Below are 93,571 nucleotides of genomic sequence, written 5' to 3'. Positions count from 1 at the left end.
GGGCGGGGCGGGGCCGTGGGCGGATGATTTGCGCCCAAAGCGGCGATCCGGGCTTTGCCAGCGGACAAGAGCCGGGGCCGGAAGAATAGGCTTGAAAATATAAAAGGACGGGCAGATAGCCGAAGAAACCCGGAAATTGGCAGGACTTGGCCCGCTATGGATGAGATCGACAGAAAGATTTGCACTTTGCTCAGCGACGACGCGCGCCGCTCTATGGCGCAGATCGGCGCGCTGGTGGGGCTGTCGAGTTCGGCGGTCAATGACCGGCTGCGGCGGCTGGGCGAGCGGGGCGTGGTGCGGCGCTATCTGGCCGATCTGGCGCCCGAGATGCTGGGCCTGCCGGTAAGCGGCTTTGTCTGGGTGGCGCTGGCCGAAACGGCCGATGAGGCGGAGTTTCGCCGCTTCATCGCCGCGCGCCCCGAGGTCACCGCCTGCCATCATGTGACGGGGCCGTGGTCCTATCTGGTGCAGGTGCGCGTGGCGTCGCTTGCGGCGGTAGAGGACTTTCTGGCGCTGCTGAAAGACGGCGGCTGGATCGCGCGGTCTGAAACGCAATTGGCGCTATCGACCGTGGTCGCGCCGCCGTTTCGCTTGCGGGGCTAAGATGCTGGTCTTTATGCTGTTTTTGAAAGGCTTGGCGATTGGGCTGGCGATTGCCGCGCCGGTGGGGCCGATGGCGGCGCTGTGCATCCAGCGCACCTTGGCGCGCGGCTTTTGGGCGGGGCTGGCGGGCGGTTTGGGCACGGCCTTGGCGGACCTGAGCTTTGCCACGCTGGCGGCGACGGGCTTTGCCGTGTTCGAGGGGGTGGTGGCGCGGATCGCGCTGCCGCTAGGGCTGATCGGGGGCGGCTTTTTGCTGTATCTGGCCTGGAGCGGCTGGCCGCGCGGCGACAGCCACACGCCCAAAGCGGCAAAGGTCCCCGAAACGCGCGGGCTTTTGCGCACCACCGTGGTCACCTATGGGCTGACGATCACCAACCCGCCGACGATCTTGCTGTTTGCCGGGATCTTTGCCGCGCTGGGGCTGGCGCAGGGCACCGCGCCCGTTGCTTTGGCCGCGCTGGTGATCGGGGTCTTTCTGGGCTCGATGCTGTGGTGGGCGTTTCTGGCCGGGCTGGTTGCGGGGCTGCATCACCGCTTGCCGCCGGCCTTCGGGCTATGGACAGCGCGGGTGTCGAGCGTGACCATGGCGGGTTTTGGGATTTGGGCGCTGGCGACGGCCTTTCGCTAGGCGCCCCCTCAATCCGGGGCGATCAACCCCAAACCGCGCAGATAGACGCCGATCCCGCTTTCCAGCAGTTCTTCGGGCGAATAGGGTGATTGCCCGCCCGGCGCGCCGCGCGCATATAGCTCCACGACACCATGGCTTAGCGCGCGGATATGCGCGGCGACCATAGTTGCGGGGGGGCGGCGGTGTTCGGGGATATGGGCCGAAAGTGCTTGTGTCGCGCGCAGCGCGACCGCCTCGGCCCGCGCCGCGCCCGCAGCCAAATCGGGCGAGCGGTTGGGCGACAGCCCGCTTTCGAACATCGCCATGTAATGGCCGGGAAATTTGCGCGCAAAGGCAAGATAGGCGCGCCCGGTCGCGCCAAAAGCGGCGAGCGCCGAGGGCTGGCCGTTGTTCCAGGCATGTTCCATCAGATCGGCAAAGATCGCATAGCCCTGACGCGCGCATTCCGCGATCAGGTCTTCGCGGCCCGCGAAATGGCGATAGACGGCGGCAGGTGTCACGCCTGCGGCCTTGGCCGCCTCGGACAGCGTAAACCCCTGCGGGCCGCGCGCGGCAATCAATTCAAGCGCCGCCGTTACCAGCGCTTGGCGCAGATTGCCGTGATGATAGCCCTGTTTTGCCATGCCTGCCTGCGCCATTTTAGGGTTTAGCCATCGACATGGTCGATGCCTCCGCAGATCAACGGATCGGGGGTGCCGATGGCCTCCATATCCTTGCCGGGGTAATTAAGCGCCATCAGCACCGTTTGAATGGCGGCGATCCGGGCGCGGTTCTTGTCATCGGAGCGGATCACCGTCCAAGGCGCATAAGCCGTGTCTGACCGGCGCAGGGTCTCGGCAATCGCGCCAGTATAGGCATCCCATTTGCGCAGCCCCTCGACATCGATCCAACTGAGCTTCCATTGTTTGAGCGGGTCGCGTTCACGGTCCAAAAAGCGCTTCAATTGCTCGGCCCGGTCGACAGAGAGCCACAGCTTCACCAGCGTGATCCCCTCATCCACGATCATCTTTTCGAATTCGGGCAATTGCGCAAAGAAATGCGTGCGTTGCTCGGGCGTGCAAAAGCCAAACACATGTTCGACCACGCCCCGGTTATACCAAGACCGGTCAAAAAGCGCGATTTCCCCCGCCGCAGGCAGCCGTTCGACATACCGCTGGAAATACCATTGCGTCGCCTCGCGCTCGGTGGGTTTGGGCAGGGCGACGATATTGGCTTGCCGCGGGTTGAGGTTTTCGCGTAGCCGCTCGATCGTGCCGCCTTTGCCCGCCGCGTCGCGCCCCTCAAACAACACCACAAGCCGCCGCCCGGATTGGCGCAGCCCCCAGCTCATTTTCACAAGCTCAACCTGCAAAGGCGCCATCGCAGCCTTGTAATCCTTTTTCGAAAGCTCTTCCCGATAGGGATAGGTTTTCGACAGGATCTCATCCTTTTTGGCGTCTTCGATGGCTTTGCGGACCGCTTCGGGCGCTTCCTCGCGCAGGAATTGCGTGATCTCGCCCACATGCGGGATCTCGATTTCCTCTGCCGCGCCCTTGTGCTTGCCCATGCGATCCTCCGGGGATGTGAAGTGCCTTCACTATAGTGGCGCATGCCTTGGGGGCAAGCGGGGCAGGGGGGAGCCGCCCAGCCTAGCGCCCGATCTGAGAGATGTCGTAGGGCGTCTCTTGATAGATCGCATTGACCCAGTTGCCGTAAAGCAGATGCGCATGGCTGCGCCAGCGGTTCTTGGGCTTTCGGGTCGGATCGTCGTCGGGGTAATAATTGTTGGGCACGTTGATCGCTTTGCCCGCAGCCACATCGCGGTCGTATTCGTCTTTCAGCGTCGTGCTGTCATATTCGAAATGGTTGAACACATAGAGCGCGCGGTGGCAGGTGTCTTCCACCAGACAGGGCCCGGTGCGGCGCGAAGCAATCAGCGTGGTCAGCCCGGCGGCGTCCAACTCGTCTTGTTTCATCTCGGTCCAGCGGCTTACTGGCACCAGAACCTCGTCCGAGAACCCGCGCAAAAACGGCGAGGTCGGGGCCAGATTGCGTTGCCGGAAGCAGCCAAAGGACTTGGCGGGCAACATGTGTTTTTGCACGCCATGGAAATGATAGGCCATCGCCATGCCGCCCCAGCACACGCCGAAGGTGGAAAAGACATGCGTCTGGGTCCAGTCAAAGACGCGTTGCAATTCGTCCCAATAGGTGACCTCTTCAAAGGGCAGATGTTCGATCGGCGCCCCCGTCACGATCAGCCCGTCGAATTTTTCGCCCGCCGCCTCGACCTCGGCAAAGGGGCGGTAAAAGGTTTCCATATGCTCGGCGGCGGTGTTCTTGGTCTGATGCTCGGTCATCCGGATCAGTTGGAAATCGATCTGGATCGGGGTCGCACCGATCAGCCGGGCAAACTGGTTTTCGGTCTGGATCTTCTTCGGCATCAGGTTCAAGAGCGCGATCCGCAGCGGGCGGATTTCTTGCCAAGCGGCGCGTTCCGGGCTCATCACCATGACGCCTTCCTTCGACAGAATATCGAAAGCGGGAAGATTCTCCGGAAGGGTAATGGGCATTTGAATTCCGTTACTTATGCGGCGGTCTTAAGGCGCCGCTTCAGGCAGGCAAAGCCGAGGCTATCAACGATGTAAGGTCTTTCTCGTCGCGCACAAGTGCGACATCTGCGGCGGCAACCTTCACGCCCCAATTGCGCGCCATGGCGGCATAGCGGGGTTGGCGGTGTTCCAACGCTTGGCGATAGGTCCAGCGGATAAAGTCATCGGGGTTGACCTCCTCTTCCTTCAAGCCCCGTTCGACGCGGTATTTCAGCCAAGCTTTTTCCAGAAATTGCGGCTGATAATACATCGGCTTTGGCGCGCGGTCGAAGCGGCGCACCAATTCATCGGTGTGATCGTCATTGCCCTCGATCCAAACCATCAGCAGGTTCGACGATAGTTCCTTCAAGATCGGGTCTTCGCGGTCTTCGGGATCGACCACCTCGCAGATCGAGCCGCCGCTGTCGCAGACGAAATGCGGCAGGCCATAAATCTCGCGCGAGCGGTGGATGAAATAGGTCGTGTCCATCAGCGCCGATTGCTCGGCCTGACGGTGCTGGTTTTGCCGGCGCATATATTCTTCGAACGGCAGGCCGCCTTTCGAATGGCTGCCGGGTTTGCCCAGATAGGTCGACAGCGGTTTGAGATTGTCGAAAGTGATGTTGGAGGCGATATAGACCGAATCCGTCAGCAGCAATTCCGCCAAGAACGGGTTCTTCATCGCCTCGCGCTTGAAGTTATCGGCGATATATTCGCCCATGTAGCAGGTGCCGATGCGGTAATCGACCGAGTAGTGAAACCACCCCGAGGGGGCAGATCGCAGCATCGAAGACACATGGGTTTTGCCCAGCCCCGACATGCCAAAGAACAGCAGCCGCTTGCGGCTTGCCGCCAACCAATCTGCGCGCGTTTCATAGATCATGCCGGGCCTCGTTTCGCCGTCTCGTGTCGCTGCCTTGGGGCAGGTGTAACGCGCCGCGCCGGGCGCGTCACGCGGTTTTGGGGCGCGCGCGGTTGAGCAGCCACAGCCCGGTGGCCAGCACGGCAAAGCCTGCAAGCTCCCGCAGCCCAAGCCGCTCGCCATAAACCGCCCAGCCCGCGACAATTGCCACCGGCGGGATCAGCAAGGTGACCAGCGACAGGTTGCCCGCGCCCGCCAGCGCCAAAATACGGTAATAAATCAGGTAGGCCACCGCCGAACAGCCAAAGGCCAGCCAGCCGATCCCGGCCCAGACCGGCGCGGCATAGGCGAAACTGGGCACCCCCTCGATCAGCAGCATCGCCGGGATCAGCCAGACCATCGCACCGCTAAGCATACCCGCCGCTGCGACCTCGGGCACCAGCCCCTTGATTGCATAACGCGCATAGGCCCCCGCAAAGCCGTATGACAGCGCCGCGCCCACCACCGCCCATTGCCCGGCGGCGGTCAGGGTCAGCCCGCCAAGCGCTTCTGGCCCGATGGCAAGCACGACGCCGGCAAAGCCAATGCCGACGCCCACGCCGCGCGCGAGCGTCAGCCGTTCATCGGCAAAGACCGCCGCGGCGACCAAAACGCCAAACAGCGCGGTCGAGGCATTCAAGATCGCGGCCAAGGCACTGTCGATATGCTGCTGGCCCCAGACAATCAGCGAAAACGGGATCGCGTTGTTCAAAAGCCCCATCACCAGAAACCGCCCCCAATAGCCGCGATGCGGTGGCAGCGGCAGGCGGCGCGCGGCCACATAAAGCCAAAGCGCCAGCGCGCCGCCGGTGACGCGAAAGCTGACCACGGTCAGAAAGCCCGCGCCTTCAAGCGCGGCGCGGTTGGACAAGAATGAGGTGCCCCAGATCAGCGCGAGCGCGCCCAAGAGCAACCAGACAAAGGGGGTAAGGCGCGTCGTGGTCATGGTGGCGCGACGCTAGACGAGCGGCCCACGCCCCGCCACCCGGAACTTGTGCCAAGGACAATGCCGCAGCCAAAGGCAAAAGGCCCCGCCGGGGCGGGGCCTTGCGCTCATGTCAGATCGGATCAGAAGCTGATGCCGACACGCAGCCCTGCACCCCAGCCCGAGTTGCCGGTGAAATTACCGCTTACCGGCGGGTTGGTGGTCGCATTGCCGATATCGACATAGCGCACCGCGCCGGTGATTTTCACCGCCTCGGTTGCCTGATAGGAGGCCGCCAGCGCGATCGAGCGGAACCCGTCGGTCGGGCCAAGGTTACCCGTCGGCGTGCCAGTGTTCTTTTCATAGCCAAGGATCGCCGCGCCGGACCATTTTTCGTTGAACTTACGGCCCAGACCCAGCGTATAGGTGGTGGTGTTTTCGGTGTAATTCACCAACGACCCCTGACCCAGCGTGACGGCGTAATGGCTTGGCGTGATGTCGAATTGCGACCAGTGCACCCAGCGCACCGAGCCAAACAGCAGCGTGTCTTTGGCAATGCCGGTCTGGAATTCAAGATTGACCGATTCCGGGATCGTCACCGTTTCAAAGGTGTTGAGCACCGCGCCGCCGGTCAGCGCACTCGATTCACTATAGGTGAAATTGTGGTCGATCTTGGAATTGTAGGTCAGCGATACCCGCGCCGCGATTTCGGGTTTTTCCCACGCCACGCCGACCAGATAGCCGTAATCGGTTTCCGTGGTGGAATTCATCGCATAGCCCGCAACCGTGGGCAGGGCCACTCTGCCCGAGGTGCGCAGCGCCCGCAAACCGCCAATGACCGAGACATTTTGCGGCATCTTATAGCGCAGCATCGCCGTCAGCGAGGTGTTGGAGATCGTCGCCGTCGAGCCGGAGATCGGATAAAGGGTGCCTGTCGGGTAATTGACATTGGCGCCCAAGGCATTGTCCAGCACGAAGGCGAAATCCAGCTTTTCGGTGATCGCGTGTTTATAGCCCAGGCTATAAGTGCCGAAATCGCCCGCCATATCGCCCGAGGCCACCAGCCCGCCGGCGACCGACCCGCTTACATCGGGTTGAAAGCCGCCCAGGCTGAACTCGGCATAATTGCCTTCTTCGAACAAGATCCCGACCGATTGGTTGGAGCGTTCGATCCCGCCGGCAGTGGCGGTCGTCGCGCCAAGCGCCAGCGCGCTCGCCGTCATCAGAACTTTTTTCATCTTTGTTTATCCCCAGAGTTTATGGAACTCTCTCCTGCGCCCGAGCCTAGCATGTGGCCGGGGCGAATCAATTCTGCGTCGCTTTAACGTCACGTCGGCGTGAGGCTGCGCCCCGGTTCTGTGGCGCAATGGACACGAAAATCACGTAAACTCAACGGTTTGGTTTAGATTTTATGTTTATCCAGTTGGCGTATAGGATCAGCGCGCCACCCGCGACCAGTGTCAGGGCGACCGCCTCGCCATAGATCAGCGTGCCCACCAGCGCCGAAACCGGCAGCCGCGCGAAGTCGAAGGGCGCCACAACCGAGGCGGGTGCCAGGCTTAGCGCACGGGTCAGGCACAGATGCGCGCCCAAGCCCGCCACGCCGATCAGCGCCAAGGGGGCAAGGCTGTGCAGGGTGGGCAGACGGGTTTGGCCATCCCAAAAGACGCACAGAAGCGCAAAGACCAGCTGCATCAGCGTCAGCCAGAACAGAATTTCGACCAAGGGCGCGCGTTTGGTCAGCCCTTTGGTGGCCAAGGCGGAGCCCGCAAAGCCAAAGGCCGCCGCCAGCGCCAGCAAGGTGCCGATGTTGAACGTGGCCCCGGTCCACGGCTGCGCGACAATCACCACGCCCACAAAACCCAAGCTGGCCGCCCCGATACGCCGCGCCGTTAAAACCTCGCCCAACACGAAAGGCGCGGCCAGCGCTACGATCAGCGGAGAGGAAAATTCCAGCGCAAAGACCTGCGCCAGCGGAATAAGCGGCAGCGCCGCCAACCATAGGTTCTGGCCGATGAAATGGCTCAGGTTGCGCGCGCCATGCAGCGCCAGATTGCGGGCCCGGATTTGGCCCAGCCGCCCGGTGACCGTGGCGCCAAGGATCACCAGAGCAACCCCAATCACAGAGCGCCACAGCATGATTTCGAAAGTGTCGTGATAGGGCGCGGCCGCCCGCCCTGCGACGGCCATGGTGGTAAAGCCCGCAATCGCGCCGCACATCCACAGCGCCACGCGCAAGATCGGCACATGCGCCCCCGGAAGCGGTGGCAGCGGCGGCGCAAGATTGGGGCTGTCGGTCACGGCGGGGCGTCACATCAAAGGGCAGGCGCTTTGTCTGTGCGCCATGGCGGCGGGGCTGTCCAGCGGCTTTTGCGCCCCTGTCTCAGCCCAGACCCAGCGCATGGATCAATTGCCACATGGCCAGCGCGGCCAGCCAAAAGCCGGACAAAAGCACCGCCACCAAAAGCGCGGCCCAAAGCGTGTAGCGCGGCGCGGGCACATCCACCGTCGCGGAGCGGCGCGCGCCTTGGCCTGTCGTGGCGCGGAAGGGGGGGGCTGCACGATTCTTTTTATTTTGCATCGACGTCTCCTTGGCGGCATTAACCCTTGTGATGGTAAAAAGTGTTTTAACATGCCTATGGAGCCGCTCACCCTTTCCCCCTTTACCGGAACCGCTGCCGATTGGGCGGCGGGGTTGGCCGCCTTGTCGCCCGAGGCGGCGCTGCAAAACAGCTTCGCCTATGGCGAGATTGGCGCGGCAGCGGGGCGCGGGCTGCGCCGGTATGAGATTTTTCACGGCCGCGCCTGCATTGGCCGGGCGCAGCTTTTGGGCCGGGCCGGGTTGTGGCTGGCAGCGCGCGGGCCGGTCTTCGCGTCCGATCTGCCGATGGAGGTGCAACGGTTTGCGTTGCGGCGGTTGGCGCGGGGGCTGCGCGGGCTGTTCATCGCCACGCCAGAGGGGCCGGTTTCGGGCTTTGGGCTGGTGCCGCTGATCACTGCGCGCCATCAGGCGCATTGGGCGCTGACCGCGCCCGAGGCGGAATTGCGCGCGCGGATGCATGGCAAATGGCGCAATCGGCTGGTGGCGGCGGAAAAAGCCGGGTTGCGGCTGCGCAGCGAGGCCGAGCATGCGTGGCTGGTGGCCGCCGAGGCCAAGCAGCGCGCCGAACGCGGCTACCGCGCCTTGCCGCCCCGGTTTGTCGCGGCTTGGGAAAGGGCTGAACCGGGGGGCGTTCTGTGCCTGTCGGCCAGCGATGCGCAAGGCGTGCGCGTGGCGGGGGTGATGGCGCTGATCGCGGGGCCGGTCGCCAGCTATCATCTGGGGTGGAGCGATCCGCGCGGGCGCGACAGCGGCGCGCATAACCTGCTTTTGTGGCAAATGGCCTTGCGGCTGAAAAAGCGCGGCGTGCACCTGTTCGATCTGGGGGATGTCAATTCCGAGGCCGGGGCGGGGCTGATGCGGTTCAAGATGGGCACCGGCGCTGTGCTGCACAAGCTGGGCGCGACCTGCCTTGTCTTGCCGGGCTAAGGGGTTTAGCTGCCCTCGGCAGGGGTGCCCAGACCGGCGATGGCAAGCCCCAGCAGGCACAACCCCCAATATCCGGCGCGGCGCGCGCCCGTGCTGTGCCGCGCGGCCAGCGCCGATTGCGCGGCATAATAGGCGGCAAAGGCGCGCGAGGCATAGGCGATGATCGCGTAAAGATCCGCGCTCCATGTCAGGGCGATGCCGGCCACCACCAGCACCAGATAGGCTTGGCGCGGCGCGAGCCATCCTTGGCTTAGCTCACCCGTCAGCCCGCCCGCGCCCGAAGTGTCGGCCACCGCCGCCGACAATTGCGCCGCCAGTGCGGCGGCCACCAGCATTGCGGGCAGGATCGGGGAGACCACGCGCATCATGTCGATGATCGCGGTTTCGCCCAAAGCATCGGGGTTGGGCGCGAACAGATAGGACAGCAGCCCGATATAGGCGAGATAGATCAGCGTCGACAGAATCTGTGCCCAGCGCATCGCCGCGATCCGGGTTGGCGCCTCATAGCTTTTGGACAAATAGCGCGCGGTTTCAAACCCCTGCACCGTGACAATCAGGCCAAAGCCCAGCCGCAGCCCGTCCCAAAGTCCGGTGCTTGCCGGGGCAAGGATCAGCGCGCCCGCTTCGGCCTGCCGGGTGAAATAGGCGGCCAGCCCCAAAAGCAACCCGCCGATGATCGCCAGTTTAAGCGCGACAGAGGCATATTCCATCCGCTCCAGCGCCTTGAAGCCCCCCGCAAAGCCCGCGACCCCGATCAGCGCCAGCATCGCCGTGGTGACGAGATTGCCCGCCAAAGGCCCATGCCATGGCGTCAGCGCCACGGCAAAGGCCCCAAACAGGTTCAGGTAATAGGCCACCGAAATCACATAGGCAAAGGCCAGCGTCGCCTGCGCCACGGCTTGCAAGCGCACCACCGCAGGCGTGCGGGGCCGGGATTCAGCGGCAATATTGGTGCGCACCGCCGCGCCAAAGGTCCACGCCAGCCCACATAGCGCCGCCATCACCAAAGGCGCCAGCATCCCGAACCGGGTCTGCAAAATCGGCCCCAAGACCAAAAAGCCTGACCCGATGATCGAGGCCAGCGGCGTGATCATCGCGCGCCAACGCGCCCGGTTGCGCAGGCCCGGCAGGAACATCGCCCCAAGGATCAGGGCCGCAAGGCAGGCAATGGAAATGTCAAGAAACATGCAAGGCGTCCGGGCCGGGGGCTCCGATCACGCTAGCATGGGGCGGGGGCGGTCAAAAGGGGCGCGAAGGACGCGGCCCCCATGGTTTGGGCAGCTTATTCGGCCACCTTCATTTCAAAGCCCTTGCCGATCTGGTCAGAGGGCGCGACCGGATATTCGCCCGAGAAACAGGCATCGCAATATTGCGGGCAGCTATCATTGCGGCCCGCCGTTTCGCCTGCGGCGCGGTAAAGCCCATTGAGCGAGATGAACTTGAGCGAGGTGACCCCGATCCAATCGCGCATCTCTTCTTCGGTCATCTTCGCGGCCAGAAGCTTTTCGCGGTCGGGCGTATCGACACCATAGAAGCACGGCCAAGCGGTCGGCGGGGAGGCGATACGGAAATGCACCTCGGCCGCGCCCGCATCCAAGATCATTTCCTTGATCTTGCGCGAGGTGGTGCCGCGCACGACCGAGTCATCGACCAAGATCACGCGTTTGCCCTTCACGAGCGACTTGTTCACATTGAGCTTGAGCCGCACACCCATGTTGCGGATGTGCTCGGTCGGTTCAATGAAGGTGCGGCCCATATATTGGTTGCGGGTGATGCCCAGTGCGAAAGGAATGCCCGATTCCTGACTATAGCCGATTGCCGCCGGGGTGCCGCTGTCGGGTACCGGGCACACAAGATCGGCATCCACTGGCGCTTCGCGCGCAAGTTCCACGCCGATCTGATGGCGCGTCTCATAGACCGAGCGGCCCCCGATCTGGCTGTCGGGGCGCGAGAAATAGACATGTTCAAAGATGCAAAAGCGCGGCTTGGCATCATGGAAGGGGCGGGTGCTTTCGATCACGCCATCTTGGATGATCACCATTTCACCGGGCGCAACCTCGCGCACGAATTCGGCGCCAATGATGTCCAGCGCACAGGTTTCCGACGACAGCACATAGCCATTGTCGCCGATCCGGCCCAGAACCAGCGGGCGCACGCCCAAGGGATCGCGCACGCCAATCAGCTTGGTGCGGGTCATGGCGATGACGGAAAACGCGCCTTCGACCCGGCGCAACGCATCGGCGATGCGGTCGGCATGGGTTTTTTGGAACGAGCGCGCCATCAGGTGAATGATGCATTCGCTGTCCGAGCCGGATTGGAAGATCGCACCATGTTCGATCAATTCGCGGCGCAGGGATTCGGCATTCGTCAGGTTGCCGTTATGCGCAATCGCGCAGCCGCCCATCGAAAATTCACCGAAGAAGGGCTGAATATCGCGGATCACCGCCGCTTTGGAGCCCGCCGTGGAATAGCGCACATGGCCGATGGCCAGCGGGCCGGGCAATTGCTCCATCAGGCTGGCTTTGGTGAAATTATCGCGCACATAGCCAAAGCGGTGCGCCGAGTTGAAGCCTTTGGCCGGGTCATGGGCAACGATGCCGCCCGCTTCTTGACCTCGGTGTTGCAGCGCGTGCAGGCCAAGCGCGACGAAGTTGGCGGCATCGGACATGCCAATCGCGCCAAAGACGCCGCATTCCTCCTTCAACTTGTCGTCGTCGAACGGATGCGACAGGAAGGTTTTTTCGGCAGCTGTCATGGGAGGGGCTCCAGATCCGGCGGGCTTGGCGGCGCTATAATGCGAAACGGGAGGGCTGTTAAGCCCTCCCGCTCGGAAATCGTCATCTCTGCGTCACGTTTTCGCGCTTGGCGCTCAATTCGCGGTCGCAGCGGGGGCGGCACATTTCGACACAAGGTCTTCATACCGCGCCACGATCCAGCCCGGCGCATCCTCGGGCATGCTTTCATCCATTTGGCCCGAAAGCTTCATGAACACCTTGGCCGAGCGCGAATTATCGACCAGCGGGATCGCCTCGGCGCTGACCAGCCGATCATAGACGACAAATGCCACGCCCACGAGGATCACGCCCCGCAAGACACCAAACAGGAACCCCAGCCCCTGATCGATGCCACCAAGCGCCGAACGCTGCACCGCCGAGGCAAACAGCGGCGTCAGGATTGAAAAGACCACCAGCGCAAAGGCAAAGACCGCCGCAAAGCCGCCGATCGTTGCCAGTTCACAGCTATCGGCCAGGAATTTGTTCAGCACCGGAAGCTGGGCAATCAGCGGGCGCGCGGCATCGGCAAACGTATAGGCCACCACGGCCGCCGCGATCCAGCCGACAATCGCCAGCCCCTCGCGCACGAAGCCACGGCTGTAGGCAAGGATCGCCGACAAGATGATGGTGACCGCCACGATGGCGTCAATGATGGTGAACCCTTCCATGGTCGTGCTGCCCCTGCTTTGTGCCTTTTGGCGCTAGCCTGCGCCGAACATGTCCCCAACGAATGTCACGAGATCGGGCAATTTGCGTGCCGCCATTCCCGCGCCGCCCTCGACCTTGGTGCCGACGGGCAGGATCGCTTGTGAGAAACCAAGTTTCTGGGCTTCTTTCAACCTGTTTTCGGCCTGACCGACCGGGCGCAGCGCCGCAGATAGAGAGATTTCTCCGAAAATGACCATATCTGCGGGCAAGGCCGTGTCTTCGCGTGCACTCAATAAAGCGGCGGCCAAGGCCAGATCGGCGGCGGGTTCAAGCACCTTGAGCCCGCCTGCCACGTTCAAAAACACATCCAACCCGGCAAAGGGAATGCCGCAGCGGCTTTCCAGCACCGCCAAGATGGTGGACACCCGCCCCGAGTCGAGCCCCACCACCGTGCGCCGCGGCGAGGCCAGCGACGAAGGTGCGACCAGCGCCTGAATCTCGGTCAGCACAGGGCGCGTGCCCTCGATCCCCGCAAAAACGGCAGAGCCGGGGGCGGGTTGGCCGCGTTCGCTCAGAAACAGTGCCGAGGGGTTGGCCACTTCGGCCAAGCCGCCGCCGGTCATTTCAAAAACGCCAATTTCGCTGGCCGGTCCGAAGCGGTTTTTGACCGCGCGCAGGATGCGGAACTGGTGCCCCCGCTCGCCTTCGAAATAAAGCACGGTGTCGACCATATGTTCGACCACGCGGGGGCCGGCGATCTGGCCCTCTTTCGTGACATGACCGACAATCACCACCGAGACGCCGCGCGATTTGGCAAAGGTCACCAATTCATGCGCGGCGGCGCGCACTTGGCTGACCGAACCGGGCGCGGCCTCGACCATATCGGCCCACATCGTCTGGATGGAATCGATCACCACCAGATCGGGGCGCTCGGCCTCCAAAGTGGTCAGAATATCGCGCAGGTTCGTTTCGGCCCCCAGATGCACCGGCGCATCGGCCAGCCCCAGACGGGCGGCGCGCATCCGCACTTGGGCCGCGGCTTCCTCGCCCGAAATATACAGGCATTTTAGCCCCTTGCGGGCAAAAGCGGCGACGGCTTGCAACAGAAGCGTCGATTTGCCGATGCCGGGATCGCCGCCCACCAAAATCGCCGAGGCGGGCACAAGACCCCCGCCCAGCACCCGGTCGAATTCGTCCATCCCCGACAGCGTGCGTGGCGGCGGCGCCTCTTCGGTGGCAAGCGTCGTCAGATCGATGCGCTTGCCCTTGGCGCCGCCCAAGCTTTTGCTGGCGGGGCCGGAGCTTGACAGCGGCGTTTCCTCGACAATCGAATTCCACGCGCCGCAAGCGTCGCAGCGCCCCGACCATTTGCGATGCACGGCACCGCATTCGGTGCAGGTGAAGGAAGCGGATGTCTTGGCCATGCGCCCTTGTGGCAGAGCCGCACGCGCGCGGCAAGGCCGCCGCTAGCGCCGCCGCCCCAGATGCGACAGCGCCAGCGAAGCCAGCACGCAGAAGGTGAAGAGATAAAGCCCCCAGCCGGTTTCCAGCCGCCCGATGCCGGTGCCCTTGGCCAGCACGATGTAAAGCGCGACCAGAAAGATATCGGCCATCGCCAGCCGCCCCAAAAACCGCAGCGCGGGCAAAAGGCGCGGCGAGGCCAAGCGAAACTGCACCAGGGCCAGCCCCACCACCTTGGCCATCGGCGCGACCAGCGCAAAGAAGGTCACGACAAGCGCCAAAAACACATCCTTGCCCCAAAGCACCGACAGCCCGGAAAGCACCGAGATTTCTTCAAGCTCGAAAAACGGCAAAAGCCCCGCGCGCAAAAGCGGCGCGACCCAAGCCACGGGGAACAAAACCAAAAGGGCAAGATTGGCGTATTTCAGCATTATTTCTGCGATTTCGGCAGCGACACGACATTGTCCGGCGCCGATGCATCTTCCAACTCATAGCCAAGGCCGGGCAGAACCGCTTTGAGATCGCGCTCCAAAAGTTTGAATTCTTCGGATAATTTGCGCTCTTCGGCTTCCACATCGGTCAGCCATCCGCGCAATTCATCACAGGTGGCCCGGGCGATTTTCAACCGTTCGCTGGCGGTGTCCACCTCGTGCTGGCGCGCGCGCAGAAAATCGCGTGCCCGCGCCACCTTGGCATCGGAATAGATTTGCGCCAAGTCGCGGCTTTGCAGGCTCATTTGCGCGGCCAGTTGCAAAAGCTCGGGCTCCAGATGGCCCAGATCGGGGTGCTGGCGCAGCCAGTCCATCCGTTCGCGCATCGCGTCAAATTCGCCCGACAGCGCAAAGGCGCCCTTGCGGTCGGCGTCATGGACCGCGCGATAGGCGGCGGTCACATCTTCGGTGCCGATGCGGAAATTGCGGTGGCTGCGTTCCAGCGCCAAAACGCGGCGTTGACCGGGCAGATAAAGCACAAGTGCGATGCCCAGCAGCGCCAGCCCCGCCTCCAGCCAGATGCCGGCATGGGGCAGGGGGGTATCGCCAAAGCGCAGATCCACCACAAGCCACGGCGCGATCCCCAAGGCCGAGGCCAAGAACAACAGCAGCGCCGCACAGGAGAAGACGAAGACCGTGCCCGACAGCAGGTTTTGCACCATTTCATGCAGCCGCGCTTGCGCCGCGCGGCCTGCGGTCAGATCAGACATGGCCCAGCCCCCCAGTCAGGCAAAAGAAACAGGCGAAGAAAATTTGCCCCCAACCAGAGTAGTCTCGGGCAGAATCGTGGTGAAAACAATGTCTTTAGCCGCGCCATTGTTGGCGTTTTGGAAACGCGTCGTTCACCGTATCGCGGCAATCGGCCCTTCGGCGCGGCCATGGATGAACTGGCTTACATAGGGGTCGTCGGTCCTGTCCATATCCGCAATTGGGCCGTGCCAGCGGATTTTGCCGTCATGCAGCATCGCCACATGATCAGCGATGGCCCGCACCGAGGACATGTCATGGGTGATGGTGATCGCGGTTGCGCCCATCTCGCGCACCACGGAATTGATCAGATCGTTGATCACGCCCGCCATGATCGGGTCCAGCCCGGTGGTGGGTTCGTCAAAAAAGATCACCGTCGGATCGGTGGCAATGGCGCGGGCAAGACCGACGCGCTTTTGCATGCCGCCCGAAAGCTCGGCCGGGAACAGATCCGCCACCTCGGGGCCAAGCCCGACACGAGCCAGCTTTTCGATTGCCACCTTGCGCGCCGCGTCTTTGGGGCGGCGGTCGGGACCGCGCAACAGCCGAAAGGCCACATTTTGCCAAACGGTGAGGCTGTCAAACAAAGCGGCGCCTTGAAACAGCATGCCAAAGCGCGACAGGAACGCTTCGCGCGTTTGATCGACCGGCGCGCCATTCACCGCAATCGTGCCCGCATCGGGGCGCACCAGCCCCAGGATACATTTGAGCAAAACCGATTTGCCCGTGCCAGATCCGCCGATCACCACCAAGCTTTCGCCGCGCTGCAAATGCAGATCAACGCCGCGCAGCACATGCTTGCTGCCAAAGGATTTTTTCAGCCCCTCAATCTCGATCATGCGGAGAAGAACACCTCTGTCAGCAGATAGTTGGCGGCCAAGATCAAGACCGAGGCGGCGACCACGGCGGATTTGGTGGCGCGCCCCACGCCCTGCGCGCCGCGCCCTGAATTCATGCCGTAATAACAGCCCATCAGCGCCACGATGAAGCCAAAGGCCGCGCCTTTCACAAGGCCCGAGCCCACGTCCCAAATTTCCAGATATTCCCAAGTGTTGCGCAGATAGGTGGCCGAGTTGAAGCCCAGCCGCCCGGTGCCAACCAGCCAGCCGCCCATCACCCCGATCACATCGCCCACGGCCACCAAGATCGGCACCGAAAGCGTGGCGGCCAGCACGCGCGGCACGGCCAGATATTTCAGCGGATTGGTCGAGAGCGTAACCAAAGCGTCGATCTGTTCGGTCACTTTCATCGTGCCGATTTCAGCGGCGATAGAGCTGGCCACCCGCGCCGCGACCATCAACCCGCCCAGCACCGGGCCCAATTCGCGCACCATGCCGATCGCTACAATCGAGGGCACCACGGATTCCGCCGAAAACCGCGCCCCGCCCGCATAGATTTGCAAAGCCAACGCCGCGCCGGTGAAGAGCGCGGTCAGCCCCACCACCGGCAGCGACAGCCAGCCGATCTGCATCAGCGCCACAAAGAATTCGCGCCGGTAAAACGGCGGGCGGAGCAAATGCCCCAGCACCGCGCCGGTGTAAAGCGCGACACGCCCGGTGCCCGCAAGCCCGCCCAAAGTGCCACGCCCCAGCGCGGCAAGGGCGGCAGCGATCACGCCGGCCCCCCGGTGTAGTGGCGGCTGTAGCGCGGGCCGAGCGAGGTGAGAATTTCATAGCCGATCGTGCCGGCGATGTCGGCCAGCACATCGATGCCCTGATGCGGGCAAATCAGATCAAGGCTTTTGGGCACCTCGGTCAGATGGGTGACATCGGCGGTGATCAGATCCATCGAGACGCGGCCCCGCATCGGGCAGTGGGTCGCGCCATGATACAGCATCGCGGCATTCGACAGATGCCGGGTCACGCCATCGGCATAGCCCGCCGCCACAGTGGCGATGCGGCACTCCTGTTCTGCGGTCCAGGTGTTGCCATAGCCCACGGTTTCACCCGCCGCGACATCGCGGATCTGGATCACCGGCAGCGACAGGGTGACGACCGGCGCCGCCTTGGTGAAGGGCGCGCCGCCATACATGCCGATACCGGGGCGGGTGACGTCGAAATGATAATCGGGGCCCAGCAAGATGCCGCCCGTGGCCGAAAGCGAGCGCGGCACCGCGATCCCGTCTGTCATCGCGCGGAAGGCGGCCAGTTGTTGCGCATTCATCGGGTGATCGGGCTCATCCGAGCAGGCCAAATGGCTCATGATCAGTTTCGGGTTTGCGCCCAAAAGCATCGGCGCGACGGCCTGCCATTCGGCGGCCTCCATGCCGAGCCGGTTCATGCCGGTGTCAAGCTGCACACCAAAGGGCGCACCGGGCAGCGCCTCCAGATGGCGGGTGACCTGTTCGACCGAATTGAGCATCGGGATCAGGCCCAGATCGCCGATCATCTCGGTGTCGCCCGCCATATGGCCGGAAAAGACAAAGATTTCGGGGCCTTCGCCCAAGGCTTGGCGGATCGCCGCGCCTTCCTCGGCGACGGCGACGAAGAACTTGCGGCAGCCTGCGCGGGCCAAAAGTCGCGCGACCTGCGCGCCGCCAAGGCCATAGCTGTCAGCCTTTACCACCGCGCCGGATTCGGTCGCGGAAGTGGTCATTGCGTCAAGCGCGCGCCAATTGGCGCGCACGGCGTCGAGGTCGATACGGAGCGATGCAGTAGCCATGCGGTTTTCTGTGGCGCGCGGGCCGCAACGTCAAGCGCAAACATCCGTGATCGGGGCCTTTGGGTGGATCGGGCAGGTGGCGCTGCCCGGTCCGCAGGCGGTGGCCCTCAACGGCCCGCCGGGGGGCGCGCTTAAAACCCGTCCGAGCCGTCGCCCTGCCACGCTTTGGCCAAATCCGAAAAGCGGGTGAAGCGGGATTCGAAGGCCACTTCGACGGTGCCAATCGGGCCGTGGCGCTGCTTGCCCAAGATCACCTCGGCCTTGCCATGCACGCGTTCGGCCTTTTGCATCCATTCGGCGAATTTCGGGTCGTCTTCCGGCGGCTTCATGCGCTCGTGGTAATATTCATCGCGGTAGACGAACATCACGACATCCGCATCTTGCTCAATCGAGCCGGATTCGCGCAGGTCCGACAGTTGCGGGCGCTTGTCTTCGCGGCTTTCCACCGTCCGGCTAAGCTGCGACAGCGCCACCACGGGGATGTTGAGTTCTTTGGCAAGCGCTTTCAGACCCATCGAAATCTCGGCGATTTCTTGCACCCGGTTGTCGGTCCGGCCCGAGCCGCGCAAAAGCTGCAAATAGTCGACAAAGACGACATCGAGTCCATGCGTGCGCTTGAGCCGGCGACAGCGCGCGGCGACCTGCGCGATGGGCAGGGCAGGGGTGTCATCGATGTAAAGCGGGCAGGTTTCCAGCGCTTTCGCGGCTTCGACAAAGCGGCGGAACTCGGCCTCGGTCATATCGCCGCGCCGGATCTGTTCCGAGGGCACCTCGGAGGCTTCCGACAGCACGCGGGCGGCCAATTGCTCGGCGCTCATCTCAAGCGAGAAAAAGCCCACCGCGCCGCCCTCGACCGCGCCTTCGGAGCCATCGGGCCGCAGGCCGCGTTTGTAGGCCTTGGCGATGTTGAAGGCGATATTGGTGGCAAGCGAGGTTTTCCCCATCGAGGGACGACCGGCCAAGATCAAAAGGTCCGACGGGTGCAGACCGCCCAGCTTTTTATCAAGATCGCGCAACCCGGTGGAAATGCCCGCCAGCCCGCCTTCGCGCTGATAGGCGGCATTGGCCGATTGCACGGCCTCTGTCACCGCTTTGAGAAAGCTTACAAACCCCTTTTCGGCGGTGCCGGTTTCGGCCAGCTTGTAAAGAGCGCCCTCGGTTTCGATGATCAGCTCTTCGGGTTCGCGCCCGATCTCCACCTTTTGCGCCGAGGCGGACAGGTCTTTGCCCAGCCGGATCAGTTCGCGCCGCAGCGCAAGGTCATGGATCATCTGCGCATAGTCGCGCGCCGCATAGGCCGAGATGGCCGCGCCCGCAAGCCGCGCCAGATAGGCCGCGCCGCCCAGTGCCTTCAGACCCTCGTCCTCTTCCAGATAGGCCTTAAGCGTGACGGGCGAGGCGAGCGCGTTTTTCTGAATCCGCGCCACCGCGACCTCGTAGATCGTGCGGTGCACCGGCTCGTAGAAATGTTCCGCCCGCACCACCGAGGCGATGCGGTCGAAAATATCGTTGTTCGTCAGAATCGCGCCCAGCAATTGCTGCTCGGCTTCGATGTTATGCGGCAAAGCCTCTTCTTCGGTGCCCTGGGCACCGTCGGGACGAATAGCGGTTGTTTCGTTCATCTGTGCCTCTTCTCGATCCCGCCTGATAGCCGTTGGCGCGGGGGCGCGGTATCGGGATAAGTTTGGGGATAAACGCCGGGTCGGACTGCAGTTTACAGCATTTCTTGTGGTTGGCGATCGTCAGCCTACTACAAATTGGGGGAATTTGCGAGGCAAACAACCCAAGGCTGAGTCGCCCCAGGTTGCCCCCAAATTGTCCACAGCCCTATTCAGCGCTTATCCCCAGAAATCGGGTCAGCCTTTTTGACGGGCTTCCTGCCACGGGCGCGGCGCTTTCAAAAACGCTTCGACCTCGTCAAGCGTTTCGGCGCTGAACGCGCCTTGCGCGCGCGCTTCGGCCAGAACATCCCACCAGGTGCACAGGTAATGCAGCTTCACACCGTGTTTTTCGAGGTTCGGCTCGGTCTCGGGGAAGATGCCGTAGTAAAAGATGACAGCCGTATGCGCGCAGCTGGCCCCGGTGTCGCGGATCGCATCGACAAAGCTCAGTTTTGAGCCGCCATCGGTGGTCAGATCTTCCACCAAAAGCACCCGCTCGCCCTCTGACATCGCGCCCTCAATCCGGGCATTGCGGCCATAGCCTTTGGGCTTTTTGCGCACATAGGTCATCGGCAGGGCCAGACGTTCGGCCACCATGGCGGCAAAGGGAATGCCCGCCGTTTCGCCGCCAGCGATATTGTCAAAGGCTTCGAACCCCGCGTCGCGCAGCACCGTCACGGCCATGAAATCCATCAAGGTCGAGCGGATGCGCGGGTAAGAGATCAGCTTGCGGCAATCGATATAGGTGGGCGAGGGCAGGCCCGAGGCAAGCGTGAACGGCTCGTCGGCATTGAAATGCACCGCCTTGATTTCCAAAAGCATCCGCGCGGTCAGCCGCGCAATCTCGTCTTTCGCGGGATAGGAAGAGGGGATCATCTGTGTCGTCCTGTTGTCTAGCGTCGCGGGCTGCGGATCAGTGTTTCACATGCCAATAGACCGGGAAGCCCGGATTGAACACCGTCACGGGGCCTGCGCCGGTCAGGATTTTTTCGGGCCATGTGGCAGGGGTGTCGGTCTTGACCAAAGTCAGCGTCTTTTCATTGACCGGCATGCGGTAGAAGGCAGGGCCATTGCGCGAAGCAAAGGCTTCTAGGTTTTCCAGCTTGCCTTCTTCTTCAAACACATGGGCCAGAAGCTGCATCGTGTTCGTGGCGGTAAAACAGCCCGCACAGCCGCAGGCGTTTTCTTTCGCCGCGTCGATATGCGGTGCGGAATCGGTGCCGATGAAGAAACGCGGATCGCCCGAGGTCGCCGCGTCGCGCAGCGCCAAGCGGTGCACTTCGCGCTTGGCCACCGGCAGGCAATAGTAATGCGGCTTGATGCCCCCAACCAAGATATGGTTGCGGTTGATGATCAGGTGATGCGTGGTGATCGTCGCGCCCAAAGTGTCATCTTGGCTGCGTGCGTACTCCACGCCGTCTTTCGTGGTGATATGTTCCATCACCACGCGCAGCCCCGGTGTGGCGCGGCGGATCGGGTCAAGAACCGTTTCAATAAAGACCGCCTCGCGGTCGAAAATATCGACCTCGGGCGTGACCACCTCGCCATGCACACACAGCGGCAGGCCGATCTCGGCCATCATTTCCAGCACACCGCGGACCTTATCAAAGTCACGCACGCCCGCGTTGGAATTGGTGGTGGCGCCTGCCGGGTAAAGCTTCACCGCTTTCACAAGCCCGCTTTGTGCCGCCGCGCGCACATCGGCCGGGTCGGTCGCCTCGGTCAGATAAAGCGTCATCAGCGGGGTGAACTCCGCCCCCTCGGGCAACGCCGCTAGAATGCGGTCACGATAGGCCGTGGCCTCGGCGGCGGTGACCACCGGCGGCACAAGGTTCGGCATCACGATCGCGCGGGCGAAGTGATGCGTGCTTTCGGGCAAAATACCTTGCAGCATCGCGCCGTCGCGCAGGTGCAGGTGCCAATCGTCGGGGCGGGGGAGCGTGATCTCGGTCATGGGGTTCGGTTACACCTTCGCGCGGGTCATTTCCAGTGGCTGCGTCGCGCCAAACCGGCGCGCCTGTGCCACGGGCGCTGGACAGCGGGGGCTGGCTTGCGCCAGTGTGTCCGAAAACGGAAAAAAGGAGCACAGGATGAAGACAGCGTTCATGCCCTTGCTGGCCGGTTTCGCGCTTTTGGGCTGTAACGATCCGGGGTTTCGGGGCGTGCCAGAGGTGCGCGTGGCCACTGCGGAAGAGGTGGCGCAGTGCCGCGCGGTGTCGATCATCACCAATGAGCCGGGGCTTTACGGCCCGGTGATCGGCAAGGAAGCCGAGCTTTACGCGCGCAATAAGATGTTGGAACGCGCGCGCACCGATGGCGCAGATACGGTGGTGTTCGACCCGGTCGACCCGAACCTGCCGGTCGGAGAATTGCGCGCGCGAGCCTATGATTGCTAAACCCCAAGGCGCCCGGCGACGCGGCCCGCCGATGCCGCGTTGCAGAAAATGCAAGGCGGGCTTGTCGGATCGGCAGTTTATGGGGCAACGAATCTGACGTATCTTGAGGCCATGGGGGGAAACGCTCTGCCCAAATGAGGTTTCCATGGCTTACACAGCAACGTTCATCGAAAAAGAAATCAGCCTGTTCAAAGGCTTCGCATCCTATCTTGGCCGCGCGCTCGCGGCAATCGGCACGCGCCTTGTTGAGGTGATGGAGGCCAGCGAACGGATGCGCGAAGTGGTCCGGCTGTCAGAGATGTCCGATGCGGAACTGGCGGTGCATGGCCTGACGCGCGATGACATCGTCAGCCACGTGTTCCGCGACAAATTCTGCTACTAACTGCGACACAGGCGCCCGCGCGGGGGCTTGCGCTGGCGCGCGCGGGGTTCAATACTGCTTGCGGTTAAAAATTCGGCAAGCGGAGTGGCAATGACGCAGGTAACCCTGACCGAGGTGCGCGGTGATCTGGTTCTGGCTGCTTTATGCGTGGGGCAGTTCCGCGCGCCTTGCCAGATCGACAGCGACCGGCTTTTGGTTCGTGCCGACGAGGCGCTGGTGCAGGCGCTGCATGCGCTGGGGCTTGAAACGGCGGCGGTGGTCGAGGATTTCACCCCCGCGCCGATCTTTGCCCCCGATGAGGTGATCTTGGATCAGGCCGCGCGCGGTCTGGCGCGGCGTCAGGTCCAGACACATGTGTTTCGCCCCCATGAAGAAGACGGCAACGACGAAGAGCCCGAGCCCCCGCGGGGCTAAGGGCCTTTGGGCACCGTAAGGGGAGGGCGTGGCCGCTTAGGCCGCATGCCCTTTCCAGATCCAGCCGCCGCCAAAGATTCGGCTGCCTTGCGGATCGTAAAAGACGCAAGCCTGCCCGGGCGAGACACCCTCTTCGGGCTCCATCAACTCCACCTCGGCTTCGGTCGCGCTCAGCGGGCGCACCACAGCGGCGCGCGGCGCGCGGGTTGAACGGATGCGCACCGCCACATGCCATTCGGGCTGGCTGTCAAAGGGCGCATCGCCCAGCCAGTTGATCTCGCGCACCGGCACGATGGCGGTCGACAGCGCCTCTTTCGGGCCCACGATCACCTGCCGGGTGTCCGGGTCCAGCTTCACGACATAAAGCGGGCTGTCGCCCAGACCGCCGATGCCCAGACCCCGGCGCTGCCCGATCGTGTAGTGAATCACCCCGCGATGGGTGCCCAGCACCTTGCCCGACAGATCGACGATCTCGCCCGGCTCTGCCGCGCCGGGGCGCAGCTTTTCGATCACCGAGGCGTAATTGCCCGAAGGCACGAAACAGATGTCTTGGCTGTCGGGCTTGTCGGCCACGACCAACCCATATTTCGCTGCAAGTTTACGGGTTTCGTCTTTGGAGGGCAGGTGGCCAAGCGGGAATCGTAAAAATTCAAGCTGTTCGGCGGTGGTCGAGAACAGGAAATAGCTCTGGTCGCGCCCGGCATCGGCGGCCGAATGCAGCTCTGGCCCGCGCGCGCCGATTTTGCGTTGAATATAGTGTCCCGTCGCCATGCAATCGGCATCCAGATCGCGCGCGGTCTCCAGCAAGTCTTTGAATTTAACCCGTTCATTGCAGCGGATACAGGGCACCGGCGTCGCCCCCGCCAAATAGGCATCGGCGAATTCTTCGATCACGGCTTCGCGGAAAGTGTTTTCATAATCAAGGACATAGTGGGGGAACCCCATGGCTTCGGCGACGCGCCGCGCATCATGGATATCTTGGCCCGCACAGCAGGCCCCCTTTTTCGCCAGCGCCGCGCCATGGTCGTAAAGCTGCAAGGTGACGCCGACCACGTCATAGCCTTCTTCCTTCAGCATCGCCGCCACGACCGAGCTATCCACCCCCCCTGACATGGCGACCACCACACGGGTGTCAGCCGGGGCCTTGGGCAGGCCCAGCGAGTTTAACTCCAGATCTTGCGGCATGAGTGCAGTCCTTTAACCAGAATGACGAAATATAGGAAAATGCGACGCTTTCTCAACCCCGCGCTAAACGCAGCGTTAAGTCCCTGTGGGCAAACTCCCTCCATCGAAGAAGCCGGGGGTGAACCCATGTATCTGAAAAAAGTCGACGGTCCGCGCGCAGTGACCTTGCCCGATGGCACGATCTTGACGCGCGCCGATCTGCCGCCGAAAGAAACGCGTCGTTGGGTGGCGTCGCGCAAAGCAACCATCGTGCAAGCGGTCACCTTCGGGCTGATCACGCGCTCTGAGGTGCTGGAACGCTATGGTTTGTCGGATGAAGAGTTCGACATTTGGACCGATGCGGTCAAAAAGCACGGAATCGCCGGTCTAAAGGTGACTGCGATTCAAAAATATAGACAACTTTAGGTTGCAAATAGGATAAAACGTGTGAGAGTAACTGGGCGTTAACCATTTGCTGCCAAGGTCAAACGTGATCGAGGGATTAATGCGGAGAACCCAGGATGCGGATTTTGTTGGTTGAAGACGATCCAACCACCTCGCGCAGCATCGAGCTGATGCTGACGCATGCCAACCTCAATGTCTATTGCACAGATTTGGGGGAGGAAGGGATCGATCTTGCAAAGCTCTACGATTACGATCTGATCCTGCTCGATCTGAACTTGCCCGATATGAACGGGCTGGACGTGCTGCGCCAGTTGCGCCTTGCGCGGATCGATACGCCGATCCTGATCCTGACCGGTGCGGACGACACCGAGAACAAGATCAAAGGCTTTGGCTTTGGGGCCGATGACTACATGACCAAGCCCTTCCATCGTGAAGAGCTGGTGGCCCGCATCCATGCGATCATCCGCCGGTCCAAAGGCCATTCCCAGTCGATCATCCGCACCGGGAAAATCTCGGTCAATCTGGACGCGAAAACCGTGGAAGTTGCCGGCAAGCCTGTGCATCTGACCGGTAAAGAATACCAGATGTTGGAGCTGTTGAGCCTGCGCAAGGGCACGACGCTGACCAAGGAAATGTTCCTCAACCACCTTTATGGCGGGATGGATGAGCCGGAACTGAAAATCATCGACGTGTTCATTTGTAAGTTGCGCAAGAAGTTGGCTGAAGTCACCGGCGGCGAAAACTACATCGAAACCGTCTGGGGCCGTGGCTATGTGCTGCGTGACCCTGATCAGGGCGATATGGATCGTCGCATCGCGGCCAGCGCCTGATCGCCTGCCCTCGATCCGTGCTCTGCCTCCGCCTTTCGCTGGACGCGTCTCGCGGCTGCCCCTAAATCAGGGGCAGTTTCACCGGGGGACGCTATGAGCGACGCGCACAAAGACGTTGAGCGGCTAAGCCGCGCTGAGGCCGAGGCTGAACTGCCCGGCCTCGTCGCACATTTGGAAACAGCCAATACAGCCTATCACACCGATGACGCGCCCGAGATAGCGGATGCGGAATATGACGCGCTCAAACGCCGTTTGGCGGCGATCGAGGCGCGTTTTCCTGATCTGGCCCGCGCTGACAGCCCCACCCAGCAAGTGGGGGCCGCCCCCGCCGAAGGTTTCGGCAAAGTGCCCCATGCGGTGCGGATGCTCAGCCTTGGCAATGGCTTTTCCGACGAAGATATTGCCGATTTTGTCGAGCGGATGCGCAGTTATTTGGGCTTGGCAACCGAGGCGCCCTTACTCTGCACCGCCGAACCCAAGATCGACGGGTTGTCGCTTTCGCTCCGCTATGAAAACGGGGTTTTGGTGCAGGCGGCCACGCGTGGCGATGGCGCTGTGGGCGAAAATGTTACCGAAAACGCCCGCACCATTGCCGATATCCCGCAAAAACTGACCGGCGCGCCCAAGGTGCTGGAAGTGCGGGGCGAGGTCTATATGAGCCACGAAGATTTCGCGGCTTTGAATGCGCGCCAAGCTGAAAAGGGCGACAAGACCTTTGCCAATCCGCGCAATGCCGCCGCCGGATCATTGCGCCAGCTTGATGCGCGCATCACCGCCGCGCGGCCGCTTCGGTTCTTTGCCTATGCGTGGGGGGTGCTTTCACAGCCGCTGGCCGCCACGCAATTCACCTCAATTGAGCGCCTTAAGGCTTTGGGGTTTCAAGTAAATCCTCTGACAAAGCTTTGCGCCGACCTGACCGAGATGTTGGCCCATTACCGCGCGATCGAGGCGCAGCGGGCCACCTTGGGCTATGATATCGATGGCGTCGTCTACAAAGCCAATGACCTTGCCCTGCAAGCGCGGCTTGGGTTCCGCTCTACCACGCCGCGTTGGGCCTTGGCGCATAAATTCCCTGCCGAACTGGCGTGGACCCGGCTGGAAAAGATCGAGATTCAGGTGGGTCGCACCGGGGCTTTGTCGCCCGTGGCACGGCTGACGCCTGTCACCGTGGGCGGCGTTGTTGTCTCTAACGCGACGCTGCACAATGAAGATTACATCGCCGGGCGCGATTCCAAAGGCGGTGACATTCGCGGTGGCAAAGATATTCGGGAAGGCGATTGGGTGCAGGTCTACCGCGCGGGCGATGTGATCCCGAAAGTGGCGGATGTGGATCTGTCGCGCCGCGATCCGGGCGCCGCCCCCTATGTCTTCCCGCATCTGTGCCCCGAATGCGGCTCGGAAGCGATTCGCGAAGAGGGCGATGCTGTGCGCCGCTGCACCGGGGGGCTGATCTGCCCCGCGCAGGCGGTCGAAAAGCTGAAGCATTTTGTGTCTCGCGCGGCGTTCGACATTGAGGGGCTGGGGGCCAAGCAGGTCGAGGCGTTTTATAAAGACGGCTGGGTGCAAGAACCCGCCGATATTTTTACGCTCGAAAATAACTTTGGTCCCGGCTGCCCTCGGCAGCTCAAAAATCGCGAGGGCTGGGGCGAGAAATCGGCGCAAAACCTGTTTGATGCAATCGCGGAAAAGCGCGCCATTCCGCTGGCCAAACTGATCTTTGCGCTTGGCATCCGCCATGTGGGCGAAAGCTCGGCCCAGCTTTTGGCGACGCATTACCTCGGCTGGGATCGCTTTGTCGATGCGATGACAGCGGCTGGTAACTTCGTTGGCCCCGAATGGGAGGACCTTCTCAGCATCGACGGGGTGGGCGAAACCTTGGGCCGCTCGGTCGTGTCCGCCTTTCACGACGGGCCGGAGCGCGAGGCGATCTTGCGGCTGGCCGCGCATCTTAATGTGCAAGATGCCACGCCGCCTGCGTCCGAAAGCCCGGTTTCTGGCCTGACCGTTGTCTTCACCGGCACGTTGGAACGCATGACACGGGCCGAGGCGAAAGCGCGGGCCGAGGCTTTGGGGGCCAAGGTGGCGGGGTCGGTCTCGGCCAAGACCGATCTTTTGGTTGCCGGGCCGGGCGCGGGCTCAAAAGCCAAGAAAGCTGCCGATCTGGGGGTAAAGGTGATCGATGAAGACGCCTGGCTTGCGATGATTGGCGCAACATGACGGGCCGGCCTGCCGCGCTTTTCCCGCTTTTTGCCGAGGTGGAAACGCTGCCCGGCATCGGCGCGAAAACCGCGAAAAACCTTGAGAACCTGGGCATCACCCGCCCGCGCGATGTGCTGTTCACCCTGCCGCAAGCGCTGGTCGATCGCCGCCCCGTCGCCAGCCTGCGCGAGGTGGTGCCGCCGCTTATCTGCACGCTCAAGGTAGAGGTGATTTCGCATCACGCCTCGCGCAATCGCTCTGGCCCCACGCGGGTGCTGGTGCGCGATGGCGAGGGGGTGGATTTCGCGCTCGTCTTCTTTCATGCGCGCGGCGATTATTTGCAAAAAATCCTGCCCGTTGGGGAGTGTCGTCTTGTTTCGGGAAAACTCGAACTCTTTGACAACACAGCGCAAATGGTCCACCCGGATCACATTTTGCCGCTCGACGAGGCAGGTCAGTTGCCCCGGTTCGAGCCGGTCTATCCGCTCACCGCAGGGGTGACGCAAAAGCTGATGGCCAAAGCGTCAGAGGGGGCTTTGGCACGCCTGCCGGATTTGCCCGAATGGATCGAGCCCACGTTGAAGGCGCGTGAGGGCTGGCCCGATTGGGGCGCGGCGCTGCAGGCCGCGCATCGCCCCGAAACGCAGGCCGAGACCGCCCCCATGGCCCCGGCACGCCAGCGGCTGGCCTATGATGAACTTTTTGCGCATCAGATGACGCTGGCCTTGGCGCGGCGGGAAGCCCGCCATCCGAAAGGGCGCGTGACCAAGGGCACTGGCGATCTGGCGCGCAAGGTGCTGGCGTCGTTGCCGTTCAAACCCACCGGCGCGCAGGTCAGAGCCAGCCAAGAGATTGCCGCCGATATGGCCGAACCGCGCCGGATGAACCGGTTGTTGCAAGGCGATGTGGGCGCGGGCAAGACGCTGGTGGCCTTTCTTGCGCTGCTCAATGCGGTCGAGGCGGGCGGGCAGGGCGTGTTGATGGCGCCCACCGAAATTCTGGCGCGCCAGCATCACGAGGGCTTGGCCGATCTGGCCGCCGCCGCGGGCGTGCGCATCGCCGTTTTGACCGGCCGCGACAAAGGCACAGAGCGCGCCAAGAAGCTGGCCGATCTGGCCGCGGGGCGGATCCACATCTTGCTGGGCACCCATGCGGTCTTTCAAAAGGATGTTTTCTTTCAAGATCTTCGCCTGGTCATCATCGATGAGCAGCACCGCTTTGGCGTGAACCAGCGCCAAGAGTTGGGGGCCAAGGGCGATATGGCCGATGTGTTGGTGATGACGGCCACGCCGATCCCGCGTTCGCTCGCGCTGGCGCAATATGGCGATATGGATGTGAGCGTTCTGGATGAAAAGCCCCCGGGGCGCCAGCCGGTGCAAACCGCGCTGGTCTCGACCTCACGGATTTCAGAGGTGGTGGAGCATCTGAAAAAGGCGGTGGCGGAGGGACGCCAAGCCTATTGGGTCTGCCCCTTGGTGGAAGAAAGCGAGCGGGTGGACCTTGCCTCGGCGCAAGAACGGTTCATCGCGTTGCGCGCCGCCTTGGGCGAGGGTGTGGTGGGGCTTGTGCATGGCCAGCTTCCGCCCGCCGAGAAAGACGCGGCGATGGCCGATTTCGTGGCGGGCCGCACGCGGGTTTTGGTGGCGACCACGGTGATCGAGGTGGGGGTAAATGTGCCCAATGCCTCGATCATGGTGATCGAACGGGCCGAGACCTTTGGCCTTGCGCAACTGCACCAATTGCGCGGGCGTGTGGGGCGCGGCGCGGCAAAATCCACTTGCCTGATGCTGTATCAAGCGCCGCTTTCCGAGGGGGGCGAGCGACGGCTTGCGATCTTGCGCGACAGCGAAGACGGGTTCCGCATTGCCGAGGAAGATTTGGCCTTGCGTGGTGCGGGCGATGTGATCGGCACCGCGCAATCGGGTTTGCCGCGCTTTCGCATTGCCGATCTGGAACATCAGTCCGGGCTGATGGCTTTGGCGCAGCAAGATGCGCGGCTTTTGCTGGAAAAAGATCCCGGTCTGGAAAGTGCGCGCGGGCAGGCGGCGCGGGCGCTTTTGTGGCTGACCGAACAGGACCGGGCGATCCGTCTGATCGAAGTTGGCTAGGATGTTCTCAAAATGTTCTTGACGGCGCGGCGATAAAGTGAGAACAAAAGGGCAACACGAAAGGAGAGACAGATGCGCCACGCCTTGAACACGATTGCCGACCGGAACACCGCCGAATTGGTGCAAGATGCGCTGGGGGCGCTGTCGCTGTGCGTCACCTTTATGGCCGTGCTCTATCTGCCCGGTCTTTTCTGATCCTTTTGCCTTTGTGACGAGTTGCCTGTTCGGGCCGATGTTCTGGCCCACCTGTTCACTGCCTCGCGCTTTGCCGCCGACTGTCCCAACGCTCGCGGCGCCTGTCCCTAGGTTTACCCGAAAGCGCATGCCTGCGCCGCCATCCCCGCGATGGCGGCGTTTTTTTGTTTTGATAAAAGACGTGCGCCGCTGTGGGGCAGGGCGCCACGCGCAGTTTGGGCGCGGCGCTACATTCGATAGGCCAGCCGCAACCCGCCCCAATGCCGCCCGGCAACGAAGATCGGGGCCGACAGGTCTTTCATCAGCGCAAATTCGCCGCCACCCATGTCGCGCCGGTAAATCTGCAACAAGAAGGGCGCGGTCGATTGCCCGGCGCGCAGGCCGACGCGGTCGTTGAAGATCCGCCGGTTGCGGCAGTTGGCGGCGTTCCAGACCGGATCGGCGCTTTGCGGCTGCGAAAATTTCAGGTTGTGCGTCGGCAGATAGCCGTTGCGATCCACCGCCGCGCAGAACACGATATCGGGCGAGAGCGTCAGCATCCGTTCTTGCACCTCGGGCAAAACCGCATCCGTGAACTCGGTGAAGGGGGCCATCACTTGCTCGGGGTCGGTTCCGGCAATCGGCGCATAGCGGCTGTCAAACAGCTTGCCCGTGGTGATTTTGCCGCTGGAAATCGCCTGTTCGAAAATTTGCGCGATTTCGGTCGCGGCCTCCTGTGCGGCGCGGATAAACGTGTCATCGGTGGTGGCGCCACCCAGCTCAACCGCCTCTTGCACGATGGTCTCGCCCGCCAGAATCAGCGCTTGGGTTTTTTCGGCGGCCTGATGCACCTCGGTGGAGGTGCTGCTCATGCTATCGGCCATGCGCTGGAAGGCGGGGGCAAAGGTCGCATTGGCGGTGTTCACCTCGCCTGCGCGCGCGGTGATATCGCTCACCGCTCCGCGCGTCATTTTCAGCCCCTCGACCATGCGCCCCAGCGCGGTATCGGTGCCCGCAGCCCCGGTCAGCACGGCTTCGGCATCGTTGGAAATGGCCCCGGCCTCGTCATGCAGCGCCCCGACCGAGGCACTTAGCCCGCCCACCGCAGTGCCGATCCCATCGGCGGCGGCGGCGGTCTTGTGAGACAACTCATTGATCGCCTCGGCCACAACGGCAAAGCCCTTGCCGGAATCGCCGGCCCGGGCGGCCTCGATTTTTGCGTTGATCGCCAGAATGTTGACCTGTTTCGAGACAGATTTGATCTCGGCGTTTTCGGCCTGCACCTTGATCAGCGTGGCGTTGATTTCCTCCATCCTTGCGATGGCGGCGCGCACCCAGGCGGCAATGGTCTGGGCATGGGTGCTGGTTTCGCGCAATTGCGCCACCGTGCCCTCGACCAGATCCAGCGTCACATCCGCCGAGCGGCTGACCCGTTCGGCGCCATCCATCACCCGGGCATTGGCATCTTGCACCGTTTCGGCAGAGGATTGCGCATCGCGCAACAGGCGCATTTGCGCATCGATGTGTTTTTCAAGCGCATCAAGCGCGCCCGCCACCTCGGCCACATCGCGGCCAAGCAGCAGCGCATCTTGGGCGATGCGGTCGACACGGCCCGCGGTCTGGGCAGAATCGGAAGCGTAAGAGTCGGTCTGGGTCATGAAGGGCTCGCGCAAAGTTGCGTCACCATGGCATGACCACCTTGCGCAAGCGTTAAGCCGTTTCAGGTTGTGCCGCGCAGGGCTTTCAACGTCGCGTCCGGGGCCAGCAGAATCGAGGCATGGCGGTTGGGATAATCGCGCGCGGCCTGTAACACTTCATAGTCGCCAAAGGGCGCGCCGGGCACGGGCCCGCCTTTTAACATGTCGGCCAAAGCTTCGCGTAAAGCCTGCACCTCCTCCGCCGTGCGGCCAATCACCTGACCCGCAAAGATCGCCGCCGAGGCCTGCCCCAAGGCGCAGGCATGCACGCTTTGGCTAAAGGCCGCGATCTTATCGCCCTTCAGCCGCAGCGCCACGGAGATATTCGAGCCGCATAGCGGTGCGCGCGCCGTGGCGTGATGGCTGGGCGCGTCAATCGGATCGGTCAGCGGAATATCGGCTGCCAAGGCCAGCACCCGATCGGCGTAAAGTTTGAACAGGTCGCTCATCGCATCCCCCGGGGTTTTCCTTGGCCGTTTAGGGGGGTAGATAGACCGCAGCCGCCGTGGAGGAAAGCATGGGTTTCGAGACTGCCAGCCTGAAATATGATGCAAACGGGCTGATCCCCGCGATTGCGCAAGATCACGCCACTGGCGCGGTGCTGATGATGGCATGGATGAATGCCGAAAGCCTGGCGCGGACACTGGAAACCGGGCAGGTGACCTATTGGAGCCGCTCGCGCCAAAGCTTCTGGGCCAAGGGCGAAAGCTCGGGCCATGTGCAAAAGCTGGTCGAATTGCGCATCGATTGCGACCGCGATTGCCTGCTGTTGCTGGTCGATCAAATCGGGCCCGCCTGCCACACCAACCGTCGGTCGTGTTTTTATACTGCGGTGCGCGAGGGCCAAGAGGTCGAAATCATGGAGCCGATGGAGGCGTGACCAAGCTGGGGCGGGGCCGCTGCCCCCGGTCTCCTTCGGAGACTCTCTGGGGATATTTCCGCAAAGTCGAAGCATAAGCGCTGCGACGGTTTAAAGACCCACAAGGCGGCGGATGTCTGCGGGGCTGGCCCCTTCGGCGCGGTATTTGGCCAAAGCGCGCGCGTCATCGCGTTTGGCCAGCCGCTTGCCCGCCGCATCGCGGATCAGCCCGTGGTGGTGGAACACCGGCACCGGCAGGCCCAGCAGGTTTTGCAGCGTGACATGGATCGCCGTGGCGTCGAACAGATCTTCGCCGCGCGTGACATGGGTGATGCCTTGGGCGGCATCATCGAGCACCACGGCGAGGTGGTAAGAGGTGCCCATTTCCCGCCGCGCCAGCACCACATCGCCCACGCTGTTTGTCATTTGCGCGGGGGTGATGGGATGCGTGCCGTGGAAAGCGGGGCCGGTTTCCACGAAAGAACAATCGCTTGCCGCCAGATCCATGCGCAGGCGCAGCGCGGCTTTCGGCAGCGGCTGGCCGGGTTTGGGCGCGCCTTTGGCGCGGCAAGTGCCGGGATAAATGATCCCATCGGGGCCAAGTGGCGCGCCTTCTTGGGGTGCGGCGACGGCCGCTTCGATATCGCGGCGCGTGCAGTCGCAGGCGTAAAGCAGGCCCCGGTCCCAAAGCTTTTGCAGCGTCGCGCGATAGGCGGGCAGACGGTCGGATTGGCGCATCACCGCGCCATCCCAGCTGAGCCCGAGCCAGCGCAGATCATCATAAATCTGCGCTTCCCATTCGGGTTTGGACCGCGCCCGGTCGATATCCTCTATCCGCAGCAGAAAGTGCCCGCCCGCCGCCCGCGCCATGTCATGCGCCACAAGCGCAGCATAGGCATGGCCCAGATGCAGCGGGCCGGTGGGCGAAGGGGCAAAGCGGGTGATCATGCCTGCGCGGCAAGCCAAGCGGTGAACACCTCTTTGGCGCGGTCGGTATAGCCTTTGTAACGGTCTTTGCGGCCTTTGCGCCCGCCGCGCGCGGCCTCCAGCGGGGGGAACAGGCCAAAGTTCACATTCATCGGCTGGAAGGTCTTGGCCTCGGCCCCGCCGGTGATGTGATTGACCAGCGCGCCCATCGCTGTTTCAAAGCCCGGCGGGGGCAGGCTTTGCCCCTTGATCTCGGCGGCGGCCATGCGCCCCGCCAGCAAACCCATCGCCGCGCTTTCGACATAGCCTTCCACGCCCGTCACTTGGCCCGCAAAGCGCAGGTTCGGGCGTTGGCGCAGCCGCATCTGACCATCCAGCAGCGTTGGCGAATTCAGGAATGTGTTGCGGTGAATGCCGCCAAGTCGCGCGAAAGACGCATTCTGTAGCCCGGGGATCATTTTAAAAACAGCGGTTTGTGCGCCATACTTCATCTTGGTTTGAAAGCCGACGATGTTGTAAAGCGTGCCCAAGGCATTGTCGCGGCGCAGCTGCACCACCGCATAGGATTTGGTGGCCGGATCATGCGGATTGGTCAGACCCACCGGCTTCATCGGCCCGTGGCGCAGCGTTTCGCGCCCGCGTTCCGCCATCACCTCAATCGGCAGGCAGCCATCGAAATAGCCTGCCGTCTCGCCCTCGTGAAACTCGGTCTTTTCGGCGGCCAAAAGCGCGTCGATGAAGGCCTCGTATTCGTCTCGGGTCATCGGGCAGTTGATATAGGCCTTGCGCTCTTCTTCGGTCTCGCCCTTGTCGTAGCGGCTTTGCCGCCACGCAATATCCATATCGATTGTGTCGGCATGCACGATCGGCGCGATCGCATCGAAAAAGGCGAGACTTTCCGCGCCCGTCACGCTGCGGATGCTGTCGGCCAAGCGCCCCGAGGTCAACGGCCCGGTGGCGACGATCCAAGGCCCGTCTTGGGGCAATTCGGTCACTTCTTCTTCGGAAAAAGACACCAGCGGATGGGCGCGCAGCGCTGCGGTGACCGCGCCCGAAAACGCCTCGCGGTCCACCGCCAGCGCGCCGCCTGCGGGCAGGGCATGGCGGTCCGCCATTTCCATGATCAGCCCACCCGCCGCGCGCATTTCCCAATGCAACAGCCCCACGGCATTGCGCTCGTCATCATCTGAGCGGAAAGAGTTGGAGCAGACCATCTCGGCGCAGTCACCGCTGCTATGCGCGAAGGTTCCCACTTTCGGGCGCATCTCATGCACCACCACGGGCACGCCCGCCTGTGCCGCCTGCCACGCCGCTTCCGAGCCCGCAAGGCCCGCACCAATGATATGAAGTGTCTGTGTCATGGCGCCGATTTAGGGTGCCACGTCACAAAAGGAAAGCCCGCTTAGATCAGCGCGACGCGCTCGCGGCGTTCGGGGTCGGGGAAGGGGCGATAGACCCCAACATGATATGATGCGATCATCCCATGCATCAGTTCGTAATGGCGCATTTCGGTCTCATTGAGCCCGGCCACCGCCTGAAAGGCATCTTCCAGCGCGCCAAGGTCATTCACCTCAATCTCCAGCAGAAACGCTTCGTGCATGGTGCTGGCCAGCCCGAGCTTGCGCCGCATCAACCGCCAGCCGCCAATCAGATTGAGCGCCTTAAGCTCCCCCATCCATTGTTCGACCGAGGCGGCAAAGGCCAGCGCCTTGGCGTCGCTCTTGAGTTCGATCATGCAGTGGTAAAGGTTCATGCTGTCCTCCCGCAGGTAACAGCAAGAAAGCACAAAGGGCTTGAGAAAGCCTTAATTGCAAAGAAACGGGGCAGGGGCCGTGGCCCCCGCCCCAAATCTTATGCCTCGGTGTCGGGCGTTTGCGGCGCGTCGGGCGCGTCCGGCACGGTGGCCTCGGCGGTCTCTGCTGCCTCGGCCCCCTCGTCTTCGCCCGTGTCCGCGACCCGGGCGACCGAAACCACCTCTTCATCCTTGCCGGTGGTAAAGACCTTCACACCACCTGCCGCGCGCGAGCGGAAGGAAATCCCCGCCACCGGGCAGCGGATCGATTGCCCGGTCGAGGTGGCCAGCATGATCTGATCGCTGGGTTCCACCGGGAACGAGGCCACAAGCGGGCCGCCGCGCATCGATTTTTCAAAGGCCGTGACGCCCTGACCACCGCGGCCGCGCACCGGATAGTTGTGCGAAGACGAGATTTTGCCCAAGCCCTTGGCGGTGATCGTCAAAATCAGGTTCTGCGCTTGCAGCATTTCGGCATAGCGCGCTTCGGACAAGGTGCCCTCGGCCTCGACCGCCTCGTCATCGGTGTCGACCTCTGTCTCTTCCTCGCCGCCCAATTCGGCCCGGAACCGTTTGACGAACGCCTCGCGCTCCCACGGCTCGGCCTCGAAATGGCGAATGACGGACATGGACACGACCTTGTCGCCCGGCGCCAGCCGCACGCCGCGCACCCCGGTCGAAGACCGGCCCTTGAACACACGCACTTCGGTGACCGGAAAGCGGATCGCGCGCCCGCCTGCCATCACCAGCATGATGTCATCCTCTTCGGTGCACATGCGGGTATCGACCAAGGTTACGCCCTCGGGCAATTCCATCGCGCGTTTGCCATTGCGCATCACCTTGGCAAAGTCCGACAGCGCATTACGGCGCACGTCGCCCTCGGAGGTGGCGAAGAAGACTTGGTAGTTTTCCCATTCTTCTTCGGGCGCATCGACGGGCATCAGCGAGGCGATGGACACGCCTTGCGGGATCGGCAGGATATTGACGATTGCCTTGCCCTTCGAGGTTCGGCCCGCCAGCGGCAGCCGCCAGCATTTCAGGCTGTAGACCATGCCATCGGTGGTGAAGAACAAAAGCTGGGTGTGGGTGTTCGCCACAAACAGCGTGGTCACCACATCATCTTCTTTGGTGGCCATCGACGACAGCCCCTTGCCGCCGCGGCGTTGCGCGCGGAATTCGGCCAAAGGCGTGCGTTTGATGTAGCCGCCAGAGGTGATCGTCACCACCATATCTTCGCGTTCGATCAGGTCTTCATCGTCCAGATCGCCCGCCCAATCGATAATCTCGGTGCGGCGCGGCACCGCGAATTGCTCTTTCACCTCGCGCAATTCATCCGAGATGATCGCCATGATCCGCTCGCGCGAGGCCAGAATGGCCAGATATTCGCGGATCTTGCCCGCCAGTTCGCCCAGTTCGTCGGTGACCTCTTGCACGCCCATCGCGGTGAGCCGTTGCAGACGCAAATCCAAGATCGCGCGCGCCTGAATTTCCGACAGGTTATAGGTCCCGTCGTCATTCACCGGATGCAGCGGATCATCGATCAGCTTGAGGTATTCCAAAATGTCATGCGCGGGCCAGCGCCGCGTCATCAGTTTTTCGCGCGCCTCGGCCGGGTCTTTCGAGGCGCGGATCGTGGCGACGACTTCATCGACGTTGGAAACGGCGACGGCCAGACCACACAGAATATGGCTGCGTTCGCGCGCCTTGCGCAGTTCATAGGCCGTGCGGCGCGCCACAACTTCTTCGCGGAAGCTGATGAAATGCGTGAGGAAATCGCGCAACGTCAGCTGCTCGGGACGGCCCCCGTTCAGCGCCAGCATGTTGCAGCCAAACGAGGTTTGCAACTGCGTAAAGCGGTAAAGCTGGTTCAATACGACATCGGCGGTGGCATCGCGCTTAAGCTCAATCACCACCCGGACGCCAACGCGGTCGGATTCATCGGCAATGCCCGAAATCCCTTCAAGGCGCTTTTCGCGCACAAGATCGGCGATCTTTTCGATCATCGCGGACTTGTTCACCTGATAGGGGATTTCATCCACGACAATGGCGTAGCGATCCTTGCGGATTTCCTCGACCCGGGTTTTGGCTCGGATGATCACCGAGCCGCGCCCTTCCAAATAGGCTTTGCGGGCCCCGCCGCGCCCCATGATTTGGGCACCGGTCGGGAAGTCGGGGCCGGGGACAATGTCCATCAGCGCCTCGGTCGACATATCGGGGTTGTCGATCAGCGCCAGCGTGGCATCGACCACCTCGCCCAAGTTATGCGGCGGGATGTTGGTCGCCATGCCAACGGCAATCCCGCCCGCGCCATTGACCAGCATGTTCGGGAACCGCGCGGGCAGAACCGTGGGTTCGCGGTCTTTGCCGTCATAGTTGTCTTGGAAATCGACCGTGTCCTTGTCGATATCGGCCAGCAGGAAGGCAGAGGGTTTGTCCATCCGCACCTCGGTGTAGCGCATGGCCGCCGCGCTATCGCCATCCATCGAGCCGAAGTTGCCCTGCCCATCCAGAAGCGGCAGCGACATCGAGAAATCCTGCGCCATCCGCACCAACGCGTCATAGATCGCGGCGTCGCCATGCGGGTGGTATTTCCCCATCACATCGCCCACCGGACGGGCCGATTTGCGATAAGGCTTGTCATGCGTGTTACCGGTTTCGCTCATCGCATAAAGGATGCGCCGGTGCACAGGCTTGAGCCCATCGCGCAGATCGGGGATCGCGCGGCTCACGATCACGCTCATGGCGTAATCGAGATAGGCGGTCTTCATCTCCTCGGCGATGGAAACCACGGGGCCGGAATGGCTGGGCCGTTCCGGGGTTTCGCCAAGGGTATCCGAGCTGTCGGGAGTATCGGTCACGCGCGTCGTCTTCTTCTAGATTTTGTTGTGCCGCTTTATAGCGCATCCCAAGGCTGGGGTGCAATCGGCAAGCTTGCGGCGGGCTGGTCTGACCGCCGTTTTCTGTCAAAAGCCGCCCAAAACGGCCCCAAGCGGCGCTTAGCGGGCCTTGCGGGCCGCCACAAACGCCATCAGCCACAGCCCCGCAAAGGCGAGCGAGAAAAGCGCGTTGAAATTCGGCATCGTCACGCCGAACAAATCCCACACGATCTCATCGCAGCGCACCATCGGGGTTTGCTGGATCTGCGCCAAAAGATCACTGGCCGAGAGCGTCCCGATCGGGTTGGAGGTGCAACTGTCGGGGCCGGCAAAGATCGCCCGCTCAACGCCCGAATGATAAAGACCCAATCCGGCGGAAACGAGCATGATCGCCGCCCCCAAAAGCGACAGGAGGGCGGGCAGGCGCAAAGCCAGCACGACCGCGCCCAAAACCGCAGCCGCCAAATGCGGCCAGCGCTGCAACAGGCACAAATCGCATGGCGCATAGCCCAGCGCCTGAAAGACAAACGCCCCGGCCAAAATCGCGGCAGATCCCAGCGCGGCCAGCGCGATCAGCAGGCGAGGGGGCATAGCAAGGGGCATCACAGGAACCTCAGCGCATAGAAGCCGCCAATCAGCAGCACGACGAAAGCGGTGAACAACAGGCCCAGCCAGCGTTCGATGAAAGCGCGGATCGGCGCGCCGAATTTCCACAACAGCGCCGCCAGCACGAAAAAGCGCAAAGCGCGCGCCAGAACCGATACGCCCATGAACAGCCAAAGGTCCAGATGCGTGGCCCCTGAAAAGATCGTGATCACCTTATAGGGGAAGGGCGTGACCCCGGCGATCAGCACCGCCCAGCCGCCCATTTCATTGAACCGCACGGCCAGATCGTCGAATTTGTCGGCCTTGCCGTAAAACTCCAGAATCGGCTGGCCGATCGCATCCATGAAGCCGTAGCCAATCAAATAGCCCAGCATCCCCCCCGCAACCGAGGCAAGCGTGGCGATGGCCGCAATGCGGAACGCATGCTGGCGCGCCGCCAGCACCATCGGGATGATCAACACATCGGGTGGGATCGGAAAGATCGAGCTTTCGACAAAGGCCACCGCCGCCAATACCCAATAGGCATGCGGCCCCGCCGCCTGCCGCATCGTCCAGTCATAAAGCTTGCGGATCATCTGGCCCCCCGGCTGTGGTCTGCGGCCGCGCATTTTTGCGCCCGATAGCGGTTGTCTCGCCCGTTGCGCGAGGCAGGTCAAGGCGCGTGACGCCCTGTGCCGCGGGAGCCTAGCGGGGGCAGCGCGTTGCGTGAAACGGGCCCGCACGTGCGAAAGGGCATTTTCCGCACGCTTTGGGCCGGATTGCCTCTTGTCAGCGCCGCGCGAGCCCGCTAAACGCACTTTTGCTGGCCCGAGTGGCGGAATGGTAGACGCAGAGGATTCAAAATCCTCCGCCGCAAGGCGTGCGAGTTCGAGTCTCGCCTCGGGCACCAGCTTTCCCTTTTTCGAAATCTTAGTGTGCGGGTCTTTTGGGGCCCGTTTCGGGCGCTTTGTCTCCGGCGGCGCGGGGGCGCTGTTTTCGCCATCCTCCGGACAAAGTTAACAAAAAGGTGATTCGGACCGCTTGCCGTGCATTGGCGAACAAAAGGGCGCAAAAGGTCATTTTGGCTGCAATCTCGGAACAATCGCGCCGCGCCGATTGTTCGCGCCCGGGCGCTAGAGTGATGCGGCATCGGAAACCAGCAGGGCGCAAGATTGTTGCGATCAAGGAAACGATGCACGCCCCGCGCGCGACTGTTTCACCGCGTTTTGCGCGCGGATAATTCGTTAACATACCGTAAATGCTAAAATTTGCACGATCTTGGCGCGGGGCGCTGGTATGGCGCGGGAAACAATCATGCCAGATCCGGGGCGAGATTATGGCCTTCGCGCCACGGTTGCGCAGCGCGCGCGGCAAAATCTTGGCGAGATTGAGGCAAATTCCCGTTCCAACAAAGTGCGTCACTTGGTATCTATAGGATAGCCCGACTGGGGGGCTTTCGACCGTGGGGGCGGTCGCGTGTGTGTGTGCGCCATCCGAAAGGATGTGTGGGAAGGTTGTAGTGGTGCTGCCGTCGGCGAAAGAATTTGCGCTTTCGTCACGTTTACGAACCGTTTTGGGGAAAACCGCCTTTGGGCGGGTTGGTTCGTGCATCCTCAGTCTGGCCTATGCATCCGATAGCCACCGGCACGATCATTGTTCGGCGGGTCTACGACCTGTCGCCGTGTATCGCTGGCGCTGCTAAGGCGCGCCGCTCGTAAGAAAGGCGCGTGGGCCAACGGTCCGCAGGCGGTTGAAGGAGAGGCTGCTATGACTTGGAACTTTTTTAATTCCGATCCGGTCGCAAAAAATGACGGTGCGACAACCGCTTATAACACCGCCGTGACGATTAATGTCTTGGCAAACGATTATGATCCCAATTGCGATAGTTTGAGCATTTACGGCACGCCGACCGCGAGCAATGGCACCGTGACGGTCAATGCCGATGGCACGCTGACCTTCACCCCCTCCGCCGATTACACCGGCATCGCGACGATCACCTATAAGGTGACCGATGGCCATGGCGGCTATGACACCGCCACCGTCACCATCACCGTCGAAGAACCGCCGCTGGATTACATCGTCGAAGGCACCACCGGCGATGACCTGATCGATGTGGCTTATACGGGCGATCCCGAAGGCGACATGATCGATGCGGGCGATTACAAAGGCACCGATGCGGATAAGGTCACCGCAGGCGCGGGCGATGACACTATCCTTTCGGGTAGTGGCAATGACACGGTCTATGGCGAAGACGGCAATGATCTGATCGATGGCGGCGCGGGCGATGACCGGCTTTACGGCAATGCGGGCGACGACACCTTTATCGGTGGCGCGGGCAATGACACATTCACCGGCGGCACCGGGCTCGACATCATCGATTATTCGGCCTCGGACTCCGCGCTGAACATCAACCTTGGCACCGGGCTTTTGCAAGGCGGCGATGCGACGGGCGATTCCATTGCCAGCGGTATCGACGGGATCATCGGCTCGGATTATGGCGACAGCCTCGTGGGCTTTGACCATCAAGGCACCGACCCCGCCGACACCTATACCAATGTCTTCCATGGTATGGGCGGCGATGACACGATTTTGGGCCAAGGGTCGGATGACAGCCTCTATGGCGGGGCCGACAACGATTATATCGAAGGCGGCGCGGGCGCGGATTACATCGAGGGCGATGGCGATCTGACGGCAGCGACCCCCGCGAAAGCGCTGACCGTTGATTGGCAAGCGTTCAATGAAAACTGCGGCGCCATCGTCGATGGGGCGTCCTATGATATGGGCGGTGTGTCGGTCACCTTTGACTTTACCGCGCAAGATTACGGTGCAACGGCAACCTCTTACACCGGGGCGCAATATGTCGAGGCGGGCGACGGGCTTGAGGGCACGGGCGGGCTGCGCCTTTACGGCTGCGGCGGTGAAGGCGGGGTCGATAACACCTCGACCACCACGCTGACCTTTGGCGCCACCGATGCGGCCTATGCCGGAACGGTGAGCGATGTGACCTTCCGCATCAACGATCTCGATATCGGCACCGCCGCCGATTACCACCAAGATATCGTAACCGTTCGCGCCTATGATGCCGATGGCAACCTGCTGGATGTGACCTATACGTTCGAAGGCGGGCAGACCGTTTCGGGCAATACCGTCACCGGGCACGATACCGACAGCGGCACGATCGCGCCCACCACGGCGACCGGTTCGGTTTTGGTCGAGATTTCGGGCGAGGTGGCCCGGATCGAGATCGATTATGACAATGGCGGTGACACCGATCAGGCGATCACGCTGACCGATCTGACCTGTGCCACCGTCTCGGCCGAGGACGCGAGCATCGCAGGCGATGACACGATCCTGGGCGGCGAGGGCGACGACACGATCTTGGCGCAAGGCGGCGATGACAGTGTGACCGGCGATGCGGGCGATGACAGCATCGAGGGTGGCGCGGGCGATGACAGCCTTGCGGGCGGCACCGGCAATGACACGCTTTCGGGCGGCGATGATCGCGACGTGATCTATGGCGCGGCGGGCGACGATGTCGATGGCGGCGCGGGCGGCGACGATTGGGACGTGCTCGACATCACCGGCCAAGGCGATTGGCGCGTGGTCAATGAAACGCCCGACAGCAATGGCAACGGCACCGACGGCACGATCGAGTTCCTTGATACTGATGGCAATGTGACCGGCACGCTCGATTTCACCGAGATCGAGGAAATTCGCGGCGATGATGTGAACCATGCGCCCGATGCCATCGATGACAGCGCCGCCACCGATTTTGAAACTGCGGTGGCGATCCCGGTGCTGGACAATGATAGCGATGTGGATGGCGACACGCTGCGCATCATCTCGGCCAGCAGCCCCGATGGCACGGTCAGCGTCGATCCGACCACGGGCGCGCTGATCTTCACCCCGGCGGATGATTTCTCGGGCGATGCGACGATCACCTACACCGTGACCGATGACAACGGCGGTTTCGACACCGCGACCGTCACCGTGACGGTTGGCCCCGATCTGCGCGATGGGATCGTCGAGGGCACCGATACCGCCGATCTGATCGATTATGATTACACGGGCGACCCCGAAGGTGACATGATCGACCACAGCGATGCGATCTTGCCGGGCGATGCGCCGCAAGATGACCGCGTCGAAGCGGGCGCGGGCAATGATACCGTTCTGTCGGGCGAGGGCGATGATACCGTCTGGGCGGGCGAGGGCGATGACTCGGTCGAGGGCGGCACCGGCGATGACAGCCTGCTGGGCGAGGCGGGCAATGACACGCTGCGCGGCGGCGCGGGCAATGACACGGTTGACGGTGGAATTGGCGACGACAGCCTGATTGGCGGTCTTGGCGATGACAGCCTTTTGGGCGGCGATGGGGCCGACACAATCAGCGGCGTTGGCGGCGATGACACCGTTTATGGCGGCGCGGGCAATGACTCGATCCTCACCGGCGCGGGCAGCGATGCGGTCGATGGCGGCGATGGCGATGATTACATCAACACCCGCAATTCTTCGGCCGCGCCTGATATCGGCTATCCGGGGCTTTACCCCGCGGACACCGATCCGACCGATGATATGGACACGGTCGCGGGCGGTGCGGGCAATGACACGATCCTTACCGGCGATGATGCCGATTACATCATGGGCGGCGACGGCGATGATGTGATTGATGCGGGCGTCGATACCGACTTCGTTCTGGGGGGCGAGGGCAATGATCTGATCACCGCTGGCGAAGGCGATGACTGGATCGAAGGCGGCGCGGGCAATGACACCATCTATGGTGGCCTTGGGCCGAGCTACCCCGATGCGATCAACATCCCCGACGCTACCGACCTTGTGCAAAACAATGGCCGCGACACGATCCTCGCGGGCGACGGCGATGACGTTGTCTATGGCGAAGATGATGACGACCAGATCGCCGGCGGTGCGGGCAACGACTATCTTGATGGCGGCATCGACGAAGACACGATTGCCGGGGACGCGGGCAATGACACGATCATTGGCGGCGCGGGGGCTGACTATGTGATGGGCGGCGACGACCGCGATACTTTCGTGGTGGGCGCCGCGGAAGAAGGTATCGGGGATGTGGTCGACGGCAACGAGGGGGGCGATGATTACGACACGCTCGACCTTACGGGCGCCGGCCCCGTTTCCATTGCCTATGATCCGACGAATCCGGAAAACGGCACCGTCAGCTTTTTGGATACCGATGGCACCGTGCTGGGCACGCTCGATTTCACCAATATCGAGAATGTCATCTTCGACGAAGGCGATGGCTGGGTCGAAGGCACCGAGGACGCCGACCTGATCGATTACGCTTATACGGGCGATCCCGAAGGCGACATGATCGACCACACCGATGCGATCTTGCCGGGCGACGCGCCCAATGACGACCGGGTGCTGGCTGGCGCGGGGGATGACACCGTTTTTGCCGGCGAGGGCGATGACACGGTCTGGTCTGGCGCGGGCGATGATTCCGTGCAGGGCGGTAATGGCGATGACAGCCTGCTGGGCGAGGCCGGGGCCGACACGCTGGAAGGCGGGGATGGCAACGACACGCTGGACGGTGGCGCCGACAATGACCTGCTGGATGGCGGCCAATCCTCTGACACGCTTTCGGGCGGTGAGGGCGATGACACGCTTTTGGGCAGCGAGGGCGAAGACCTTCTGGAGGGCGGCGCGGGCGATGACAGCCTTGAGGGCGGCAATGGCCAAGACACGCTTTACGGCGGCGCGGGGCAAGACACGCTGAATGGCGGCGATGGCGATGACCGGGTCTATGGCGAAGAGGGCGATGACCTGCTGACCGGCGGGCAAGGCCAAGATCTTCTGTCGGGTGGCGCGGGCAGCGATACGCTGATCGGCGGCGCCGGGGTGGATACGCTTTTGGGCGGCGATGATCGCGACTGGTTCGAAGTGCCGCTCGCGGCCGATGGCAACCACGATCTGATCGATGGTAACGAAGGTGGCGACGACTGGGATACGCTGGATCTGCGCGGGGCCGGTGCCTTTGACGTGATCTATGATCCGACCAACAGCGAAAACGGTTCGGTCAATTTCTTGGATGCCAGCGGCAATATCACCGGCTCGCTTGAATTCCGCAACATCGAGGAAATCATCCCCTGCTTTACGCCGGGGACGGTGGTGGCCACCCCGCGCGGCGAGCGTTTGGTCGAAGACCTGCGCGAAGGCGACAAGATCCTGACCCGCGACAACGGCATTCAGGAAATTCGTTGGGTCGGTCGGCGTGACATGACCCGCGACGAGCTGATCGCCGCGCCGCATCTGCGCCCGGTCTTGATCCGCGCGGGCAGCCTTGGCAATGGCCTGCCCGAGCGGGATATGTTGGTGTCGCCCAACCACCGGATGCTGGTCGCCAATGAACGCACCGCGCTTTATTTCGAAGAGCACGAGGTTCTGGTGGCGGCCAAACATCTGGTCGACAACAAGGGTGTGCAATCGGTTCAAACGCTGGGCACCAGCTACATCCACTTCATGTTCGACCGGCACGAGGTTGTTTTGGCCAATGGAGCTTGGACCGAAAGCTTCCAGCCGGGCGATCAGACGCTGGGCGGCATGGGCAATGCCCAACGCGCCGAGATCTTTGCGCTGTTCCCCGAACTGCAAAGCCGCGCCGGGATCGAAAATTACACGGCGGCGCGCAAGACGCTGAAGAAACACGAGGCCGCGTTGCTGCGCGGCTAAGTCAGGGGCTGACGCAAGTCAGTGGGGGCTGTGGGGCGCTCGGGGGAACTCGGGCGCCTTACACATCGCGCCGAACCCGTTGCTCTGCGTGCCGATGGCCTTGATCGTGGCAGCAATCGGGCAAAACCGCGCCAGTTTCACGGCAAGAAACGAACAGTTGTCCCGAACTGTGACAATTCGATGGCCGTTTACCTTTCTTAAAGTGCTGTTTTGCATTATCCTTTTACCTGGGGGCGTTCTGATGACCCGGGCAACCGGGCAGGACGTGGAAAATGGCCGCAGAACAGAACATCGTCACCGCCTCGGGCGGTCTGAACGGCGCGCAGACGGCGGCGGGTGGGGTCTCTTCCCTCGTTGAAACGCGCTTGGTCTATGACCGGTTCGACAGTCATCAGGGGCGTTTCGAAGGGCGCGACGCGGCCGGATCGGCGCTTTTTTGTGCCGATATCGACCAGATGCTTGCCGCCATTCCGTGCTTTACCGCCGAAACGCTTGTCGCCACCGGCGCCGGTCTTGTGCCTGTCGGGTCTCTGACCCCCGGCATGCGCGTGATCACCCGCGACAATGGCATGCAGGAATTGCGCTGGGTCGGCATCCGCCGGTTCGGCTGGCAAGAGTTGGGGCTGAACCCGCTGTTGCGTCCGGTGCGCATTGCCGCGGGCGCGCTGGGCGACGGGTTGCCCGAGCGCGATATGATCGTCTCGCCCAACCACCATTTCCTGACCCGCAAGCAAGGCGCGGGCGAGGGAAGCGAACGGCTGACGATGGCACGCGACCTTTTGGGCCGCGACGGCGTCACGCAAGAGCACGCAACCGGCGTGGATTATTGGCAGATTTTGTTCGACAAGCACCAGCTTGTGCTGTCGGATGGATGTTGGTCTGAAAGCTTCCTGCCCACACCGGACCGGCTTGCCGCGCTTGATGGCGATGGTCGCGACGGGCTGACGCGCGTCATGCCCGAGCTTGCCGCGCAGGCGCTGCCGGGCTTTGACCCTGTGCGCCCCTTTGCCGGGGTTGGCTCCGCCGCCTAAGGTGCGGCCCGGCGCAGCCGCGTCTTTGACACAATGTCGCACGGATATTGCCGTTAACAGGACCTTAATCTGCCATGCCGCGCGGCCATTGTTTCTGCAAGGCGCCCCGCAAAGGGCACGGGCAGGACGACAATGGCAAATATCTACGGCACCAGCGGCAACGATTCCCTTCTTGGCACCCGCTATGACGATCGCATCACCGGTGCGGCGGGCGATGACACGCTTGCGGGCGAGGGCGGCCATGACCGGATCGAAGGCGGCACCGGCAATGATGTGCTGTCGGGGGGCACCGGCAATGACACGCTGATCGGCAATGAAGACAATGATGTGATCGATGGCGGCGCGGGTGACGACCAGATTTATGGCGGCACCGGCGATGATACATTATCTGCCGGGGCGGGCGCGAACACGGTCTATGGCGGGGCGGGCAATGATGTCTGGCTGGGGGGCGACAGCCTCGCCTTTGGCACCGATGCGGTCTATCTCGAAGAAGGGGACGATCTGGCCTATGTCGGCTGGTTCGTCTCGGGCGCGCCCGATACGATTGATGCGGGCACCGGCAATGACACGCTGTCGCTTGAAAATATCCCCGGCGCCTATGACCTTGGCATCACGCTCAATGATACCGGCGCGGCAACCACCAGCGGCTTTGGCTCTGTGGTCAGCGGGTTTGAAAATGTCATCGGCAATGATGGTAACAATGCGCTGACGGGCAATTCCGCGGCCAATATGCTTGATGGCGGTCTGGGCAATGACACGCTGTCGGGCAATGCGGGTGATGACAGCCTTTATGGCGGCGCGGGCGATGATTCCGTGATCGGCGGCACCGGGGCGGATCTGCTGACCGGCGATGCGGGCAGCGATACGCTGGCCGGGGGCGATGGCAATGACACCCTGTCTGGCGGGGCCGAGAACGACCTGCTTTACGGCGATGCCGATGCGGACAGCCTCGATGGCGGCACCGGCGATGACACGCTTGATGGTGGCGCGGGCGATGACACGCTGCATGGCGGGGCGGGGGCGGACCAACTGAACGGCGGCACCGGTATGGATTACGCCGATTATGCCGACAGTGACGCCGGGGTGAATGTCAATCTGGCCAGCGGCACCGGCACCGGCGGCGATGCCGAGGGCGACCGGCTGGGCGGGATCGACGGGATTTATGGCTCGGCCTATGCCGATACGCTGATCGGCTTTGACCTCGCCGATTATTCCGACAGTGAAACTGCGTTCACCAACGTCTTTTACGGCAATGGCGGCGATGACTATATCGACGGGGCCGGGGCCGATGATAGCCTTTATGGCTGCGCCGACGATGACACCGTTCTGGGGGGGGCGGGCAATGATCTGGTCGATGGCGGCACCGGCAATGACAGCCTTGATGGCGGCGATGGCAATGACACGGTGCTGGGGGGCGCCGGCGATGACACGCTATGGGGCGGCGCGGGGGATGATTATCTCGATGCGGGCTCTGGCGCCGCGACGATTGATGGCGGCACGGGCTCGGATACGATCTATGTCCATGCCAATGAAGACAGCACGATCATCGGGTCGGAAGATCCCGGCGACACCGATACCGATGTTTTGATCCTAGAGCGCAACACCGGCGCGACCATCACCTATCGTGAAGATGACCCGGAATCGGGCACGATCTTGTGGGCCAATGGCACCACCACCAACTTTTCCAATATCGAGAATGTGCAATATGTGCCTTGTTTTACGCCGGGCACGCGGGTGGAAACGAAACGCGGCCTTGTCGCGGTGGAACGTCTGAAACGTGGCGACAAGGTGCTGACGCGCGACAATGGCTACCAGCGTATCCGCTGGATCGGGCGGCGCAGCCTTGGCGCGGCGGAATTGGCCGCGGGGCCGCAATTGCAGCCGGTGCGGATCGCGCGGGGCGCGCTGGGGGCGGGGCTGCCTGAAACAGATATGGTCGTCAGCCCGCAGCACCGGATGCTGATTTCCGGGCCGCGCGCCGAATTGCTGTTTGGCGAAGGCGAAGTGCTGGCCGCGGCGCTGCATATGGTGGGCCAGCCCGGCATCACCCGCGAGGCAGTGAATGCGGTCACCTATCTGCATTTGATGTTTGACGCGCATGAGATTATCCGCGCCGATGGCGCTTGGACCGAAAGCTTCCAACCCGGCGACCATACCCTTTCTGCGCTGGAGGCAGCGCAACGCGACGAGCTTTTTGCGCTTTTTCCCGATTTGCGTCAGGCGCGGCGGGGCGGGCGTTGGGCGGCAGCGCGGCTGTCGCTGAAACCACATGAAGTGCGGGTGCTATTGGCTGCCTGACCTTAAGGCCTGATTTTGGGCCCGTGATCTTTGGCGAAGGCGCGTGCGCAAAAGTGCGTTCACACGCGCGTGTCTTGACCGGGCGCGGCTTTCGGCGCATGCGGAAAGCACCGAAACCAAACAAAAATCTCGGGCAGTATCATGGCATATTCCGGTTTGTCCCGCCTTGACGGCGGGTTTGATAGTCTTGCGTTGCGCCGACGCGCGGGCGCAACAGAGATCGTCTATGACGATGGCGTGGCGCGGCGTATGGTCTGGCGGGTGCAGGGCGGGGCAAGCGATCACAGCCTCAGCGCGGCGCTGGCCTCGGCACGGCGTGAATTGCGGGTTTTGCCCGCGCTTTATGCCGAATTGCGCAAGCGCTCGATCGCGATCGAGGCGATCGCGGGCTAATCTTTACAGACGGCCCAAACCCCAAATGTGAAAAAAGGCCGGATGCATGCATCCGGCCCAAGGAAGAGGCCGCGACAGGGGGAAGCGGCGCTCGGGAAAAGGGATCAAAAGCCCGCGAACGTATGCGGCAGGGCCGGCGGATCAAGCCGTTCGTCCAGCCCGATGTCACGGCGCATGCGCGCATCCAGACGGTCCATCGCGCGGGCCGTGGTGCGCAGGGTCATCCAGTCCATAACCAGACGCACAACAGCAGCACCGGGGCGCAGCGCGGCAGGGCGGTGCGACAGCGTGAGGCTCGGATACGACAGGGCGGCGGTAGTGGACAGACCCGACATGGGACACCTTTCAGGACGAAGTTCTGTATTGATACAATCCAGCCTTTGCTGGTATTGACACCCTACAAAAAGCACACAATCGGCGCGAGAGAAACATTGTGACTGATACAAGTTGGCAACCGGACCTGCCTGTCCAATCGGGTCCGAAATATCTTGCGCTGGTGCGCGCCCTGCGCGACGGGGTCCGTCGTGGCGATCTGGCGCCCGGGTCACGCCTGCCAACAGTGCGAGATTTGGCTTGGAAACTGGGGGTTACGCCCGGAACCGTGGCGCGCGCCTATCAATTGGCCACGCAAGAGGGGCTTTTGGAAGCCGCCGTCGGACGTGGAACATTTGTATCAAAACAATCGCGTCGATTCGGCCCGACCGAGTCGCTGTATCAACAGCCGCTGTCGGATCCGGCGGGCGATGGGGTGATTGATCTGCGCTCGCCGCAATTGCCCGATGTGGGACAATCGCAGGCTTTGTCTCAGGCGATGGTCGATGCGGCGGGGGCTTTGGGGGAGCATTACCTTGAATACCCCGGCCTGCGGCGCGACCGCTATTGCCGGGTTGCGGCGCTGGATTGGTTTTCGGGCTGTTCTTTGGAACATATGATCGATGCCGATGATCTGGTGCTGACCCATGGCGGGCAGAACGGGATCAATGTGGTGTTGCAATGCTGCCTGCGCGGCGACCGTCCGGTGGTGTTGTGTGAAGAACTGGCCTATCCGGGCTTTCGCCATGCGGCGCGGCTTGCGCGGGCCGAGGTGGTGCCGGTCAAGCTGGATGAGGAAGGCATGATCCCCGAGGCGCTGGATGCGGCCTGTCGGCGCCATGGCGGGCAGGTGGTCTGTGTCACCCCCGATGCGCAAAACCCGACCACGGGGCGAATGTCGAACGAGCGGCGCCGCGCGCTGGCCGAGGTGGCGCGCCGCCACGATCTGCAAATCATCGAGGACGATTGTTATACCGCGCCGGTCTCGGGGCTGGAGGCCTTGCGCGCCATCGCCCCCGAACGCACATGGCATGTTACCTCGCTGTCCAAGACCATTTCGGCGGGGATGCGCTTTGGCATTGTCATCGCGCCCGAGGGGATGGGCGAGGCCGGGCGGCTGACCGCGCAGCACAGCTATTTCGGCCTGCCGCGCCCGGTGACCGATATCATCACCCGGCTATTCACCAGTGGCGAGGCGATGCGGCTGCGCCATGACGCGCAAGAGGTGATGGCGCGCCGGTTGCAAATGGTGGTGCAGGCCATGGGCGATCACGATATCGCGTGGCAACCGGGGCTAAGTTTCGTCTGGCTGCGCCTGCCGGTGGGGTGGCGCGGTTCGACCTTTGCGCGGGTGGCCGAGGCCGAAGGCGTTCTGGTGCGCTCGGCCGATGAATATGTGCTGGCCGATGGCCATGCGCCCAATGCGGTGCGTTTGGCGCTGTCGGGCGGTGTGCCCGAAGATCGGCTGATGCGCGCCATTGCCAAGCTGCGCGCCCTGCTGGACGACCCGCCGCAGGATTTGCCTGTCTGACCGCGTGATGCACGCCTAGGTTGTGCGTCTCGGGCGGGGCGCTCAAAATTTCGGCATTTGCCGCTTGCTCTGGCGTTTGCGCGCCGGTGCAGGCGGTGCGCCCCCTTTTCTCTGCCGAAGCCTTGTGCGAATTTGACCCAAGCCGCGCGGTGGGTGGCGCGGCGGGCGCCTTCGGGCAGAGGGAGAATATCATGTCGGCATCCCCCTTGCGGCGGTTGGCGCGTTCGGAAACGGCGAATGGCTATCTGATGGTCAGCCCGACGCTGCTTTACGCGATGCTGCTTCTGGCCGCGCCACTGATCACCATCTTTGCCTATTCCTTTTTCAAGGACGGCTATCTGGAGGTGATCCACGAATTCACCTTGTCGAACTATGTCGAGGCATGGAGCGACCCGATCTTTCGTGCGATCTTGCTGCGCTCGGTCATCGTGTCGGGGCTGGTGACCTTTGTCACCGTCGTGCTGGCCTTTCCGATTGCCTATTTCATCTCGTTCAATCTGGCGCCCGCGCACAAGGCGCGCTGGCTTTTTTTGATCACCATCCCGTTTTGGACCTCTTACCTGATCCGGGTGTTTCAGTGGAAGGTGATCCTAAGCTACAACGGGGTGATCAATTCGCTTTTGATGGGCGCGGGGATCATTGATGAGCCGCTGCAAATGCTCAATTCCATCGGCGCGATTGCGGTGACATTGGCCCATGCCTATGCACCCTTTGCGATCTTGCCGATTTTCGTAAGTTTGGAAAAGATCGATCGCTCGCTTCTGGAGGCGGGGCAGGACCTGGGCGAAAGCCGGTTGATGACCTTTTGGCGGGTGACGCTGCCTTTGGCGATGCCCGGCGTGATCGGCGCGGTGATGATCGTTTTCATCCCGACGATCGGCGATTACGTCACCCCGGTCATCATCGGCGGCGGCAAGCTGCCGATGGTGGCGAATATGATCCAGATGGATATGCTGAAGATCGACAACAAGCCCTTGGGCTCGGCTATTGCGGTCTCGTCGATGCTGGTGGTGGCGGCGATTGCGCTGACCTTCCTGTTTCTGAACCGTCGCTTCCTGAGGGGGCCGAAATGAAGCTGTCGGGCCTGCGGCTTTACGCGCTGCTGTATCTGCTGTTCCTCTACGCGCCGATCTTGCTGTTGCCGGTCTTTGCTTTCAATGACGGCACGGTGATCGCATTTCCGCTGCGCGGCCTCACGCTCGAATGGTTCGGGCAGATGCTGTCGAATGACACTTTGGGCGCGGCCTTGGTCAATTCGCTGATCATCGCGCTGTCGACCGCGATTTTGTCCACCACTTTGGGGGTTTTTGCCGCGCGATCTGGCACGCGCTATGCCTACCGTGGCAAGGCGGGGGTATTGGGGCTGATCATGCTGCCCTTGGTCCTGCCCGAGATCATCGTGGCGGTTTCGCTTTTGGTGGTGCTGTTGGGCATGGGGGTGCAGCTTTCGATCTTTACCGTGATCTTGGGCCATGTGCTGATTGCCACACCCTATGCGATTGCGGTGCTGAACGCGGCCTTTTCCACGCTGGATCAATCGCTTGAAGAAGCCGCCTATGATCTGGGCGAAACCAAATGGTCGACCTTTCGGCTGATCATCTTGCCGCTGGTGACGCCGGGGCTGATTTCTTCGGCGCTGATGGCCTTCACCATCTCTTTGGATGAATTCATCATAGCCTTTTTCTTGGCGGGCGAACAGGTGACGCTGCCCACCTATATCTATTCGCAGCTGCGCTTTCCGAAACAGATCCCGATGATCATGGCGCTTGGCACGGTCTTGGTGCTGGCCTCCATCATCTTGCTGACCTTGGCCGAATATTTCCGCCGCCGTGGCCTTGCCAAAACCGGCGCCAAAGATACCGGAGGTTTCCTGTGAACCAACCCGCCCCGAAAGCCGCGCCCACCAAGCCCGCCGCGCCGCCGCTTGAAAACCGCCGCAAGATGATCGAATTCGATCAGGTGCACAAATATTACGGCGATTACCATGCCTTGCGCGGTATTTCTGCGGTGATCCGCGAGGGCGAGTTCTTTTCGCTTCTTGGCCCCTCTGGCTGTGGGAAAACCACGCTTTTGCGCACGATTGCAGGGTTTGAAGATATTTCCTCGGGCGCGGTGCTGATTGACGGCAAGCATATGGAAGATGTGCCGCCGAACAAACGCCCCACCAATATGGTGTTTCAATCCTATGCGATCTTTCCGCATTTGACGGTGGGGGAAAACGTCGGCTTTGGCCTGCGGCGTGACCCGCGCCCGGCGGCACAAAAGGCGCAAGCGGTGGAACAGGCGCTAGAGATGGTGGGGCTGAAGGGCTATGGCGCGCGCGCGGCCCATGCGCTTTCGGGCGGGCAACGCCAACGCGTGGCCTTGGCGCGCGCGCTTATTTTGAAGCCCAAGGTGCTGCTGCTGGATGAGCCGCTGTCCGCGCTCGACAAGAAAATCCGCGAACAGATGCAGGTTGAGCTGATCAAGCTGCAACGCGAGGTGGGCATCACCTTTGTTTTGGTGACCCATGACCAAGAAGAAGCGCTTGTGATGTCGGACCGGATTGCCGTGATGTTCGAGGGTGAAATCGCGCAACTGGCCGACCCTGAAACGCTGTATCGTCGCCCCGCCTCGCGCCGGGTGGCGGATTTCATCGGCGTGATGAACTTCTTGCCCGCGACGGTGCTGGGCGAGGCCAATGGGCAGGTGCAGTTGGATGTGGCGGGGCTGGGTCCGGTCGATGTGACCGCCGATCAGGCACAGGCCGCCCCCACGGGCGAGCCGGCGGCAGTGGGCTTTCGCCCCGAAACGCTGACGATCCTTTATGAAGGCCAGACCGCCCAAGATCGGGAGGCCCCGGGCGTGATCGACGAGGTCGTTTATTACGGCGACATGACCTATTACGACGTCAAGCTGGATGGGGTCGAAAAGCCGGTGCGGATTTCCATGCGCAACGTCTTTGGCCGTCCGGTGCTGGATGTGGGCACGCGCACGCGGGTGGCATGGTCACCCGGTGCGCTGGTGCTGTTTCGGTAAGGGGCCGGTTCGGTAAAGGGCCTGTTCGGTAAAAAGGAGGGGGCTCAGGCGCTCAGCCAGCCCTCGATCTTTGCGGCCTCGGGCAGCCCGCCCGCATGGACCATGGTGCCATCAATTGCAATGCCGGGGGTGGACAGCACACCCGCCATGGCGATTTCGCGCGGGTCGGTGACCTTTTCCACGCTTACCTCAAGCCCCAGTTTCTGGGCGGCCTCTGTCACCATCGCGGCGGTGGTTTCGCAGCGTTTGCAACCAGGGCCGAAGACTTTGATATGTTTCATCGCTTTGCCTTTCAAAAGATCAGGTTGAACAAAAAGCCCACCGCCAGAATGCCGCTGGCCACCACGGCAACGAAAACGGCGATCAGCTTCAGCGTCAGCACTTGGCGCAAGATCACCATCTCGGGCAGGGACAGCGCGATCACGCTCATCATAAAGGCCAGCACGGTGCCAAGCGCAGCACCCTTGCCCAAAAGCGCCTCCACAATCGGGATCACGCCTGCGGCATTGGTATACATTGGAATGCCCATCACCACGGCGGCGGGCACGCTCCACCATGCGCCTGCGCCCATGATCTGCACCATCAAATCTTGCGGCACATAGCCATGGATCAGCGCGCCCATCGCAATGCCCAACAGCACCCAAAGCCAGACTTTCGCGAAAATCTCGCGCAGTGCGGTCCAGCCTTGGCGGTAGCGGTCGATCAGCGTGAGGCGGTTTTGGCCAAGCTCTGGGGCACTGGCGCCGGTGTGGATGTCGCGCACCCAATCTTGCAGCCAGCCCTCTAGCTGCAATTTGCCGATCACCCAGCCCGCACAAATGGCGATGGCGAGCCCAAAGCCAAGGTAGGCCGCTGCCACTTGCCAGCCCACAAGGCCGAACAAAAGCACCAGCGCGACCTCATTCACCATCGGCGCGGCGATCAGAAAGGAAAAGGTCACCCCAAGCGGCACGCCCGCCGAGACAAAGCCAATGAACAAAGGCACCGCCGAGCAGGAACAAAACGGCGTCACGATCCCCAAAAGCGCGGCCAGCAGATTGCCGATGCCGCTGCGTTTGCCCGACAGCAGCGCGCGGGTCTTTTCGGCAGAAAAGAAGCTGCGCACCACGCCCATGGCAAAAACGATCAGCGCCAGCAGCATCAGCACCTTTGGCACATCATAGAGGAAAAAGGCCACCGCCTCGCCCGTGGCGCTGTGGCGATCCACCGGCAAAAGCGCGGTCAGCGCCTCGGACAGCGGCACCAATTGGCGGTAAAGGGCGACCCAAATCCCCAAGGCGAGCACAAGGCCCAGATGCCAAAGCGGTCCGGGCAGGGGGCGGCGGGGCGCGGTCGGGGCAAGGCTCATGCGACTTCCCTTTCGGGTTGCGCGGCGGCGGCCAAAACGGCCTCCACCACGGCGGCGATTTCGGGGGCCATGTCCGGGTTGCGCCGGTAGCGGACCCATTGCGCATCGCGCCGATCCAACACCAGCCCGGCTTGACGCAAGACCTGCATATGGCGCGACATCCGGCTTTGCGTCGCGCCCGCCTTTTGCATCAATTCACAGACGCAATGCTCTGATCCGTCAGCCAAAAGCCGCATCGCGCCAAGCCGCGTGGGCTCGGCAAGGGCGGCAAGAACGCTCAACACCATGGCGCACCTCCTTCATGCGCTTTAGCGCATATGCGGAAGGCCGTGCATTGACGCGGGTCAATTTCGCAAAACAAAGGGCGCCGCAAACGGGCGCCCTTTGTGTCTGTTTCGCAATCTGGGGCCGCGCCCCTTTCCGCTTAGCCTTCGGAACGCGCGGCGCGCTTGCGCTCATGCGGGTCAAGGAAGCGCTTGCGCAGGCGCACGATTTTCGGCGTCACTTCGACCAGTTCATCGTCATCGATGTACGCGATCGCCTCTTCAAGGCTCATTCGCACCGGGGGCGTCAGCCGCACCGCTTCATCGGTGCCAGACGCACGCACGTTGGTCAGCTTCTTGCCCTTGAGCGGGTTCACCTCCAGATCGTTGTCGCGCGAATGCTCGCCAATGATCATGCCGGTGTAAACCTGTTCCTGCGCGCCGATGAAAAGCTTGCCGCGTTCTTCAAGGTTCCACAGCGCATAGGCGACCGAGACGCCGTTCTCCATCGAGATCAGCACGCCTTGGCGACGGCCCGCAATCGGGCCCTTGTAGGGGGCCCAGCCGTGGAAGATGCGGTTGAGCACGCCGTTGCCGCGCGTGTCGGTCATGAACTCGCCTTGGTAGCCGATCAGCCCGCGCGAGGGCACATGGGCGACGATCCGGGTTTTGCCATGGCCCGCCGGGCGCATTTCAACCAAATCGCCCTTGCGCGGCCCGGTCAGCTTTTCGATCACCGCGCCAGAGAATTCATCATCCACATCGACGATGACCTCTTCGATCGGCTCCAGCCGCTCGCCTTCTTCTTCGCGGAAGATCACGCGCGGGCGCGAGATCGACAGTTCGAACCCTTCGCGGCGCATGTTTTCGATCAGCACGCCCATCTGAAGCTCGCCCCGGCCCGAGACCACGAAAGCCTCGCCGCCCGGCGTGTCTTCGACGCGGATTGCGACGTTGGTCTCGGCCTCTTTCATCAGGCGTTCGCGGATCACACGCGATTGCACCTTATTGCCGTCTTTGCCGGCCAAGGGGCTGTCATTGATGCCAAAGGTGACCGAGATCGTCGGCGGGTCAATCGGCTGGGCCGGGATCGGCGCATCGATTTCCAGCGCGCACAGCGTATCGGCCACGGTCGCCTTGGTCATGCCCGCCACGGTCACAATATCGCCCGCTTCGGCCACATCGATGGGCTGCTGCGTCAGGCCGCGGAAGGCCAGAATTTTGGTGCAGCGGAATTGTTCCACCCGCTCGCCGGTGCGCGACAGCGCCTTGAGGCTATCGCCCACCTTAAGCCGGCCCGCTTCGACGCGGCCGGTCAGGATGCGGCCAATGAACGGATCGGCCGAAAGCGTTGTCGCCAGCATCTGGAACGGCTCATCGGCGCGGAATTCCTGTTTCGGCGGCTCGACATGTTTCAAGATCAGGTCGAACAGCGCCGACAGGTCTTGGCGCGGGCCATCCAGCTCCAGATCGGCCCAGCCGCCGATCCCCGAGGCATAGACATGCGGGAAATCAAGCTGCTCGTCGCTGGCGCCAAGGTTGGCAAAGAGGTCGAACACCTCGTTCAGCGCGTTTTCCGGGTCTGCCGCGGGTTTGTCGACCTTGTTCAGCACGACGATGGGCTTGAGCCCCAGCGCCAGCGCCTTGGAGGTCACAAACTTGGTTTGCGGCATCGGGCCTTCGGCAGCATCGACCAGCAGGCAGACACCATCCACCATGCTTAGGATGCGCTCCACCTCGCCGCCGAAATCGGCGTGGCCGGGGGTGTCGACGATATTGATGCGCGTGCCTTTCCATTCGACCGAGGTGCATTTGGCCAAAATGGTGATACCGCGTTCGCGTTCGATATCGTTGCTGTCCATCGCCCGTTCGGCGACAGCTTGGTTTTCACGGAAAGCGCCTGATTGGCTCAGGAGCTTGTCGACAAGAGTGGTCTTGCCGTGGTCGACGTGTGCAATAATCGCAATGTTGCGAAGGTCCATGGGGTCCGCCTGTTCGAGATTTGAGTGCCGCATAAGCGAAAAGCACCCGTTTGGCCAGCAATAAGCGCGTTACGAATGCCCTGCCGATGAAAACAGGTTGATGACAGCAATCCCCGCAATGATCAGGGAAATGCCAAGAAGGGCCGCCAGATCAAGCTTTTGCCCAAAGATCAGCCAGCCCGACAGTGCAATCAGCACCATACCAACGCCCGACCAAAGCGCATAGGTGATGCCCAGCGGCAAATCGCGCAACACCAGCGTAAAGAACCAAAAGGCCGCGCCAAAGCCCGCAATCACCCCAAGGCTGGGCCAAAACCGGGTGAATTGCTGCGAGGCTTGCAGGCAGGTGGAGCCGAAGGTTTCGAACACCACGGCGATCAAAAGGAACAGATAGGTTTTCATCACGACACGATATACCAGTCGCGACGGTGGTTGAAGGCAATGACGAAGTTCAAAACCAGTGCCCCCAAAAGCGACCAGCCCACCCGGTCAAGCGGCAACAGCCAAGCAGCAATCGCAAATAGGGCCAGATCATGGGCCAGTTGCACCCAGCCCGCGCGCCAGCCCAGCTTGTCTTGCAAGATCAGCGCGACAATCGAGACCCCGCCCAAAGACCCCGAATGCCGAAACAGGCCCAAAAGCCCCACCCCCGCCGCGGCGCCAAACAACAGCGCCGCCGCCGCCGGATGGATGCTTTGCAGCACGACCAAGGGTTTAAGCGCTTCGGCCATGACCGAAACCAGCGTGACCGTGGCCAAGGATTTGACGCAAAAGATCGGCCCGCGCGCCCACCATGCCAGCGCGAAAAAGGGGATGTTCAGCCCAAAGAACAGCGCCGAGAAATTCCACCCCGTCGCGTAAGACAAGATCAGCGCCATGCCCGCCGTGCCGCCGGTGACAAGCCCCGCCGCGCGCAGAAGATGAATGCCCAAGGCCGCCTGGGCCGAGCCGATCACGAGGCCTTGGATATCCTCGAAAAAGGTGTAACGGCGAGATGTGTCAGCTTCCATGACCTAAATATAGGTCAGACAGGTTGTCGCGTCAAATCCGATTGCAGCCGGGACGGGCGCGAAGCTGCGCGCAAAGTCAGGCGATATACCGGTCGCGCCGGTGGTTAAGCCCGATCACCAGATTGACCACCAGCGCCCCAAGCGCCGAGATCACCACCAGATCCCATTCGCGCAAGGTAAAGGCGAGGGCAAACACGCAAGCGTCGAACAAAAGCTGCGTCCAGCCCGCGCGGAAGCCGGTTTTATCTTGCAGATACAATGCCATGATGCCAACCCCGCCAAGGCTGGCCCCATGCCGAAACAGCGCCAGCAGCGCAGAGCCCGTCATCAGCCCAAAGATCACCGCGCCGACAATCGGGTTCACATTGGCAAAGCTGATGTAATCGGGCAGATAGGCCGCGATCAGCGACAAGATCGCGACGGCAGCAAAGGTTTTCAGCACGAACACCAGCCCCATGCGTTTGTAGCCAAACCAGTAAAACGGCAGGTTCAGAACAAAAAACACCGGCCCGAAGCCCCAGCCCGTCGCATAGGAAATCAAGACCGACAGCCCCGCCATTTGCCCCGTTACAAGCCCCAGATGGGTTAGCAGCACGATGCCGAAGGCGGCCATGGTCGTGCCATAGGCAAGGCCCTGCACATCATCAAGCAGGGAATGGCGGGCGGGGTTTTCATTGATGATCTCGGTCATGGCGGGCTTCTGGCACGGGTTTGGGGGCCGGGCAAGGGCCTGTGGCGGCTGGGCCACGCCTTGACGACGCTGCGCCGGGTGTGTGCTCATTTTTCTGGCACGACTCGGGGCGCCGTGCATTCTGCCCACATCCGGCAATTTTCAGACAGGAGGGCGGATCATGATGACCATCGCGACCACTCTCCGAACCGGTGGGTTCCAGACTTCGGCGGCCGTTGCGGCCCCAGCAGGCAAGCGCGCGACGACCCGCGCGTAATCCCGCAAGAACCCCGGTGCGCTTGCACCATTCGTCTGACCTTTGACCGGATCTTCCCCAGTTTCCCGCGCGCCGCGCAGGCCCCTTGGCCGGGTCCGGTCTGTTCTATCCCCAACCAGAGGCCGGTTTCGACCGGGAAAGCGATGACACGGACCGATGATCCGGAGCTTGCGCTCCATCTCCATCTTGAAACGCTGATCGCGCTGCATGGCGCGCGGCGGGTGATGTTGGCTGCCTTGGCGGCCTTGGTGCGGCCACGCATGCGCCCGCCCTTGGCAGAACAATTCGCCGAGCTTGATGATCATATGCGGCGCGACATTGGCTTGCCGCCGCGGGGGCATTCACCGCCGATGCCGCATTGGAGCCATTTCGGCTGGTGAGGTTCTGCCTCTAACAAATTGAAAAGGGCCGGGAAATCCCGGCCCTTTCGACAGGTGCGCGCGGGGCAGCTTAGCCCGCCAGCGCCTTGTTCAGATATTCGTCGACCTTTTCAAGATAGCCCATCGTGGTGAGCCATTTCTGATCGGGGCCCACCAAAAGCGCGAGGTCTTTGGTCATGAACCCGTCTTCGACGGTCTGCACGCAGACTTTTTCCAGCGTTTGCGCGAAATTCGCCAGTTGCTCGTTGCCATCCAGTTTCGCGCGATGCTTCAGACCGCCGGTCCAGGCAAAGATCGAGGCGATCGAGTTGGTCGAGGTTTCCTTGCCGGCCTGGTGCTGGCGGTAGTGGCGGGTCACGGTGCCGTGCGCGGCTTCGGCCTCGACGGTTTTCCCATCGGGCGTCATCAGCACCGAGGTCATCAGGCCAAGCGAGCCAAAGCCCTGCGCCACGGTGTCGGATTGCACGTCGCCATCGTAGTTTTTGCACGCCCAGATATAGCCACCCGACCATTTCAGCGCCGAGGCCACCATGTCATCAATCAGGCGGTGCTCGTAATGGATACCGGCTTTTTTGAACTCGGCCTCGAACTCTTCTTCATAGACCTTTTGGAACAGGTCTTTGAAGCGGCCATCATAGGCTTTGAGGATGGTGTTCTTGGTCGAGAGGTACACCGGCCAACCCTTCAGCAGGCCATAGTTCATCGACGACCGGGCGAAATCGATGATCGACTGATCGAGGTTATACATGCCCATCGCCACACCGGCGGCGGGCGCGTCGAACACGTCGCGCTCGATCACCGTGCCATCTTCGCCAACGAATTTCATCGTCAGCTTGCCTTTGCCCGGGAACAGGAAGTCGGTGGCGCGATATTGGTCGCCAAAGGCGTGACGGCCCACAACAATCGGCTGGGTCCAGCCCGGCACAAGGCGCGGCACGTTTTTGCAGATGATCGGCTCGCGGAAGATCACGCCGCCAAGGATGTTGCGGATCGTGCCGTTGGGCGAGCGCCACATTTGCTTGAGGCCAAACTCTTCCACACGGGCTTCGTCGGGCGTGATGGTGGCGCATTTCACCGCAACGCCAACCTCTTTCGTCTTCATCGCGGAATCGATGGTGATTTGGTCGTTGGTGCGGTCACGCTCTTCGATGCCCAGATCATAGTAGAGCAGATCGACATCGAGATAGGGCAGGATCAGTTTCTTCTTGATGAAATCCCAGATGATCCGGGTCATCTCGTCGCCGTCCATCTCGACGATGGGATTGTCTACCTTGATCTTGGTCATAAGGGCCTCACGGGTTGGTGACTCGTTGCCCGTCTTTTAACCGCTTCTGGATGGCTTGGCTAGTCTTGTATGCGGTTGTATACCGGTTACAGGCCGCGATCCGCGAACCAAGGCCGGATGCGGGCTTTGATCCAATCCCACACCCCCGGCAAACCCCGCGCGATTTTGGAGCCGACGCGGGTCTCTAGCTGGTCCCATGTCACATCATAATCGATCCACGAGCCGCCACCCGACTGGTGGTTGAGCAGCACCGGCTGCGCCCGGTCGAGCGATTTGGCATAGATCGCGGTCGGGGTTTCGGCCGCTTCAAACTCTTCCCAAAGTTCTTGAAATTCGTCTGCCATGTCTTTGGGAAGAAGGCCAAAAATGCGCTTGGCCGCGGCAAGTTCGGTGGCTTGAATATCGGCGGAGCTATGCGCGGTGCCGCCTGCCGAATGGATCGGCACATCGCCCACGTCAATTTCGACAATGTCGTGGATGAGCAGCATCTTGACCGCGCGGAGCGCATCGACGCCGGGGTCTGCTTGATCCGCCAGCACCAGCGCGTAAAGCGCCAGCGTCCAGCTATGTTCGGCGGAATTTTCGGGGCGCGAGGCATCATGGATCGGGGTCGCGCGGGTCACCGATTTGAGCTTTTCGACTTCCCGCAGGAACGCGAATTGCTGCGCGAGCCGGTCGCTCATGTCTCTTTCAGCGCCTTCAGGCGCGCCTCGAAAAACTCGCGCCCGCGGTCGGCCGCCATATGCAACCGGCACGCGGTCATGAAGGCCTCTTGGAACGAAGGCGACGAGGTGCCGATGTGATTGCCCACCTCCATGAACAGCCGGTCGGCTTTGGGGCCCAGTTCCTTTTGGGCCTCCATCACCTCGGTGGCAAGCGCCTCGGCCAGTTCATCGAGCAGCGCCATCTTAGCGCGATCCCTCGGTCAGGCGGCGTTTCACATAAGCCTGCACCGTCTCGATCATCGGTTTCATATGCGCCTCGTCATCCTTGAAGAAGTGATCGGCGCCTTCGATTTCTTCATGGGTGATGGTGATGCCCTTTTGCTCGCGCAATTTGCCCACCAGCGTATGCGTGTCTTTGGGCGGCGCGATCCGGTCGGCGGTGCCGTTGATGATCAACCCTGACGAGGGGCAGGGCGCCAAGAACGAAAAGTCATACATATTGGCGGGCGGCGCGACCGAGATGAAGCCAGTGATCTCGGGGCGGCGCATCAAAAGCTGCATGCCGATCCACGCGCCAAAGGAAAAGCCCGCCACCCAGCAATGCTTGGAATTAGGGTTCATCGCTTGCAGGTAATCCAGCGCCGAGGCCGCATCGGACAATTCGCCCACACCTTGATCGTATTCGCCTTGGCTGCGCCCCACGCCGCGGAAGTTGAACCGCAGCACCGTGAAGCCCATTTTGTGAAAGGCGTAATGCAGGTTGTAAACAACGCGGTTGTTCATCGTGCCGCCATATTGCGGATCGGGATGCAGAAAAATCGCGATCGGCGCATCGGGGGCAGGCTGCGGGTGGTAGCGACCTTCAAGGCGACCTTCGGGACCGGGAAAAATGACTTCGGGCATGCTCACTCGCTTGGGCTTCTGCCGTTTCGGCCCCCGGGTTGCGGCCTCGCGCCAGCTTGACGCTGAAAGCCCAAGACCCTAGGACGAAAACGCCCCGGCACAATGCCGGGTTTCGGATGACCCCGAGTTAAGCGGCCCGGGGCGCGCCGTCAATGCCTGCGCGTTCGCGCCTGCGTTGTGTCGTGCGACTGTGGCCCGTTTACAGTGGGGGGCAAGTCAAGCCATCGGCTGGGCCGGGAGGAACGGATGAAACTGTCCACCAAAGGACGTTACGCGATGGTCGCGCTGGTCGATCTGGCAACGATCGGGCCGGGGCAACGCACCTCTTTGGCAGAAATCTCGAAGCGGCAGGATATTTCGCTGCCCTATCTGGAACAGTTGTTCGTGCGGTTGCGGCGCGCGGGGCTTGTGGCCTCGGTGCGGGGGCCGGGGGGCGGCTACAAGCTGGCCAAAGAGCCCGTTGATATCCGCATATCCGAGGTGTTCGAGGCGGTGGATGAAACGGTGTCCGCTTTGCATGTGGGGGCAGGGGCCTCGGGCGGGATTTCCGGCTCGCGCGCGCAGTCTTTGGCGAACCGGCTTTGGGAAAGCCTTTCGGCGCAGGTCTTTGTGTTTTTGCATCAAACCACGCTGGAAGATGTGGTGAAAAACACGCTCAAACCCTGTCCGGCGGTGCCCAACCTGTTCTCGGTCGTGGACGAGTGACAGCCCGGTTGCAACCGTAAGCGATTTCTCGGACAAGGAGAGAAAGGTCCTTGATGCGCCGGGCGGGCGCCAGCGGGTGCGATGACACGACTTTATCTGGATTGGAATGCCACCACACCGCTGCGGGCCGAGGCGCGCGCGGCCATGGTGCAGGCGATGGAAATCACCGGCAACCCGTCCTCGGTGCATGCCGAAGGGCGCGCGGCGAAAGCGGCGATTGAAACGGCCCGCGCGCAGATCGCCGCCGCTTTGGGGGCCGACGGGGCGGATATCATTTTTACCTCTGGCGCGACCGAGGCTGCGGCGTTGGCGCTGGCCGGGCGCGCGGTCGCCTGTGCCCCTGTCGAACATGATGCGGTTGCGGCTTGGTGCGACAATTCGCTACCGGTCGATGGCTGGGGGCGGGTGACGGTTTCGGACCCCGCGCGCGCCACGTTGCAACTGGCCAATTCCGAAACCGGCGTGGTGCAAAACCTGCCCGACGGGCTTTGGGCGGCGGATCTGACCCAAGGCTTTGGCAAGATTCCCTTTGCCTTCAACTGGCTGGGCATCACTTGCGGTTTCATTTCCGCCCATAAATTGGGCGGACCCAAGGGAATCGGCGCTTTGGTGGTGAAGCGTGGCACGGAAATTGCAGCGCAGTTGCGCGGCGGTGGTCAAGAGATGGGGCGCCGGGCAGGCACCGAAAATCTCATAGGAATTGCGGGTTTTGGCGCTGCAGCGCAGGCTGCGGCGGCGGATTTGGCCCAAGGGCGATGGGATGGGGTCGCGCAAATTAGAAATATTCTAAAAGAGGCTCTGGAATTCCCGACGAAAGAAGTCTATTTTCCGGGCTGGGAGACGCCGCTAGAATGTAAGGCGATGGGAAAAGGCCCCTTGACGGTCCTGCCCAACACGCTTTCGGTGGTCGCACCGGGCTGGAAGGGAGAGACGCAGGTAATGCGGATGGACCTTGCAGGCTATGCGATTTCGGCGGGCTCGGCCTGTTCATCGGGGAAGGTGCGCGCAAGCCGCGTGCTGGCCGCGATGGGATGGGGCGAAGAAGAAGCGGGATCGGCGATACGCATATCGCTGGGCCCGGGAGTGACACGGGACGAAGTGCTGCGCTTTGCCGACACATGGCGCGCAGCCTTGCAAAAGCACCGCGGCAGGCGCTGACGCGGACAAACGCGGAGAGGGAACGATGGCGACGCAGGAAACGGACATCCGCGAGGGCGTGGACCGCGAAACGGTCGAAACCGTCCAGAACATGGGCTCTTACAAATATGGGTGGGAGACCGAGATCGAAATGGAATATGCCCCCAAGGGCATTTCCGAAGAGATCGTGCGGCTGATTTCCAAGAAGAACGATGAGCCCGAATGGATGCTGGAATGGCGTCTTCAGGCCTATCACCGCTGGGTCGAGATGAAAGAGCCCGATTGGGCTTTGCTGGATCTGCCGAAGATCGACTACCAAGACCTGTATTACTATGCGCGCCCCAAAAGCATGGTGGAAAAGCCCAAGTCGCTGGACGAGGTGGACCCCAAGCTTCTGGCCACCTATGAAAAGCTTGGCATTCCGCTCAAGGAACAGATGATCCTTGCCGGCGTTGAAGGGGCCGAGAATATCAACCTTGAAGAACGTCAGGTCGCCGTGGATGCGGTGTTTGATAGCGTCTCGGTTGGCACGACCTTCAAGGAAAAGCTGGCCGAGGCGGGCGTGATCTTTTGCTCGATCTCGGAAGCGATCAAGGATCACCCGGAACTGGTCAAGAAATACCTTGGCTCGGTGGTGCCGCAAACCGACAACTACTTTGCCACGCTCAACAGCGCCTGCTTCTCGGATGGGTCTTTCGTTTACGTGCCGCCGGGCACCCGCTGCCCGATGGAACTGTCCACCTATTTCCGCATCAATGCTGAAAACACCGGCCAGTTTGAGCGCACGCTGATTGTTTGCGACAAGGGCGCCTATGTCAGCTACCTGGAAGGCTGCACTGCGCCGAAGCGCGACACCGCGCAGCTTCATGCCGCCGTGGTGGAAATTGTCATCTTGGAAGATGCCGAGGTGAAATATTCCACGGTGCAAAACTGGTTCCCCGGCGACGAGGAAGGCAAGGGCGGGATCTACAACTTCGTCACCAAACGCGCCGATTGCCGTGAGCCGCGCGCCAAGGTGATGTGGACGCAGGTGGAAACCGGCTCGGCGATCACCTGGAAATATCCGTCGTGCATTTTGCGCGGCGATGACACCTCGGGCGAGTTTTATTCGATCGCGATCGCCAACAACTACCAGCAAGCCGATACCGGCACCAAGATGGTGCATCTGGGCAAAAACACCCGCTCGCGGATTGTGTCCAAGGGCATCTCGGCGGGCCAAGCGCAAAACACCTATCGTGGTCTTGTCTCGATGCACCCGCGCGCCAAAAACTCGCGCAACTATACGCAATGCGACAGCTTGCTGATTGGCGATAAATGCGGCGCCCATACCGTGCCCTATATCGAGGTGAAGAATAACTCCTCGCGCGTCGAGCACGAGGCCACCACCTCCAAGGTCGATGATGATCAACTCTTCTACTGCCGCGCGCGTGGCGTGGGCGAAGAAGAGGCGGTGGCGCTGGTTGTGAACGGCTTCTGCCGCGACGTTTTGCAAGCGCTGCCGATGGAATTTGCCATGGAAGCCCAATCGCTTGTGGCCATTTCGCTTGAAGGGTCGGTGGGCTGATGCCCGCCACCTTGAACCTATCTCTTTCCTGCGCGCGGCCTGCGCACCGCTGACCCCAAGGACAAAAACATGCTTGAAATCAAAAACCTGCACGTCAAACTTGAAGATGAAGACAAGGTGATCCTGAAGGGGATGAACCTGACGGTCGAAACGGGCAAGGTGCATGCGATCATGGGGCCGAACGGCTCTGGCAAATCCACCATGAGCTATGTGCTTTCGGGCCGCGACGGCTATGAGGTCACCGAGGGCTCGGCCACCTTGCAAGGGCAGGAATTGCTGGACCTCGACCCAGAGGCGCGCGCGGCGGCGGGGCTGTTCTTGGCATTCCAATATCCGGTGGAAATTCCGGGCGTGGGCAACATGACGTTTTTGCGCACCGCGCTTAATGCACAGCGCAAAGTGCGCGGCGAAGACGAACTGTCGGCGGGCGAATTCCTCAAGCTGGTGCGGGAAAAAGCCAAGGCGCTGAAAATCGATGCCGAGATGCTTAAGCGTCCGGTCAATGTGGGCTTTTCGGGCGGCGAGAAAAAGCGCAACGAGATCCTGCAAATGGCGATGCTGGAACCCAAGATGTGCATCTTGGATGAAACCGACTCTGGGCTTGATGTCGATGCAATGCGACTGGTGTCGGATGGCGTGAACGCGCTGCGCTCGCCTGACCGGTCTTTCTTGGTGATCACCCACTATCAACGGTTGCTCGATCACATCAAACCCGATGTCGTGCATATCATGGCCGATGGCCGCATCTTGCAAACCGGCGGGCCGGAGCTGGCGCTGGAAGTCGAGAAGAACGGCTATGCCGATATCCTCGCGGCGCACGGGCTGACGGAGGCGAAGTGATGGCGGCGAGCGAAGCAGTCACGGCGCGGCTGTCCGCGCAAGCCCCGGGGCCGGGTTTCGGCGTGGCGCGGGCCGCTGCGGCAGAGCGGCTGTCGGCGATGGGTCTGCCCGGTCGGCGCGACGAATATTGGCGCTGGACCGATCCGGCCGCGCTGAACACGCCCGAGGTCGCCCCGGCGGCCCCGGAACCGGCAGAGGCGCCGCTTTTTGCCGAGGTGAATAGCCTTAAGGTGGTTTTCGTCGATGGCGTTTTCGATGCCGATGCCTCGGACGATCTGGCGATGGCGGGGGTCGAGATTGCGCGTCTGGCGCTGGAAGAACCGGCGTGGGCCACGGGGCTTTACGGCACGCTGGAAGAGGCGGGCCAAACCCCGGTGAAGCGCCCCTTTGGCGCGTTGAACACCGCGCAGGCGACCGATGGGCTTTTGATCCGCGTCACGGCGCAGGCGGAAAAGGCGATTAATCTGGTTTATGTCCATAAATCAGAGGCTTCCGATCCGATCTTGCATCACCTGATCAAGCTTGAAGAAGGCGCGGAGCTGACCGTTTTGGAAACCGGCCCCGCCGGGGCGCGGTTCAACAAGGCGATGGAAGTGGATGTCGCCAAGGGCGCGCGTTTCCACCACATTCGCGTGCAGGGCGCCGAGCAAGACCGCCGGGCCGTGACGCATATTTTTGCCCGCGTCGCCGAAGAGGCTTTGTTCAAAAGCTTCACCCTCACGGTGAATGGCAAGCTGACGCGGAACGAGGCCTATATCGACATTCTGGGCGACGATGCGGTGGCCCATATCGCGGGCGCGGCGCTTGGCGATGGCAAGGATGGACCTTTTCACCATGATGATACGGTCTTTGTGACGCATGCGGGCCTGCGCGGCGAAAGCCGTCAGGTGTTCAAGAAAGTGCTGAAAAACGGGGCCTTGGGCACGTTTCAGGGCAAGATCTGGGTCAAACCCGGCGCGCAAAAGACCGATGGTTATCAAATCAGCCAGTCGTTGCTTTTGGATGACGACAGCCAGTTCCTTGCCAAGCCCGAACTCGAGATTTATGCCGATGACGTGAAATGCTCGCATGGCTCCACGACCGGGGCCATCGACGACACGGCGCTGTTTTACCTGCGCTCGCGCGGCGTGCCGGAAGAGGAAGCCAAGGGCCTGTTGGTGCTAAGCTTCTTGGCCGATGCGATCGACGAGATCGAGGATGAGGCGCTGAAAGAGGAAATCGTCGCGCGGCTTGAAGACTGGCTGGCGCGGCACCGTTAAGGAGCGCCGCATGGCCGCCATTGACGATATCTGGCGCAGCTACCGCAGCCCCCGCAAGGTGGTGCGGCAACATTTGGGACGGGCGCGGTCTGAACCGCGTCTGTTCACGCTTTTGTTCGCGGCGATGGTGGTGATCTTCACCGCGCAATGGCCGCGCCTTGCGCGCGAACAATTCGAAAACCCCGATCTGCCGATGCCCGGGTTGCTGTTGGGCACGGCGATGGCTTTGGCCGCCGTGACGCCCTTCATCTACCTCCTGGCTTGGCTGGTCACGCAGGGCTTGCGGCTTGCCGGCGGGCGGGGCGATGGCTACGGCGGGCGGCTGGCGCTGTTTTGGGCGCTTTTGGCCGTGTCGCCCTTGATGCTGTTGCAAGGGCTGGTGATGGGGATGATCGGGCCGGGCCTTCAGGCCAATGTGATCGGCGGCATCGTCTTTGTCGTCTTCATGGTGTTTTGGGGGGCGGGGCTTAAGGTCACCCAGTTCGAACCGCTTGGCGCCGAGGCCCAGACATGAGCCTTGCGCTGTATCTGTCATTGGTGCGGCAAAGCCTGACCGACCCGCCCGAGGCGGCGCGGCGTGTGATTGCGTTGCTTGATAGCGCCAAGGCGCGCTGGCTGGCGCTGGCCGCGGTGGTCACCGCAGGCGCGGCGCTTGGCACTTTTGGCGAATTGCTGTTTTCGCTTGTCACCGGGGTCGATCTGGGCCCCAGCGCCTCGCCGGTGCGGCTGGGGCTCATTCAAGGCGCGCTGATGATCTATGCGGCTGCGGCGATGGCGGTCTTTGGCCGGCAGGTCGGCGGCAAGGGCGATTTTGCCGGGGCCTTTGCGCTGGTGGTCTGGATCCAGGCGATCATGGTCGGCGCGCAACTTGTCCAGATCGTCGTGATGACGATCTTCCCTCTGATCGGCGTTTTGATGACGCTGACGCTGTTTGTGTTGATGATCTGGCTGCTGGTGCAGTTCACCGCCGCGCTACACGGGTTTGAAAGCCTGATGTGGACATCGGTCGGGGTGCTGGCGGTGTTGTTTGGCTCGGCCATGATGCTGGGCTCGCTCTTCCTTGCCTTGGGCATTGCCCCGCCGTTCATGGCCGAAAGCTGAAAGGTCCGCCGATGTATGATGTCGAAAAGATCCGCGCCGATTTCCCGATCCTGTCGCGGCAGGTGCATGGAAAACCGCTGGTCTATCTCGACAATGGGGCCTCGGCGCAAAAGCCGCTTTGCGTGATCGAGGCGATGGATAAGCTCTATCGCGAAGATTATGCCAATGTGCACCGGGGTTTGCACACGCTGTCCAACATCTCGACCGAGGCCTATGAGGCGGTGCGGGGCAAGGTGGCGCGGTTTTTGAACGTGCCCGATGAGGACGAGATCGTTTTCACCACAGGCTCGACCGAGGGGATCAACCTTGTCTCTTACGCTTGGGCCGCGCCGCGCCTGCAACCGGGCGATGAGATCGTGCTGTCGATCATGGAACACCATGCCAATATCGTGCCGTGGCATTTTTTGCGCGAACGCCAAGGCGTGGTGCTGAAATGGGTCGAGATCGAGCCCGATGGCAGCCTGCCCGCTGAAAAGGTGCTGGAGGCGATTGGCCCGCGCACGAAGCTGGTGGCGATCACGCAAATGTCGAACGTTCTGGGCACGGCGGTGGATGTGAAAACCATCTGCACCGGCGCGCGCGAAAAGGGCGTGCCGGTTTTGGTCGATGGTTCGCAAGGTTCGGTGCATGGCCCGGTCAATGTGGCCGATATTGGTTGTGATTTCTACGCCATCACCGGGCACAAGCTTTACGGGCCCAGCGGCTCGGGCGCGATCTATATCAAGCGCGACCGGATGGAAGAAATGCGCCCCTTCTTGGGCGGCGGCGATATGATCGACACGGTCACGCGCGACACCGTCACCTATGCCAAACCGCCGATGCGGTTTGAGGCGGGCACGCCGGGCATTGTGCAGCAGATCGGGCTGGGCGTGGCGCTGGATTACCTGATGGATCTGGGGATGGAGAATGTCGCCCGGCACGAGGCCGATCTGCGCGCCTATGCCGAGGAAAAGCTTCTGGGCCTCAACTGGCTGCAGGTGCAGGGGCAGGCGGCGCAGAAGGGGGCGATCTTTTCCTTCACGCTGGAAGGTGCGGCCCATGCCCATGATATTTCAACGATTTTGGATCAGCGCGGGGTCGCCGTGCGCGCGGGCAGCCATTGCGCCATGCCGCTGATGCAGCATCTGGGGCTGTCGGCCACGGCGCGCGCCTCGTTCGGGCTTTACAACACCCGGGCCGAGGTCGATGCGCTCGCCTCGGCGCTGGAGCTGTGCCACGATCTTCTGGGCTAGGCCGGAGATCGGTGCGAAAGCCGCGCCGGAAATGATCATTTCGGGGCGCAAGAGCGGTTGCAGGCCCCGAAATTTCAAGCTATCAACCGCGCACGAAGCACCCGTAGCTCAGCTGGATAGAGCGCTGCCCTCCGAAGGCAGAGGCCAGAGGTTCGAATCCTCTCGGGTGCGCCATCTTCCCCAAGGTCAGATGACGCCGCCCTGTTAGCTGCATTCGGGCACGCCCATATTGATGAGCTGCTGGCCCGAGATGATTTGCGGCCCGACGCTGTAGCGGCCTTCGCGCATATACCAGCGGCGCAGCGGCGCCGGATAATGCGCCGCGATCACTTGCGACCAGAATTCAAACTTTTCGGGCGGCAGCGCGGCGCCATAGAAGCTGGGCCGGTGAAACCCAAGCCGGGCATTGCGGTTCACGCAGCTGCCGGGCAGGCCCAGATACATCGTGCAGGCCGAATAGCACGCGCCTTGAATCGCCACCGCTTGACCCGCCGCCGCCATCGCTTGGATCTTGTTGGCGCGTCGGCCCACATCGCCCCCCAAATCGCCGCGCACGGTGATCCGTTTCGCGCCATAGGCCACCGGCACGGCTTGCGCGCTGGCCTTCGTTGCAAAGATAACCTGCGGTGTCCCCAGCGCGGTCGCTAGGGAAACGGCAAGGACAAGCGGACGTAACCGCTGCGCCCGAAGGCGTGCGAAGATAAGTTTCATGTATTTTCACCCCAGTATCGGTCACGCCGAAACGTGACGCGACGGCGCTCCACCAGCACCATCAAGCGCCACTACAGCAGGGCGGACTTAAGAAAGGTTTACGTCGGGCCGGTGCGGGGGCGGGGGAAAAGGGACAGTTTTTCCTAGATTTGAGGGGATCGGCGCGCCGCGCCAATTTGGCCCCGTCCGAGACAGGCGCTGCACGTCAGACGTGCAAAACGGGCAGATAGTGCACGTTTTCCTGTCATCGGACCGGTCGCGCGGGCCTGGGGGCCGCCGGGGGGCATTGGGGCTGACAAAGCACTGTGAAAATGCCCCCAAGCGTGATAAAAGCGGGTCAGACCCCCTCTTAATTGATGTGAGTTTGCCATGAAACGCGCCGTTATCTCCATAACCCTTGCGCTCGCTCTGGGCAGCGCGCCGGCTTTTGCCGAAGTCAATCAATGTCCCAAGGGCCAGTCGCTCAAGGACAACCAATGCGAATGCGATGATCCCAACACCGTCAAAAAGGACGATGGAACCTGTGGTCCGATCGTGCCGTTGCCGGGCGGGCAACTGCCGGTGGGGCAAGCGACCAACATCGTCTTCCTTGCGCCGCTTTTGGCGGGGACCGTGGCCGGTGTGGCCGCATTGGCCGGCGGCGGCGGCGGCGGCGGGAATGCCACCGGCACCACCTCGTCCACCACGGGCGGCGGGTCATGATCCGCAACAAGGTCTGAGGCCGTGTCGCGGTTTCCAAGGCGCCAAAATCCGCAAGGCTTGGCGCCATGGGGAAAGTGAGCAAGGCGCAGCGCTTTGCACCTGAACCGGGGGCAATGGGAAATACTGCAACAGGGCGGCGGGTGAAACCGCCGCTTTTTGCGTGGGGTCGGAGAGAGTCGGCCCGCAAGGCGCTCAAGAACGGTGCTTGACAGGGAATACCGCGGCCCGCGAAATAGCGGCGCGGGCGGGGTTTTTCGACCTGACATCGCTTTTCCCTGACAGCGGTTTCAAGGACCGTGGCCCTTTTGTCCGGACTTGATCCTTTCGCCCGATGCAGGCAAAAGGGCCGCGTGAAACGGTGCCGTCATCGCGGGTCTGTGCCGGTATCGGCTGGTTGCGAAAGCCGTCGAAACCGGCATCAGTTCAAGGCAAATCACAAGAAGTCGGCGCCACGCAACATGCGCGCGATGCGGGGTGAAGAATTTGAGATTGGACGATAAATCGCCCGCGCTTCTGTCGGTGGCGCCGATGATGGATTGGACAGATCGGCATTGCCGAATGTTTCACCGCACCATCTCGCGTCAGGCGCTGCTTTATACCGAAATGGTCACGGCCCCGGCGGTGATCCATGGCAAGCGCGCACAGCTTTTGGATTATAGCCCCGAAGAACATCCTGTGGCGCTACAACTGGGGGGCTCGGACCCGGCGGAATTGGGCGAGGCGACGCGGATCGCCGCCGATTGGGGCTATGATGAGATCAACCTCAATGTCGGCTGCCCGTCGGATCGTGTGCAATCGGGCGCCTTTGGGGCGGTTTTGATGAAAACCCCCGATCTGGTGGCGCGTTGCGTGGAACAAATGATCAAGGCCTCTCCGGTTGAGGTCACGGTGAAATGCCGCATCGCGGTGGATGACCAGATCGCCGCAGAGGTGCTGCCCGCGTTTTTGCGCACTGTCTCCGCCGCCGGTGTGACGCGCTTCACGCTGCATGCCCGCAAGGCGTGGTTGCAAGGGCTTAGCCCCAAGGAAAACCGAGAAATCCCGCCGCTTGATTACCCGCTTGTGCACGCGATGAAACAAGAATTCCCGCATCTGCACCTGAGCCTGAATGGCGGGGTCGCCAATTTGGCGCAGGTGCAAGAACATCTGGCCGCAGGCATGGATGGGGTGATGGTGGGCCGCGCCGCCTATGGCGAGCCGATGGCGGTTTTGGGCGGGGCCGATGCCGCGCTTTGGGGGCAGGGCGCGCCGCGCTCGCCTTTTGACGTGGCCGAAGAGATGAAACCTTATATCGCGGACCATTTGGCGCGCGGCGGGCGGTTGCACCAGATCACGCGGCATATGTTGGGGCTGTTCCATGGCCGTCCCGGCGCGCGCGGCTGGCGGCGGGTTTTGTCCGAAGGGGCCACCCGCGACGGTGCGGGGCTTGCACTTTATGACCTTGCACTGGCAGAAGTGACCCGCGCGCCATAGCGCTTTGCGCTGGCCCGGAGGAGGCCGGCGGCGCGCAATTGGGGGGGAACCGGAATGACGCTTGCGTTTCTGGGGCTGGTGCTGATTGCGGTCGGCGCCTTTGCCGGGCTGATGGCGGGGCTGTTGGGGGTTGGCGGCGGCATCGTGCTGGTGCCCGCGTTTTATTACCTGTTCGAGGGCATGGGCTATGGTGGCGACAACCTGATGCAGGTCTGTCTGGCGACCTCGCTTGCCACAATCATTGTCACGTCGGTGCGCTCGGTTTTGGCGCATCACCGGCGCGGCGCGGTCGATCTCCAGATCTTGCGCGATTGGGCCCCGCCGATTGCGCTGGGGGCCGTGGTGGGGGTGGGTGTGGTCGATCATCTGCCCACACATATCTTGCAAATCATCTTTGGCGTCATGGTGTTGGCGATTGCCGCCTATATGGGCTTTGGCAACAGCAATTGGCGGATTTCGGATCAGCTTCCGGGGTGCCGGTTTCGGCTCAGCTTCGGGCCGCTGATGGGCTTTGTCTCGGTTTTGTTGGGCATCGGCGGCGGCTCGATCGGAACCCCGATGCTAACTTTGCATGGCGTGCCGATCCACCGTGCCGTGGCCACCTCGGCAGGCTTTGGCGCGACCATCGCGCTGCCCTCGGCGCTGGCGTTCTTGTTCACCCCCGTACCCGATGCGCCCCCCTATACGGTGGGGGCGATCAACCTGCCCGCCTTTGGCATCGTGATTGTGATGACGCTGCTCACCGCGCCCTTGGGGGCGGCGCTCGCCCACAAGCTTGATTCGAAGAAATTGCGGGCCGTCTTTGTTGGGTTCTTGGCGCTTGTCGCGCTGAATATGTTGCGTAAAGCCTTGTTTTAAAAGGTCCGGGCTGCTTGCCCGGACCAAGGGCGTTACAGCCCCGCGCGTTTGGCGGCGTTCCAAAGCCCATCCATCTCGGCCAAATCGCTTTGATCGGGATGCTTGCCACCCTTGGCCAGTTCGGATTCGATAAACTCAAACCGGCGGGTGAATTTGGCATTGGCCGCGCGCAAACAGGCTTCGGCATCCAGCCCCAGATGGCGGCCCAAATTCACCATCACAAACAGCATATCACCATATTCCTCGGCGGTTTCTTCGGGCCCCAAAGCGTCGCGCGCTTCCACCAGTTCCTGCGCCTCTTCGACGATCTTTTCGACCACTTCCTTGGTGGAGGGCCAATCGAAGCCGACCCTTGCGGCGCGTTTTTGCAGCTTCAGCGCGCGGGTCAGCGCAGGCAGGCCCATCGCCACGCCATCAAGCACGCCTTTTTCGGCCTTGGCCGCACGCTCGGCGGATTTGATTTTTTCCCAATCTTCCGTCTGTTGCGCGGCGCTTTTGTCACGGCTGTCATCCCCGAACACATGCGGATGGCGCGCAATCATCTTGGCCGAAATCGCCCGCAGCACGGCCAGCAAATCGAAATGCCCCGCCTCTTTGGCCATCTGCGCGTGATAGACGACTTGCAGCGCCAGATCGCCCAATTCGCCCTCTAGCTCATCCCAGGCCGCGCGCTCAATCGCGTCGGCCACCTCATAGGCTTCCTCGATCGTATAGGGCGCGATCGAGGCGAAATCTTGCTCGATATCCCAGGGGCAGCCCGTCTCGCGGTCGCGCAAACACGCCATGATCGCCGCCAGACGGCGCATCTGAACGCCCAAGTCACCACGTTCCTCAAACAGGATCGGATCGGTCGGTTTCACCATTGCCTCTTGCCTCGCTCAGGTCCATCTAGGTCAGTATCTCTTTCGTAACGCCCGAGTCCACCATGCCCGTGATCAACCGTATCGCCGCCCTTGCCCCCGAGATGAAGGAGTGGCGTCACTGGCTGCACCGCCACCCCGAGATCGAGTTCGATCTGCCGCAAACCGCCGCCTTCGTGGCCGCGCGGCTACGCGACTTTGGCGTGGATGCGCTGCACGAGGGCATTGCCACCTCGGGCCTTGTTGCGCTGATCAAGGGGCGCGAAGAGGGGCCGGTGATCGGGCTGCGCGCGGATATGGATGCCCTGCCCATCACCGAGGCGACGGGGGCCGATTATGCCTCTGAACATGAAGGCAAAATGCATGCCTGCGGCCATGACGGGCATACCACGATGCTTTTGGGGGCTGCGAAATATCTGGCCGAGACGCGCAATTTCGCGGGCACGGTGGCGCTGATCTTTCAACCCGCCGAAGAAGATGGCGGCGGCGGCGAGGTGATGGTGCAAGAAGGCGTGATGGAGCGGTTCGGCATTACCGAGGTCTACGGCATCCACAATGCGCCGAACCTGCCCTTTGGCCATTTTCACACCACCCAAGGCCCGCTGATGGCGGCGGTGGATACGGCTTGGGTGACGGTGACGGGGCTTGGTGGCCATGGCGCCACGCCGCATGAATGCGTCGACCCGATCCCGGCGATCACCGCGATGGTGGGATCGCTGCAAACCATCGTCAGCCGCAATCTTTTTCCGATGGATGAGCTGGTCGTATCGGTGACGCAAATCCATGTGGGCTCGGCCAATAACATCATCCCCGAAAGCGGGTGGTTTTGTGCCACGATCCGGTCCTTCACGCCCGATGTCCGCGCGATGGTGGAAAAACGCTTCCGCGAAATCGTCGAAGGCACGGCGGCGGCCTTTGGCGTGACGGTCGAGATCACCTATGACAAGGGCTATCCGCCCACCGTGAACAATGCCGACCGCGCCCGCTTTGCCGCCGATGTGGCGCGCGAAATCTCGGGCCCCGATGCGGTGGAAGACGAGGCCGGGCGCGAAATGGGGGCAGAGGATTTTTCCTACATGCTGGAAGCCCGTCCCGGTGCCTATCTTTTCTTGGGCACCGGACCCGGCGCGGGGCTGCACCATCCGGCCTATGATTTCAACGATGAAGCCGCACCGGTGGGGGCAAGCTTCTTCGCGCGTCTGGTCGAACGCGCCTTGCCGGTGGCCTGACGGGGCAGGGGCATTGCCCGCCCTTGCGCCCCAATCGCGAAACCGCACCAAGCCCCCCCAAAAAATCCATTGTCTTCGACTTTGTGAAAATATCCCGGGGGTGAATTTTGCGGAACGCAAGAGAGGGGGCAGCGCCCCCTTTTCTGGTGGTGTCCTGACAGCCCCGTGATCTGGCGCCGCCCCGGACCTGATTGCCTTGCCAAGCCTTGGGGGCACCGCTAGGGTGCGCGCCGACACCGGGGAGCCTTTGGGCTGCCCAAGCCTGTTCAGACCAAAGGCCCCAACGAGAGGACCAGAAATGTTCATCACTCCCGCTTATGCCCAAGACGCCGGCGCCGAAATGGGTGGCTTCGCCGCCATTGGCCAGTTCTTGCCGCTGATCCTGATCTTCGTGATCATGTATTTCCTGCTGATCCGTCCGCAGCAAAAGAAAGCCAAGGAACACAAGCAGATGGTCGAGGCGCTGCGCCGCGGCGACAGCGTGGTGACCCAAGGCGGCATCATCGGCAAAGTGACCCATGTGCGTGAAGATGGCGAAGTCGAAGTCGAGATCGCCCAAGGCGTGAAGGTGCGCGTGCTGAAGCAAACCATTCTTCAAGTGCTCTCGAAGACCGAACCGGCTTCGAACGATAACTGATCCCAAGAGGCCGCGCCGCCATGCTGCAAATTTCGCTTTGGAAGCGTGTCGTCATCCTGTTGCTGTGTCTGGCAGCATTGGTTTCGGCGGCGCCCAACCTCTTTTATAACCGCGTCGAGGGCCATAACGATGCCGTTATGGCCTTTGAAAAGACCGGCGCGATGACCGAGGCACAGGTCGCCGCGCGCGACGCTTGGCCCGATTGGCTGCCCTCGGGGCTGGTCAATCTGGGGCTTGATCTGCGCGGCGGCGCCCATCTTCTGGCCGAAGTGCATCTGGACGAGGTCTACAAAGGCCGGATGGATGCGCTTTGGCCCGAGGCGCGGCGCGCGCTGGCCGCCGAGCGGGCCACGATCGGCTCGATCCGCCGCGTGCCCTCGCCGCCAGATGTTTTGCGCATCCAGATCGGCAATCCCGATCAGATCGCCAAAGCCGTAGAAGTGGCGCGCACGCTGACCAGCCCCGTCGTTGGGCTGACCGGCGTTGGCCAATCCGATTACGAGGTGACGGGGGAGGGCGATACCATCACCTTCCGGCTGTCCGAAGCTGAAAAGACCGCCACCGATGACCGCACCATGGCGCAATCGCTGGAAATCGTGCGCCGCCGTGTGGATGCCGCAGGCACCCGCGAACCCACGATCATGCGCCAAGGCTCCGACCGGATCTTGATCGAAGTGCCGGGCATCGGCTCGGCGCAGGAACTCAAGGATCTGATCGGCACCACCGCGAAACTGACCTTCCATCAGGTCTATGGGCCGCCGACCGCCAACCCCGACGCCAATCCGGGGCCAAACCGGATGCTGCTGCCCTCGGCCGAGCGCGAAGGCATTTCTTACATCATGGACGATGTGCCGGTGGTCACGGGCGACGAGCTGACCGATGCGCGCCCCGACACCGACCAAAACGGCTATCCGGCGGTGGCTTTCCGCTTCAACCCCACGGGCGCGCGCGCCTTTGGCGATTACACCGCCAGCCATATTGGCGAGCCCTTCGCGATTGTGCTGGATGGCAAGGTGATCTCGGCGCCGACGATCCAAGCCCATATCGCGGGCGGGTCCGGCATCATCACCGGAAACTTCTCGGTTGAAGAGGCCACCAATCTGGCGCTGCTGTTGCGCGCCGGGGCCCTGCCTGCGGGCATGACCTTCTTGGAAGAACGCACCATCGGCCCGGAACTGGGGGCCGACAGTATCGAGGCGGGCAAGAAAGCCGCGATGGTGGGCTTTGGCTTGGTCGTGCTGTGGATGATCGCCTCTTACGGCCTGTTTGGCGTCTTTGCCTCGGTCGCGTTGACGATGAACATCATCATGGTCTTTGGCTTCATGTCGGCGGTGGGCGCCACGCTGACCATGCCTGGGATCGCCGGGATCGTGCTGACCATGGGCACGGCGGTCGATGCCAATGTGCTGGTCTATGAACGCATCCGCGAGGAATTGCGCTCGGCCAAATCCGCCGCACGGGCCATTGAGCTAGGCTATGAAAAGGCGATGTCGGCGATTATCGATGCGAACGTCACCACCTTCCTGACCGGCGTGATCCTGTTCGTGCTGGGCGCGGGCCCGGTGCGCGGTTTCGCGGTCACGCTGATTGTGGGCATTGCCACCTCGGTCTTTACCGCGATCTTCGTCACCCGCCTGATGGTGGTGACATGGTATGCGCGCAAGCGCCCGAAAACCTTCACTGTGTGAGGAACGACCCATGGCTTTCCGTCTTAAACTCGTTCCCGAGCATACCAATATCGACTTCTTCCGCTGGCAGTGGCTGACCTTTGGCCTTTCGGGCGTGGCGCTGGTGGCGGCGCTGGTGGTCACGCTGATCATGGGGCTGAACTTCGGGATCGATTTCCGGGGCGGCACCACGATCCGCACCGAATCCACCCAAGCGCTGGATGTGGCTGTCTATCGCGAAGCGCTGGCGCCGCTGGGGCTTGGCGATGTGTCGATCACCCAAGTCTTCGATCCGACCTTCCGCGAAGATCAGCATGTCGCCTCTATCCGCATTCAGGCGCAAGAGGGGCAAGATGCGATCGCGCCCGAGCAGATGGCATCCATTCAAAGCGCCCTGCAAGAGGTTGATCCGGCTGTCAAATTTGTCTCCACCGAATCCGTGGGGCCGAAAGTGTCGGGCGAATTGATCTGGACTGCGATCTGGTCGGTTTTGGCGGGCGTGGCGGCGATTGTCGTTTACGTCTGGCTGCGGTTCGAATGGCAATATTCGGTCGGCGCGCTGGTGGCGCTTGTCCACGATGTGGGGCTGACGATTGGCTTGTTCGCGCTGTTCCAGATCAAGTTTGACCTTGCCATCATCGCCGCGCTTTTGACGATTTTGGGCTATTCGATCAACGACACTGTGGTTGTGTTCGACCGGCTGCGCGAAAACCTGATCAAATACAAAACCAAGCCGCTCAAAGACGTGATGAACCTGTCAGCCAACGAAACGCTGAGCCGCACGGTGATGACCTCGGGCACCACGCTCATTGCGCTGATTTCGCTTTTGGTTTTGGGCGGTGATGTGATCCGGGGCTTTGTCTTCGCAATGACCTGGGGCGTGGTCGTGGGGACCTATTCCTCGATCTATGTGGCGAAGAACATCGTGTTGTTCCTTGGGCTTGACCGCAACAAGACCCCCAAGGACCCGGCGGCGAAGTTCTTCACCGAAGGCACGCAAGATGCAAATCCGTGAGTCCTCCTTTGGCGGCGCCCTGCCGGTGGATGGCTATGGGCCGGGTTTTTTCCGCGTGGATGGGCAGGTGCATGAAGGCGGGCTGTTGATCCACGCCGAAGCGGCGGGTGATTGGGGCGGGCTGGAAGATCGTGCCCCGCTGCTGGCGCTGTCCGGCAAGGTCGATGTGCTGTTCGTGGGCATGGGGGCCGAAATCGCGCTTTTGCCGCGCGATTTCGTGGCAGAGTTGGAAGCCGTTGGGGTGTTTTGCGAGGCGATGGCCACGCCCTCGGCGGCGCGCAGCTATAATGTGCTGTTGTCCGAAGGCCGCCGGGTTGCCGCTGCGCTTTTGCCCATGCCCGGCGCGGTGCCCACCGCATGAGCCTTTTGTCGGTTGAAAACCTTACCGTCAGCCGGGGCGGCTTGGCCGTGCTGGAGGGGGTGACGTTTTCACTGCACGCGGGGCGCGCGCTGGTGTTGCGCGGCCCGAATGGGATTGGCAAAACCACTTTGTTGCGCACCTTGGCCGGGCTGCAACCGCCGCTGGCGGGCAGCATTTCGATGCCCGGCGAGGCGATGGCTTATGCCGCCCATGCCGATGGGTTGAAGGCCACGCTTTCTGTGCGCGAAAACCTGCGGTTTTGGGCCGCGATTTATGAAACCGACACGATTGACCATGCGCTGGATCAAATGAACCTGCGGGGCCTTGCGGGGCGGGCGGCGCATAGCCTGTCGGCCGGGCAAAAGCGGCGTTTGGGGCTGGCGCGGCTTTTGGTGACGGGCCGCCCGATCTGGGTGCTGGATGAGCCGACGGTGTCGCTCGACGCCGCCTCGGTCGCGCTTTTTGCCTCTGCCGTGCGGGCGCATCTGGCCACCGGCGGCGCGGCGCTGATGGCAACCCATATTGATTTGGGCCTCGAAGAGGCCGAGGTGCTGGACATTGCGCCGTTCAAGGCGCGCCCGCCGGAAGAGGGCGGTCATAAAGGCGCCTTTGACCACGACTTTGATGGAGCCTTCCTGTGATTGCGCTTTTGATGCGAGATCTGCGGCTGGCGATCCGCGCAGGCGGTGGCTTTGGGCTTGGGCTCGCGTTTTTCCTGATTGTGGTCACGCTGGTGCCTTTTGGCGTGGGGCCCGAAGGCGCGATTTTATCACGCATCGCGGCGGGGATTTTGTGGCTCGGCGCGCTGCTTGCCTGCCTTCTGTCGCTCGACCGGATCTTCGCGCTCGACTTCGAGGATGGATCGCTGGATCTTTTGGCGACCGCGCCGATCCCGCTTGAAGCTGTGGTGACGATGAAGGCGCTTGCCCATTGGATCACCACCGGCCTGCCGCTGGTTCTGGCCGCGCCGCTTTTTGCCGTGCTGCTGCATTTGCCGACGCCCGCTTATTTTTGGCTTGAGGTGTCGCTGCTGCTGGGCACGCCGGCGCTGTCGGTGCTGGGCACCTTTGGCGCGGCGCTGACGGTGGGGCTGAAGCGCGGGGGCTTGTTGCTGTCACTTTTGGTTTTGCCGCTTTACGTGCCCACGCTGATTTTCGGGGCCGAACTGGTGCGCCGTGGGGGCGAGGGGATGGCAGTGCAGGTGCCGCTTGCCATGCTTGCGGGTATCACCGCCGCCACCATTGCGCTTGTTCCCTTTGCCTCGGCGGCGGCGATCCGGGTCAATTTACGGTGAGACTTATTCCAAGTTGATGCGCGTCAAACCGGCCTCTGGCATTTCATGGCAAGCCCGGCAAGGATGCGGTAGGAGGATAGCTGACAATGTCGATCTGGGAATATGCAAACCCGGTCAAGTTCATGCAGACATCGGGATGGCTGCTGCCCTGGATCATTGGCGCGACCGTGCTGACGCTGGTGCCGGGGCTGGTGTGGGGCTTTTTCTTCACGCCCTTGGCCGCTGAATTTGGCGCCACGGTGAAGGTGATCTATGTCCATGTGCCCGCCGCGACTTTTGCGATCAATATCTGGGTTATGATGCTGGTCACTTCGCTCATCTGGCTTATTCGTCGCCACCATGTATCCGCGCTTGCCGCGAAGGCCGCCGCCCCGATTGGCATGGTGATGACGCTGATCGCGCTCATTACCGGGGCGTTTTGGGGCCAGCCGATGTGGGGCACATGGTGGGAATGGGACCCGCGTTTGACCTCTTTCCTGATCTTGTTCCTGTTTTACCTCGGCTATATAGCGTTGTGGGAAGCGATCGAAAACCCCGATACCGCCGCCGATCTGACGGGCGTTTTGTGCCTTGTTGGCTCGGTTTTTGCGGTGCTGTCGCGCTATGCGGCGATGTTTTGGAACCAAGGCTTGCATCAAGGCTCGACCCTCAGCCTCGATAAGGAAGAACATATCGCCGATGTCTTTTGGCAGCCCTTGGTGCTGTCGATCATTGGCTTTGGGCTGTTGTTCGTGACGCTGCTGTTGCTGCGCACGCGCACGGAAATTCGCGCCCGGCGGTTAAGCGCGCTGGAACAGCGGGAGCGCATGGCATGATGTTCGATTTCGGCAAATATACCGTCACGATCTTGGGATCCTGGGGCGTGACTTTGGCGCTGCTGGCTGGGTTGATTGTGCTGACCTTGGTCAAGGGCGCGCGGGTGAAACGCGCGCTGGCCGCGCAAGAAGAACGGATGAAGAAGAATGGCTAAGCCACTGATGTTTTTGCCGCTTGTGGTGATTGCAGGTTTTGTCGGGGCGGCCTTTGTGTCGATGGAAACACAAGACCCCAATGACATGCCCACGGCCTTTGCGGGCAAAGAGGCGCCGCCTGTGGCGATCAGTGCGCTTGGCAGCTACCCGCGGTTTGAGGATGCCGATCTGCGCGATGGCACGATCAAGCTGGTGAACTATTGGGCCTCGTGGTGCGCGCCGTGCCGGGTGGAACACCCCAACCTGATCAAGCTGCGCGATGAGGGCGTGGCGGTTTTGGGGGTGAACTGGAAGGACAAACCCGATCAGGCGCTTGGCTTCTTGGACGAGCTGGGAAACCCGTTTGCGAAGCTGGGCCAAGATCCGGAAAACAAGATGGGGCTTGATTGGGGCGTTGCGGGCGTGCCGGAAACCTTTGTGGTCGATGGCGAGGGCCGCATTGTCACCCGGATCGCCGGCCCGCTCACCGATAAAGTGCTGCAAGAGCAAGTCGAACCGCTTCTGGCAGGCGAGGGGGAATAAGGTTTAGCGCTAAACTATTTACAATTTGGGTCCGGGCGATCCGCCCGGGCCGTGCGCGTGCAGGGATTTCCCCCTCTTTGCCGTGTGTTAGGGCCGGGGCACGCGTGGCGGGCGTTCTACCGTTGCCCAATCGGGCCACAGCCCCGCAGCCTCTACCCCCCAAATCACCAACACAGCGGCCAGCACGGCGGCGCCGATCTTCACCTGTGTCAGCGAGGGCGGACGGCGCGCCCATTTTGCCATCCGCATGAACCACAGCGGGTTCATTCCGCCCCATCAAGAAACCGCACCGTGCCGATAAAGGGCAGGTTGCGGTGATTTTGTGCGTAATCCAGCCCGTAGCCCACGACGAATTCATCGGGGATTTCAAAGCCGGTCCAATCCCCCTTCACATCGACTTCGCGGCGCGAGGGTTTGTCCAGCATGGCGCAGCATTTGATCCGCCGCGGCGACCGGGCGCGCAACATCTCCATCACTTTGGAAATCGTATGGCCGGTGTCGATGATATCTTCCACCACCAGCACATCGCGCCCACCGATATTGCCGCGCAAATCCTTCAGCACGCGCACTTCACGGGTGGAGGTGGTGTCATTGCCATAAGAAGAGGCCTCAAGGAAATCCACCTCGCAGGGCACGCCGATTTCACGGATCAGATCGGCAATGAACACGAAAGAGCCGCGCAACAGCCCCACCACCACCAGCCGGTCGGTGTCTTTGAATGCCTCGGTAATTTCGGCGCCCAAAGCTTCGACCCGTGCGGCAATGGCTTTGGCGGAAATCATCTGGTCGATGTCATAACCGGCGGTTGGCATCGGTTTTAGCCCTCTTGGTGCGGCCATCCGGCCCTTGCATTTGCCTCGCTTTATCGCAAGAACGTGGCCGGGAAAAGGGAGACGGACGGCATGCCGCAGCATTCGGAAAAACGCACCATGCCCTATACGGCGGCGCAGATGTATGGGCTGGTGGCCGATGTGGCGCGCTACCCGGAATTTTTGCCGTGGAATTCGGCGGCGCGTATCCGTTCGCGCAAGCCCGGCCCCGAACCGGGAACCGAGGTGATGGAAGCCGATCTGGTGATTTCCTTCAAAGTGTTCCGCGAACGGTTCGGGTCGCGCGTGGTGCTGACGCCCGAAAAGCACCGCGTCGATACGCGCTATCTGGATGGGCCGTTCAAATATATGCACAGCTGGTGGCAGTTCGAAGATCGCCCCGAAGGCGGCTGCAAGGTCGATTTCTTTGTCGATTTCGAATTCAAGAATGCGCTGTTGCAAGGCGTCATCGGGATCGTCTTTGACCAAGCGATGCGGATGATCGTGCAGGCGTTTGAGGATCGCGCGAAGGCGCTTTATGGGCCGGGCAAAGCCTGAGAACCTTTATCATCGCGCAGGGAAAAGGCCGCCCATTGGGGCGGCCTTTCCGTTTGAATACGGGGCCTTGCAATCAGGAGTTGAAATCGTAAGCGCGTTCGCCGTGGGTGGCGAGGTCCAGCCCGTTGGTCTCGCTTTCCTTATCGACCCGCATCGGGAAGACGAGTGCGACCGCCTTGGCCAAAACGTAGGTCAGCACCAGCGTATAGAGGCCCACAATCGCCAGCGCGCCCAGTTGCGCGGTGAAGGTGGCGGCGCCAAAAACGGCGACCATGATGGTGCCGAAGATACCGCCCACGCCGTGCACGGCGAACACATCCAACGAGTCGTCCAGTTTCAGCCGCTCGCGGATCAAGATCACCGCCTCTTGGCAAAGCGCACCGGCCACAAGGCCAATCACCACCGCCTGCCACGGGCTGACAAAGCCCGACGCGGGGGTGATGGAGGCCAGACCCGCGATCGAGCCCGTGACGATCCCCACAAGCGAGGCGCGGCCAAATTTGATCCGCTCCCACACCATCCAGCTAAAGGACGCGGCCGCAGCCGACAGATGCGTGGCGGTGATCGCCATGGCGGCGGTGCCATCGGCGGCAAGCTCAGAGCCCCCGTTGAAGCCAAACCAGCCCACCCACAACAGGCCCGCACCAATGGCGACCATGCCGGGGTTGTGCGGCGGGGTGTGGCGGTTCTTGCGCGGGCCCACCATCACCGCCAGCAAAAGCGCGGCAAGGGCGGCGGTTTCATGGACGACGATGCCGCCCGCGAAATCGCGCGTGCCCGTTTCGCCCCAGATGCCGCCATCGGCCATGAAGCCGCCGCCCCAGATCCAATGGGTGACCGGCGCATAGACCAAAAGCATCCAAAGCGCGGAAAACACCATCACCCAGTAAAAATTCACCCGTTCCACAAAGGCGCCGATGATCAGCGCGGGGGTGATGATCGCAAAGGTCATCTGAAAGGCGAAGAACAGCACCTCGGGCAGGGTGCCTTTGAGCGTGCTGGCATCGATGCCCAGCAGCAGGGCCTTGGACAGGCCGCCCCAAAACCCGTTCGCTTCCCCAAAAGCAATGGAATAGCCCGCCAAAAGCCACAACAGGCTCATCACGGCGGCAAGCGCAAAGCATTGCATGAAGATCGACAGCACGTTGCGGGCCCGCACCAGCCCGCCGTAAAACAGCGCCAGCCCCGGCAATGTCATCAACAGCACAAGCGCGGTGGCCATGCTGACCCAGGCGGTATCTGCGCCATTCATCGCGAATCCTCCATTTTCACGTCTGGAGGGGGCGAGACCATGCTGCGCGCGCCGGGAAAAGGTGCAAAAACGCGCAAGCGGCGCTTAAGGATCGTGCAATTTATAAATGCCCAAGAAATGAGCGTTTAATTGGCATGAAGCTTGCTGTATGGGCGCGTTAAGAAAGGGCGCCCAGCAGCAAAGCCAGCGCATGATCGCGCGATTTCGCCCGCACCATGCCCCGGCCAAGGGCGCCAAACTCTTGCGTTTCGGTGTGAGTCGGGGCGCCTTTACGGGCCAAGCCAAAGCACACGCGGCCTTCGGGCTTGAACTCTGACCCGCCCGGGCCTGCGATGCCGGTGATGGAAACGGCGAGATCGGCGTGGCTGTGGCGCAGCGCGCCTTTTGCCATTTCGCGGGCAATTTCCTCTGACACCGCCCCAAATGCATCGAGCGTGGCTTGCGCCACGCCCAACATCTCGATCTTGGCGGCATTGGAATAGGTAACGAACCCACGCTCCACCACCGCCGACGATCCCGGCACATCGGTCAGCGCCACCGCCACCATGCCCCCGGTGCAGCTTTCGGCGGTGGCGATGCGCCACCCCTTGCCCCGCGCCAGCGCGAGGATCTGATCTACGCTCATTCCTGACCGGTGAAGGGCAGGGCGGGCATATCGGGCAGCATCGCGGTGATCTGCGCCCACAGCGTCGGCCAGTAGTCTTGGCCAAGGTGATAGACCAGTGCGGTCAGAAGCGTGAAGGCCCCGGCATAAACGCCCGCCCAGATGTCATCCATCATCACGCCCATCGCGCCGCCCTTCTTGTCGGCACGGCCAATCACGCCGGGCTTGAAGATGTCGAAGAAGCGGAACCAGAAAAACGCGGCCAGCGGGCCGGGCCAGACCATTTCAGTTTCAAAATAGTAAAACGCCGAGGCCGGGAAGGCGAGCGCGACCCACATGCCCGCCACCTCGTCGATGATGACCTCTTTCGGGTCGTCATGCGGGCGGTCGCGCAATTCTTGTTCCAGCGCCCAAAGGCCGATGATGAAGGCCAGCACCGCCGCAAGGTAAAGCGCGGGCAGGCCGGAAAATTTCACCAAGCCCCAGCCGGCAACGGCGGCCACGGCAGAGCCCCAAGTGCCCGGCGCGGGCACGAGCTTGCCGACAAAGGCAAAAGTGGTGATCGCTTGTAGAATATGGATCGGAACTTCACGTTTGGTCATTTCACGGGGAGGCATTTCAGACTCCTATCAAGGTGACGGTGGCAATAGAGGCGATACCCTCTTCGCGGCCGGTGAACCCAAGCCGTTCAGAGGTGGTGGCCTTTACCGAAATTCGGTCGGCCGGGACGTTCATAATGCGCGCAAGTTCAGCTGCCATTTCAACGGCATGCGGGCCGATCTTCGGGCGCTCGCAGATCAGGGTGACATCGGCATTGCCGATGCGAAAGCCTTTTTCGCGCGCAAGGTTGGCGGCATGTTCCAAGAAAATCCAGCTTGCCGCGCCCTTCCATTGCGGGTCCGACGGCGGGAAATGGCGGCCAATATCGCCTTCGGCCATCGCGCCATAGATCGCATCGGTCAGCGCATGCATGCCGACATCGGCATCGGAATGGCCCAGAAGCGCCTTGGTATGGGGCACTTTGACCCCGCACAGGATCACATGATCCCCCTCCGTAAAGGCATGCACATCATAGCCGTTGCCCAGCCGCACATCCATTCTTGAGCCTTTCCTTTCGCGCAAGATCGCCTCGGCGCGGTGAAAATCCTCCGCATAGGTGATCTTGAGATTGTCTTCATGGCCCGGCACGATCGCCACGGCCAGACCCGCCGCGCGGGCCACTTCCACATCATCTGCCGCATCGCCCGGATAGGCGCGATGCGCGGCCAAAATCTCGGGAAAGCGGAAACCTTGGGGCGTTTGTGCCCGGAACAGACCATTGCGGTCTTGGGTGCCTGCAACAAGGCCGTTTTCGCCGCGCCACAGCGCATCGGTGACCGGCAGCGCGGGCGCAGCCCCGGGATGGGTGTCGAGCGCGTGCAGCACCGCCTGCTGCACCGTTTGCGGAATAAGCGGGCGCGCGCCATCATGAATCAGCACCCGCGTCACATCGCTGCCTTCAAGCGTTTCAAGCGCGTTTTGCACGCTTTCGGCGCGGCTTTTGCCGCCTGCCACCAAGGTCGCAGACCCGCCCAACAGCTCAAGACCGCGGATCATGTCATCGGGATGCAGCACCACGATCACCCGGCCCAAACCGGCGAAAGCCTCGACCGTATGGGCCAGCACCGGACGGCCCGCCAGATCGCGCCACTGCTTGGGCAGCCCCTCGCCTGCGCGGGTGCCTCGTCCCGCTGCCACGATGATCACTGCAACGCTCATCTGGTCTCGCCTATCACTTCCTTGTCAGACAAAGGCTTAGGCCAGTCTGCGCGCGGGCGCAATGTACACAGAGCCGCATGTGATAAGATGAAAAATTAAGCGCTTGCCGAATTTTGACGCCTTTGTGAGGGGGGTAGCTCGTCTTGCGATTGTGATTCCGAAACCAAGCCGCTAATTCCTTGGGCAAATGCTACAGGAACGACCGTGACGATACCCTTGAATTGTATTTCCCTGACGCCGCCGGTGCTGCTGGCCCCAATGGCGGGGATCACTGACCTGCCATTTCGGCGGCTGGTGGCGCGTTTTGGGGCCGGGTTGGTGGTATCGGAAATGGTAGCCTCGGGCGAAATGCTGACCGCGAAACCCTCGGTTCGGGCCAAGGCGCGCAGCGAACTGGGGCTTGATTTGCCGACCTCGGTGCAATTGGCGGGGCGTGAGCCCGAACCGATGGCCGAGGCTGCGAAGATCGTGGCCGATATGGGCGCGAAGATCATCGATATCAACATGGGCTGCCCGGCGAAAAAGGTGACCGGTGGCGCCTCGGGCGCGGCGCTGATGCGCGTCCCCGATCACGCGCTTCGGCTGATCGAGGCGGTGGTGGGCGCGGTCGATCTGCCGGTGACGCTGAAGATGCGCCTTGGCTGGGACAGCGACCAGATCAACGCGCCCGAACTTGCCAAGCGCGCCGAATCCGCCGGGGTGCGGATGATCGTCGTGCACGGGCGCACCCGGATGCAGTTTTATAACGGGCGTGCCGATTGGGGGGCGATTGCCGCCGTTTCCGAGGCGGTCTCGGTGCCGGTGGTGGCCAATGGCGACATTGTTGACGCCGAAAGCGCGCGCGTCGCGCTGCACCGTTCCGGCGCGGCGGGGGTCATGGTGGGTCGGGGCGCGCAAGGGGCGCCGTGGCGGCTCGCGCAGATTGCGGCAGCGCTTTACGGCCGAGCACTGCCCCAATTGCCGCGCGAAGGGGAGTTGGCGGATATGATTTCGGAGCATTACGAGGATATGCTGCGCTTTTACGGCAGCGATGTGGGGCTGCGGCTAGCGCGGAAACATCTGCGGTGGTATGCCGAGGCGGCTGGTGCGCCTTTGGTCGATGAAATGATGCGCACCACCACGCCCGAGGCGACCTTGGCGCTGATCCGGGCCGCTTTTAGCGAAAGAGTTGCCGCATGACGCTGCCCCCGCCCGGAATCATCTGGAATTCCCTGCCGCTGCCCGCGCTGATGATCGATGCCGAGGATAAGGTGATCGAAATCAATCCGGCGGCGGAATTGTTCCTCAACCTGTCGGCGCGTGCGCTGAAGGGGCAGGTGCTGGGGGAGCGGCTGGCGATTGCGGCACCGCTTGAGGAAATCTTTGCCCGCGTGCGCAAGAACCGCTCGGGCCTGTTTGTGAATGATGTCGATCTGACCACGGGCGAACGCGCGCCGGTGCAATGCAACCTGCAAGCCGCGCCGGTGGGCGATGACCCGGAAACCGTGCTGTTGCTGATCTCGCCGCGCGAGATTGCCGACCGGCTGGGGCGCGCAAGCATGGTGAAATCGGCGGCCCGCTCGGCCATTGGTATGGCCGAGATGCTGGCGCATGAAATTAAGAACCCGCTGGCGGGGATCGCTGGGGCGGCGCAACTTTTGTCGATGAACCTGTCGGGCGACGATCTGGAGCTAACCGATCTGATCGTCGATGAAACGCGCCGCGTGGTGAAGCTGCTTGAACAGGTGGAACAGTTCGGCAATGTGCGCCCGCCCGAAATGAAGCCCGTGAATATTCACGATGTGCTGGACCGGGCGCGCAAATCCGCCGCCGTGGGTTTTGGCGCGCATATGCTGATTGTCGAAGATTACGACCCGTCGCTGCCGCCCACGGTGGGCGATGGCGATCAGTTGACGCAAGTCTTTCTGAACCTGCTGAAAAACGCGGCAGAGGCGTCAAAGGGGCAGGGCACGATCCGGCTGCACACCTTTTATGATTATTCTTTGCGCCTGCGCGGCCCCGATGGCAATGGCCAGCGCCTGCCATTGCAGATCGAGGTGATCGACGATGGCCCGGGCATTCCGCCCGATATTGCCGGCGCGCTGTTTGAACCCTTTGTTTCCGGGCGCGAGAACGGCACCGGCCTTGGCCTTGCCCTCGTGTCGAAAATCATTTCCGAGCACAATGGCTGGATCAACGTCGATAGCGTTCCCGGCCGCACCGTTTTTCGCGTTTCCCTCCCCGTCGCCCCGAAGGAGCTTTGACCCATGGATGGCACCGTTCTCGTCGCCGACGACGACCGCACGATCCGCACTGTTTTGACGCAAGCGCTGACCCGCGCGGGCTGCAAGGTCCATGCGACCGCTTCCTTGATGACGCTGATGCGTTGGGTCGAGGAGGGCAAAGGCGATTTGGTGATTTCGGATGTGATGATGCCCGATGGCAATGGGCTGGAGGCGCTGCCGCGCATTTCGCAAGAACGCCCCGGCCTGCCGGTGATTGTGATTTCGGCGCAAAACACCATCATGACCGCGATTCAGGCGGCCGAGGCCGATGCCTATGATTACCTGCCCAAGCCGTTTGACCTGCCCGATTTGATGAAGCGCGCCGCCCGCGCGCTGGAACTCAAGCGCCGCGCGCAGGTGGTGCCCAAGGCGGTGGAGCCGCCCCGGCCGGAAAATTCGGACCTGCCCTTGGTGGGGCGCACGGCGGCGATGCAGGCGCTTTACCGGCTGGTGGCGCGGGTGATGAATGCCGATCTGCCGGTGATGATCATGGGGGAATCGGGCACTGGCAAATCGCTGATCGCGCGGGCGATCCACGATTTTTCCGACCGGCGCACGCTGCCCTTTGTGGTGGCGCAGGCTGCCGATCTGGCCGGGGCCGATGGCCCGTCCAGCCTGATTGCGCGGGTCAAGGGCGGCTCGCTCGTCTTTGACGAGGTGGGCGATTACGACGATGAAACCCAAGGCCGGATCGTGCGTATGCTGGATGCGCTGCCCGATGCGGCGCCACGGGTCATGGCGACGACGCAGGTGGATCTGGCCGCGCTGATGGAGGCGGGGAAATTCCGCCAAGACCTGTTTTACCGGCTGGGCGGTGTGACGCTGGCCGTGCCCGCCTTGCGCGAACGGGTCGAGGATATCCCGCTTTTGACCGAGCATTTCCTGAACCGGTGCGAACGCGACGGTCTGGGCACGCGCCGCTTTTCCAATGATGCGATGGCCTTGGTGCGCGCCTATGCGTGGCCGGGCAATGTGCGGCAGTTGGAAAACACCGTGCGTCGGCTTGTGGTGACCGCAACCGAGGAAGAGATCACCCGCGCCGAGGTGGAATTCGTGCTGGGCAACCAGCCCGCGATCGAGCCGTTGCGTGCGGGTGGCGAGGGCGAGAAACTGTCGGCCGCCATCGCGCGCCACCTGCGGCGCTATTTCGACCTGCATGGCGGCAACCTGCCGCCGCCGGGCCTTTACGACCGGATTTTGGCCGAAATGGAGGCACCGCTCATCGAAATCTCGCTGGATGCGACGGGCGGGAACCAAGCCAGATGTGCGGATTTGCTGGGGATCAACCGCAATACCTTGCGTAAAAAGATCACCGATCTGGATATTCAGGTGACACGCCGCCGCAAGCTGATGTAAATAGGTCACAGGTATTTGTGGCAAATCCGTCCCACGGATTCGCCATGGCTTGGGACCGGGGGCGTCTTGCTTAGCGCGACAAACAGCACCGCTTGGGAGCGGCTGGCGCGGCTGCGGCGGCAGCGCAAACTTCAGAACGGCTTTGTTCTGGGGCTGGCGGTGCTGGGGCCTGCGCTGGCGGTCACCACCTTTGTGGTGCTGGGCCCACTTGGGCAGGGGGCCGACAGCACCGCGCTGCGGCTGACGCTTCTGGCCGATTTTGTCTATTTCCTGACGCTGGGCGGGCTGATCGTGTTGCGGCTGGCGCAGATTTTGGCGGCGCGGCGCGCGCGGGCGACCGGTTCGCGGTTGACCCTGCGGCTGACCGGCGTTTTTGCCGGGATTGCGCTGGTGCCCACGGTTTTGGTGGCCTTGTTTGCCGGGTTGACCGTCAATATCGGGCTGGAGGGGTGGTTTTCGGACCGGGTGCGCATGGTGGTGGGCACCTCGTTGTCGGCCGCCGAAGCCTATCAAGAGGAGCACCGGCGCGATCTGGCGCAGGATGCGCAGGCACTGGCGGGCTTTTTGAACCTGCGCCGCCAAGCGGCGACCTTTGCCACCGATGGCGATTTGCGCGAATGGCTGGTGGTCGGGCAAAAGGGCATCCAGCGTGGGTTGAAAGAGGCTTATGTCATTGATGGCGCGGCAGAAATCGTTGCGCGGGGGGAGCGGTCCTACCTTTTTGACTATGAGCCCCCGGCGCCCGAAAAGGTCGTTTCGGCCAGTAAGGGCGCGACCGAACTGATCGAAGATTGGCCCAATTCGGAATTTCGCGCGCTGATCAAGTTGGATGCCTTTATCGACCGCTATCTTTATGTCTCGCGCACGGTGGATGGCAAAATCCTGTCGCTGCTCGATGACACGCGCGAAACGGTGGATCTCTATCAACAGCTTGAGGCGTCGCGCGGACGGCTATTGTTCGAATTTGGCCTTGTTTACATTGGCTTTGCGCTGATCTTGATCTTGGCTGCGGTCTGGGCCGGGTTGTGGTTCGCCGAGCGGCTGTCGCGCCCGATTGGGCGGTTGGCGGCGGCGGCGGAACGGGTCGGCACCGGCGATCTCGATGCCCATGTGACCGAGGAAGCGGGCGAGGATGAAATCGCCACTTTGGGGCAATCCTTCAACCGAATGACGCGTCAACTTAAACATCAGCGCGAAGAGCTGGTCGCCTCGCATCGCGAAACCGATGAACAGCGGCGGATGTTCGATTCCGTGCTGTCCTCGGTCACGTCGGGGGTGATCGGGCTGGATGCCGATGGCCGGATCGACTTTCTGAACCCGTCGGCCACGCGGCTGTTGATGCTGATGCCCGAGCCGGATACCGGCCGCGCCCTGGCCGAGGCGGTGCCGGAGTTTGAATATCTTTTCAACCGCTTGCGCGACGGTTTTCAGGCTGTGGTGCAAGAAGAGGTGCGGGTATCGCGCGGCGGGCGGCTGGAAAGCCTGTTGGTGCGTATGGCCGAGCGGCGCGGGGCCAGGGGCGCGCGCGAAGGCTATGTGGTGGCCTTTGACGATGTGACCGATCTGGTTTCGGCGCAGCGCATGGCGGCTTGGGGCGATGTGGCGCGCCGCATCGCGCATGAAATCAAGAACCCGCTGACGCCGATCCAGCTTTCGGCAGAGCGGATCAAGCGCAAGTTTTCCAAGCAGGTGGCCCCCGATCAGGTCGAGGCGCTGGATCAACTGACCGGGGTGATCGTGCGGCAAACCGATGACCTGCGCCGCATCGTCGATGAATTTTCCCGCTTCGCCCGGATGCCCGAGCCCGACCGGCGCGACCATGACATTGTGCAACTGGCGCGCGATGCGGTCTTGTTGCAAGAGGGCGCGCTGCATGGCGCGAAACTGACCGCCGATCTGCCCGAAGGGCCCGAGGTGGTCGAATTGGATGCGACGATGGTTTCGCAAGCCTTGGTCAATCTGATCAAGAACGCGGGCGAGGCCATCGAAAGCCTGATCGAAAAAGGGGCGCCCGAAGGCTGGGCACCGCAAGTGCGCGTTGCGATGCGCGCGCATGAAGAACTGATCGAAATTACCATTGCCGATAACGGCATTGGCCTGCCCCCGGATCGCGCGCGTCTGTTTGAACCCTATGTGACGACGCGCGCCAAGGGCACCGGGTTGGGGCTGTCGATCGTCAAGAAGATTATCGAGGAACATGGCGGCACCTTGATGCTGACCGATGCGCCCGCCTTTGCCCCGGAAACCGATGTTGGGGGGCATGTGGGCGCGATGGCGGTGATCCGCCTGCCGCGCGCCCGCGCGGCGCTTCGCGCCATCAAGGACAGCGAGCCGACACCCGCCCCGACGATGCCCCCATC

96 protein-coding genes and 2 tRNA genes are annotated in these 93,571 nt (G+C 62.2%); 49 read left to right on the top strand and 49 right to left on the bottom strand.

Features of this window, described 5'->3' with window-relative positions:
• The first annotated feature begins 156 nt into the window (after nt 1-156).
• Nucleotides 157-603: an Lrp/AsnC family transcriptional regulator gene (locus tag CKO11_RS10940; protein ID WP_223638227.1), complete on the top strand. Its 447-nt coding sequence runs from the start codon at nt 157-159 to the stop codon at nt 601-603.
• A gap of 1 nt (nt 604) precedes the next feature.
• The gene (locus CKO11_RS10935; RefSeq protein ID WP_223638224.1) at nt 605-1,231 is read left to right on the top strand and encodes a LysE family translocator; all 627 of its coding nucleotides are present in this window, start codon (nt 605-607) and stop codon (nt 1,229-1,231) included.
• 8 nt (nt 1,232-1,239) lie between these two features.
• Here the strand turns inward: CKO11_RS10935 and CKO11_RS10930 are convergent, their stop codons facing one another.
• From CKO11_RS10930 to CKO11_RS10895, 8 genes are all read right to left on the bottom strand, one after another.
• Nucleotides 1,240-1,854, bottom strand: a complete 615-nt coding sequence (locus CKO11_RS10930; protein WP_223638210.1) for a TetR/AcrR family transcriptional regulator — start codon at nt 1,852-1,854, stop codon at nt 1,240-1,242.
• A gap of 23 nt (nt 1,855-1,877) precedes the next feature.
• Nucleotides 1,878-2,747, bottom strand: coding sequence for a polyphosphate kinase 2 (gene ppk2 / locus CKO11_RS10925; RefSeq protein WP_223638254.1), 870 nt, complete (start codon nt 2,745-2,747; stop codon nt 1,878-1,880).
• Nucleotides 2,748-2,859: 112 nt separating this feature from the next.
• On the bottom strand, nt 2,860-3,780 hold the full coding sequence (locus CKO11_RS10920) for a homoserine O-succinyltransferase (RefSeq protein ID WP_223638208.1): 921 nt from the start codon (nt 3,778-3,780) through the stop codon (nt 2,860-2,862).
• 40 nt (nt 3,781-3,820) lie between these two features.
• On the bottom strand, nt 3,821-4,681 hold the full coding sequence (locus tag CKO11_RS10915) for an ATPase (protein ID WP_223638206.1): 861 nt from the start codon (nt 4,679-4,681) through the stop codon (nt 3,821-3,823).
• Nucleotides 4,682-4,748: 67 nt separating this feature from the next.
• Nucleotides 4,749-5,645 carry a DMT family transporter gene (locus CKO11_RS10910; protein WP_223638204.1) on the bottom strand — a complete coding sequence of 299 codons (897 nt, stop codon included), beginning with the start codon at nt 5,643-5,645 and terminating at the stop codon, nt 4,749-4,751.
• A gap of 122 nt (nt 5,646-5,767) precedes the next feature.
• Nucleotides 5,768-6,862 carry an outer membrane protein transport protein gene (locus CKO11_RS10905; RefSeq protein ID WP_223638202.1) on the bottom strand — a complete coding sequence of 365 codons (1,095 nt, stop codon included), beginning with the start codon at nt 6,860-6,862 and terminating at the stop codon, nt 5,768-5,770.
• Nucleotides 6,863-7,013: 151 nt separating this feature from the next.
• Entirely contained in the window at nt 7,014-7,844 is an 831-nt protein-coding gene (locus CKO11_RS10900) for a DMT family transporter (protein ID WP_223638251.1), read from the bottom strand.
• 163 nt (nt 7,845-8,007) lie between these two features.
• Nucleotides 8,008-8,205, bottom strand: coding sequence for a hypothetical protein (locus CKO11_RS10895; protein ID WP_223638197.1), 198 nt, complete (start codon nt 8,203-8,205; stop codon nt 8,008-8,010).
• Nucleotides 8,206-8,262: 57 nt separating this feature from the next.
• Here CKO11_RS10895 and CKO11_RS10890 point away from each other — a divergent pair, with 57 nt between their 5' ends.
• Entirely contained in the window at nt 8,263-9,153 is an 891-nt protein-coding gene (locus CKO11_RS10890) for a GNAT family N-acetyltransferase (RefSeq protein WP_223638194.1), read from the top strand.
• 5 nt (nt 9,154-9,158) lie between these two features.
• On the opposite strand, the gene CKO11_RS10885 is transcribed toward CKO11_RS10890, so the two are convergent.
• The 12 genes from CKO11_RS10885 to pyrC form a co-directional block, all read right to left on the bottom strand.
• On the bottom strand, nt 9,159-10,340 hold the full coding sequence (locus CKO11_RS10885) for a hypothetical protein (RefSeq protein ID WP_223638191.1): 1,182 nt from the start codon (nt 10,338-10,340) through the stop codon (nt 9,159-9,161).
• 95 nt (nt 10,341-10,435) lie between these two features.
• Entirely contained in the window at nt 10,436-11,908 is a 1,473-nt protein-coding gene (gene purF, locus CKO11_RS10880) for an amidophosphoribosyltransferase (RefSeq protein ID WP_223638188.1), read from the bottom strand.
• 114 nt (nt 11,909-12,022) lie between these two features.
• A complete protein-coding gene (locus tag CKO11_RS10875; protein ID WP_223638185.1) occupies nt 12,023-12,595 on the bottom strand; it encodes a CvpA family protein in 573 nt (190 codons plus the stop codon).
• Between the two features lie 33 nt (nt 12,596-12,628).
• On the bottom strand, nt 12,629-13,999 hold the full coding sequence (gene radA / locus CKO11_RS10870) for a DNA repair protein RadA (RefSeq protein WP_223638182.1): 1,371 nt from the start codon (nt 13,997-13,999) through the stop codon (nt 12,629-12,631).
• A 42-nt stretch (nt 14,000-14,041) separates the two neighbouring features.
• Nucleotides 14,042-14,467: a paraquat-inducible protein A gene (locus CKO11_RS10865; protein ID WP_223638179.1), complete on the bottom strand. Its 426-nt coding sequence runs from the start codon at nt 14,465-14,467 to the stop codon at nt 14,042-14,044.
• A complete protein-coding gene (locus tag CKO11_RS10860) occupies nt 14,467-15,237 on the bottom strand; it encodes a DNA repair protein (RefSeq protein WP_223638176.1) in 771 nt (256 codons plus the stop codon). Before CKO11_RS10860 ends, CKO11_RS10865 begins: the two co-directional genes overlap by 1 nt.
• A gap of 132 nt (nt 15,238-15,369) precedes the next feature.
• Entirely contained in the window at nt 15,370-16,113 is a 744-nt protein-coding gene (locus CKO11_RS10855) for an ABC transporter ATP-binding protein (RefSeq protein WP_223638173.1), read from the bottom strand.
• The gene (locus CKO11_RS10850; protein ID WP_223638249.1) at nt 16,110-16,886 is read right to left on the bottom strand and encodes an MlaE family ABC transporter permease; all 777 of its coding nucleotides are present in this window, start codon (nt 16,884-16,886) and stop codon (nt 16,110-16,112) included. The genes CKO11_RS10855 and CKO11_RS10850 overlap by 4 nt, the downstream gene beginning before the upstream one ends.
• Entirely contained in the window at nt 16,886-17,935 is a 1,050-nt protein-coding gene (gene alr / locus CKO11_RS10845; RefSeq protein ID WP_223638170.1) for an alanine racemase, read from the bottom strand. Before alr ends, CKO11_RS10850 begins: the two co-directional genes overlap by 1 nt.
• Nucleotides 17,936-18,066: 131 nt before the next feature.
• Nucleotides 18,067-19,557 (bottom strand): replicative DNA helicase, encoded by a 1,491-nt coding sequence (locus CKO11_RS10840; protein ID WP_223638167.1) that lies wholly within the window; start codon nt 19,555-19,557, stop codon nt 18,067-18,069.
• A gap of 234 nt (nt 19,558-19,791) precedes the next feature.
• The gene (locus tag CKO11_RS10835) at nt 19,792-20,472 is read right to left on the bottom strand and encodes an orotate phosphoribosyltransferase (RefSeq protein ID WP_223638165.1); all 681 of its coding nucleotides are present in this window, start codon (nt 20,470-20,472) and stop codon (nt 19,792-19,794) included.
• Nucleotides 20,473-20,509: 37 nt separating this feature from the next.
• Nucleotides 20,510-21,550: a dihydroorotase gene (pyrC, locus tag CKO11_RS10830; protein ID WP_223638163.1), complete on the bottom strand. Its 1,041-nt coding sequence runs from the start codon at nt 21,548-21,550 to the stop codon at nt 20,510-20,512.
• A gap of 136 nt (nt 21,551-21,686) precedes the next feature.
• Between pyrC and CKO11_RS10825 the strand changes: the two genes are divergently transcribed.
• The 3 genes from CKO11_RS10825 to CKO11_RS10815 all read left to right on the top strand — a co-directional run bounded on the left by CKO11_RS10825 (nt 21,687) and on the right by CKO11_RS10815 (nt 22,788).
• Nucleotides 21,687-21,992 carry a hypothetical protein gene (locus tag CKO11_RS10825; RefSeq protein ID WP_223638161.1) on the top strand — a complete coding sequence of 102 codons (306 nt, stop codon included), beginning with the start codon at nt 21,687-21,689 and terminating at the stop codon, nt 21,990-21,992.
• 145 nt (nt 21,993-22,137) lie between these two features.
• A complete protein-coding gene (locus CKO11_RS10820) occupies nt 22,138-22,374 on the top strand; it encodes a DUF1127 domain-containing protein (RefSeq protein WP_223638159.1) in 237 nt (78 codons plus the stop codon).
• A gap of 90 nt (nt 22,375-22,464) precedes the next feature.
• Nucleotides 22,465-22,788 carry a hypothetical protein gene (locus CKO11_RS10815; protein WP_223638157.1) on the top strand — a complete coding sequence of 108 codons (324 nt, stop codon included), beginning with the start codon at nt 22,465-22,467 and terminating at the stop codon, nt 22,786-22,788.
• 36 nt (nt 22,789-22,824) lie between these two features.
• Here the strand turns inward: CKO11_RS10815 and mnmA are convergent, their stop codons facing one another.
• On the bottom strand, nt 22,825-23,973 hold the full coding sequence (gene mnmA / locus CKO11_RS10810) for a tRNA 2-thiouridine(34) synthase MnmA (protein WP_223638154.1): 1,149 nt from the start codon (nt 23,971-23,973) through the stop codon (nt 22,825-22,827).
• Nucleotides 23,974-24,099: 126 nt separating this feature from the next.
• On the opposite strand from mnmA, the gene CKO11_RS10805 reads away from it, so the two are divergent.
• The 5 genes from CKO11_RS10805 to CKO11_RS17505 all read left to right on the top strand — a co-directional run bounded on the left by CKO11_RS10805 (nt 24,100) and on the right by CKO11_RS17505 (nt 29,689).
• The gene (locus CKO11_RS10805) at nt 24,100-24,378 is read left to right on the top strand and encodes a DUF1153 domain-containing protein (protein ID WP_076484661.1); all 279 of its coding nucleotides are present in this window, start codon (nt 24,100-24,102) and stop codon (nt 24,376-24,378) included.
• Nucleotides 24,379-24,473: 95 nt separating this feature from the next.
• A complete protein-coding gene (gene ctrA, locus CKO11_RS10800; protein WP_223638150.1) occupies nt 24,474-25,187 on the top strand; it encodes a response regulator transcription factor CtrA in 714 nt (237 codons plus the stop codon).
• Between the two features lie 93 nt (nt 25,188-25,280).
• Nucleotides 25,281-27,404 (top strand): NAD-dependent DNA ligase LigA, encoded by a 2,124-nt coding sequence (gene ligA, locus CKO11_RS10795; RefSeq protein WP_223638148.1) that lies wholly within the window; start codon nt 25,281-25,283, stop codon nt 27,402-27,404.
• Complete coding sequence (gene recG / locus CKO11_RS10790; protein WP_223638146.1) at nt 27,401-29,494, top strand: ATP-dependent DNA helicase RecG; 2,094 nt, start codon at nt 27,401-27,403, stop codon at nt 29,492-29,494. Before ligA ends, recG begins: the two co-directional genes overlap by 4 nt.
• 72 nt (nt 29,495-29,566) lie before the next feature.
• Nucleotides 29,567-29,689, top strand: a complete 123-nt coding sequence (locus CKO11_RS17505) for a hypothetical protein (RefSeq protein WP_263298453.1) — start codon at nt 29,567-29,569, stop codon at nt 29,687-29,689.
• Nucleotides 29,690-29,916: 227 nt separating this feature from the next.
• Here CKO11_RS17505 and CKO11_RS10785 read toward each other — a convergent pair whose 3' ends face one another.
• Together CKO11_RS10785 and CKO11_RS10780 are read right to left on the bottom strand one after the other, a co-directional pair.
• A complete protein-coding gene (locus CKO11_RS10785; protein WP_223638137.1) occupies nt 29,917-31,326 on the bottom strand; it encodes a methyl-accepting chemotaxis protein in 1,410 nt (469 codons plus the stop codon).
• A gap of 62 nt (nt 31,327-31,388) precedes the next feature.
• The gene (locus CKO11_RS10780; RefSeq protein WP_223638136.1) at nt 31,389-31,814 is read right to left on the bottom strand and encodes an iron-sulfur cluster assembly scaffold protein; all 426 of its coding nucleotides are present in this window, start codon (nt 31,812-31,814) and stop codon (nt 31,389-31,391) included.
• Nucleotides 31,815-31,882: 68 nt separating this feature from the next.
• On the opposite strand from CKO11_RS10780, the gene hisI reads away from it, so the two are divergent.
• Nucleotides 31,883-32,245 carry a phosphoribosyl-AMP cyclohydrolase gene (gene hisI, locus CKO11_RS10775; protein WP_223638133.1) on the top strand — a complete coding sequence of 121 codons (363 nt, stop codon included), beginning with the start codon at nt 31,883-31,885 and terminating at the stop codon, nt 32,243-32,245.
• 90 nt (nt 32,246-32,335) lie between these two features.
• Here the strand turns inward: hisI and gluQRS are convergent, their stop codons facing one another.
• The 6 genes from gluQRS to CKO11_RS10745 form a co-directional block, all read right to left on the bottom strand.
• Entirely contained in the window at nt 32,336-33,172 is an 837-nt protein-coding gene (gluQRS, locus tag CKO11_RS10770; protein WP_223638247.1) for a tRNA glutamyl-Q(34) synthetase GluQRS, read from the bottom strand.
• Nucleotides 33,169-34,512, bottom strand: coding sequence for a methylenetetrahydrofolate--tRNA-(uracil(54)-C(5))-methyltransferase (FADH(2)-oxidizing) TrmFO (gene trmFO / locus CKO11_RS10765; RefSeq protein WP_223638129.1), 1,344 nt, complete (start codon nt 34,510-34,512; stop codon nt 33,169-33,171). Before trmFO ends, gluQRS begins: the two co-directional genes overlap by 4 nt.
• Before the next feature lie 41 nt (nt 34,513-34,553).
• Nucleotides 34,554-34,904 (bottom strand): DUF6614 family protein, encoded by a 351-nt coding sequence (locus CKO11_RS10760; protein ID WP_223638126.1) that lies wholly within the window; start codon nt 34,902-34,904, stop codon nt 34,554-34,556.
• 98 nt (nt 34,905-35,002) lie between these two features.
• Complete coding sequence (gene gyrA / locus CKO11_RS10755) at nt 35,003-37,801, bottom strand: DNA gyrase subunit A (protein WP_223638121.1); 2,799 nt, start codon at nt 37,799-37,801, stop codon at nt 35,003-35,005.
• A gap of 138 nt (nt 37,802-37,939) precedes the next feature.
• The gene (locus CKO11_RS10750) at nt 37,940-38,410 is read right to left on the bottom strand and encodes a disulfide bond formation protein B (RefSeq protein WP_223638118.1); all 471 of its coding nucleotides are present in this window, start codon (nt 38,408-38,410) and stop codon (nt 37,940-37,942) included.
• An 11-nt stretch (nt 38,411-38,421) separates the two neighbouring features.
• Nucleotides 38,422-39,000 carry a YqaA family protein gene (locus tag CKO11_RS10745; RefSeq protein WP_223638115.1) on the bottom strand — a complete coding sequence of 193 codons (579 nt, stop codon included), beginning with the start codon at nt 38,998-39,000 and terminating at the stop codon, nt 38,422-38,424.
• Between the two features lie 230 nt (nt 39,001-39,230).
• Between CKO11_RS10745 and CKO11_RS10740 the strand changes: the two genes are divergently transcribed.
• From CKO11_RS10740 to CKO11_RS10700, 5 genes are all read left to right on the top strand, one after another.
• A tRNA-Leu gene (locus tag CKO11_RS10740) sits at nt 39,231-39,314 on the top strand.
• A gap of 857 nt (nt 39,315-40,171) precedes the next feature.
• Nucleotides 40,172-45,106 carry a Hint domain-containing protein gene (locus CKO11_RS17500; protein WP_263298452.1) on the top strand — a complete coding sequence of 1,645 codons (4,935 nt, stop codon included), beginning with the start codon at nt 40,172-40,174 and terminating at the stop codon, nt 45,104-45,106.
• A 272-nt stretch (nt 45,107-45,378) separates the two neighbouring features.
• A complete protein-coding gene (locus CKO11_RS10710) occupies nt 45,379-46,137 on the top strand; it encodes a Hint domain-containing protein (protein WP_223638112.1) in 759 nt (252 codons plus the stop codon).
• Nucleotides 46,138-46,269: 132 nt separating this feature from the next.
• Nucleotides 46,270-48,435, top strand: coding sequence for a Hint domain-containing protein (locus CKO11_RS10705; protein ID WP_223638109.1), 2,166 nt, complete (start codon nt 46,270-46,272; stop codon nt 48,433-48,435).
• A gap of 141 nt (nt 48,436-48,576) precedes the next feature.
• On the top strand, nt 48,577-48,828 hold the full coding sequence (locus CKO11_RS10700) for a hypothetical protein (protein WP_223638106.1): 252 nt from the start codon (nt 48,577-48,579) through the stop codon (nt 48,826-48,828).
• Nucleotides 48,829-48,932: 104 nt separating this feature from the next.
• On the opposite strand, the gene CKO11_RS10695 is transcribed toward CKO11_RS10700, so the two are convergent.
• Complete coding sequence (locus CKO11_RS10695) at nt 48,933-49,163, bottom strand: hypothetical protein (protein WP_223638104.1); 231 nt, start codon at nt 49,161-49,163, stop codon at nt 48,933-48,935.
• A 98-nt stretch (nt 49,164-49,261) separates the two neighbouring features.
• On the opposite strand from CKO11_RS10695, the gene CKO11_RS10690 reads away from it, so the two are divergent.
• From CKO11_RS10690 to CKO11_RS10675, 4 genes are all read left to right on the top strand, one after another.
• The gene (locus CKO11_RS10690) at nt 49,262-50,671 is read left to right on the top strand and encodes a PLP-dependent aminotransferase family protein (protein WP_223638101.1); all 1,410 of its coding nucleotides are present in this window, start codon (nt 49,262-49,264) and stop codon (nt 50,669-50,671) included.
• A 191-nt stretch (nt 50,672-50,862) separates the two neighbouring features.
• Nucleotides 50,863-51,744: an ABC transporter permease gene (locus CKO11_RS10685; RefSeq protein WP_223638099.1), complete on the top strand. Its 882-nt coding sequence runs from the start codon at nt 50,863-50,865 to the stop codon at nt 51,742-51,744.
• Complete coding sequence (locus CKO11_RS10680) at nt 51,741-52,547, top strand: ABC transporter permease (RefSeq protein ID WP_223638095.1); 807 nt, start codon at nt 51,741-51,743, stop codon at nt 52,545-52,547. The genes CKO11_RS10685 and CKO11_RS10680 overlap by 4 nt, the downstream gene beginning before the upstream one ends.
• 65 nt (nt 52,548-52,612) lie before the next feature.
• Nucleotides 52,613-53,689, top strand: a complete 1,077-nt coding sequence (locus CKO11_RS10675; RefSeq protein ID WP_223638233.1) for an ABC transporter ATP-binding protein — start codon at nt 52,613-52,615, stop codon at nt 53,687-53,689.
• Between the two features lie 44 nt (nt 53,690-53,733).
• Here the strand turns inward: CKO11_RS10675 and CKO11_RS10670 are convergent, their stop codons facing one another.
• The 7 genes from CKO11_RS10670 to CKO11_RS10640 all read right to left on the bottom strand — a co-directional run bounded on the left by CKO11_RS10670 (nt 53,734) and on the right by CKO11_RS10640 (nt 58,983).
• Nucleotides 53,734-53,970, bottom strand: coding sequence for a thioredoxin family protein (locus CKO11_RS10670; protein ID WP_223638091.1), 237 nt, complete (start codon nt 53,968-53,970; stop codon nt 53,734-53,736).
• 11 nt (nt 53,971-53,981) lie between these two features.
• Nucleotides 53,982-55,037 (bottom strand): permease, encoded by a 1,056-nt coding sequence (locus CKO11_RS10665; protein WP_223638086.1) that lies wholly within the window; start codon nt 55,035-55,037, stop codon nt 53,982-53,984.
• Complete coding sequence (locus CKO11_RS10660; protein WP_223638084.1) at nt 55,034-55,324, bottom strand: ArsR/SmtB family transcription factor; 291 nt, start codon at nt 55,322-55,324, stop codon at nt 55,034-55,036. The genes CKO11_RS10665 and CKO11_RS10660 overlap by 4 nt, the downstream gene beginning before the upstream one ends.
• A gap of 137 nt (nt 55,325-55,461) precedes the next feature.
• Nucleotides 55,462-57,282 (bottom strand): translational GTPase TypA, encoded by a 1,821-nt coding sequence (typA, locus tag CKO11_RS10655; RefSeq protein ID WP_223638083.1) that lies wholly within the window; start codon nt 57,280-57,282, stop codon nt 55,462-55,464.
• A gap of 69 nt (nt 57,283-57,351) precedes the next feature.
• Nucleotides 57,352-57,684 (bottom strand): DMT family transporter, encoded by a 333-nt coding sequence (locus tag CKO11_RS10650; RefSeq protein ID WP_263298451.1) that lies wholly within the window; start codon nt 57,682-57,684, stop codon nt 57,352-57,354.
• Complete coding sequence (locus CKO11_RS10645; protein WP_223638068.1) at nt 57,684-58,292, bottom strand: YitT family protein; 609 nt, start codon at nt 58,290-58,292, stop codon at nt 57,684-57,686. Before CKO11_RS10645 ends, CKO11_RS10650 begins: the two co-directional genes overlap by 1 nt.
• Nucleotides 58,293-58,368: 76 nt before the next feature.
• Complete coding sequence (locus CKO11_RS10640; RefSeq protein ID WP_223638064.1) at nt 58,369-58,983, bottom strand: YitT family protein; 615 nt, start codon at nt 58,981-58,983, stop codon at nt 58,369-58,371.
• A 399-nt stretch (nt 58,984-59,382) separates the two neighbouring features.
• On the opposite strand from CKO11_RS10640, the gene CKO11_RS10635 reads away from it, so the two are divergent.
• Entirely contained in the window at nt 59,383-59,619 is a 237-nt protein-coding gene (locus CKO11_RS10635) for a hypothetical protein (protein WP_223638061.1), read from the top strand.
• 70 nt (nt 59,620-59,689) lie between these two features.
• Here CKO11_RS10635 and CKO11_RS10630 read toward each other — a convergent pair whose 3' ends face one another.
• From CKO11_RS10630 to CKO11_RS10615, 4 genes are all read right to left on the bottom strand, one after another.
• The gene (locus tag CKO11_RS10630; RefSeq protein WP_223638058.1) at nt 59,690-60,904 is read right to left on the bottom strand and encodes an NADP-dependent isocitrate dehydrogenase; all 1,215 of its coding nucleotides are present in this window, start codon (nt 60,902-60,904) and stop codon (nt 59,690-59,692) included.
• Nucleotides 60,905-60,990: 86 nt separating this feature from the next.
• A complete protein-coding gene (locus CKO11_RS10625; RefSeq protein WP_223638055.1) occupies nt 60,991-61,587 on the bottom strand; it encodes an HD domain-containing protein in 597 nt (198 codons plus the stop codon).
• Nucleotides 61,584-61,811, bottom strand: a complete 228-nt coding sequence (locus CKO11_RS10620) for a hypothetical protein (protein ID WP_223638052.1) — start codon at nt 61,809-61,811, stop codon at nt 61,584-61,586. Before CKO11_RS10620 ends, CKO11_RS10625 begins: the two co-directional genes overlap by 4 nt.
• 1 nt (nt 61,812) lies before the next feature.
• The gene (locus tag CKO11_RS10615) at nt 61,813-62,472 is read right to left on the bottom strand and encodes an alpha/beta hydrolase (protein ID WP_223638049.1); all 660 of its coding nucleotides are present in this window, start codon (nt 62,470-62,472) and stop codon (nt 61,813-61,815) included.
• A 246-nt stretch (nt 62,473-62,718) separates the two neighbouring features.
• Between CKO11_RS10615 and CKO11_RS10610 the strand changes: the two genes are divergently transcribed.
• The 9 genes from CKO11_RS10610 (at nt 62,719) to CKO11_RS10570 (ending at nt 70,484) form a co-directional block, all read left to right on the top strand.
• Entirely contained in the window at nt 62,719-63,177 is a 459-nt protein-coding gene (locus tag CKO11_RS10610; RefSeq protein ID WP_223638046.1) for an RrF2 family transcriptional regulator, read from the top strand.
• Between the two features lie 81 nt (nt 63,178-63,258).
• Nucleotides 63,259-64,335, top strand: a complete 1,077-nt coding sequence (locus tag CKO11_RS10605; protein ID WP_223638031.1) for a cysteine desulfurase family protein — start codon at nt 63,259-63,261, stop codon at nt 64,333-64,335.
• A gap of 25 nt (nt 64,336-64,360) precedes the next feature.
• Nucleotides 64,361-65,878 carry a Fe-S cluster assembly protein SufB gene (gene sufB, locus CKO11_RS10600; RefSeq protein WP_223638028.1) on the top strand — a complete coding sequence of 506 codons (1,518 nt, stop codon included), beginning with the start codon at nt 64,361-64,363 and terminating at the stop codon, nt 65,876-65,878.
• A 69-nt stretch (nt 65,879-65,947) separates the two neighbouring features.
• On the top strand, nt 65,948-66,718 hold the full coding sequence (gene sufC, locus CKO11_RS10595) for a Fe-S cluster assembly ATPase SufC (protein ID WP_223638025.1): 771 nt from the start codon (nt 65,948-65,950) through the stop codon (nt 66,716-66,718).
• Nucleotides 66,718-67,977 carry a Fe-S cluster assembly protein SufD gene (gene sufD / locus CKO11_RS10590; RefSeq protein ID WP_223638023.1) on the top strand — a complete coding sequence of 420 codons (1,260 nt, stop codon included), beginning with the start codon at nt 66,718-66,720 and terminating at the stop codon, nt 67,975-67,977. Before sufC ends, sufD begins: the two co-directional genes overlap by 1 nt.
• Nucleotides 67,978-67,987: 10 nt before the next feature.
• The gene (locus tag CKO11_RS10585) at nt 67,988-68,491 is read left to right on the top strand and encodes a YIP1 family protein (protein WP_223638020.1); all 504 of its coding nucleotides are present in this window, start codon (nt 67,988-67,990) and stop codon (nt 68,489-68,491) included.
• Nucleotides 68,488-69,078, top strand: a complete 591-nt coding sequence (locus CKO11_RS10580; RefSeq protein ID WP_223638017.1) for a YIP1 family protein — start codon at nt 68,488-68,490, stop codon at nt 69,076-69,078. The genes CKO11_RS10585 and CKO11_RS10580 overlap by 4 nt, the downstream gene beginning before the upstream one ends.
• 11 nt (nt 69,079-69,089) lie before the next feature.
• Entirely contained in the window at nt 69,090-70,310 is a 1,221-nt protein-coding gene (locus tag CKO11_RS10575; RefSeq protein ID WP_223638015.1) for a cysteine desulfurase, read from the top strand.
• A gap of 97 nt (nt 70,311-70,407) precedes the next feature.
• Nucleotides 70,408-70,484 (top strand) — tRNA-Arg (locus CKO11_RS10570).
• Between the two features lie 30 nt (nt 70,485-70,514).
• Here CKO11_RS10570 and CKO11_RS10565 read toward each other — a convergent pair.
• Entirely contained in the window at nt 70,515-71,021 is a 507-nt protein-coding gene (locus tag CKO11_RS10565; protein ID WP_223638012.1) for a hypothetical protein, read from the bottom strand.
• A gap of 369 nt (nt 71,022-71,390) precedes the next feature.
• Here CKO11_RS10565 and CKO11_RS10560 point away from each other — a divergent pair, with 369 nt between their 5' ends.
• The 3 genes from CKO11_RS10560 to CKO11_RS10550 all read left to right on the top strand — a co-directional run bounded on the left by CKO11_RS10560 (nt 71,391) and on the right by CKO11_RS10550 (nt 74,054).
• On the top strand, nt 71,391-71,723 hold the full coding sequence (locus tag CKO11_RS10560) for a hypothetical protein (protein WP_223638009.1): 333 nt from the start codon (nt 71,391-71,393) through the stop codon (nt 71,721-71,723).
• 489 nt (nt 71,724-72,212) lie between these two features.
• Nucleotides 72,213-73,196, top strand: coding sequence for a tRNA dihydrouridine(20/20a) synthase DusA (gene dusA, locus CKO11_RS10555; protein WP_223638005.1), 984 nt, complete (start codon nt 72,213-72,215; stop codon nt 73,194-73,196).
• Nucleotides 73,197-73,250: 54 nt separating this feature from the next.
• Nucleotides 73,251-74,054, top strand: a complete 804-nt coding sequence (locus CKO11_RS10550; RefSeq protein ID WP_223638003.1) for a sulfite exporter TauE/SafE family protein — start codon at nt 73,251-73,253, stop codon at nt 74,052-74,054.
• Nucleotides 74,055-74,086: 32 nt separating this feature from the next.
• Here CKO11_RS10550 and mazG read toward each other — a convergent pair whose 3' ends face one another.
• A complete protein-coding gene (gene mazG, locus CKO11_RS10545; protein ID WP_411742012.1) occupies nt 74,087-74,860 on the bottom strand; it encodes a nucleoside triphosphate pyrophosphohydrolase in 774 nt (257 codons plus the stop codon).
• Nucleotides 74,861-74,979: 119 nt separating this feature from the next.
• Between mazG and CKO11_RS10540 the strand changes: the two genes are divergently transcribed.
• The 10 genes from CKO11_RS10540 to CKO11_RS10495 all read left to right on the top strand — a co-directional run bounded on the left by CKO11_RS10540 (nt 74,980) and on the right by CKO11_RS10495 (nt 82,610).
• Complete coding sequence (locus CKO11_RS10540; protein ID WP_223637999.1) at nt 74,980-76,143, top strand: M20 aminoacylase family protein; 1,164 nt, start codon at nt 74,980-74,982, stop codon at nt 76,141-76,143.
• A 298-nt stretch (nt 76,144-76,441) separates the two neighbouring features.
• Nucleotides 76,442-76,780 carry a preprotein translocase subunit YajC gene (gene yajC, locus CKO11_RS10535; RefSeq protein WP_223637997.1) on the top strand — a complete coding sequence of 113 codons (339 nt, stop codon included), beginning with the start codon at nt 76,442-76,444 and terminating at the stop codon, nt 76,778-76,780.
• Nucleotides 76,781-76,800: 20 nt separating this feature from the next.
• Nucleotides 76,801-78,468: a protein translocase subunit SecD gene (gene secD / locus CKO11_RS10530; protein WP_223637995.1), complete on the top strand. Its 1,668-nt coding sequence runs from the start codon at nt 76,801-76,803 to the stop codon at nt 78,466-78,468.
• Between the two features lie 10 nt (nt 78,469-78,478).
• On the top strand, nt 78,479-79,462 hold the full coding sequence (gene secF / locus CKO11_RS10525) for a protein translocase subunit SecF (RefSeq protein ID WP_223637978.1): 984 nt from the start codon (nt 78,479-78,481) through the stop codon (nt 79,460-79,462).
• Entirely contained in the window at nt 79,449-79,823 is a 375-nt protein-coding gene (locus CKO11_RS10520; protein WP_223637975.1) for an Mth938-like domain-containing protein, read from the top strand. The genes secF and CKO11_RS10520 overlap by 14 nt, the downstream gene beginning before the upstream one ends.
• Nucleotides 79,820-80,464 (top strand): heme ABC exporter ATP-binding protein CcmA, encoded by a 645-nt coding sequence (ccmA, locus tag CKO11_RS10515; RefSeq protein ID WP_223637972.1) that lies wholly within the window; start codon nt 79,820-79,822, stop codon nt 80,462-80,464. The genes CKO11_RS10520 and ccmA overlap by 4 nt, the downstream gene beginning before the upstream one ends.
• Nucleotides 80,461-81,117, top strand: coding sequence for a heme exporter protein CcmB (gene ccmB, locus CKO11_RS10510; RefSeq protein ID WP_076483456.1), 657 nt, complete (start codon nt 80,461-80,463; stop codon nt 81,115-81,117). The genes ccmA and ccmB overlap by 4 nt, the downstream gene beginning before the upstream one ends.
• Before the next feature lie 86 nt (nt 81,118-81,203).
• Entirely contained in the window at nt 81,204-81,932 is a 729-nt protein-coding gene (locus CKO11_RS10505; protein WP_223637969.1) for a heme ABC transporter permease, read from the top strand.
• On the top strand, nt 81,929-82,087 hold the full coding sequence (gene ccmD, locus CKO11_RS10500; protein WP_170952555.1) for a heme exporter protein CcmD: 159 nt from the start codon (nt 81,929-81,931) through the stop codon (nt 82,085-82,087). The genes CKO11_RS10505 and ccmD overlap by 4 nt, the downstream gene beginning before the upstream one ends.
• Nucleotides 82,080-82,610 (top strand): DsbE family thiol:disulfide interchange protein, encoded by a 531-nt coding sequence (locus CKO11_RS10495; RefSeq protein ID WP_223637966.1) that lies wholly within the window; start codon nt 82,080-82,082, stop codon nt 82,608-82,610. Before ccmD ends, CKO11_RS10495 begins: the two co-directional genes overlap by 8 nt.
• 87 nt (nt 82,611-82,697) lie before the next feature.
• On the opposite strand, the gene CKO11_RS10490 is transcribed toward CKO11_RS10495, so the two are convergent.
• Entirely contained in the window at nt 82,698-82,877 is a 180-nt protein-coding gene (locus tag CKO11_RS10490) for a hypothetical protein (RefSeq protein ID WP_223637964.1), read from the bottom strand.
• Complete coding sequence (hpt, locus tag CKO11_RS10485) at nt 82,874-83,422, bottom strand: hypoxanthine phosphoribosyltransferase (protein WP_223637962.1); 549 nt, start codon at nt 83,420-83,422, stop codon at nt 82,874-82,876. The genes CKO11_RS10490 and hpt overlap by 4 nt, the downstream gene beginning before the upstream one ends.
• A 90-nt stretch (nt 83,423-83,512) precedes the next feature.
• On the opposite strand from hpt, the gene CKO11_RS10480 reads away from it, so the two are divergent.
• Complete coding sequence (locus CKO11_RS10480; RefSeq protein WP_223637959.1) at nt 83,513-83,977, top strand: type II toxin-antitoxin system RatA family toxin; 465 nt, start codon at nt 83,513-83,515, stop codon at nt 83,975-83,977.
• 73 nt (nt 83,978-84,050) lie between these two features.
• Here the strand turns inward: CKO11_RS10480 and CKO11_RS10475 are convergent, their stop codons facing one another.
• From CKO11_RS10475 to CKO11_RS10460, 4 genes are all read right to left on the bottom strand, one after another.
• Nucleotides 84,051-85,229, bottom strand: a complete 1,179-nt coding sequence (locus CKO11_RS10475) for an ammonium transporter (protein ID WP_223637957.1) — start codon at nt 85,227-85,229, stop codon at nt 84,051-84,053.
• Nucleotides 85,230-85,386: 157 nt separating this feature from the next.
• The gene (locus CKO11_RS10470) at nt 85,387-85,854 is read right to left on the bottom strand and encodes a CinA family protein (protein WP_223637955.1); all 468 of its coding nucleotides are present in this window, start codon (nt 85,852-85,854) and stop codon (nt 85,387-85,389) included.
• Nucleotides 85,851-86,450: a phosphatidylglycerophosphatase A gene (locus tag CKO11_RS10465; RefSeq protein ID WP_223637953.1), complete on the bottom strand. Its 600-nt coding sequence runs from the start codon at nt 86,448-86,450 to the stop codon at nt 85,851-85,853. Before CKO11_RS10465 ends, CKO11_RS10470 begins: the two co-directional genes overlap by 4 nt.
• Nucleotide 86,451: 1 nt before the next feature.
• Nucleotides 86,452-87,591 carry a bifunctional 2-C-methyl-D-erythritol 4-phosphate cytidylyltransferase/2-C-methyl-D-erythritol 2,4-cyclodiphosphate synthase gene (locus CKO11_RS10460; RefSeq protein ID WP_223637951.1) on the bottom strand — a complete coding sequence of 380 codons (1,140 nt, stop codon included), beginning with the start codon at nt 87,589-87,591 and terminating at the stop codon, nt 86,452-86,454.
• Between the two features lie 258 nt (nt 87,592-87,849).
• Between CKO11_RS10460 and dusB the strand changes: the two genes are divergently transcribed.
• From dusB to CKO11_RS10440, 4 genes are all read left to right on the top strand, one after another.
• Entirely contained in the window at nt 87,850-88,770 is a 921-nt protein-coding gene (gene dusB, locus CKO11_RS10455; protein ID WP_411742011.1) for a tRNA dihydrouridine synthase DusB, read from the top strand.
• Nucleotides 88,767-89,834, top strand: a complete 1,068-nt coding sequence (locus CKO11_RS10450; protein WP_223637947.1) for a two-component system sensor histidine kinase NtrB — start codon at nt 88,767-88,769, stop codon at nt 89,832-89,834. Before dusB ends, CKO11_RS10450 begins: the two co-directional genes overlap by 4 nt.
• Nucleotides 89,835-89,837: 3 nt before the next feature.
• On the top strand, nt 89,838-91,211 hold the full coding sequence (locus CKO11_RS10445; RefSeq protein WP_223637944.1) for a response regulator: 1,374 nt from the start codon (nt 89,838-89,840) through the stop codon (nt 91,209-91,211).
• Nucleotides 91,212-91,277: 66 nt separating this feature from the next.
• On the top strand, nt 91,278-93,571 hold a 2,294-nt coding region (locus tag CKO11_RS10440), incomplete at its 3' end, for a sensor histidine kinase NtrY-like (protein WP_223637941.1).

This window comes from Rhodobacter sp. TJ_12 (assembly GCF_020023995.1).
GTDB lineage: Bacteria > Pseudomonadota > Alphaproteobacteria > Rhodobacterales > Rhodobacteraceae > Rhodobacter.
The sequence above is the reverse complement of the archived record's forward strand: the minus strand, read 5'-3'. Positions and strand labels throughout refer to the sequence as shown.

What these genes read in the sequence shown, in the direction of transcription:
- CKO11_RS10940 (WP_223638227.1), top strand. Translation starts at nt 157, where the DNA reads ATGGATGAGATCGACAGAAAGATTTGCACTTTGCTCAGCGACGACGCG.
- CKO11_RS10935 (WP_223638224.1), top strand. Translation starts at nt 605, where the DNA reads ATGCTGGTCTTTATGCTGTTTTTGAAAGGCTTGGCGATTGGGCTGGCG.
- CKO11_RS10930 (WP_223638210.1), bottom strand. Translation starts at nt 1,854, where the DNA reads ATGGCAAAACAGGGCTATCATCACGGCAATCTGCGCCAAGCGCTGGTA.
- CKO11_RS10920 (WP_223638208.1), bottom strand. Translation starts at nt 3,780, where the DNA reads ATGCCCATTACCCTTCCGGAGAATCTTCCCGCTTTCGATATTCTGTCG.
- CKO11_RS10915 (WP_223638206.1), bottom strand. Translation starts at nt 4,681, where the DNA reads ATGATCTATGAAACGCGCGCAGATTGGTTGGCGGCAAGCCGCAAGCGG.
- CKO11_RS10910 (WP_223638204.1), bottom strand. Translation starts at nt 5,645, where the DNA reads ATGACCACGACGCGCCTTACCCCCTTTGTCTGGTTGCTCTTGGGCGCG.
- CKO11_RS10905 (WP_223638202.1), bottom strand. Translation starts at nt 6,862, where the DNA reads ATGAAAAAAGTTCTGATGACGGCGAGCGCGCTGGCGCTTGGCGCGACG.
- CKO11_RS10900 (WP_223638251.1), bottom strand. Translation starts at nt 7,844, where the DNA reads ATGTGCGGCGCGATTGCGGGCTTTACCACCATGGCCGTCGCAGGGCGG.
- CKO11_RS10895 (WP_223638197.1), bottom strand. Translation starts at nt 8,205, where the DNA reads ATGCAAAATAAAAAGAATCGTGCAGCCCCCCCCTTCCGCGCCACGACA.
- CKO11_RS10890 (WP_223638194.1), top strand. Translation starts at nt 8,263, where the DNA reads ATGGAGCCGCTCACCCTTTCCCCCTTTACCGGAACCGCTGCCGATTGG.
- CKO11_RS10885 (WP_223638191.1), bottom strand. Translation starts at nt 10,340, where the DNA reads ATGTTTCTTGACATTTCCATTGCCTGCCTTGCGGCCCTGATCCTTGGG.
- purF (WP_223638188.1), bottom strand. Translation starts at nt 11,908, where the DNA reads ATGACAGCTGCCGAAAAAACCTTCCTGTCGCATCCGTTCGACGACGAC.
- CKO11_RS10875 (WP_223638185.1), bottom strand. Translation starts at nt 12,595, where the DNA reads ATGGAAGGGTTCACCATCATTGACGCCATCGTGGCGGTCACCATCATC.
- radA (WP_223638182.1), bottom strand. Translation starts at nt 13,999, where the DNA reads ATGGCCAAGACATCCGCTTCCTTCACCTGCACCGAATGCGGTGCCGTG.
- CKO11_RS10865 (WP_223638179.1), bottom strand. Translation starts at nt 14,467, where the DNA reads ATGCTGAAATACGCCAATCTTGCCCTTTTGGTTTTGTTCCCCGTGGCT.
- CKO11_RS10860 (WP_223638176.1), bottom strand. Translation starts at nt 15,237, where the DNA reads ATGTCTGATCTGACCGCAGGCCGCGCGGCGCAAGCGCGGCTGCATGAA.
- CKO11_RS10855 (WP_223638173.1), bottom strand. Translation starts at nt 16,113, where the DNA reads ATGATCGAGATTGAGGGGCTGAAAAAATCCTTTGGCAGCAAGCATGTG.
- alr (WP_223638170.1), bottom strand. Translation starts at nt 17,935, where the DNA reads ATGGCTACTGCATCGCTCCGTATCGACCTCGACGCCGTGCGCGCCAAT.
- CKO11_RS10840 (WP_223638167.1), bottom strand. Translation starts at nt 19,557, where the DNA reads ATGAACGAAACAACCGCTATTCGTCCCGACGGTGCCCAGGGCACCGAA.
- CKO11_RS10835 (WP_223638165.1), bottom strand. Translation starts at nt 20,472, where the DNA reads ATGATCCCCTCTTCCTATCCCGCGAAAGACGAGATTGCGCGGCTGACC.
- pyrC (WP_223638163.1), bottom strand. Translation starts at nt 21,550, where the DNA reads ATGACCGAGATCACGCTCCCCCGCCCCGACGATTGGCACCTGCACCTG.
- CKO11_RS10825 (WP_223638161.1), top strand. Translation starts at nt 21,687, where the DNA reads ATGAAGACAGCGTTCATGCCCTTGCTGGCCGGTTTCGCGCTTTTGGGC.
- CKO11_RS10820 (WP_223638159.1), top strand. Translation starts at nt 22,138, where the DNA reads ATGGCTTACACAGCAACGTTCATCGAAAAAGAAATCAGCCTGTTCAAA.
- CKO11_RS10815 (WP_223638157.1), top strand. Translation starts at nt 22,465, where the DNA reads ATGACGCAGGTAACCCTGACCGAGGTGCGCGGTGATCTGGTTCTGGCT.
- mnmA (WP_223638154.1), bottom strand. Translation starts at nt 23,973, where the DNA reads ATGCCGCAAGATCTGGAGTTAAACTCGCTGGGCCTGCCCAAGGCCCCG.
- CKO11_RS10805 (WP_076484661.1), top strand. Translation starts at nt 24,100, where the DNA reads ATGTATCTGAAAAAAGTCGACGGTCCGCGCGCAGTGACCTTGCCCGAT.
- ctrA (WP_223638150.1), top strand. Translation starts at nt 24,474, where the DNA reads ATGCGGATTTTGTTGGTTGAAGACGATCCAACCACCTCGCGCAGCATC.
- ligA (WP_223638148.1), top strand. Translation starts at nt 25,281, where the DNA reads ATGAGCGACGCGCACAAAGACGTTGAGCGGCTAAGCCGCGCTGAGGCC.
- recG (WP_223638146.1), top strand. Translation starts at nt 27,401, where the DNA reads ATGACGGGCCGGCCTGCCGCGCTTTTCCCGCTTTTTGCCGAGGTGGAA.
- CKO11_RS17505 (WP_263298453.1), top strand. Translation starts at nt 29,567, where the DNA reads ATGCGCCACGCCTTGAACACGATTGCCGACCGGAACACCGCCGAATTG.
- CKO11_RS10785 (WP_223638137.1), bottom strand. Translation starts at nt 31,326, where the DNA reads ATGACCCAGACCGACTCTTACGCTTCCGATTCTGCCCAGACCGCGGGC.
- CKO11_RS10780 (WP_223638136.1), bottom strand. Translation starts at nt 31,814, where the DNA reads ATGAGCGACCTGTTCAAACTTTACGCCGATCGGGTGCTGGCCTTGGCA.
- hisI (WP_223638133.1), top strand. Translation starts at nt 31,883, where the DNA reads ATGGGTTTCGAGACTGCCAGCCTGAAATATGATGCAAACGGGCTGATC.
- gluQRS (WP_223638247.1), bottom strand. Translation starts at nt 33,172, where the DNA reads ATGATCACCCGCTTTGCCCCTTCGCCCACCGGCCCGCTGCATCTGGGC.
- trmFO (WP_223638129.1), bottom strand. Translation starts at nt 34,512, where the DNA reads ATGACACAGACACTTCATATCATTGGTGCGGGCCTTGCGGGCTCGGAA.
- CKO11_RS10760 (WP_223638126.1), bottom strand. Translation starts at nt 34,904, where the DNA reads ATGAACCTTTACCACTGCATGATCGAACTCAAGAGCGACGCCAAGGCG.
- CKO11_RS10750 (WP_223638118.1), bottom strand. Translation starts at nt 38,410, where the DNA reads ATGCCCCCTCGCCTGCTGATCGCGCTGGCCGCGCTGGGATCTGCCGCG.
- CKO11_RS10745 (WP_223638115.1), bottom strand. Translation starts at nt 39,000, where the DNA reads ATGATCCGCAAGCTTTATGACTGGACGATGCGGCAGGCGGCGGGGCCG.
- CKO11_RS17500 (WP_263298452.1), top strand. Translation starts at nt 40,172, where the DNA reads ATGACTTGGAACTTTTTTAATTCCGATCCGGTCGCAAAAAATGACGGT.
- CKO11_RS10710 (WP_223638112.1), top strand. Translation starts at nt 45,379, where the DNA reads ATGGCCGCAGAACAGAACATCGTCACCGCCTCGGGCGGTCTGAACGGC.
- CKO11_RS10705 (WP_223638109.1), top strand. Translation starts at nt 46,270, where the DNA reads ATGGCAAATATCTACGGCACCAGCGGCAACGATTCCCTTCTTGGCACC.
- CKO11_RS10700 (WP_223638106.1), top strand. Translation starts at nt 48,577, where the DNA reads ATGGCATATTCCGGTTTGTCCCGCCTTGACGGCGGGTTTGATAGTCTT.
- CKO11_RS10695 (WP_223638104.1), bottom strand. Translation starts at nt 49,163, where the DNA reads ATGTCGGGTCTGTCCACTACCGCCGCCCTGTCGTATCCGAGCCTCACG.
- CKO11_RS10685 (WP_223638099.1), top strand. Translation starts at nt 50,863, where the DNA reads ATGTCGGCATCCCCCTTGCGGCGGTTGGCGCGTTCGGAAACGGCGAAT.
- CKO11_RS10680 (WP_223638095.1), top strand. Translation starts at nt 51,741, where the DNA reads ATGAAGCTGTCGGGCCTGCGGCTTTACGCGCTGCTGTATCTGCTGTTC.
- CKO11_RS10675 (WP_223638233.1), top strand. Translation starts at nt 52,613, where the DNA reads ATGATCGAATTCGATCAGGTGCACAAATATTACGGCGATTACCATGCC.
- CKO11_RS10670 (WP_223638091.1), bottom strand. Translation starts at nt 53,970, where the DNA reads ATGAAACATATCAAAGTCTTCGGCCCTGGTTGCAAACGCTGCGAAACC.
- CKO11_RS10665 (WP_223638086.1), bottom strand. Translation starts at nt 55,037, where the DNA reads ATGAGCCTTGCCCCGACCGCGCCCCGCCGCCCCCTGCCCGGACCGCTT.
- CKO11_RS10660 (WP_223638084.1), bottom strand. Translation starts at nt 55,324, where the DNA reads ATGGTGTTGAGCGTTCTTGCCGCCCTTGCCGAGCCCACGCGGCTTGGC.
- typA (WP_223638083.1), bottom strand. Translation starts at nt 57,282, where the DNA reads ATGGACCTTCGCAACATTGCGATTATTGCACACGTCGACCACGGCAAG.
- CKO11_RS10650 (WP_263298451.1), bottom strand. Translation starts at nt 57,684, where the DNA reads ATGAAAACCTATCTGTTCCTTTTGATCGCCGTGGTGTTCGAAACCTTC.
- CKO11_RS10645 (WP_223638068.1), bottom strand. Translation starts at nt 58,292, where the DNA reads ATGGAAGCTGACACATCTCGCCGTTACACCTTTTTCGAGGATATCCAA.
- CKO11_RS10640 (WP_223638064.1), bottom strand. Translation starts at nt 58,983, where the DNA reads ATGACCGAGATCATCAATGAAAACCCCGCCCGCCATTCCCTGCTTGAT.
- CKO11_RS10635 (WP_223638061.1), top strand. Translation starts at nt 59,383, where the DNA reads ATGACACGGACCGATGATCCGGAGCTTGCGCTCCATCTCCATCTTGAA.
- CKO11_RS10630 (WP_223638058.1), bottom strand. Translation starts at nt 60,904, where the DNA reads ATGACCAAGATCAAGGTAGACAATCCCATCGTCGAGATGGACGGCGAC.
- CKO11_RS10625 (WP_223638055.1), bottom strand. Translation starts at nt 61,587, where the DNA reads ATGAGCGACCGGCTCGCGCAGCAATTCGCGTTCCTGCGGGAAGTCGAA.
- CKO11_RS10620 (WP_223638052.1), bottom strand. Translation starts at nt 61,811, where the DNA reads ATGGCGCTGCTCGATGAACTGGCCGAGGCGCTTGCCACCGAGGTGATG.
- CKO11_RS10615 (WP_223638049.1), bottom strand. Translation starts at nt 62,472, where the DNA reads ATGCCCGAAGTCATTTTTCCCGGTCCCGAAGGTCGCCTTGAAGGTCGC.
- CKO11_RS10610 (WP_223638046.1), top strand. Translation starts at nt 62,719, where the DNA reads ATGAAACTGTCCACCAAAGGACGTTACGCGATGGTCGCGCTGGTCGAT.
- CKO11_RS10605 (WP_223638031.1), top strand. Translation starts at nt 63,259, where the DNA reads ATGACACGACTTTATCTGGATTGGAATGCCACCACACCGCTGCGGGCC.
- sufB (WP_223638028.1), top strand. Translation starts at nt 64,361, where the DNA reads ATGGCGACGCAGGAAACGGACATCCGCGAGGGCGTGGACCGCGAAACG.
- sufC (WP_223638025.1), top strand. Translation starts at nt 65,948, where the DNA reads ATGCTTGAAATCAAAAACCTGCACGTCAAACTTGAAGATGAAGACAAG.
- sufD (WP_223638023.1), top strand. Translation starts at nt 66,718, where the DNA reads ATGGCGGCGAGCGAAGCAGTCACGGCGCGGCTGTCCGCGCAAGCCCCG.
- CKO11_RS10585 (WP_223638020.1), top strand. Translation starts at nt 67,988, where the DNA reads ATGGCCGCCATTGACGATATCTGGCGCAGCTACCGCAGCCCCCGCAAG.
- CKO11_RS10580 (WP_223638017.1), top strand. Translation starts at nt 68,488, where the DNA reads ATGAGCCTTGCGCTGTATCTGTCATTGGTGCGGCAAAGCCTGACCGAC.
- CKO11_RS10575 (WP_223638015.1), top strand. Translation starts at nt 69,090, where the DNA reads ATGTATGATGTCGAAAAGATCCGCGCCGATTTCCCGATCCTGTCGCGG.
- CKO11_RS10565 (WP_223638012.1), bottom strand. Translation starts at nt 71,021, where the DNA reads ATGAAACTTATCTTCGCACGCCTTCGGGCGCAGCGGTTACGTCCGCTT.
- CKO11_RS10560 (WP_223638009.1), top strand. Translation starts at nt 71,391, where the DNA reads ATGAAACGCGCCGTTATCTCCATAACCCTTGCGCTCGCTCTGGGCAGC.
- CKO11_RS10550 (WP_223638003.1), top strand. Translation starts at nt 73,251, where the DNA reads ATGACGCTTGCGTTTCTGGGGCTGGTGCTGATTGCGGTCGGCGCCTTT.
- mazG (WP_411742012.1), bottom strand. Translation starts at nt 74,860, where the DNA reads ATGCGCCGTCTGGCGGCGATCATGGCGTGTTTGCGCGACCGCGAGACG.
- CKO11_RS10540 (WP_223637999.1), top strand. Translation starts at nt 74,980, where the DNA reads ATGCCCGTGATCAACCGTATCGCCGCCCTTGCCCCCGAGATGAAGGAG.
- yajC (WP_223637997.1), top strand. Translation starts at nt 76,442, where the DNA reads ATGTTCATCACTCCCGCTTATGCCCAAGACGCCGGCGCCGAAATGGGT.
- secD (WP_223637995.1), top strand. Translation starts at nt 76,801, where the DNA reads ATGCTGCAAATTTCGCTTTGGAAGCGTGTCGTCATCCTGTTGCTGTGT.
- secF (WP_223637978.1), top strand. Translation starts at nt 78,479, where the DNA reads ATGGCTTTCCGTCTTAAACTCGTTCCCGAGCATACCAATATCGACTTC.
- CKO11_RS10520 (WP_223637975.1), top strand. Translation starts at nt 79,449, where the DNA reads ATGCAAATCCGTGAGTCCTCCTTTGGCGGCGCCCTGCCGGTGGATGGC.
- ccmA (WP_223637972.1), top strand. Translation starts at nt 79,820, where the DNA reads ATGAGCCTTTTGTCGGTTGAAAACCTTACCGTCAGCCGGGGCGGCTTG.
- CKO11_RS10505 (WP_223637969.1), top strand. Translation starts at nt 81,204, where the DNA reads ATGTCGATCTGGGAATATGCAAACCCGGTCAAGTTCATGCAGACATCG.
- ccmD (WP_170952555.1), top strand. Translation starts at nt 81,929, where the DNA reads ATGATGTTCGATTTCGGCAAATATACCGTCACGATCTTGGGATCCTGG.
- CKO11_RS10495 (WP_223637966.1), top strand. Translation starts at nt 82,080, where the DNA reads ATGGCTAAGCCACTGATGTTTTTGCCGCTTGTGGTGATTGCAGGTTTT.
- CKO11_RS10490 (WP_223637964.1), bottom strand. Translation starts at nt 82,877, where the DNA reads ATGAACCCGCTGTGGTTCATGCGGATGGCAAAATGGGCGCGCCGTCCG.
- hpt (WP_223637962.1), bottom strand. Translation starts at nt 83,422, where the DNA reads ATGCCAACCGCCGGTTATGACATCGACCAGATGATTTCCGCCAAAGCC.
- CKO11_RS10480 (WP_223637959.1), top strand. Translation starts at nt 83,513, where the DNA reads ATGCCGCAGCATTCGGAAAAACGCACCATGCCCTATACGGCGGCGCAG.
- CKO11_RS10475 (WP_223637957.1), bottom strand. Translation starts at nt 85,229, where the DNA reads ATGAATGGCGCAGATACCGCCTGGGTCAGCATGGCCACCGCGCTTGTG.
- CKO11_RS10470 (WP_223637955.1), bottom strand. Translation starts at nt 85,854, where the DNA reads ATGAGCGTAGATCAGATCCTCGCGCTGGCGCGGGGCAAGGGGTGGCGC.
- CKO11_RS10465 (WP_223637953.1), bottom strand. Translation starts at nt 86,450, where the DNA reads ATGCCTCCCCGTGAAATGACCAAACGTGAAGTTCCGATCCATATTCTA.
- CKO11_RS10460 (WP_223637951.1), bottom strand. Translation starts at nt 87,591, where the DNA reads ATGAGCGTTGCAGTGATCATCGTGGCAGCGGGACGAGGCACCCGCGCA.
- dusB (WP_411742011.1), top strand. Translation starts at nt 87,850, where the DNA reads ATGGCGGGGATCACTGACCTGCCATTTCGGCGGCTGGTGGCGCGTTTT.
- CKO11_RS10450 (WP_223637947.1), top strand. Translation starts at nt 88,767, where the DNA reads ATGACGCTGCCCCCGCCCGGAATCATCTGGAATTCCCTGCCGCTGCCC.
- CKO11_RS10445 (WP_223637944.1), top strand. Translation starts at nt 89,838, where the DNA reads ATGGATGGCACCGTTCTCGTCGCCGACGACGACCGCACGATCCGCACT.